General features: G+C 68.8%; 102 protein-coding genes, 1 tRNA gene and 4 pseudogenes (2 of these 107 running past the window's edge). 58 read left to right on the top strand and 49 right to left on the bottom strand.

The genetic code is table 11. The features are described 5' to 3' along the window. The 3 genes from QM774_RS12495 to QM774_RS12485 all read right to left on the bottom strand — a co-directional run. Positions 1-1169, bottom strand: the 5' portion of a protein-coding gene (locus tag QM774_RS12495) for a DUF222 domain-containing protein (protein WP_414976182.1). The gene continues 349 nt to the left of window position 1, outside the view; the window shows 1169 of its 1518 coding nt (coding positions 1-1169); it begins with the start codon at positions 1167-1169; its stop codon lies beyond the left edge, outside the window. A 209-nt stretch (positions 1170-1378) separates the two neighbouring features. Further along, positions 1379-1819 (bottom strand): hypothetical protein, encoded by a 441-nt coding sequence (locus QM774_RS12490; protein WP_414976181.1) that lies wholly within the window; start codon positions 1817-1819, stop codon positions 1379-1381. A 372-nt stretch (positions 1820-2191) separates the two neighbouring features. Next, a complete protein-coding gene (locus QM774_RS12485; RefSeq protein WP_414976180.1) occupies positions 2192-2623 on the bottom strand; it encodes a hypothetical protein in 432 nt (143 codons plus the stop codon). 92 nt (positions 2624-2715) lie between these two features. Here QM774_RS12485 and QM774_RS12480 point away from each other — a divergent pair, with 92 nt between their 5' ends. The 6 genes from QM774_RS12480 to mnhG are packed head-to-tail and all read left to right on the top strand — an operon-like array spanning position 2716 to position 9220. Further along, positions 2716-5613, top strand: coding sequence for a Na+/H+ antiporter subunit A (locus tag QM774_RS12480; protein WP_414976179.1), 2898 nt, complete (start codon positions 2716-2718; stop codon positions 5611-5613). Continuing rightward, complete coding sequence (locus QM774_RS12475) at positions 5610-6251, top strand: Na(+)/H(+) antiporter subunit C (protein WP_414976178.1); 642 nt, start codon at positions 5610-5612, stop codon at positions 6249-6251. The genes QM774_RS12480 and QM774_RS12475 overlap by 4 nt, the downstream gene beginning before the upstream one ends. Further along, on the top strand, positions 6248-7858 hold the full coding sequence (locus QM774_RS12470; protein WP_414976177.1) for a Na+/H+ antiporter subunit D: 1611 nt from the start codon (positions 6248-6250) through the stop codon (positions 7856-7858). Before QM774_RS12475 ends, QM774_RS12470 begins: the two co-directional genes overlap by 4 nt. Continuing rightward, positions 7855-8637, top strand: coding sequence for a Na+/H+ antiporter subunit E (locus tag QM774_RS12465; protein WP_414976176.1), 783 nt, complete (start codon positions 7855-7857; stop codon positions 8635-8637). Before QM774_RS12470 ends, QM774_RS12465 begins: the two co-directional genes overlap by 4 nt. Next, entirely contained in the window at positions 8634-8894 is a 261-nt protein-coding gene (locus QM774_RS12460; protein WP_414976175.1) for a monovalent cation/H+ antiporter complex subunit F, read from the top strand. Before QM774_RS12465 ends, QM774_RS12460 begins: the two co-directional genes overlap by 4 nt. After that, entirely contained in the window at positions 8891-9220 is a 330-nt protein-coding gene (gene mnhG / locus QM774_RS12455) for a monovalent cation/H(+) antiporter subunit G (RefSeq protein WP_414976174.1), read from the top strand. Before QM774_RS12460 ends, mnhG begins: the two co-directional genes overlap by 4 nt. Positions 9221-9234: 14 nt before the next feature. Here the strand turns inward: mnhG and QM774_RS12450 are convergent, their stop codons facing one another. From QM774_RS12450 to QM774_RS12435, 4 genes are all read right to left on the bottom strand, one after another. Continuing rightward, positions 9235-10365, bottom strand: coding sequence for a glutamate--cysteine ligase (locus QM774_RS12450; protein WP_414976173.1), 1131 nt, complete (start codon positions 10363-10365; stop codon positions 9235-9237). Between the two features lie 9 nt (positions 10366-10374). Beyond that, positions 10375-10920 carry a hypothetical protein gene (locus QM774_RS12445; protein ID WP_414976172.1) on the bottom strand — a complete coding sequence of 182 codons (546 nt, stop codon included), beginning with the start codon at positions 10918-10920 and terminating at the stop codon, positions 10375-10377. A gap of 32 nt (positions 10921-10952) precedes the next feature. Then, positions 10953-11450, bottom strand: coding sequence for a LytR C-terminal domain-containing protein (locus tag QM774_RS12440; protein ID WP_414976171.1), 498 nt, complete (start codon positions 11448-11450; stop codon positions 10953-10955). Between the two features lie 62 nt (positions 11451-11512). Then, the gene (locus QM774_RS12435) at positions 11513-11863 is read right to left on the bottom strand and encodes a DUF3263 domain-containing protein (RefSeq protein ID WP_414976170.1); all 351 of its coding nucleotides are present in this window, start codon (positions 11861-11863) and stop codon (positions 11513-11515) included. Positions 11864-12036: 173 nt separating this feature from the next. On the opposite strand from QM774_RS12435, the gene QM774_RS12430 reads away from it, so the two are divergent. The 9 genes from QM774_RS12430 to QM774_RS12390 all read left to right on the top strand — a co-directional run bounded on the left by QM774_RS12430 (position 12037) and on the right by QM774_RS12390 (position 18092). Then, positions 12037-12633 carry a peptide deformylase gene (locus QM774_RS12430; RefSeq protein ID WP_414976169.1) on the top strand — a complete coding sequence of 199 codons (597 nt, stop codon included), beginning with the start codon at positions 12037-12039 and terminating at the stop codon, positions 12631-12633. Positions 12634-12753: 120 nt separating this feature from the next. Beyond that, positions 12754-13389 (top strand): GCN5 family acetyltransferase, encoded by a 636-nt coding sequence (locus QM774_RS12425; protein ID WP_414976168.1) that lies wholly within the window; start codon positions 12754-12756, stop codon positions 13387-13389. 3 nt (positions 13390-13392) lie between these two features. Further along, positions 13393-13866: a ribonuclease domain-containing protein gene (locus QM774_RS12420; protein ID WP_414976167.1), complete on the top strand. Its 474-nt coding sequence runs from the start codon at positions 13393-13395 to the stop codon at positions 13864-13866. Next, the gene (locus QM774_RS12415) at positions 13859-14293 is read left to right on the top strand and encodes a barstar family protein (protein ID WP_414976166.1); all 435 of its coding nucleotides are present in this window, start codon (positions 13859-13861) and stop codon (positions 14291-14293) included. The genes QM774_RS12420 and QM774_RS12415 overlap by 8 nt, the downstream gene beginning before the upstream one ends. Then, on the top strand, positions 14293-15090 hold the full coding sequence (locus QM774_RS12410; RefSeq protein ID WP_414976165.1) for an exodeoxyribonuclease III: 798 nt from the start codon (positions 14293-14295) through the stop codon (positions 15088-15090). The genes QM774_RS12415 and QM774_RS12410 overlap by 1 nt, the downstream gene beginning before the upstream one ends. Positions 15091-15160: 70 nt before the next feature. Next, positions 15161-15913, top strand: coding sequence for a siderophore-interacting protein (locus tag QM774_RS12405; protein WP_414976164.1), 753 nt, complete (start codon positions 15161-15163; stop codon positions 15911-15913). Between the two features lie 37 nt (positions 15914-15950). Continuing rightward, a complete protein-coding gene (locus tag QM774_RS12400; protein ID WP_414976163.1) occupies positions 15951-16748 on the top strand; it encodes an HAD-IIA family hydrolase in 798 nt (265 codons plus the stop codon). A 26-nt stretch (positions 16749-16774) separates the two neighbouring features. Continuing rightward, entirely contained in the window at positions 16775-17344 is a 570-nt protein-coding gene (locus QM774_RS12395; protein ID WP_414976162.1) for a hypothetical protein, read from the top strand. A 22-nt stretch (positions 17345-17366) separates the two neighbouring features. After that, positions 17367-18092, top strand: a complete 726-nt coding sequence (locus QM774_RS12390; RefSeq protein ID WP_414976161.1) for a hypothetical protein — start codon at positions 17367-17369, stop codon at positions 18090-18092. 9 nt (positions 18093-18101) lie between these two features. Here the strand turns inward: QM774_RS12390 and fgd are convergent, their stop codons facing one another. Continuing rightward, on the bottom strand, positions 18102-19127 hold the full coding sequence (gene fgd / locus QM774_RS12385; protein ID WP_414976160.1) for a glucose-6-phosphate dehydrogenase (coenzyme-F420): 1026 nt from the start codon (positions 19125-19127) through the stop codon (positions 18102-18104). A 20-nt stretch (positions 19128-19147) separates the two neighbouring features. After that, complete coding sequence (locus QM774_RS12380; RefSeq protein WP_414976159.1) at positions 19148-20332, bottom strand: acyl-CoA dehydrogenase family protein; 1185 nt, start codon at positions 20330-20332, stop codon at positions 19148-19150. Positions 20333-20457: 125 nt separating this feature from the next. Between QM774_RS12380 and thiD the strand changes: the two genes are divergently transcribed. Beyond that, positions 20458-21276 (top strand): bifunctional hydroxymethylpyrimidine kinase/phosphomethylpyrimidine kinase, encoded by an 819-nt coding sequence (thiD, locus tag QM774_RS12375; protein ID WP_414976158.1) that lies wholly within the window; start codon positions 20458-20460, stop codon positions 21274-21276. A 107-nt stretch (positions 21277-21383) separates the two neighbouring features. Here thiD and QM774_RS12370 read toward each other — a convergent pair whose 3' ends face one another. After that, positions 21384-23300, bottom strand: a complete 1917-nt coding sequence (locus QM774_RS12370) for a potassium transporter Kup (RefSeq protein WP_414976157.1) — start codon at positions 23298-23300, stop codon at positions 21384-21386. A 191-nt stretch (positions 23301-23491) separates the two neighbouring features. On the opposite strand from QM774_RS12370, the gene QM774_RS12365 reads away from it, so the two are divergent. Next, positions 23492-27358 (top strand): Pls/PosA family non-ribosomal peptide synthetase, encoded by a 3867-nt coding sequence (locus tag QM774_RS12365; protein WP_414976156.1) that lies wholly within the window; start codon positions 23492-23494, stop codon positions 27356-27358. A gap of 85 nt (positions 27359-27443) precedes the next feature. Here the strand turns inward: QM774_RS12365 and QM774_RS12360 are convergent, their stop codons facing one another. Together QM774_RS12360 and QM774_RS12355 are read right to left on the bottom strand one after the other, a co-directional pair. Continuing rightward, a complete protein-coding gene (locus QM774_RS12360) occupies positions 27444-27812 on the bottom strand; it encodes a hypothetical protein (RefSeq protein ID WP_414976155.1) in 369 nt (122 codons plus the stop codon). Next, positions 27809-28009, bottom strand: coding sequence for a hypothetical protein (locus QM774_RS12355; RefSeq protein WP_414976154.1), 201 nt, complete (start codon positions 28007-28009; stop codon positions 27809-27811). Before QM774_RS12355 ends, QM774_RS12360 begins: the two co-directional genes overlap by 4 nt. Positions 28010-28133: 124 nt before the next feature. Here QM774_RS12355 and QM774_RS12350 point away from each other — a divergent pair, with 124 nt between their 5' ends. The 5 genes and pseudogenes from QM774_RS12350 to QM774_RS12330 all read left to right on the top strand — a co-directional run bounded on the left by QM774_RS12350 (position 28134) and on the right by QM774_RS12330 (position 31658). Beyond that, positions 28134-28661, top strand: coding sequence for a hypothetical protein (locus QM774_RS12350; protein WP_414976153.1), 528 nt, complete (start codon positions 28134-28136; stop codon positions 28659-28661). A gap of 98 nt (positions 28662-28759) precedes the next feature. Beyond that, a complete protein-coding gene (locus tag QM774_RS12345; protein ID WP_414976152.1) occupies positions 28760-30115 on the top strand; it encodes a M1 family metallopeptidase in 1356 nt (451 codons plus the stop codon). A gap of 22 nt (positions 30116-30137) precedes the next feature. After that, complete coding sequence (locus QM774_RS12340; RefSeq protein WP_414976151.1) at positions 30138-30848, top strand: aspartate/glutamate racemase family protein; 711 nt, start codon at positions 30138-30140, stop codon at positions 30846-30848. A 60-nt stretch (positions 30849-30908) separates the two neighbouring features. Beyond that, on the top strand, positions 30909-31271 hold the full coding sequence (locus QM774_RS12335) for a MerR family DNA-binding protein (protein ID WP_414976150.1): 363 nt from the start codon (positions 30909-30911) through the stop codon (positions 31269-31271). Beyond that, a pseudogene (locus tag QM774_RS12330) lies at positions 31268-31658 on the top strand (PPOX class F420-dependent oxidoreductase). Before QM774_RS12335 ends, QM774_RS12330 begins: the two are co-directional and overlap by 4 nt. 54 nt (positions 31659-31712) lie before the next feature. Here QM774_RS12330 and QM774_RS12325 read toward each other — a convergent pair. Further along, positions 31713-32297 carry a dTDP-4-dehydrorhamnose 3,5-epimerase family protein gene (locus tag QM774_RS12325; RefSeq protein WP_414976149.1) on the bottom strand — a complete coding sequence of 195 codons (585 nt, stop codon included), beginning with the start codon at positions 32295-32297 and terminating at the stop codon, positions 31713-31715. Beyond that, positions 32297-33169, bottom strand: coding sequence for a glucose-1-phosphate thymidylyltransferase RfbA (gene rfbA / locus QM774_RS12320; protein ID WP_414976148.1), 873 nt, complete (start codon positions 33167-33169; stop codon positions 32297-32299). Before rfbA ends, QM774_RS12325 begins: the two co-directional genes overlap by 1 nt. A 50-nt stretch (positions 33170-33219) precedes the next feature. On the opposite strand from rfbA, the gene rfbB reads away from it, so the two are divergent. Next, positions 33220-34230, top strand: a complete 1011-nt coding sequence (gene rfbB, locus QM774_RS12315) for a dTDP-glucose 4,6-dehydratase (RefSeq protein ID WP_414976147.1) — start codon at positions 33220-33222, stop codon at positions 34228-34230. 57 nt (positions 34231-34287) lie between these two features. Next, positions 34288-35304, top strand: a complete 1017-nt coding sequence (gene galE, locus QM774_RS12310) for a UDP-glucose 4-epimerase GalE (RefSeq protein ID WP_414976146.1) — start codon at positions 34288-34290, stop codon at positions 35302-35304. A gap of 80 nt (positions 35305-35384) precedes the next feature. On the opposite strand, the gene QM774_RS12305 is transcribed toward galE, so the two are convergent. Beyond that, a complete protein-coding gene (locus tag QM774_RS12305) occupies positions 35385-36623 on the bottom strand; it encodes an MFS transporter (RefSeq protein ID WP_414976145.1) in 1239 nt (412 codons plus the stop codon). Between the two features lie 85 nt (positions 36624-36708). Here QM774_RS12305 and QM774_RS12300 point away from each other — a divergent pair. Continuing rightward, positions 36709-36784: transfer RNA gene (locus QM774_RS12300), tRNA-Thr, on the top strand. 142 nt (positions 36785-36926) lie between these two features. Here QM774_RS12300 and QM774_RS12295 read toward each other — a convergent pair. After that, complete coding sequence (locus QM774_RS12295) at positions 36927-38354, bottom strand: cytochrome P450 (RefSeq protein ID WP_414976144.1); 1428 nt, start codon at positions 38352-38354, stop codon at positions 36927-36929. Positions 38355-38435: 81 nt separating this feature from the next. Between QM774_RS12295 and QM774_RS12290 the strand changes: the two genes are divergently transcribed. Further along, positions 38436-38591 carry a hypothetical protein gene (locus tag QM774_RS12290; RefSeq protein ID WP_414976143.1) on the top strand — a complete coding sequence of 52 codons (156 nt, stop codon included), beginning with the start codon at positions 38436-38438 and terminating at the stop codon, positions 38589-38591. 2 nt (positions 38592-38593) lie between these two features. Here QM774_RS12290 and QM774_RS12285 read toward each other — a convergent pair whose 3' ends face one another. Next, the gene (locus QM774_RS12285) at positions 38594-39862 is read right to left on the bottom strand and encodes a DNA polymerase III subunit delta' (RefSeq protein ID WP_414976142.1); all 1269 of its coding nucleotides are present in this window, start codon (positions 39860-39862) and stop codon (positions 38594-38596) included. 173 nt (positions 39863-40035) lie between these two features. Between QM774_RS12285 and QM774_RS12280 the strand changes: the two genes are divergently transcribed. Beyond that, entirely contained in the window at positions 40036-41559 is a 1524-nt protein-coding gene (locus QM774_RS12280) for an adenylate/guanylate cyclase domain-containing protein (protein ID WP_414976659.1), read from the top strand. 152 nt (positions 41560-41711) lie between these two features. Here the strand turns inward: QM774_RS12280 and topA are convergent, their stop codons facing one another. Continuing rightward, positions 41712-44669 (bottom strand): type I DNA topoisomerase, encoded by a 2958-nt coding sequence (topA, locus tag QM774_RS12275; protein WP_414976141.1) that lies wholly within the window; start codon positions 44667-44669, stop codon positions 41712-41714. Positions 44670-44828: 159 nt separating this feature from the next. Between topA and QM774_RS12270 the strand changes: the two genes are divergently transcribed. Then, positions 44829-45419 carry a hypothetical protein gene (locus tag QM774_RS12270; protein WP_414976140.1) on the top strand — a complete coding sequence of 197 codons (591 nt, stop codon included), beginning with the start codon at positions 44829-44831 and terminating at the stop codon, positions 45417-45419. 162 nt (positions 45420-45581) lie between these two features. On the opposite strand, the gene QM774_RS12265 is transcribed toward QM774_RS12270, so the two are convergent. Both QM774_RS12265 and QM774_RS12260 read right to left on the bottom strand, forming a co-directional pair. Continuing rightward, positions 45582-46163: a hypothetical protein gene (locus QM774_RS12265; RefSeq protein WP_414976139.1), complete on the bottom strand. Its 582-nt coding sequence runs from the start codon at positions 46161-46163 to the stop codon at positions 45582-45584. Between the two features lie 286 nt (positions 46164-46449). Beyond that, positions 46450-46659 carry a cold-shock protein gene (locus QM774_RS12260; protein ID WP_414976138.1) on the bottom strand — a complete coding sequence of 70 codons (210 nt, stop codon included), beginning with the start codon at positions 46657-46659 and terminating at the stop codon, positions 46450-46452. Between the two features lie 256 nt (positions 46660-46915). Between QM774_RS12260 and QM774_RS12255 the strand changes: the two genes are divergently transcribed. Beyond that, positions 46916-49390 carry a DEAD/DEAH box helicase gene (locus tag QM774_RS12255; RefSeq protein WP_414976137.1) on the top strand — a complete coding sequence of 825 codons (2475 nt, stop codon included), beginning with the start codon at positions 46916-46918 and terminating at the stop codon, positions 49388-49390. On the opposite strand, the gene QM774_RS12250 is transcribed toward QM774_RS12255, so the two are convergent. The 5 genes and pseudogenes from QM774_RS12250 to QM774_RS12230 form a co-directional block, all read right to left on the bottom strand. Beyond that, positions 49387-50604, bottom strand: a complete 1218-nt coding sequence (locus QM774_RS12250; RefSeq protein WP_414976136.1) for an acetate kinase — start codon at positions 50602-50604, stop codon at positions 49387-49389. The genes QM774_RS12255 and QM774_RS12250 overlap by 4 nt on opposite strands. Beyond that, a complete protein-coding gene (gene pta, locus QM774_RS12245; RefSeq protein WP_414976135.1) occupies positions 50601-52772 on the bottom strand; it encodes a phosphate acetyltransferase in 2172 nt (723 codons plus the stop codon). Before pta ends, QM774_RS12250 begins: the two co-directional genes overlap by 4 nt. 29 nt (positions 52773-52801) lie before the next feature. Then, positions 52802-53350, bottom strand: a complete 549-nt coding sequence (locus QM774_RS12240; RefSeq protein ID WP_414976134.1) for a TetR/AcrR family transcriptional regulator — start codon at positions 53348-53350, stop codon at positions 52802-52804. Positions 53351-53355: 5 nt separating this feature from the next. Further along, positions 53356-53757 (bottom strand): DUF5709 domain-containing protein, encoded by a 402-nt coding sequence (locus tag QM774_RS12235; protein ID WP_414976133.1) that lies wholly within the window; start codon positions 53755-53757, stop codon positions 53356-53358. A 39-nt stretch (positions 53758-53796) separates the two neighbouring features. Beyond that, positions 53797-54700 (bottom strand): annotated as a pseudogene (locus QM774_RS12230) (cation diffusion facilitator family transporter). 49 nt (positions 54701-54749) lie between these two features. Between QM774_RS12230 and QM774_RS12225 the strand changes: the two are divergent. Next, on the top strand, positions 54750-55289 hold the full coding sequence (locus tag QM774_RS12225; RefSeq protein WP_414976132.1) for a hypothetical protein: 540 nt from the start codon (positions 54750-54752) through the stop codon (positions 55287-55289). A gap of 13 nt (positions 55290-55302) precedes the next feature. Here QM774_RS12225 and QM774_RS12220 read toward each other — a convergent pair whose 3' ends face one another. Together QM774_RS12220 and QM774_RS12215 are read right to left on the bottom strand one after the other, a co-directional pair. After that, a complete protein-coding gene (locus tag QM774_RS12220; protein WP_414976131.1) occupies positions 55303-55863 on the bottom strand; it encodes an HdeD family acid-resistance protein in 561 nt (186 codons plus the stop codon). A 10-nt stretch (positions 55864-55873) separates the two neighbouring features. Next, a complete protein-coding gene (locus QM774_RS12215; protein WP_414976130.1) occupies positions 55874-56557 on the bottom strand; it encodes a DUF305 domain-containing protein in 684 nt (227 codons plus the stop codon). 229 nt (positions 56558-56786) lie between these two features. Between QM774_RS12215 and QM774_RS12210 the strand changes: the two genes are divergently transcribed. After that, positions 56787-57554, top strand: a complete 768-nt coding sequence (locus tag QM774_RS12210) for a deoxyribonuclease IV (protein WP_414976129.1) — start codon at positions 56787-56789, stop codon at positions 57552-57554. Positions 57555-57707: 153 nt separating this feature from the next. Beyond that, a complete protein-coding gene (locus QM774_RS12205; protein WP_414976128.1) occupies positions 57708-59537 on the top strand; it encodes an acyl-CoA dehydrogenase in 1830 nt (609 codons plus the stop codon). Positions 59538-59648: 111 nt separating this feature from the next. On the opposite strand, the gene QM774_RS12200 is transcribed toward QM774_RS12205, so the two are convergent. The 4 genes from QM774_RS12200 to QM774_RS12185 form a co-directional block, all read right to left on the bottom strand. Further along, positions 59649-60476, bottom strand: coding sequence for a hypothetical protein (locus tag QM774_RS12200; RefSeq protein WP_414976127.1), 828 nt, complete (start codon positions 60474-60476; stop codon positions 59649-59651). 124 nt (positions 60477-60600) lie between these two features. Next, a complete protein-coding gene (locus QM774_RS12195; RefSeq protein WP_414976126.1) occupies positions 60601-61377 on the bottom strand; it encodes an SDR family NAD(P)-dependent oxidoreductase in 777 nt (258 codons plus the stop codon). Positions 61378-61435: 58 nt separating this feature from the next. Then, the gene (locus QM774_RS12190) at positions 61436-63124 is read right to left on the bottom strand and encodes a VanW family protein (protein ID WP_414976125.1); all 1689 of its coding nucleotides are present in this window, start codon (positions 63122-63124) and stop codon (positions 61436-61438) included. Positions 63125-63311: 187 nt separating this feature from the next. Beyond that, complete coding sequence (locus QM774_RS12185; RefSeq protein ID WP_414976124.1) at positions 63312-64619, bottom strand: acetyl-CoA C-acetyltransferase; 1308 nt, start codon at positions 64617-64619, stop codon at positions 63312-63314. 111 nt (positions 64620-64730) lie between these two features. Here QM774_RS12185 and QM774_RS12180 point away from each other — a divergent pair, with 111 nt between their 5' ends. Together QM774_RS12180 and QM774_RS12175 are read left to right on the top strand one after the other, a co-directional pair. Continuing rightward, on the top strand, positions 64731-66092 hold the full coding sequence (locus QM774_RS12180; protein WP_414976123.1) for a 3-oxoacyl-ACP reductase: 1362 nt from the start codon (positions 64731-64733) through the stop codon (positions 66090-66092). Further along, a complete protein-coding gene (locus QM774_RS12175; protein WP_414976122.1) occupies positions 66092-67012 on the top strand; it encodes a MaoC family dehydratase in 921 nt (306 codons plus the stop codon). The genes QM774_RS12180 and QM774_RS12175 overlap by 1 nt, the downstream gene beginning before the upstream one ends. Before the next feature lie 143 nt (positions 67013-67155). On the opposite strand, the gene QM774_RS12170 is transcribed toward QM774_RS12175, so the two are convergent. Together QM774_RS12170 and QM774_RS12165 are read right to left on the bottom strand one after the other, a co-directional pair. Next, on the bottom strand, positions 67156-67761 hold the full coding sequence (locus QM774_RS12170) for a TetR/AcrR family transcriptional regulator (RefSeq protein ID WP_414976121.1): 606 nt from the start codon (positions 67759-67761) through the stop codon (positions 67156-67158). A 24-nt stretch (positions 67762-67785) separates the two neighbouring features. Continuing rightward, positions 67786-68961 (bottom strand): glycoside hydrolase family 3 N-terminal domain-containing protein, encoded by a 1176-nt coding sequence (locus tag QM774_RS12165; RefSeq protein ID WP_414976120.1) that lies wholly within the window; start codon positions 68959-68961, stop codon positions 67786-67788. Between the two features lie 23 nt (positions 68962-68984). Here QM774_RS12165 and QM774_RS12160 point away from each other — a divergent pair, with 23 nt between their 5' ends. Genes QM774_RS12160 through QM774_RS12150 form a run of 3 tightly spaced genes read left to right on the top strand, consistent with a single transcriptional unit; the run spans position 68985 to position 73826 of the window. Next, entirely contained in the window at positions 68985-69185 is a 201-nt protein-coding gene (locus QM774_RS12160) for a DUF2613 family protein (RefSeq protein WP_414976119.1), read from the top strand. After that, complete coding sequence (locus tag QM774_RS12155; protein WP_414976118.1) at positions 69115-73479, top strand: alpha-(1->3)-arabinofuranosyltransferase family protein; 4365 nt, start codon at positions 69115-69117, stop codon at positions 73477-73479. Before QM774_RS12160 ends, QM774_RS12155 begins: the two co-directional genes overlap by 71 nt. Beyond that, complete coding sequence (locus tag QM774_RS12150) at positions 73434-73826, top strand: hypothetical protein (protein ID WP_414976117.1); 393 nt, start codon at positions 73434-73436, stop codon at positions 73824-73826. Before QM774_RS12155 ends, QM774_RS12150 begins: the two co-directional genes overlap by 46 nt. Here QM774_RS12150 and QM774_RS12145 read toward each other — a convergent pair. The 3 genes from QM774_RS12145 to QM774_RS12135 form a co-directional block, all read right to left on the bottom strand. Next, positions 73793-74989, bottom strand: coding sequence for an acyltransferase family protein (locus tag QM774_RS12145; protein ID WP_414976116.1), 1197 nt, complete (start codon positions 74987-74989; stop codon positions 73793-73795). The two genes, QM774_RS12150 and QM774_RS12145, sit on opposite strands and share 34 nt — an antisense overlap. A 239-nt stretch (positions 74990-75228) precedes the next feature. Further along, on the bottom strand, positions 75229-76281 hold the full coding sequence (locus QM774_RS12140) for a DUF3068 domain-containing protein (RefSeq protein WP_414976115.1): 1053 nt from the start codon (positions 76279-76281) through the stop codon (positions 75229-75231). A 181-nt stretch (positions 76282-76462) separates the two neighbouring features. After that, positions 76463-77743: a polysaccharide biosynthesis protein gene (locus tag QM774_RS12135; protein WP_414976114.1), complete on the bottom strand. Its 1281-nt coding sequence runs from the start codon at positions 77741-77743 to the stop codon at positions 76463-76465. Positions 77744-77821: 78 nt separating this feature from the next. Here QM774_RS12135 and QM774_RS12130 point away from each other — a divergent pair, with 78 nt between their 5' ends. Both QM774_RS12130 and QM774_RS12125 read left to right on the top strand, forming a co-directional pair. Then, complete coding sequence (locus tag QM774_RS12130; RefSeq protein WP_414976113.1) at positions 77822-78739, top strand: HpcH/HpaI aldolase/citrate lyase family protein; 918 nt, start codon at positions 77822-77824, stop codon at positions 78737-78739. A gap of 11 nt (positions 78740-78750) precedes the next feature. Next, complete coding sequence (locus QM774_RS12125) at positions 78751-80505, top strand: hypothetical protein (RefSeq protein ID WP_414976112.1); 1755 nt, start codon at positions 78751-78753, stop codon at positions 80503-80505. Here the strand turns inward: QM774_RS12125 and QM774_RS12120 are convergent. Further along, positions 80397-81569, bottom strand: a complete 1173-nt coding sequence (locus QM774_RS12120; RefSeq protein ID WP_414976111.1) for a glycosyltransferase family 4 protein — start codon at positions 81567-81569, stop codon at positions 80397-80399. The genes QM774_RS12125 and QM774_RS12120 overlap by 109 nt on opposite strands. Before the next feature lie 29 nt (positions 81570-81598). On the opposite strand from QM774_RS12120, the gene QM774_RS12115 reads away from it, so the two are divergent. Next, positions 81599-82345: a class I SAM-dependent methyltransferase gene (locus tag QM774_RS12115; protein WP_414976110.1), complete on the top strand. Its 747-nt coding sequence runs from the start codon at positions 81599-81601 to the stop codon at positions 82343-82345. A 73-nt stretch (positions 82346-82418) separates the two neighbouring features. Here the strand turns inward: QM774_RS12115 and QM774_RS12110 are convergent, their stop codons facing one another. The 6 genes from QM774_RS12110 to QM774_RS12085 form a co-directional block, all read right to left on the bottom strand. Further along, the gene (locus QM774_RS12110; RefSeq protein WP_414976109.1) at positions 82419-83126 is read right to left on the bottom strand and encodes a hypothetical protein; all 708 of its coding nucleotides are present in this window, start codon (positions 83124-83126) and stop codon (positions 82419-82421) included. Positions 83127-83154: 28 nt separating this feature from the next. Then, a complete protein-coding gene (locus QM774_RS12105; RefSeq protein ID WP_414976108.1) occupies positions 83155-85725 on the bottom strand; it encodes an ABC transporter permease in 2571 nt (856 codons plus the stop codon). A 3-nt stretch (positions 85726-85728) separates the two neighbouring features. Then, a complete protein-coding gene (locus tag QM774_RS12100; protein WP_414976107.1) occupies positions 85729-86514 on the bottom strand; it encodes an ABC transporter ATP-binding protein in 786 nt (261 codons plus the stop codon). Positions 86515-86633: 119 nt separating this feature from the next. Further along, positions 86634-88463 carry a phosphoenolpyruvate carboxykinase (GTP) gene (locus QM774_RS12095; protein WP_414976106.1) on the bottom strand — a complete coding sequence of 610 codons (1830 nt, stop codon included), beginning with the start codon at positions 88461-88463 and terminating at the stop codon, positions 86634-86636. A gap of 107 nt (positions 88464-88570) precedes the next feature. Next, entirely contained in the window at positions 88571-88933 is a 363-nt protein-coding gene (locus QM774_RS12090; RefSeq protein ID WP_414976105.1) for a DUF6802 family protein, read from the bottom strand. A 14-nt stretch (positions 88934-88947) separates the two neighbouring features. After that, positions 88948-90042 (bottom strand): hypothetical protein, encoded by a 1095-nt coding sequence (locus tag QM774_RS12085; protein WP_414976104.1) that lies wholly within the window; start codon positions 90040-90042, stop codon positions 88948-88950. A gap of 62 nt (positions 90043-90104) precedes the next feature. Here QM774_RS12085 and trmB point away from each other — a divergent pair, with 62 nt between their 5' ends. The 6 genes from trmB (at position 90105) to QM774_RS12055 (ending at position 96643) form a co-directional block, all read left to right on the top strand. Next, complete coding sequence (gene trmB, locus QM774_RS12080) at positions 90105-90953, top strand: tRNA (guanosine(46)-N7)-methyltransferase TrmB (protein ID WP_414976103.1); 849 nt, start codon at positions 90105-90107, stop codon at positions 90951-90953. Next, positions 90950-91603 (top strand): NYN domain-containing protein, encoded by a 654-nt coding sequence (locus QM774_RS12075; RefSeq protein WP_414976102.1) that lies wholly within the window; start codon positions 90950-90952, stop codon positions 91601-91603. The genes trmB and QM774_RS12075 overlap by 4 nt, the downstream gene beginning before the upstream one ends. Positions 91604-91672: 69 nt before the next feature. Further along, positions 91673-93346: an MMPL family transporter gene (locus QM774_RS12070; protein WP_414976101.1), complete on the top strand. Its 1674-nt coding sequence runs from the start codon at positions 91673-91675 to the stop codon at positions 93344-93346. Continuing rightward, positions 93238-94758: an MMPL family transporter gene (locus QM774_RS12065; RefSeq protein ID WP_414976100.1), complete on the top strand. Its 1521-nt coding sequence runs from the start codon at positions 93238-93240 to the stop codon at positions 94756-94758. Before QM774_RS12070 ends, QM774_RS12065 begins: the two co-directional genes overlap by 109 nt. A 419-nt stretch (positions 94759-95177) precedes the next feature. Next, positions 95178-96257 (top strand): lysylphosphatidylglycerol synthase transmembrane domain-containing protein, encoded by a 1080-nt coding sequence (locus QM774_RS12060; protein WP_414976658.1) that lies wholly within the window; start codon positions 95178-95180, stop codon positions 96255-96257. Continuing rightward, on the top strand, positions 96257-96643 hold the full coding sequence (locus QM774_RS12055) for a DUF3054 domain-containing protein (RefSeq protein ID WP_414976657.1): 387 nt from the start codon (positions 96257-96259) through the stop codon (positions 96641-96643). The genes QM774_RS12060 and QM774_RS12055 overlap by 1 nt, the downstream gene beginning before the upstream one ends. Positions 96644-96650: 7 nt before the next feature. Here QM774_RS12055 and QM774_RS12050 read toward each other — a convergent pair whose 3' ends face one another. Continuing rightward, positions 96651-98282, bottom strand: coding sequence for an NTF2-like N-terminal transpeptidase domain-containing protein (locus QM774_RS12050; protein WP_414976099.1), 1632 nt, complete (start codon positions 98280-98282; stop codon positions 96651-96653). A gap of 99 nt (positions 98283-98381) precedes the next feature. Between QM774_RS12050 and QM774_RS12045 the strand changes: the two genes are divergently transcribed. From QM774_RS12045 to QM774_RS12015, 7 genes and pseudogenes are all read left to right on the top strand, one after another. Next, positions 98382-99104: a pirin family protein gene (locus QM774_RS12045; protein WP_414976098.1), complete on the top strand. Its 723-nt coding sequence runs from the start codon at positions 98382-98384 to the stop codon at positions 99102-99104. A gap of 42 nt (positions 99105-99146) precedes the next feature. Next, complete coding sequence (locus QM774_RS12040; RefSeq protein ID WP_414976097.1) at positions 99147-101168, top strand: M13 family metallopeptidase; 2022 nt, start codon at positions 99147-99149, stop codon at positions 101166-101168. Next, positions 101071-101856 (top strand): annotated as a pseudogene (locus QM774_RS12035) (Ig-like domain-containing protein); the annotation flags it as partial. The gene QM774_RS12040 and the pseudogene QM774_RS12035, both read left to right, overlap by 98 nt. Positions 101857-102046: 190 nt before the next feature. Further along, positions 102047-102445: a L,D-transpeptidase gene (locus QM774_RS12030; protein ID WP_414976096.1), complete on the top strand. Its 399-nt coding sequence runs from the start codon at positions 102047-102049 to the stop codon at positions 102443-102445. A gap of 345 nt (positions 102446-102790) precedes the next feature. Continuing rightward, on the top strand, positions 102791-103081 hold the full coding sequence (locus tag QM774_RS12025; protein ID WP_414976095.1) for a hypothetical protein: 291 nt from the start codon (positions 102791-102793) through the stop codon (positions 103079-103081). Continuing rightward, on the top strand, positions 103078-103680 hold the full coding sequence (locus tag QM774_RS12020) for a potassium channel family protein (protein ID WP_414976094.1): 603 nt from the start codon (positions 103078-103080) through the stop codon (positions 103678-103680). The genes QM774_RS12025 and QM774_RS12020 overlap by 4 nt, the downstream gene beginning before the upstream one ends. A gap of 4 nt (positions 103681-103684) precedes the next feature. After that, positions 103685-104417, top strand: a pseudogene (locus QM774_RS12015) (LysR family transcriptional regulator). Between the two features lie 4 nt (positions 104418-104421). On the opposite strand, the gene QM774_RS12010 reads toward QM774_RS12015, so the two are convergent. Both QM774_RS12010 and QM774_RS12005 read right to left on the bottom strand, forming a co-directional pair. Next, a complete protein-coding gene (locus QM774_RS12010) occupies positions 104422-105042 on the bottom strand; it encodes a TetR family transcriptional regulator (RefSeq protein WP_414976093.1) in 621 nt (206 codons plus the stop codon). Further along, on the bottom strand, positions 105039-106502 hold the full coding sequence (locus QM774_RS12005; protein WP_414976092.1) for a fatty acid desaturase: 1464 nt from the start codon (positions 106500-106502) through the stop codon (positions 105039-105041). The genes QM774_RS12010 and QM774_RS12005 overlap by 4 nt, the downstream gene beginning before the upstream one ends. Positions 106503-106714: 212 nt before the next feature. On the opposite strand from QM774_RS12005, the gene QM774_RS12000 reads away from it, so the two are divergent. Genes QM774_RS12000 through QM774_RS11990 form a run of 3 tightly spaced genes read left to right on the top strand, consistent with a single transcriptional unit; the run spans position 106715 to position 108641 of the window. After that, positions 106715-107497: an SGNH/GDSL hydrolase family protein gene (locus QM774_RS12000; RefSeq protein WP_414976091.1), complete on the top strand. Its 783-nt coding sequence runs from the start codon at positions 106715-106717 to the stop codon at positions 107495-107497. A 53-nt stretch (positions 107498-107550) separates the two neighbouring features. Further along, a complete protein-coding gene (locus QM774_RS11995) occupies positions 107551-107955 on the top strand; it encodes a hypothetical protein (protein WP_414976090.1) in 405 nt (134 codons plus the stop codon). A 29-nt stretch (positions 107956-107984) separates the two neighbouring features. After that, complete coding sequence (locus QM774_RS11990) at positions 107985-108641, top strand: histidine phosphatase family protein (protein ID WP_414976089.1); 657 nt, start codon at positions 107985-107987, stop codon at positions 108639-108641. A gap of 62 nt (positions 108642-108703) precedes the next feature. On the opposite strand, the gene QM774_RS11985 is transcribed toward QM774_RS11990, so the two are convergent. From QM774_RS11985 to QM774_RS11975, 3 genes are all read right to left on the bottom strand, one after another. After that, positions 108704-108883, bottom strand: coding sequence for a hypothetical protein (locus tag QM774_RS11985; protein ID WP_414976088.1), 180 nt, complete (start codon positions 108881-108883; stop codon positions 108704-108706). A 541-nt stretch (positions 108884-109424) separates the two neighbouring features. Next, the gene (locus tag QM774_RS11980) at positions 109425-111635 is read right to left on the bottom strand and encodes a 3-hydroxyacyl-CoA dehydrogenase NAD-binding domain-containing protein (RefSeq protein ID WP_414976087.1); all 2211 of its coding nucleotides are present in this window, start codon (positions 111633-111635) and stop codon (positions 109425-109427) included. A 35-nt stretch (positions 111636-111670) separates the two neighbouring features. Next, on the bottom strand, positions 111671-112882 hold the full coding sequence (locus QM774_RS11975) for an acetyl-CoA C-acetyltransferase (RefSeq protein ID WP_414976086.1): 1212 nt from the start codon (positions 112880-112882) through the stop codon (positions 111671-111673). Positions 112883-113008: 126 nt separating this feature from the next. On the opposite strand from QM774_RS11975, the gene QM774_RS11970 reads away from it, so the two are divergent. Further along, complete coding sequence (locus tag QM774_RS11970) at positions 113009-114181, top strand: TetR/AcrR family transcriptional regulator (RefSeq protein WP_414976085.1); 1173 nt, start codon at positions 113009-113011, stop codon at positions 114179-114181. An 8-nt stretch (positions 114182-114189) separates the two neighbouring features. After that, positions 114190-114662, top strand: partial view of an adenylate/guanylate cyclase domain-containing protein gene (locus QM774_RS11965; RefSeq protein WP_414976084.1) — the 5' portion only. 478 nt of this gene lie beyond the right edge of the window; 473 of the gene's 951 nt are visible here — the first part of the coding sequence; its start codon is at positions 114190-114192; its stop codon lies off the right edge, out of view.

Here is a 114662-nt window from a genome sequence, read left to right as displayed (position 1 = left end):
CATCCGGGATGGGTGCAGCCGCGGTCCCGGCCGAATAGGGCGAGGCGCTGCGATTTGGTCGCCAGTCGCTTCCCTCGGCCCTGGTACAGGATTTCGCGGGTGTGCCTCCGGAACACGGTCAGGTGCGGGGTCATCCCGGCGGCCATGGTGATCAGGTCGGCGATCGGCACCAGGCGGCCTGACCCGGTCAAGGCGACGCCGGCGTACGCGGCCAGGTCCTGGTCCCGCACGGTGATCACGAGTTCTCCGCCGAGGCTCGTCGATCCCGGGTTGCGATGCGTGCGCAGGAAACGCTGCATCGCCAGGAATGCGTCGTGGTTGCGTTGCTCGGGGGTTCGCAGGTCGCGTTCTTTCGCCGCTGCGAGGACCGCCGGGTCGAGGCCGGGCTGATCGACTGCTCCGTCCGGGGAGTCGGGGTCGTCGGGGTTGTTCATTCCGGGCGCCGCCCACATGTCGAGGTTGAGCCCGAGCAGTTCCGCGGTTTCCGGGGTGAGGTCTCCGCCGATTCGGGTCATCAGTTGAGAGTCCTGGACGCCCAGGCGGAGGCTGCGGCGGCGCTGACGGTCCCGGTCGTCGGACAGGGCTCCGTCGGGATCGAGGTGCGCGAGGATCCGGACGGCGGCCTGAGCGAGCTTGTTCGGCGGCAGCACACGTCCGTACTCGACCAGGTCGGCCTCGACCCGGCCTCGCAGGTCCGCATCGAAGCGCGCGGGAACCTTGTCCATGGTCTCGGCGATCACCTTCACGTGCGCATCGCCCAACGCCCCCTCGGCGACGGCGCCGGCCGTGACCGGCAGGTCGGGATCGAGGGCTTCACCGGTCAGACCGGTGCGCGGCGCGAGTGCCATCACCAGTTCTGCGCGAGCCTTCGCCGCCCCGGGGCCGAGCCGCTGGCCGATCGCGTAATAGGTTTTCGGGCTCTTGTATCCGCCGATGTCGTTGACGCCGCGATCGTTGACTTCCATGAACTGACGGGCGCACACGTAGTCGAGCTGCCGGCGCGCCTTCTCGGTGGCCTCGACGATCTGATCGATCTCGTCGACCGGCACCGCGGACATCCGGTCGGCCGTGGCCACCATCGTGTCCAGCAGGGCACCCAGCATCCGGACCTGTTCCGCAGGCTCATCGGGCACCACGGCATCCGGCACAACGCCGACCGTTTCAGTCATCCGAATCACCCCCTCACCAGGTCGTTCTTATACGCACCATTTTATCGAGGGGGTCCGACAAAAATGCTGATGAGCTCATCGCTCCATGGCGTCAACGGGCCCGGCCGATCGCGGCCGGGGGCCACGCCATCGTCAGGCGGTGTTCTTGCGCTCGGTGAGGACGTCCGGGGTCACGCTGACTCGACCCGGCGTAGCGACGACCACGTTGCTCAGTACGGCCTTGTTTCCGGCATCCTCCATACCTTCTCCATTTCATCTGTCAGTTGCGTGTACCTGTTCACGCGGATTATCAGGTCTCGGTCCGTGACCTGGCGGTCACGGAAGATCCAGCCGGCAGGTGACTTGCCACGAGTCGGGATCGTCGGGTCGAACTCAACAACCTGTCCAAGATCTAGCTCGCCGTATAGCCAAGGAAGTAACATTCCTGCTTCAGCCGATAGCTCGTCTGGATCCTGTAAGTCCATCCAAACGATGTGGTCCTTCAGCGCCCGGCCCAGCTTGGACTGCCGGTGAGCCGTCTTCGCTTCAGGCCATGGCCAGTACAGGCGCAGTGATTCACGACGAGGGCTCACCTTCGCGTGCTGCTTCAGGATCCAGGAGATGTACGCCCTAGTCACTCCGTACTTCTCCGCGATCTGAGACTGGTTCATACCTTTACCCTTCAGATCCTCGATGTCCGAGATCGTCAGGAGCGGTTGTCCTCCTCGCGGCATAGCTTCATCCCTTCCAGTGCGGCACGATCCAAAGACCGTGCCTCAGCGTTACAACCGCGCCGGGGTCATACCTTTGTGCGCGGTGCCTGTTAGCGGCCTCCCTGACTTTACACCTTATGTAGCCATTACTTGGCTTGACAGCGTTGAGCGGACCCGGCCCTTCGAGACCGAGATTCAGCCCTCGCCGATACGGGCGTTTGCGACGTCCACCGCGTCGACGTCCCAGTGTGCTGCGAGCGTCGGGGCGGGTTCTTCGGTGAGGAGCGTGCTCATCCGGCCCCAATGACGAGCTCGGTCTGATGCGCTCGGCTAGAGCATGTTGACCGAATAGATGATCGACGTGGTGGCCGCTGCTGCGGTCGCCGAGACCCCGACGTTCACCCAATAGGTCTTGCGATCGTCTTCCTTGTACAGCAGCACCGAATGCTCCTGTGGGTTCTCGGTGCGGCTCGACTCGGTGTACCCGGCGTCGGTGAGCGCCTTGACCGCGTTCTGGTAGGCGTTGCCGTCGGCACCCTGGGCCTGCACCGTCACCGACCAGGTCGGTGACGAACCGTCCGCGGACAGGACTGCCCCGTCGATCAACGGAACCTGCTGCGAAGGGAAGTCCTTGGGCAGCGGCACCCCGCCGCGCCCGGCGTCCTTGTCGCCGGCACAGGCGACGGCGCCGGCCAGCACCAGCGCGCCCATGAGCAGCGACAGCAGCAGTTTGGAGATCGGGAGTCGACCGAGTGAACCCATGAGGCAAACGGTAAAGTACTGAACATCCGATCGCTGCTGTGACACCCCGCCGCATCGTGACCGACCCCGCCTTTTCGAACGACGGAGTGCTTGTGATCCAGGTCCTGCTCGCGCTGGCGATCGGGGCGATCCTGTCCCCTCCGCTGCTGCGGGTTCTGGGCACGCGGGGCTTCTACGTCCTGGCGCTGTTCCCGCTCGGCGGCCTCATCTGGGTGCTCACGCATTGGCCGCCGCACGACGCCCCGCCGCAGACGTGGACCTTCAGGTGGGTCCCCACCCTGTCGATGAACGTCGACCTGCGGTTCGACACCCTGTCGGCGGTGCTGTCGGTTCTGATCCTCGGCATCGGTGCGCTCGTGCTGATGTACTGCGCCAACTACTTCGACGAGATGCGCAACCGCATCGCCGTCTTCGGCGGTGAACTGGTCGCCTTCGCCGCCGCCATGTTCGGCCTCGTCATCAGCGACAACATGCTGGTCCTGTACGTGTTCTGGGAGGCCACGACCGTCCTGTCGTTCATGCTGGTCGGCTTCTACCGCATGCGTGCGACGGCTCGCCGCGCGGCCACACAGGCACTGCTGGTGACCACCTTCGGCGGACTGGCCATGCTGGTCGGCATCATCATGCTGGGCGAGCGCAGCGGCAGCTATCTGCTGTCGGATGTGATCGCCCATCCGCCGGGCGGCCCGTACGCGGCGGTCGCGGTGGCGCTGCTGCTGATCGGCGCCATCTCCAAGTCGGCGATCGTGCCGTTCCACTTCTGGCTGCCCGGCGCCATGGCCGCCCCCACCCCGGTGAGCGCCTATCTGCACGCCGCCGCCATGGTGAAGGCCGGCATCTATCTGGTCGCGCGCCTGGCCCCAGGCTTCGCCGACCAGACCAGCTGGCAGTGGATCGTCGTCGGCCTCGGCTCGCTCACCATGATCCTGGGCGGCTGGCGGTCGCTGCGCGAACTGGACCTCAAACTGGTGCTGGCCTTCGGCACCGTCTCCCAGCTCGGTTTCATGATGGTGCTGGTCGGGATGGGCGACGCCAACGTCGCGATGGCCGGCATCGCGATGGTCATCGCGCACGCGCTGTTCAAGGCCGCCCTGTTCATGGTGGTCGGCATCATCGACCACTCCACCGGCACCCGCGACATGCGGCGTCTGGCCCGCCTCGGCCACCGGCTGCCGGTCCTGGCGATCACCGCCGCGGTGGCCGGCGCCAGCATGGCCGGTCTGCCGTTCACGATGGGCTTCGTCGGCAAGGAGACCGCTTTCGGCTCGGTGTGGGACACCGGCGCGCACTCGCTGTGGCTGTCGCACACCATCGACCTGGTGCTGGTGGCCGGCTCGATCATCACCTTCGCCTACACCTCACGTTTCCTGTGGGGCGCCTTCGGCCGCAAGGTGCGCACCCTGCCCACCCGTCAGGTCGCCGCCCTGCACCCGCCGAACGCCATGTTCCAGGCGCCGCCCGTGCTGCTGGCCGCCGCCGGCGTCGTCGCCGCGTTCGCCGCACCCTGGATCGGCGACCACATCGAGCCGTACGCGAAGACCCTGCCGTCGTTCGGTCACCCGATCGAGCACCTGGCCCAGTGGCACGGCTTCGGACTGCCGGTGCTGCTCTCGGCGATCGTCGTCGCCGGCGGCGCCGCCCTGTTCCTGCTCCTGCGACGGATCCGCGACCAGCTGTTCGACCATCCACCGCGGCTCAACGCCGACCACGTGTACGACCGGATCCTGCGAGGCGCCGACACCGCGTCGCTGTGGGTCACCCGGAACACGCAGCGCGGTTCACTGCCCATCACCCAGGGCGTGGTCCTGTCCACCGCGGTGCTGCTGCCGGTGGTCGTGCTGCTGCTCGGCAACCGGTCGCAGCTGCACCTCCGCGGTTTCGACGACGTGTATCAGGCCGGCGTCGGCCTGGTGATGGTCGCCGCCGCCCTCACCGCGACCGTGCTGCGCAATCGTCTGGCCGGTGCCCTGACCGTCGGCCTCACCGGCTACGGCTGCGGCGCCCTGTTCGCCATGTACGGCGCCCCCGATCTCGCGCTCACCCAGTTCCTGGTGGAGAGTGTCACCCTGGTGATCTTCGTGCTGGTGCTGCGCAAACTGGCCGCCGAGCCGCAGGCCCGGCACACCACCGGCTTCAAACCGCTGCGCGCCCTGATCGGTGTCGCGTTCGGCGTCATGCTGATCGTGATCGGGTTGTTCGCCGCGGCGGCCCGGTCGACGCAGCCGCTGTACGTCGACCTCGGTGAAGCCGCCCTCAAGTTCGGGCACGGCCACAACACCGTCAACGTGCTGCTGGTCGACATCCGCGCCTGGGACACGCTCGGCGAGATCTCGGTTCTCATCGTCGCCGCCACCGGGGTGGCGTCGATGGTGTTCCGCAACCGCCGCTTCGGCGCCGCCCCGCGCGTCACCGACGAGATCCGGTCGGAGAAGGGCCTGGACGGCGACGACATCGTGTCCGACCGCACCACCTGGCTGCGCGGCAGCGAAGTGCGCGATCCCCGCCATCGGTCGATGGTGCTGGAGGCCACCACCCGGCTGGTGTTCCCGACGCTGGTGGTGCTCTCGCTGTACTTCTTCTTCGCCGGCCACAACGCACCCGGAGGCGGTTTCGCCGGCGGCCTGGTGATGGGCCTGGCGCTCGTCCTCCGCTACCTGGCCGGCGGCCGGTACGAGCTGGGCGAGGCGCTGCCGGTCGAGGCCGGCACCATCCTCGGGGCGGGACTGCTGATCTCGGCGGGCACCGCGGTCACGTCGCTCGCGTTCGGCGCCCCCGCCCTCTCCTCGGCGGTCATCGACATCCACCTGCCCGTGTTCGGCGAGATCCATCTGGTGACCGCCATGTTCTTCGACGCCGGCATCTATCTGATCGTCGTCGGCCTGGTCCTCGACATCCTGCGCAGTCTCGGCGCCGGACTGGACGAACAGGGCGACGTCGCCCGCAACGCCCTCTCCGAAGCCGAGACCGACCTCGAGGAGGCGGCGCGATGAGCGTGAACCTCGGGCTTCTCGTGGTGGTCGGCGTGATGGCTGCATGCGGCGTCTACCTGCTGATGGAACGCAGCCTCATCCGGATGCTGCTGGGTCTGCTGCTGGTCGGCAACGGCGTGAACCTGCTGATCGTGCTGCTGACCGCGCCGCAGGGCAATCCTCCGATCGTCGGCCGCACCTCGCAGGGCGCCACCGCCGACGCCGACCCGCTCGGCCAGGCCATGGTCCTGACCGCGATCGTCATCACGATGGGTGTCGCCGCATTCGTGCTGGCCCTCACCTACCGGCTGTTCGTCATCAACAGGCAGGACGACGACGTCGAGGACGACACCGAGGACGTGAAGCTGCTCAAGGGTTCCCTCAAGGACTTCCCCGACCGCGACCGCAGCGACGACCCGGAGACCGGCCTGGACACGGTGGCCGGCGACCTGTTCGACCTCCACGGCAACCCGCTGACGCCGGAAGAGTTCGCGGCCGCGCACCGCGAGGTGATCGAGACCGACCTCATGCCCGAGGACCTCGCCGTCCTGGACCCGCGTCTGCAGACCATCCGCGACGAGATGCCGGCCGCCGACGACGACCTGCCCGACGCGGCACCCGACCCTGCCGACGAGGATCGTCCGGAGGGTGAGCGATGACGCCTCAGCCTTCCTGGATCACCGTGCTGATCGTGCTGCCGACGCTCGTGCCGCTGCTCGGTGCCGCCCTCACCCTGCTGCGCGGACGCAATCCTCGCTTCCAGCGCGTGGTGACCGTCGGCGCCATCGCGACCGCCCTGACCGCGTCGTCGATGATGCTCTACCTGACCAGCGTCCACGGCACCTTCGCGGTGCGGATCGGCGGGTGGGGCGGCAAGGGCTACCCGAACGGCCCGCTCGGCATCACGCTGGTCGTCGACCGGCTGGCCGCGCTCATGCTGGTGGTCTCCACGCTCGTGCTGCTGTGCGTCGTCGTGTACGCCATCGGCCAGGGCATCCGGGACGGCACCACCCAGCAGCCGGTGTCGATCTTCCTGCCCACCTACCTGATCCTGACGGCCGGCGTCTGCAACGCCTTCCTCGCCGGCGACCTGTTCAACCTGTTCGTCTCGTTCGAGGTGCTGCTCGCGGCCAGCTTCGTGTTGCTGACCCTGGGCGCCAGCCCGGACCGGGTCCGCGCCGGTGCGTCGTACGTCATGGTGTCGATGGTGTCGTCGGTGATCTTCCTGGCCGGCATCGCGTTCGCCTACGCCACCACCGGAACCCTGAACCTCGCCGAGATGGCGGTCCGCCTCGACGACGTCCCGTCCGGCACCCGCAACGCCCTGTTCGCGGTGCTGCTGGTGGCGTTCGGGATCAAGGCCGCCGTGTTCCCGCTGTCCACGTGGCTGCCCGACTCCTATCCGACCGCTCCGGCACCGGTCACCGCCGTGTTCGCCGGCCTGCTCACCAAGGTCGGCGTCTACGCGATCATCCGCGCCACCACCCTGCTGTTCCCGGGCGGCAGCATGGACGGTCTGCTGATGGTGGCCGGACTGCTCACCATGATCGTCGGCATCCTCGGCGCGATCGCCCAATCCGACGTCAAACGACTGCTGTCGTTCACCCTCGTCAGCCACATCGGCTACATGATCTTCGGTGTCGCGGTCGGCTCGCAGCTGTCGATGTCGGCGGCCATCTTCTACGTCGCCCACCACATCCTGGTGCAGACGACACTGTTCCTGGTGGTGGGTCTCATCGAACGGCAGGCCGGATCGGCGTCACTGCGCCGTCTCGGCGGCCTGATCGTCAGCCCCGTCCTGGCCGGCCTGTTCCTGATCCCGGCACTCAATCTGGGCGGCATCCCGCCGTTCTCCGGCTTCATCGGCAAGGTGGCCCTCCTCGAGGGCGGCGTCGCCGACGGATCGGTCCTCGCCTGGCTGCTGGTCGGCGGTTCGGTGATCACCAGCCTGCTCACCCTGTACGTCGTCGCCCGCGTCTGGACCAAGGGCTTCTGGCGGCCGCGCGCCGACGCCCCTGAAGGCGACCTCGCCGACAGCACCCCGTCCGCCCTCATCGAGGAGGGCACCGACATCCTGCTCGCCGAACGCGAAGACGTGGGCCGCATGCCGATCGGCATGGTGCTGCCGACCCTCGCGATGGTGATCGCCGGCCTGTCGCTGACCGTGTGGGCCGGCCCGATCTTCGGCTTCACCGACCGGGCCGCCGGCGACGTCATCGACCGCGGCCAGTACATCGGCACCGTGCTGGGAGGTGAGGACCGGTGAACGCCAACACCCCCTACCCGGACAAGCCGCACGCCAAACCGGTCGGCAAACGCCCGATCCCGGCATTCTTCGGACAGCTGTGGCGGCGCGCCGTGGTCGGCTTCGCCTGGCCCACGACCATCGCGATCGTGTGGCTGCACAACCACGTCCGGATCCCCCGGTTCCTCGGCTCCGACCTCCGCGACTTCGCCGTCCGCCTGTGGGCGCTGTCGTGGCTGACCTTCGTGTGGGTCCTGCTGTGGGGTCACGTGTCGTGGGCCAACGTGATCATCGGCGTTCTCGTGGGCCTTCTCGTGCTCAACGTGCTGCCGCTGCCGCGGGTCCCCGTCGAGGGCCGGATCCACCCGATCGCCGCGCTCGGTCTGCTGGTGAACCTGATCGCCGAGTTCTTCGTCGCCTCCGCCCAGGTGGCGTGGGCGGCGATCCGGCCCGGCGCCCCACCGCTCGGTGCGGTGCTGCGCGTCCCGGTGGCCATCAAATCCGATCTGGTGCTGACCCTCGCCGTCGACTACCTGAACCTGGTGCCCGGCACCATCGTCGTGGAGATCGACCATCTGCGCCGCATGCTCTACATCCACGTGTTCGACGTCAGCAGCCCGAAGCAGATCGAGAAGTTCTACACGCAGGTGGAGCGCGTCGAACGCCTCTTCATCCGCACCTTCGAGCGTGACAGCGAATGGCATCCGAGCCCGTATCACGGTATCGACGACGACTACCACCACGTTCCGTTCTCCGAACGCCAGCGCGTGGCCGCCGATCGGGAGGAGTCCGAGTCATGACCGTCGTCTGGACCATCAGCGCGGTGATGCTGCTGATCGCCTTCGTGCTCACCGCGTTCCGCGCCCTGCGCGGACCGACCACCCTGGACCGCCTGGTGGGTGTGGACACCTTCGTCGCCCTCATCATCTGCGGTCTCGGACTGTGGGTGGCCTCCACCCTGGACACGACGATCGTGCCGGCGATCGTCGCGCTGTCCCTGGTGAGTTTCATCGGTTCGGTCTCGGTGGCCCGCTACCGCGTGAGGGACGACGAATGATCGCCGACATCATCGCGGCGGCCTGCATGCTGACCGGCTCGCTGCTCGCCCTCACCGCCTCCATCGGGATCGTCCGGTTCCGGGACACGCTCTCTCGCATGCACGCGGCCACCAAACCGCAGACGTTCGGCATGATCCTGATCCTGATCGCGGTGATCATCCGCATCGCCGGCCATCCGGACGGCGGCATGCTGGTGCTGACCGGTCTGTTCGCACTGATCACGGCCCCGGTGATCGCCCAGCGCGTCGGCCGTCTGGCCTACCGCGAGCAGCGTCGTGGCGAGATCCTGCGCGACGAGTCGCAGACCCCGCGCAACCCGCACTGAGGGTCCGGCGAACGTCAGTCGAGTTCGTTGACGATGGAATCGACGACGTCGCGCAGGTCACCGGTCCTACCGAACACCGTGTGCTGACGCTGGTAGCTGGCGCCGCGCGACACGATGTCGGCGACCGAGGCCAGTTCGGATGCACAGCCGAGCGACTCGGCGACCGGCTCGAGCCGCACCAGAAGCTCGGCGAGGTCGTCGGTCACCAGACGTTCGTCGCAGTCGGAGTTCTCGATGATGATGGCGTCGAGCCCGTAGCGGGCCGCCCGCCACTTGTTCTCCTGCACCAGCCACGGCGCCATGTGCGGCAGCTCCTCGCCGGCATCCAGACGGCGACTCAGATCCACCACCAGGCAGTGGGTGAGGGCGACCAGAGCGGCCAGCTCCCGCCGGTTGGAGACACCGTCGCACACCCGCACCTCGATGGTGCCCAGGTGCGGTGACGGCCGGATGTCCCACCGGATCTCGTTGAGGTGATCGATGATGCCGGTCGTCTTCTGATCACCGACGAAGGACTCGAACTCGCTCCACTTCTCGAACTGGAACGGCAGCCCGGCGGTCGGCAACTGCTGAAACATCATCGCGCGATTGCTGACGTAGCCGGTCTCCTGACCGGCCCACATCGGCGACGACGCCGACAGCGCCAGCAAATGCGGGTAGTACTTGAGCAGCGACGACACGATCGGCAGCACCTTGTCGCGGTCGTCGATGCCGACGTGCACGTGCACACCCCAGATCAGCATCTGGCGGCCCCACCACTGGGTGCGTTCGATCAGTTCGGCGTACCGGTGCCCTTCGGTCAGCTGCTGCGCCGACCATTCGGCGAACGGATGGGTGCCGGCGCCGTAGAGGTCCACACCCAGTTCGTCGGTGAGCCCGCGCACCTCCTGCAGGGTGGCGCCCAGATCGTCCATCGCCTCGCCGACCGTCGTGCACACCCCGGTGACGAGTTCGACGGTGTTGCGCAGCAGTTCCTTGTGGATCCGGTCCGAGCGCGTCAGCCCGCGCTGCGCGATCAGATCGAAGAGAGGGCCCGCCGAATTCGACAGGTCACGGGTCTCCCGGTCGACGAGGGCGAGTTCCCACTCGACGCCGAGGGTCGGTCCGGACGGCCGGAACTCGATGTGCTCCGGCGTGGACGTCATGAGGTGGACCTAGCCGGTGACGATGACGCCGCAGGCGGCCGGCGATCCGCCGTCACCCGCGGGCAGCACGACGATGCTCTTGCCCTTGAGGGAGTCGATGTCGAGGTTCACGGTCTTGCTGACGGCACCGGTCGCCGGGTCACCGGCCACCGCGATGCCGTCGACGTCGGCGCCCGACACGGCCGCACCGGTCGAGGCGAAGCCGTCGGACGGGTCGCAGGTGCCGCCGGAACGGACCTCCGCCTTGTACTGACCCGCCTTGAGGCCGGCCAGCTTGATGTCCAGCGTGGTGCCCTGGTCGTTGTGCACGACGCCCGCGGCGCCGGCGCCGTTGCCGTCCTTGTCGACCAGATTCGCGGTCGCCACCTGGGCGTCCGAGTCGGAGGCGGAGTCGGAGTTGAGGACCTCGCCGGGCATGGCCTGGTCACCGGTCACCACGGCGGGAGTCGTGTACTGCGCGTGGCCGATCGGCTCGGTCGGGTGGCACGCGGTCAGCGTGATGCCGGCCATACCGGCCAGGGCGACGGTTGCCAGGGTGGTGCGGGTGGTCGACATTTCGGCTCCTTGCGAGTCGGGCGGGGGCTGGGCTACTGGACCACCACGACGACGAGCTCGCCGGGGCAGCGGGTGAACTGTTCGGGGCGGGGCGTGGTGTCGGCGCCGCCGGGGACCGCGTCGGCCACCTTCTTGGCGGCGGCCTCGTCGCCCGCGTCGTAGAAGATCGTGTTCTCGGTGACGCTCGACGTGCTCAGGTTCGACGGCGTGGTGCCGAGGGCGAATCCGGCGGCGGTCAGCTTGTCGCCGACCTCCTTGGCCAGGCCCGTCGTGGTGCCCGCGTTCAGGACGCACAGCTTGGGGACGTCGGACGCGTCGACCTTCGGCTTGTCGGCCGATGACGCCGCGGCACTGCTGGGGGCCGCCGACGCGGAGGTCGCCGTGCCTTCTTTCGCCAGATCGTCCTTGGGGTCGTCGCCGCCGCTGAACACCGAGAACAGGCCCAGGAACAGGAAGACGACGGCCAGGGCGAACAGCACCATGGCGCCTGCGCGCAGCGGCAGGCGATTCGGTTCGCGATCAGCTTTCATCACGGCAACTCTAACTCACCCGGCCGGCACGGCCGGAGCACACCGGCGCACGGCCGTGCGGGTCAGGTGATCTCGAATCCGAGGCGGCGCGCGGCGCGCGCCTTCTGACGTGAGGCGCGGAGGCGTCGCAGTCGCTTGACCAGCATCGGGTCGGCGGCGAGCGCCTCGGGACGATCGACCAGAGCGTTGAGCACCTGGTAGTAGCGGGTGGCGGAGAGCCCGAAGAGCTCCTTGATGGCCTCTTCTTTGGCGCCGGCGTACTTCCACCACTGGCGTTCGAAAGAGAGGATGTCGTGTTCGCGACGGGTGAGGCCGTCGGCGCCCACCTCGTTCGGATCCGGGACCTGCTCGGCGGCTCCGCTGGTCGACACCGGTTCGTTCCCCTTCTGGCTTCGCGCGGTTGCGCCGTCCATCGTGCTCCCTCAAGGACTCGGTCAGGTGGTTCGTCTCATGCACCCCCGGGAGGGCCCCCGAGGCGAATGACAGCGGTGTAGTTCGTGTGTATCTAATCACGACCCGGCCGCCCGGGGCGCGGTGACTCACCGAGAAGACGATGCACCGAATTCGATTCAGTAGAGTTCTCCCCATGTCGATCCTCCCCATCTGCATTGTCGGCGAGCCGGTGCTGCACGAGCCGACCGCGCCCGTCGAGCTCGATGCGGACGGCCGGCCGGCGCCGGAGATCGTCGAGCTGCTCGACGACATGTACGACACCATGGACGCGGCCAACGGGGTCGGCCTGGCGGCCAATCAGGTCGGCCGGAACCTGCGCATGTTCGTCTACGACTGCCCGGACGGCCCCACCCGCCGCCGCGGCGAGGTGATCAATCCTGTGCTGGAGACCTCCGAGATCCCGGAGACCATGCCGGATCCGGACAGTAACGACGAAGGCTGCCTGTCGGTGCCGGGTGAGGGCTTCCCCACCGGCCGCGCCGACTGGGCCAAGGTCACCGGCACCGACCGCAACGGCGACGCGGTCGAGATCGAGGGCACCGGCTTCTTCGCCCGCATGCTGCAGCACGAGACCGGTCACCTGGACGGCTTCCTCTACGTCGACGTCCTGCTGGGCCGGAACGCCCGCGCCGCCAAGAAGGCGATCAAGCGCAACGGCTGGGGCAAGCCGGGTCTGACCTGGCTGCCCGGCAGCGTGGCCGACCCGTTCGGTCACGACGACGTCGACTGATCGTCTGCCCGTCAATGCCGCACCCTTTCTGTCCCTACTCCCCCGTATGACGTTCGTGATCGCGTATCCAGGGCTCTCGACACCTATACGGGACAGTAGGGACACGGAGGGAGGGGCGTCATGGATCCGGTGATCGGCGACCGGGTGGTGGTCCGCTACCGCCTGGGCGCCGACGCACCCGCGGACTGGCGTCCGGCACCGAATCCGGCGCTCGAGCACGAGCCGTCGCAGTCGGATCTGACCGGGATCCTGCGCGGACGCACCGACGACGCCGTGCTCATCGACCGCGTCGGCACGACCGAGTCGGTGCCGACCGCGGCGATCACCTCGATCCGGCCGCTGTCGCGGCACGTGGTGCGCAACGCTGACATCCGGCGCGTTCAATCCGGCCTGCAGGAGGCGGTCGAGGCGGACGATCGCGGCGAGGTCGACGGGTGGTCGTTGACCGCGACGCCCGGCTCGGCCGATCCGCACGCCAACGCCGCGATCCCGTCGCGCTTCGGTGCCGGCGCGACCGCCCTGCCGGCGATCGCCGACTGGTTCTCCGCGCACGGCACCACCGGGCATCTGATCGTGCCCGACCGGCTGCTGCGGGAGGCCGGGGTCTCCGGCGGCACCGAATACGAGGTGCTGACCGGTCCGGACGGTGCCCGTATCGTCGCCGGCGACCACCGGGCGACCCGAGAACGCCTGCGGGACCAGGGATTCGAGTTGCACCATTGCTTCCGGCTGATCCCTCTCTCGCCTACCGTGTAACCGATGTCCGAGAATCTCTCCGCGAACAGTCCGCGCCGGCTGCTGGTGCCGGTCCTCGCGGTCGTGGCGCTGCTGCTGGCCGTGGGTCTGGGCTGGTGGCTGGCCGGCGGATCCCACGACGACGACACCGCACCGGTGTCGGCCGCGCCCTACACGCACGGCCAGAGCCAGGGCACCGATCATCAGGTGCCGGCCCGCGTCCAGCGGACGCTGGCCAAGATCGACGCCGGTCAGTGGCCTCCCGCCGACGCACCGGGCACGTCCGGCGGGCGCACCTTCCGCAACAACGAGGGCCGGCTCCCGTCGACCGGGGCGAACGGGAAGCCGTTGACGTTCCAGGAGTGGGACGTGAACGCGAAGAAGTCCGGTCAGGGCCGCGACGCGGAGCGGATCATCACCGCCAGCGACGGCTCGGCCTGGTACACGCTCGACCACTATCAGACGTTCATTCAGATCCGGGGGCCGTCGCATGGCTGATTCCGACCAGGCCGTCCGGCTGACGAGCACTGCGCCGACGGCGGAGGTGCACGACGTGACCGCCGTGATCGACGGCGCCGACGCGACGACACTCGACGAGATGTACGCGGCGTTCGCGGCGGCGTGGGACTTCCCCGCGCACTTCGGGAACAACAAGGACGCCTTCGACGACTGCATGCGCGATCTGGACTCCGACGGCACGGCCGAGGACCGGCTGGTGACCGTCGTGCGCAACGCCGAGCAGCTGCTGGCGGACGCCTCGGATCAGGACTTCGCCTGGTTCGCCGGCTCGATGGCGTTCTACCAGGACGACTACCGGGATCGGGATGCCGACGAGCAGCGCGACTTCGAGCTGGTTCTGGTCACCGGCAAGGCGCACCGCGCGGCGGTGGCCGATCGGTGGGCGAAGGCCGGTGTCGATCTCTGATGCGTCTGGCCACCTGGAACGTCAATTCGATCCGGGCGCGATCGGAGCAGATCGTCGCCTGGCTGACGCGTCACCAGGTGGACGTGCTGGCCATCCAGGAGACCAAGTGCTCCGATGACCGGTTCCCGGTGATGAGTTTTCTGGCCGAGGGCTACGACGTCGCCTTGTACGGGGAGGGCGGCTACAACGGTGTCGCGATCGCCTCGCGGGTGGGCCTCGAGGACGTGCATCGGGGCTTCGACGGCCAGCCGGTCCGCGCCGCGGGTGAGCCGCCGGAGGCCCGCGCCCTGTCGGCCACCTGCGGCGGCATCCGGGTGTGGAGTCTGTACGCGCCGAACGGCCGCAGCGTCGACGACCCGCACTACGCCTACAAGCTGGAGTGGCTGGCGCAGTTGTCGGCTGTGACGCGTCTGGAGCTGGGTCACGATCCGGCCGCACAGATCGCCCTGATGGGTGACTTCAACGTGGCTCCGACGGACGCCGACGTCTGGGATCCGTCGTACTTCGAGGGCCGTACGCACACCACCGAGCCCGAACGCGCGGCCTTCTCCGAGTTCCTGGACGCGGGCCTGGCCGACAGTGCCGCCCCGTTCACCTCCGAGCCGGGGACGTACACGTTCTGGGACTACACGGCCGGGCGGTTCGTGAAGAACGAGGGCATGCGGATCGATTTCGCGCTCTGCTCTCCGGCACTGGACGACCGCATCCACGACGCGTTCATCGATCGGGATGCCCGCGCGGCCACCGGCGCCAGCGACCACGCACCGCTGGTCCTGGACGCCTCCGATCTGAGCTGACCGTCCCGCACCGGGGGATCGCCCGAACCGAGGGTGGCAGCTCTTGTTAGGTGAGGCTAAGCTCGTCGGCATGGCGGAACAGAAGACCCTCTCCCGCGGCTGGCAGGGCACGGTCATGAAGATGATGCGCGCCGACGACTTCGAGCTGACCGTGACGCGCACCGAAACCGTGACCGAGCACTACGTCCGGCTCGGCTTCACCGACGGCGGACTGCTGCAGAAGATCAGCCGGCACCCGACGATGTGGATCCGGCTCTGGTTCGCCAAGGACGGTGCACTGCACCAGCGCGGCTACACGCTGGTGGACCCGGACTCGGAGAAGGGCACCTTCGACATCGAGTTCGCGATCCACGACGGCCCCGCCGCCCAGTGGGCGCTCGCCGCGAAGGCCGGCGACACCCTCCCCGCCACCGTCCTCGGCTCCGACTTCGACATCCCCGAACCGGCACCGTCCGGCTGGCTGGTGGCCGGCGACCCCGCCTCGCTGCCCGCCATCAACTCGCTGCTCGACGCACTCACCGACCGCTGCCCCGGCGTCGCCGCCACCATCTGGTTCGAATACCAGCACGACGACGACCGCGACCTGCCCATGCGGCTCCGCCCGCAGGACACCGTGCACTGGATCGCCCGCGAGCGCGACGGCGGCGCCCTGGTCGACGCGGTGCGCGCCGCCGCCTTCGACGCGTCCGGCCGGCACGGCTGGGTGGCGCTGGACTCCAAGAGCACCCGGCAGGTGACCGCCGCCTTCCGCAGCGACTTCAACCTGGGCCGCAAAGGCGTGAAGTCGATGGCGTACTGGCGTGCCGGCAAGCCGTTCGGCTGACGGTGCGCACCCGGGCACCCGGGCCTACGCTGAATCCATGAGTGACGAGCATCCGATCACGTACCTGATGGACATGGACGGCGTCCTGATCAGCGAGGAACGGCTGATCCCCGGCGCCGACGCGTTCGTCGCCGAACTGCGGGACAACGACATCCCGTTCACGGTGCTCACCAACAACTCGATCCGGACCACTCGCGACCTGCGGGCCCGCCTGCTGGCGACGGGACTGGACATCGACGAGAGCAACATCTGGACGTCGGCGCTCGCCACCGCCCAGTTCCTGGCCGAGCAGCGCCCCAACGGCACCGCGTACGTGGTGGGCGAGTCGGGTCTGACGACCGCGCTGCACGACATCGGCTACGTCCTGACCGAATCCGATCCCGACTACGTGGTCCTCGGCGAGACCCGCACCTATTCGTTCGAGGCCATCACGACGGCGATCCGTCTGGTGGAGCGCGGTGCCCGATTCATCGCCACCAACCCGGATGCGACGGGGCCGTCGTCGGCCGGGCCGTTGCCGGCGACGGGTGCGGTGGCGGCGCTCATCACGCGCGCGACCGGCAAAGAGCCCTACTACGTGGGCAAACCGAACCCGCTGATGATGCGGTCCGCGCTGCGGGAGATGGGCGCCCATTCGGAGAACACGCTGATGATCGGCGACCGGATGGACACCGATGTGGTGGCCGGTCTGGAGGCCGGATTGCGCACCATTCTGGTGCTGACCGGCATCTCCTCACGCGAGTCGGTGGAGGCGTTTCCGTACCGTCCGACGCGGGTGATCTCGTCGGTGGCCGATCTCGTCGGACACACCGCTGATCCGTTCGGCGACATCTGACCCGGTCAGAGCGGTAGCCTGACCGGGTGACTCAACCTCCCGAGCAGCCGCAGGACCCGCAGACTCAGTTCACCGAGACCGGTGCCGCACGGCATGCCGCACCCACCGAGGCGTACTCGCAGGCCGACTACCCGCCGCAGCAGCCCGCCCCCGAGCCCCAGTACGCGCCGCACTACCAGACGACGCAGTACCCCGAACCCGCCGGCGACGACTACCGGCGCGACGAGGACTACCACCGCGCTCCGAGCCGTCGCGACGAGTTCGACGAGGATCCGCGCCGCACGATCCGCCGCTGGCAGATCATCTCCGGCATCGCCATCGCCACCGCCGCACTGATCGGACTGGCGTTCCTGCTGTTCGGCACCATGCACGACAGCAAGGCCGCCTCGACCACCACCACGGTGACGAGCACGACCACGCAGGAGGAGTCGGTGGCTCCCAAGACCGTCACCAAGACGGTCGATCAGGAGCACGACACCGTCGAGACGACGACGGTCACCCAGGAGGTCACGAAGACCGTTCCGGGTGCCCGGACCACCGAGACGACCACCGTCACGTGTGAACCGAAGGCAGACGGGAACTGTCTGGTTCAGTGAGTTTCGCGGTAGCCTGACCGTTGTGACTCAGCCACCCGAGGAGCCGGCGCAGGCCGCGCCGGACGACGATCCGAAGACCGAACTCACCGACACCGGTGGTTCGCAGCCTTATTCGGCACCTCAGGCGTACGGTCAGGCCGCCTACAGCGGTCAGACCAGTGCGCAGCCCTACAACGGGCAGCAGGGTGAGCCGTACGCGGAACAGCAGTTCCAGGAGGCTCAGCACGAGCAGCAGTACGTGCAGCCCGAGTACCCGCCGCAGGAGTATCCGCAGTCGGGTGCCGGGTACGGCTACGTCGATCCGGCGACCAATCCGCAGACCCCTCCCGGCCATCCGGTGACCGATCCGGATCAGACGGTCGCGGTCACGGCCGCCGGCGCGGGCGTGGCGAACGAGACGGCGAAGGCGGTCCGCCGCTGGCAGATCATCGCCGGTCTCGGCGTGGGTGCTGCGGCGCTGATCGGCCTGAGTTTCGTGCTGTTCGGTTCTCTGGAAGGCAAGCCGGGGGCGACGGTCACCAGCACCGTCACCACCACCGAGACCCCGAGCGCCACATCGTCGGTGATCACCCGCAACCGGACGACGACGGTCACCGGCCAGGACCGCACCGAGACCGACACCGCGACGCGCACGGCGACGGTCACGCAGAACAACACCGTGACGCGCACCGTCACCAGGACTCAGGTCGACACCACCACGACGACGGTCTACACACCGTCCCCGGCACCGGCGTCTCCCGCGGGCTGACGCCTCCGGCTACTGCGTCACGATCGGCAGTTCCCGGAGCTTCGGCACCACGTCCTGCGTGAACGCCTCCAGAAAACGGCGCTGATCGGCGCCCGGGTTGTGGAACACCAGGTGGTTGAGGCCGGCGTCGGTGTACTGCTTGATCGCGGCGACCGCCTCGTCGGGCGTCGACGCCACGATCCACCGCTTCGCGACCTGCTCGATCGGCAGCTCGTCGGCCAGGCGCTCCATCTCCTCCGACGAGGTGACCGAATGCTTCTGCTCCGGGGTCAGTGACAGCGGCGCCCAGAACCGGCAGTTCTCGAGGGCGCGCTGCGGGTCGGGGTCGTAGGAGATCTTGATCTCGATCATCCGGTCGATGTCCGCGAAGTCGCGGCCCGCCTTCTCCGCGCCCTCGCGGACCGCGGGGATCAGCTTCTCGGTGTACAGGTCCATGCCCTTGCCGGAGGTGCAGATGAAGCCGTCGCCGACGCGGCCGGCGTAGCGTGCGACCACCGGTCCACCGGCCGCCACATACACCGGAACCCCGTGGTCGGGGACGTCGTACATGTAGGCGTCCTGCGTCGTGTAGTACTCGCCGTCGAAGTTCGTCTCGTCACCGCTCCACAGCTGGCGCATCAGGCGGACCGATTCCCGGAGCCGGGCGAAACGCTCCTTGAAATCGGGCCACTCGCCGGTGAAGCCGGTCGCGTACTCGTTGAGTGCCTCGCCGGTGCCGACACCGAGGAAGATCCGGTCCGGGTACAGGCAGCCGAGGGTGGCGAAGGCCTGCGCGATCACCGCCGGGTTGTAGCGGAAGGTGGGCGTCAGGACCGACGTGCCCAGCTGGATCCGCTGCGTGCGCTCGCCGACCGCGGCCAGCCACGCGAGCGAGAACGGGGCATGGCCGCCGTTGTGGCGCCACGGCTGGAAATGGTCGCTGGTGGTGCACGAGTCCAGACCGAACTCTTCGGCCATCACGCCGAGCTCCACCAGCTCGCGGGGACCGAACTGCTCGGCCGAGGCCTTGAGACCGAGCTTCAGGGTCGCTGCCATGGGTGTCTCCTCACCGCGTTCTACCGGAACGCGTCTTGACCGGTGAGCGCCTTGGCGATCATCAGCTGATGCATCTCGCTGGTGCCCTCGTAGGTGAGCACCGATTCGAGGTTATTGGCGTGCCGGATGACCGGGTACTCCAGGGTGATGCCGTTGGCGCCCAGGATGGTCCGGCACTCGCGCGCGATAGCGATGGCCTCGCGGACGTTGTTCAGTTTGCCGAGCGACACCTGCTCGGGTGCGATGGCACCGCCGTCCTTGATCCGGCCGAGCTGGATCGCCAGAAGGTACGCCTTGCCGAGTTCGACGGCCATGTCGGCGAGTTTGCCCTGGGTCAGCTGGAAACCGGACAGCGGTTTGTCGAAGACCTCCCGGGTGCCCGCATAGTCCAGGGCGGTGTTCACGCAGTCGCGGGCGGCGCCGACGGCACCGAAGACGATTCCGAACCGCGCCTCGTTGAGGCAGCTGAGCGGTCCGCGCATGCCTTCGGCCTCCGGCAGCATCGCGTCGGCGGGCAGCCGGACGTCGTCGAGGACGATCTCGCCGGTGATCGACGCCCGCAGCGACATCTTGTGTCGTATCTCCGACGCGGTGAAGCCGGCGGTGTCGGTGGGGACCACGAATCCACGGATGCCGCGGGAGCCGCCGGCGGCATCGGTCTGCGCCCAGACGACGGCGACGTCGGCGACCGGCGCGTTGGTGATCCACATCTTGGTGCCGCTGAGCACCCAGTCGTCGCCGTCGCGGCGGGCGCGGGTACGCATGCCGGCGGGGTTGGAGCCGAAGTCGGGTTCGGTCAGCCCGAAGCAGCCGAGCGCCCGACCGGCCGCCATGTCAGGCAGCCACCGCTGCTTCTGTTCCTCGCTGCCCCACCGGTGGATCGCGAACATGGCCAGGGATCCCTGCACGGAGATGAAGCTGCGCAGTCCGCTGTCGACGGCCTCGGCTTCCAGACATGCCAGTCCGTACTGGGTGGCCGTCGTGCCGGCGCAGCCGTAGCCGTCCAGGTGCATGCCGAACAGCCCGAGTGCGCCGAGTTCGACGGCGAGGTCCCGCGCGGGCAGCGTGCCGGCCTCGAACCAGTCGGCGACGTGGGGTCGCAGACGCTTGGCGCCGAAGTCGGCGACGGTCCGGGCGATCGCCTTCTCGTCGTCGGTGAGCAGACGATCGATGCCGAACAGGTCTTCCACAGTCGTCGCGCCCATGGGCTCCACCCTACGGCCGCCCCGCGCACTACCGGGCCGTATAGCGGTCGCGGCCGCGCCATGCCCGGCGACGTTCCGTATACGGCCCGGTAGTGCGGGCGGGGGCGGCTCACTAGTCTGGACGTGTGGTTGATCTCGCTTATGTCATCGCAGGCTCGGAGGCCACCGGCGGCGCCGGTATCCAGGTGGATCTGAAGACCTTCCAGGAACTGGGCGTCTACGGCGTCGGCACCATCACCTGCATCGTGTCGTTCGACCCGAAGAACGGCTGGAGTCACCGGTTCGTGCCGATCGCCCCCGAGGTGATCGCCGATCAGATCGAGGCCGCCACCAGCGCCCACGACCTCGACGTGGTGAAGATCGGCATGCTGGGCACCCCCGACACCATCGATGTGGTCGCCGAGGCGCTCGGCAAGCAGTCCTGGCGGCATGTGGTGCTCGATCCGGTGCTGATCTGCAAAGGTCAGGAGCCGGGTGCGGCCCTCGACACCGATACCGCGCTGCGCGAAAAGATCCTGCCGCACGCGACCGTGGTGACCCCGAACCTGTTCGAGGCCACCGTGCTGTCGGGGATGCCGGAGATCACCTCGGTCGACGACCTCACCGAGGCGGCCCGCCGGATCGCCGATCTCGGCCCCCGCTACGTGGTCGCGAAGGGCGGCGTGGAGCTGCCCGGCGACGACGCGGTGGACGTGCTGTTCGACGACGGCGAGATCACCGTGCTGAGTGCGCCGAAGGTCGGGAACGAGCGGGTGTCGGGCGCCGGCTGCACGCTGGCGGCGGCGATCACCGCCGAACTCGCGAAGGGGGCCGGCGTCGAAGATGCGGTGACCTTCGCCAAGGAGTTCACGACCGCCGGCATCGAGGGCCGGGTCGCGGCGAACACCCCGTTCGACACCGTCTGGCAGGGTGCGCTGGTCGAGCAGTTGGCGTTGGAGGACTGAGCGCCGCACAGAAATGGCGGTGGGGCGCGCCCGGGGGCAGATCGCCCCCGGCGACGTCTCCACCGCCATTTCTGTGCGGTAGGCAAGCGGCAGACCTGCAGGAGGGGTCAGACGGGAATCCGGGTACCGAGCACCACGACCTGGTCGCGGGGCAACCGGAAGTGGTCGCTGACGTCGGCCTTCACGAACGACGAGGCGATGAACAGGCGTTTGCGCCATGCGGCCATGCCGGGCCGATCGCTGTAGTCCAGTTCCGCGGTCGACAGGAAGTAGGTGACGTCTTCGACGTCGACCCGCTTGCCGCAGTCCCACGGAGTCAGCATGGCCAGCGCCGAAGGCACATCCGGCGGCTCGGCGTAGCCGAACCGGATCACGGCCCCGCGGACACCGCCCGCCTCGCCGGCGTCGAGCGCCCGCATCCGGACGCGATCGGCGGGCGCGACCCTCGGAACGGTCGCGACCTCCACCGTCGCGATCAGCACGTGGCGGTGACGTACCCGGTTGTGGGCGACGTTCGACCGGAAGGCCAGCGGCGCCGAGGCGAGATCGCGGTTGAGGAACACGGCCGTCCCGTCGACGACGTCCACCTTCGGCCGATCGTTCGCGAGGTCGTCGAGGAACTCGTCGAGTGAGCCCTCCATGACGCTGCGGCGCGCCTGCGTGATCTGGCTGCCCCGGGCCCAGGTCGTCATGATCGCGAACACCGTGATCCCGATGACCAGCGGCAGCCACGCACCGTGCAGCAGCTTCGTCACATTCGCGGCGAAGAACAGCAGATCGACGGCCAGGAGGAAGGCGGCGAGCGGCGCGAGGATCCACCACGGCACGCTCCAGCGTCGCCGCGCGACGACGAAGAACAGCAGTGTGGTGACGCTGATGGTGGCGGTGACCGCCATGCCGTAGGCGAAGGCGAGAGCGGAGGAACTGCGGAACGCGAACACCAGGGTGATCACCGAGACCATGAGCAGCCAGTTGAGCCACGGAATGTAGATCTGCCCGTAGGTGCGGTCGGAGGTGTGCACCACACGCAGCCGCGGCATGTAGCCGAGCTGACCGGCCTGTGAGGCCACCGAGAACGCCCCGGAGATGACGGCCTGGGCGGCGATGACGGTGGCGAACGTGGTCAGGACCACCAGCGGGATCCGGGCCCAATCCGGACTCAGGAGGAAGAACGGCGCCGACGAGTCCTTGCTGTCGTGCAGGATCAACGCACCCTGACCCAGGTAGCAGAGGACCAGCGCCGGGGCGACGAAGAAGATCCACGCGACGGTGATCGACGGCCGGCCGAAGTGACCCATGTCGGCGTACAGCGCCTCGGCGCCGGTGACGGCTAGGACGACGGCGGCGAGTGCGAAGAAGGCGACGCCGTGATGATGAACGGCGAACTCGATCGCATAAGTCGGCGACAGCGCGCGGACGATCCGCGGCTCCACCGTGATCCCGCTGATGCCCAGCGCGCCGATCACCGTGAACCAGACGACCATCACCGGGCCGAACACGCGCCCGACCACGCCGCTGCCGAACCGTTGCACCAGGAACAGCACGAAGACGATCACCGAGGTCAACGGCACCACCAGTTCGTGCAGTCCGGGATCGACCACTTCGAGGCCTTCGACGGCGGAGAGCACCGAGATCGCGGGGGTGATCATGGAGTCGCCGAGGAACATGGCCGCACCGAGCAGACCGAGGGCGATCAGGATCGCCATCAGTCGCGGACCGATGCCTTTCGACCACCGCCGCAACAGGGTGATGAGGGCCAGGATGCCGCCTTCACCGTCGTTGTCGGCCCGCATGGCCAACAGCACGTAGGTGAGCGTCACGATGATCATGACCGACCAGAAGATCAGCGACACCACGCCGTAGACGTTCTCCGGTGTCGGAGAGATCGGGTGCGGGTCTCGCGGGTCGAACAGTGTCTGCAGCGCGTAGATCGGGCTGGTTCCGAGGTCGCCGAAGACCACCCCCAGCGCCCCGATCACCAGGCCCGCGCGCAGCGGATGGGCCGGAGCCGACTCCGTAGTCATTCCCAGCAATGTACGCCCGGATCGGCGCCGTCGAAAGGCCGTGTCCGAAGCATCCGGAACGGGTGTTTCCCCGCCGGTTGGCCGACCGCTCACCCACCGCTCACCGGCCGTTCACTTCACGTTCCCTACCTGCACAGACGCCGTCCGGCCGATGTCACATATGCGTCCGTCGTGGTGCACAATCTCGTACTGTGCCGATCCCTTCCGAGTTCCTGCGCGACGCCGATGCACCGGCCCCGCGGACGCTCGTCGACATCCTGACCGCGACGGCGTCGGCGCACCCGGATGCGCCCGCCATCGACGACGGCGACCAGATCCCCACCTACTCCGAACTCATCGCGCTGGCCCGCCGGGTGGCGGCCCGCCTGCATGCCGCGGGGATCGGGCAGGGCGATCGGGTCGGGATCCGGATGCCGTCCGGTCACCGCGACCTCTACATCGGGATCCTGGCGACCCTGTACGCCGGTGCCGCCTACGTGCCGGTGGACGCCGACGATCCGGAGGAGCGCGCCGAACTCGTCTTCGGTGAGGCGAACGTCGGCGCCATCCTGACGGCCGACGGCCTGTTGCGCCGCGGCGAGTCCGGCACCCGGCCGATCACCCCGGGGGACCGCTCTCCGGCCACCGTCGGCGACGACGCCTGGATCATCTTCACCTCCGGTTCCACCGGCACCCCCAAGGGTGTGGCGGTGACCCACCGCAATGCGGCGGCGTTCGTCGACGCCGAGGCGGAGATGTTCCTGCAGGACGATCCGCTCGGTCCGGGCGACCGGGTGCTGGCCGGCCTGTCGGTGGCGTTCGACGCCTCCTGTGAGGAGATGTGGCTCGCGTGGCGGCACGGCGCCTGCCTGGTGCCGGCCCCGCGCGCGCTGGTGCGCAGCGGCATGGACCTGGGCCCGTGGCTGGTCAAGCGCGACGTCAACGTCGTCTCCACCGTTCCCACGCTGGCGGCGCTGTGGCCCGCGGAAGCCCTCGAGGCGGTGCGCCTGCTGATCTTCGGCGGGGAGGCCTGCCCGCCCGAGCTGGCCGATCGCCTGGCCACCGGTGACCGCGAGGTGTGGAACACCTACGGCCCGACCGAGGCGACGGTCGTGGCGTGTGCCGCGCAGATGCATCGCGGCGAGCCGGTCCGCATCGGGCTGCCGCTGCCCGGCTGGGACCTGGCCGTCGTCGACGCCGACGGCCGGCCGGTCGACGTCGGGGAGACCGGCGAGCTGGTGATCGGCGGCGTCGGCCTGGCCCGCTACCTGGATCCGGCGAAGGACGCCGAAAAGTACGCGCCCGCCCCGGCGCTCGGCTGGGACCGCGCCTACCGGTCGGGCGACGTCGTCCGCCTCGATCCGGCCGGCCTGCTGTTCGTGGGCCGGGCCGACGACCAGGTGAAGATCGGCGGGCGCCGCATCGAACTCGGCGAGATCGACAACGCCCTGCAGAATCTGCCGGGTGTGAGCGGCGGCGCCTGCGCCGTCCGCACCAACGCCGCCGGCACGTCGCTGCTGGTCGGCTATCTCGCCTCCACCGATCCCGGCTTCGATCTCTCCGCCGCCCAGGCCCGGCTGCGCGAGGAACTGCCCGCCGCCATGGTGCCGCGTCTGGCGCTGCTCGACGAGCTGCCCACCCGCACCTCGGGCAAGGTCGACCGCGACGCGCTGCCGTGGCCGCTGCCGGGAGCCTCCGACGACGAGGCCGCCGAGATGACCGGCACCCAGGCGTGGCTGGCCGAACAGTGGGCGTCGGTCCTCGGGGTCGGGGTGAGCGGCCCCGACGCCGACTTCTTCGCCGAAGGCGGAGGGTCGCTGTCGGCGGCCCAGCTGGTGAGTGCACTGCGTGCCCGGTATCCCGAGGTGACCGTCGCCGACCTGTACGACCACCCGCGTCTCGGGTCACTCGCCGAACTGCTCGACGCGACCGCGCCCGGACCGGAGGTTCAGGCCCGCCGGGTGCGCCCGGTGCCGGCGACCACCGGTCTGGTGCAGATCCTCGCGTCGGTGCCGCTCGCCACCCTGACCGGCATCGCGTGGGTCACCTGGCTCGGGGTGGCGAACAACGTCGGACGCGCGGTCGCGGACCGTCTCGGCTACTCGGCTCCCTGGCTGGTGCACGTGAACTGGTGGCTGCTGCTCGCCGCATTCCTGGTATTCGTGACACCGTTCGGACGGATGGTCATCGCCGCCGCCGGTGCGCGGCTGCTGTTGGCCGGTGTGGCGCCCGGCGATCACCCGCGCGGCGGCTCGGTGCACGTGCGGTTGTGGATCGCCGAGCGACTCGTCGAATCGTCCGGCGCCCTCAACGCCTCCGGCGCCCCCTGGATGCCCTATCTGGCGCGCGCACTCGGCGCGACCATCGGCCAGGGCGTCGACCTGCACACGCTGCCGCCGGTCACCGGCTTCCTCACCGTCGGCGACGGCGCCGCCCTGGAACCGGAGACCGACGTCGCCGGATGGTGGCTGGACGGCGACGTCCTGCATCTGGGCGCGGTCGAGGTGAAGGCGGGTGCGACCGTCGGCGCCCGTTCCACCCTCCTGCCCGGCGCGGTGGTCGGCCGCGACGCGATCGTCGATCCCGGCTCCACCGTCGTCGGCAAGGTGAAGGCACGGCAGCGCTGGGCCGGCTCGCCGGCGGTGAAGGTCGGCAAGGCCAAACCGTCGTGGCCGAAGAAGCGGCCGGCAGCACGACGCCGCTGGGTACCGGTCTACGGACTGTCGGCGCTGCTGGTCGCCGCGATTCCGCTGCTGTCGCTGGCCGCCGGACTGGTCGTCACGTTTGCGTGGGCCCTGTCGGCCGGCACGCTCGGCGACGCCGCCCTGCGCGCCCTCGCCCTGAGTCCGGCCGGTGTGCTGACCGCGCTGATCGTGTTCGCGCTGCTGACGCTGATCGTCGTGCGTCTGGCCTCGATCGGCCTGAAACCCGGCACCTATCCGGTGCGGTCGCGGATGGGCTGGCAGGCGTGGCTCACCGAACGCGTGATGGATTCGGCGCGCACCTACCTGTTCCCGCTGTATGCGAGCCTGCTGACCCCGTGGTGGTTCCGCGCGCTGGGCGCGACGATCGGCAAGGACACCGAGATCTCGACCGCGCTGGTGATCCCCAAGTTCACCGAGGTCGGCGACGAGTCGTTCCTGGCCGACGACACCATGATGGCCTCGTACGAGCTGGGCGGCGGCTGGGTGCACATCGGCCCGGCCCGCGTCGGCAAGCGCGCCTTCCTCGGCAACTCCGGCATGGTGGCGCCCGCCCGCAAGGTGCCCAAGGGCGGTCTGGTGGCGGTGCTGTCCGCCGCCCCGCCGAAGGCGAAGGCCGGATCCAGCTGGTTGGGGAGCCCGCCGCAACGACTGCGGCGCACCGCGAACGCCGGCGACGATTCACGTACCTTCTCGCCGTCGACCGGGTTGCGGGTGGCGCGCGCGGCCATCGAGACGCTGCGCCTGGTGGCCGTGTGGACGTCGTTCGCGATCGGGCTCGGCGTGCTGCTGACGCTGCAGACGATCGCCACGCAGACGAACGTGTGGGCGGCGATCGGCCTGGGCGGTCTGGTGCTGCTGGCCACCGGTGCGGTCGCCGGGGTGGTGACCTCGCTGGCGAAGTGGATCGTGCTGGGCCGGATCCGGGCGGGCGAACATCCGCTGTGGAGCCCGTTCGTGTGGCGCAACGAACTGTCCGACGCGTTCGTGGAGACCGTCGCCGCACCCTGGTTCGCGAACGCGGCCGCCGGCACCCCGGTTCTCAACTGGTGGCTCCGGTCGCTCGGCGCGACCATCGGCCGCGGCGTCTGGTGCGAGTCGTACTGGCTGCCCGAGGCCGATCTGGTGACGCTCGGTGACGGCGCCTCGGTGCAGCGCGGCTGCGTGGTGCAGACCCACCTGTTCCACGACCGGGTGATGGCCATCGACGCGGTGGACGTGGACGCCGGCGCCACCCTCGGCCCGCACTGCGTGGCTCTGCCCGCCTCGGCGATCGGTGAGTCCGCGACCGTCGGCCCCGGCTCACTGGTCATGCGCGGCGACCACGTGCCGGCTCACACCCGCTGGCAGGGCAACCCCATCGCCCCCTGGTCCTGACGCTCGCTCCTTGAGTCCTTCGACCTCGTGTCGTCGCAGGCTCCGCCACGAGCTCAGGAACCACCTGTCGAAAGGAGCCAACCCCCTACTCCGGCGGCTTCATGAACCGTGTCTCCGCCTCGCTGGGCATCGGTGCCGACGGCGGCGGTGTGGGACGCGGCGGCATCGACTGCGGCGGATGCGGCGGACCAGGGTGACGGGTGGGCGACGACGGACTGGGCACCGCACCGGGCTTCACGACGCCGTCGGCCAGCCCGCTGACGTAGTGCAGCGTGGTGGCGGCGTCGGCGTGCCACGGCATGCCCTGCCACAGCAGCAGCGCGTACAGCAGACCCAGCAGTAGGAAGAGGATGCCGCCGATGACGGTCGCCGGGCACAGCCCGATCCCGACGACCACGGAGGCCGCCGCGGCCGCCAGCGCGATCTTCTGCGGCGTCGTCAGCGGGCCGTTCATCGAGTGTCCGAACGATGCAGGAGTACGGCGGCGGGAACACCTGCGGCGGCGTCGGCCGCATCGCCGAACCGGAACGCACCGCCCACGATCAGGCTCACCAGGAACACGATGATCAGGAGTGCCGGCAGGAGCGGCGTCCTGGCGGCGACGGCGACGAACCGGTCGGCGGCGGAACGGCCGGGAGGCGGCTGAGTCATGACCGGAAACTAACACCCGCCGGACGCCGCCCACGACCCCCGGGCCGCCGGGTCCCCCGGACGACCGACCGGGCGAATCGCCCGATCCGGTCCATCCCGGCGACCGGTCCGTAGACTCGCCGCCATGCGGAAGAGGACCAGGAAACGTCTCGTCCTGCTCTCCAGAAGGGCCTGGATCGGGACGATCGCGGTGGCCGTCGGTCTGTTCCTGGCCTTCGTCGGCTACGGCTTCTACGCGTTCTTCATCGCCGACTGGTCCCGCATCCCCGATCCGCAGGGGATGTCGGCCGACGAGGCGGCCACCGACTTCGGCGCAATGCTTCCCGAGGACGTCGAGTTCGTGTCCGGCACCGTCTACCCGGTGGGCTTCGTCGGTACCCCGAGACTCGAGGCGCGCTACACCTCACCGGACGATCCGGCGACCACCGCGCACGCGATCGCGCGACTGAACCCGGCGTTCGGTCCATTCGAGACCGTCACCGACTGCGGGTACCCGAGCGCGTTCGGTGTCCGCGCCGGCTACGTGTGCACCGAGGGCGAGCCGAAGCTGCTGTCGCTCAGCGGGGAAGGTCTCAGTCTCGGATCGACCGGCTTCCTGATCGTCACGCGCGACGGCCGCACCGAGGTCTACGTGACGTCGATGGGAACGTGACCCGGGCCGGTGTCCGGCGGCGTCGAAAGCGGCCGCACACGCTCGACCGGCGGCCGGTAGGGTGAGGGCCGATCAGCCGAAGCGACGAGAGGTGCGGTGTGCCGAGCAAGTCGGGCAAGTTCGACCATTCCCCGACCCTGTCCGGCACCTCTCATGAACTCGATCCGTATCTGCCGCGCAACGGCAACCTCGGCTACCGCATCGCGCGCTACGACCTGGACCTCACCTATCGGGTGTCGGCGAACCGGCTCACCGGGGTCGCCGATCTGACGGCCACGTCGTATCAGCAGCTCGCGAAGTTCACTCTCGATCTGGCGTCGACGATGCGTGTGGAGAAGGTGACGGTCAACCGGAAGGCGGCGCGCTTCTCGCATCGCAGCGGCAAGCTGTCGATCTCCCCGCAGTCGCCGATCCCGGCCGGCGGCCCGATGGACGTCGTGATCCGCTACAGCGGCAACCCTCGCCCGGTCCGCAGCGACTGGGGCGAGGTCGGCTGGGAGGAACTGTCGAACGGCGCGCTGTGCGCCAACCAGCCGAACGGTGCACCGTCGTGGTTCCCGTGCGACGACCATCCCGAGGCCAAGGCGACGTATCTGTTCACGATCACCGCCGACAGCCCGTACTACGTGCTGGCGAACGGCGTGCAGATCTCCACGCGGCGCCGTGGCGCGACCACCACGTGGGTGTACGAGCAGGTGGAGCCGATGTCGACGTATCTGGCGTCGATCCAGGTGGGCCAGTACGAGCATCGGAAGCTCGCAGCCAAACCGGTCCCGGTGTCGGCGCTGCTGCCCGCCCGGTTGAAGACCGAGTTCGACGCGAGCTTCGTCAATCAGGTGAAGATGGTGGAGGTCTTCACCGAGATGTTCGGTCCGTATCCGTTCCCGCAGTACACGGCCGTGGTCACCGACGACCCACTGGACATTCCGCTCGAGGCGCAGAGCTTCTCCACGTTCGGCGCCAACCACTGCGACGGGACCCGCGATCACGAGCGTCTGGTGGCGCACGAGCTCGCCCATCAGTGGTTCGGCAATTCGGTGACGCTGGCCCGCTGGCGTGACATCTGGCTGCACGAGGGATTCGCCTGCTACGCCGAATGGCTGTGGAGTCAGCGCAGCGGCGGCCGCTCGGCCGACGAGTGGGCGCGCCACTACTACGAGAAGCTGGCCGCCTCGCCGGTGCGGGTGCCGCTGGCCGATCCGGGACCCAAGCAGATGTTCTCCGACTGGGTCTACAAGCGCGGCGCCATCACGTTGCATGCACTCCGCCTCCGTCTGGGCGACGGCGCCTTCTTCCAGCTGCTGCATCGGTGGACCGACAAGTACCGGTACCGGTCGGTCACCACCGAGGACTTCATCGCGCTGGCGAGCACGTACACCGACGCCTCACTGAACGACCTGTGGCGCGAGTGGCTCTTCGAACCGCAGCTTCCGGCTTTCCCTGCGCCTCATTGATCGTCGTGCCAACCTTCTAGGCATGACTGCTCCGACGCCTGCCCGCAAGAAGATCACTCTCGTCAACCCTGCCGCGAACGACGCCTTGACCGCGCAGATCGCGGCGACCATCACCTCGATGGAGTTCGCCGACGGCCCCGAAATCGCCGTCGTCACCCTCCCGGGCGGCCCCCATCTGATGGTGTCGCAGGAGAACATCGACAGCGTGGCCTCACCCCTGGTGAAGCTGATCGAACAGGACACGGACTCCGACGCGTTCATCGTCGGCTGCTACGCCGATCCCGGTTTGAAGGAGGCTCGTGCGGCGGCCGCGCCCCGCCCGGTGTTCGGCTTGAACCAGTGCGCGATCGGCACCGCCTTGGCCACCGGCAGCAAGGTGGGGGTGATCGCGGTGCAGGAGGTGGCGGTCGAACGTCACCGCAAGTACTACGAGGAGCAGGGTGTCGCCGACCGGATCGTCGGTGAACGCGCCGTCGAAGTGGACCCGGAACTCGCCAAGCAGGGCCCGACCGCCTTCACCCCGGAGATGGCGGCCCAGGCGGCGATCGCCGCGGGAACCAAACTGCGCGACGAGGACGGCGCCGACGTGGTCGTTCTCGGCGAAGGCGGAATGTCCGCTCTTCGCGTCCCGGTGTCGCAGGCCCTCGGTCTTCCGGTGGTGGATCCGAGCCTGGCGACGATAGCGATGGCCACTCAAGCGGTGCAGGACTTCGTCCCGCCCGCCGCGAACTGACTCGAGGTGTTGAAAACGTGTTCGTGACGGACACGTTTTCAACAGTCGAGGTTGCCTGCGGTGCCGCGCTCGTCCACCGGTGTCCGTCACTACGACGAGGGAACCGTACGGATCATCGATCTCCTGGTGCGGTTGCGCCGGACCGGAATGCCGGTCGCCCAGATGCGCGACTTCGTCACGATGATGGCGCAGGGTTCGCGCACCCACGGCCGGCGCATGCGGTTGCTGGAGAACCACCGCGAGGAGATCGAGGCACGGATCCGGGAACTCGTCGACGACCTCGATTCCGTCGACGAGAAGATCGCGCACTACCGCCGGCTGATCGATGAGGGACTCGACTGCGCTGAGGAGCCGATCACCGATCCCGGTGAATTGATCGAGCAGCGCCGCACCGGCGACCCCGACGGACAGGAAGACCGATGACTCTCGTACCCGACTCCCACCGTGACCTTCTCGACCGCCCGCTGTACGCGCATCTCGGCGACCATCCGGCCCGACGGCACCCCGCAGGTGAACCCGATGTGGTTCTCCTGGGACGGCGACCGGGTGCGCTTCACGAACACGACCACCCGGCAGAAGTACAAGAACGTGACCGCCCACCCCGAGGTCGCGTTCTCGGTGAACGATCCGGATCAGCCGTACCGCTACCTGGAGGTCCGCGGAGTCGTGGAGCGTATCGACCCGGACACGTCGGGCGTGTTCTTCGCCGAGCTGGCCGACCGCTACGGCCTGCCCATGGACGGCCCGGTCGGCGACGCCGAACACCGCGTGGTCTACGTGGTCCGGCCGACCGCGATCAGTCGTCAGTAAGCCCACACGCCCGGTTCCCGCTCGTTGAGCTTGTCGAAGCGAGCATCGACTGGGCTACGTCCAGCTGGGCAGCGCTCCGGCGGCTTTCGCCCCGGCGAGGGTCGGGGCGTCGCGGTCCTTGTCGGACAGGATGAACTCCAGAGGCGCGCCGCCGCGGTCGACGGTCGGCCACTCGATGCCCAGTGCCGGATCGAGCGGGCTGATGCCGTGCTCGGCGCCCGGGTTGTATCCGGTGGAGCAGAGGTAGGTGACGGTCGAGAAGTCGGCGAGCGCACAGAAGGCGTGGCCCAGACCCTCGGACAGGTACACGGCCTTGCGGTCCAGATCGCCGAGCAGGACGATGTCGTGCTCCCCGAAGGTCGGCGACCCCACGCGCAGGTCCACCACCACATCGATCACCGCGCCGGCGGTGCAGGTGACGTATTTGGCCTGTCCCGGCGGGACGTCGGCGTAGTGGACGCCGCGCAGCACGCCGGTGCCCGACACCGAGGTGTTGGTTTGTGCCACGTGAAACTCGTGACCGATCAGGTCGCTGAGGACGTCCTGCTTGAACGACTCCAGGAACAGTCCCCGATCGTCGCCGTGCTGGACGGGGGTGAACTCCCAGGCGCCCGGGATCGTCAGCGCACGTACCTGCATCAGTGGTTTCCCGCCTCGATCAGATCGAGCAGGTAGGCGCCGTACCCGGATTTGGCGAGTTCACTCGCCCGCGCCCGCAGCTGATCGTCGTCGATGTAGCCGAGGCGCCAGGCGATCTCCTCGGGCACCGCGATCTTGAGGCCCTGGCGTTCCTCGACGGTGCGCACGAAGTTTCCGGCGTCGAGCAGCGAATCGAAGGTGCCGGTGTCGAGCCAGGCGGTGCCACGCGGCAGGACCGTGACGTTCAGTGCGCCGCGTCGCAGGTATTCGGCGTTGACGTCGGTGATCTCGTATTCGCCGCGCGCCGACGGCGTCAGGCCCCGCGCGATCTCGACCACCTCGTTGTCGTAGAAGTACAGTCCGGGCACCGCGTACGACGACTTCGGCTGCGCCGGCTTCTCCTGCAGCGAGATCGCCTTGCCGGTGTCGTCGAACTCGACCACCCCGTACGACGACGGGTCCGCCACCCGGTAGGCGAAGATCGCGCCGCCCTCGACGGCGTCGAAGCGCTGCAGCTGTCCGCCGAGTCCGGGCCCGTAGAAGATGTTGTCGCCGAGGACGAGGGCCACCGAGTCGTCGCCGATGTGGTCGGCGCCGATCACGAACGCCTGTGCCAGACCCTTCGGTTCGTCCTGCGTGGCGTAGGTCAACTCGATCCCGAACTGCGAACCGTCGCCGAGCAGATGCTCGAACGACGCACGGTCGTGCGGGGTGGTGATGATCAGGATGTCGCGGATCCCGGCCAGCATGAGGGTCGAGAGCGGGTAGTAGATCATCGGCTTGTCGTAGACCGGGACCAGCTGCTTACTCACCCCGAGAGTGATCGGGTGCAGCCGCGACCCCGTGCCGCCGGCCAGGATGATTCCGCGCATGGTGCCACCCTATCGGTATCCTCGGGGCACCCTGGGGAAAGCGAGGAGCGATGCGGGTTCTGGTGACCGGCGGGGCCGGTTTCATCGGCTCCAACTTCGTGTTGCGCACTCTTGCGACGCGGCCCGACGTCGAGCTGACCGTCTTGGACAAGTTCACCTACGCCGCGAATCCGCGGACACTGGAACCGGTCGCCGACCGGCTGCGCGTGGTGAAGGGTGACATCGCCGACGCCGACGCGGTCGATCCCCTGGTGGCCGGGGCGGATCTGGTGGTGAACTTCGCGGCCGAATCGCACAACGACAATTCGCTGCGCGATCCGTCCGTGTTCGTGCAGACCAACGTCGTCGGCACCTCGGTGCTGTTGGAGGCGGTGCGCCGGCATGATGTGAAGCTGCACCACATCAGCACCGATGAGGTGTACGGCGATCTCGACCTCGACGACCCGTCGAAGTTCACCGAGTCGACGCCCTACAACCCGTCGAGCCCGTACAGCTCCACCAAGGCGAGCAGCGATCTCCTGGTGCGCGCGTGGGTGCGGTCGTTCGGGGTGCGCGCCACCCTCTCGAACTGCTCCAACAACTACGGCCCCTACCAGCATGTGGAGAAACTGATCCCCCGGCAGATCACGAACGTGCTGACCGGTCTGCGCCCCAAGGTCTACGGCGACGGCCGCAACGTGCGCGACTGGATCCACGTCGACGACCACAACGACGCCGTCTGGACGATCATCGACAAGGGCGTCGACGGGGAGACCTATCTGATCGGCGCCGACGGCGAAGTGGACAACCTGACCGTGGTGAAGACGATTCTGCGGCTGCTGGGCCGGCCGGAGGATGCGTTCGACTTCGTCACCGATCGTCCCGGGCACGACCGCCGCTACGCCATCGACTCGACCCGTCTGCGTACCGAACTGGGGTGGACGCCCCGCTACACCGACTTCGAGTCGGGCCTGTCGGCCACCATCGACTGGTACCGAGATCACAGTGACTGGTGGGCTCCCAGCAAGGATGATGTGGAAGCGTCGTATGCGAAGACGCAGCGGCCTCTCTCCGCTCCTTGAGTTCGTCCCCGCTCCTTGAGCCTGTCTCCGCTCCTTGAGCTCGTCGAAAGGAATCACATGCGCGTTCTGGTCACCGGTGGTGCCGGCTACATCGGCTCGCACACCGCCCTGCAACTCCTCGATGCCGGGCACGACGTGGTGATCGCGGACGACTTCGCCAACTCCAAGCCGTCGGTGATCGGCCGGCTGGAGGAGCTGTCGGGCAAGACCATCCCGGTCTATCGCGTCGATCTGACCGATCACGCCGCCACGAATGCGATCTTCGACGCCGAGAAGCTGGATGCGGTGATCCATTTCGCCGGGTTCAAGGCGGTCGGCGAATCGGTGGCGAAGCCTCTCGACTACTACGAGAACAATCTGGACAGCACGTTCTCGGTGCTGCGGGCGATGGACGCGCACGGGGTGCGGAAGTTCGTGTTCTCGTCGTCGGCCACCGTCTACGGCGACAATCCGGTGCGGGAGCGGACCGAGGACATGCCCACCTCGGCGACCAATCCGTACGGCTGGACGAAGGTGATGATCGAGCAGGTGCTGCACGACGTGGCCGATGCCGACGAGTCGTGGCGGATCGCCGTGCTGCGGTATTTCAATCCGGGCGGCGCGCACCCGAGCGGACGGATCGGCGAGGATCCGAGCGGTATTCCCAACAATCTGATGCCGTTCATCACGCAGGTCGCGGTCGGTAAGCGGGACAAGCTGTCGGTGTTCGGCGACGACTACGACACCGAGGACGGCACCGGTGTCCGCGACTACATTCACGTCGACGATCTGGCGGCCGGGCACATCGCGGCCTTGGACAAGCTGGACGCGACCGACGACGCCTGGTCGGTGTGGAATCTCGGCACCGGCGAGGGGGTCTCGGTGCTGGAACTGGTGAACGCTTTCGCGAAGGCGAGCGGCCAGGAGATCCCGTACGCGATCGATTCCCGTCGCCCCGGCGACCTGCCCGCGTACTGGGCGGACCCGTCCCGCGCGCACGCCGAGCTGGGCTGGCGGGCGACGCGCACCGTGGACGACATGTGCGCCGATTCGTGGCGATGGCAGTCACAGAACCCGGACGGCTACCCCGACTGATCCGCCGTTCGCCCTACTCCCCCGTATAGCGTCACTCACCTGCGTATGCGCGCTCAGTGTCGCTATACGACGAGTCTGGGTCAGATGTCGACGGCTTGCTCGCGGTGTCTACGGGTTACGGGGACGGGGCCTCGTTTGCTGACCGCGACGACGACCAGACACACCAGGCACATCACGGCACCGAAGGTCAGCATGGCCGGGTAGCCGACGCCGGTGTGTTCGTTGAGCCACGCCATGATCGCGGGGGACGCGAAGCCCAGGTAGGTGAGGCTGTAGAAGACGGCGGTGAGTCCGGCGAGGTCGTTCGGTCCGGCGATGCGCTGCACTTCGAGGAGACCGGAGATGAGGGTCATGCCGTAGCCGCAGCCCAGGACGCCGGCGGCGACGAGTCCGACGGCGATGGAGGTGGTGGCGGCGGAGACTGCGGCCAGCACCATGCCGGTGCCGGCGAGGATCATGGCGACGACGCTGCTGAGCGGGGAGCCGGGCCGGTCGATGCGGCGGCCGAGGGTCTGGACGAAGAATCCGGCGGTCAGGCCGATCAGGCAGCACAGTCCGGCGAACACGATCTCCCAGCCGGAGGTCCGTTCGGTGAGCAGGGCGGGGATGACGGCGTAGGCGACGGCGCAGGTGCCGAACACCCAGGGTGCGGTGGGGGCGACGGTCAGCCAGAAGCGGCGGCGGCCGGCGGACGGGATCTTCAGGTCGTCGAGAAGCGAGCCGCCCCGATCCTCGAGCCGGTAGGTAGGCCGGGTCTCGGGTGCGCCGAGCAGCAGCGTGAACGCGACGAGAGCGAGGGCGATGTTGATCAGGTACGCGAGCTGGTTGGGCCACGGCGCCCATTGGGCGAGGAGGGCGGCGACGGCGGCACCCAGTCCGAAGCCGGCGGTCAGGGACAGGGCCGCGCGGCGCGCGCCGGCGGTGGCCGAGGCCCCGGCCCGGTCGGAGAGTTCTTTGATCCAGCTGCCGCCGACGGCCATGGCGAGGCCGAGGGCGATGCCGCTGAAGACGCGGCCGACGGCGAGCAGGGCCACCGAGTGCGCGCCGGCGGCCAGCAGGGCCGAGCCGAGGGCGGCGATGAGCGGGGACGGCAGCATGAGGGGGCGTCGTCCGTAGCGGTCGGACATCGGTCCACCGATCAGCAACGCCGGAACGATGCCGAGTACGTAGGTGAACAGGAGGGCGTCGACGACGACGCCGGAGATGTGCGAGTGGCCGCGGTACATGACCAGCAGCGGCGTGAACTCGTTGCCGCCCCAGGCCGCCGCGAAGACGGCGAGGCTGACGCCGGCCCAGGCCGATTTTCCGCTGTTCGACACGGGATGCACCCTAGGTGTGCGGCCCCGGTTTTGCCTAATCAGAGCCGCAGTAGCTACCATCGAGCACGTTGTCTTTCGACAGCACGCCGCCTTAGCTCAGTCGGTAGAGCGAGTCACTCGTAATGACTAGGTCAGGAGTTCGATTCTCCTAGGCGGCTCCACCAGACGGCCCTTCCGGTTCACCCGGGAGGGCCGTCGTTGTTCTCGTCTCACGCGGTACTGCACGAAGATGGCAGTGGAGGCGTCACCGGGGGCGATCTGCCCTCGGTGACGCTCACCCTGCCATTTTCGTGCGCGCTGTTTTCAGTCGATGCGCGTGGCGTGCACCAGCCCGCCGCGGGACGGGATCATCGTGACATTGCGAGCGCGGGGCGCCTCGGCGGGGCGGTCGGTGGTCTTCAGGTCGACCCGTCGGAGGATCTCGCCGACCACGGTGTGCAGTTCGGCGACGGCGAGCGGGGCACCCAGGCAGCGGCGGATACCGCCGCCGAACGGCATCAGCTCATATGGATTCGGGCGGACACCGAGGAAGCGTTCCGGACGGAATGCGAACGGTTGGGGATACAGGTCGTCGCGGTGGTGCAGCAACAGGATGCTCACCAGCGCGTTGTTGCCGGGCTCCACGCGCATGCCACTGAACTCGAACGGCGCGAGGAGTTCGCGGCCGATGATCGGTACCACGGGCCGCACCCGCATCGACTCGTTGACCAGCGCCTCCACGTAGCCGTCGTCGCCGGCCCGGGCGGCGTCGCGCGCGTCGGCGTAGACGCCGGGCGTGCGGGTGAGGCGTTCGAAGGTCCAGGCGACGGTGTTGGCGGTGGTCTCGTGACCGGCCAGCAACAGCGTCATCAACTCGTCGCGGATCTCGCTGTCCGACAGCGGCTTCCCGTCCTCGGTGCGCGCCGACAGCAGCAACGCCATGATGTCGTCCCGGGAGTCGTGGTCGCCGGCGGCGCGGCGCTCGTCGAGCACGCGGTACACGGTGCGGTCGACCATCGCGAGCACCATCTTGAGCACGCCGACCGGACGTTCACTGCGCATGTTCGCCAACTGGGTGGCCGTGGCCAGAGGCGTCGTGGACAGACCCAGCAGCCGCAGGATCGCGGTGCGCATGGATCGTTCGGCAGGTGTCGCGTCCTTCGGATCAGGCAGTCCGAAGACGGCCGACATGATCACGTCGAGGGTGATCTGCTGTGCGATGTCGACCAGCTTCACCTCGGTGCCCACCGGCCACGACCGCAGGCCGGCGTCGGTGGCTCGCGCGATGCTCTCCTGATACGCGGCGACCGCCTTGCCGTGGAACCGCGGCAGCAGCAGTGCACGCTGCTGACGGTGGCGGTCCCCCACCGAGGTCAGCACCGATTCGGGCCCGACGATCGGGGCCAGCGGCGACTGCCGCACCGACGACGGCGCATCCGCTTCGTCGGCGAGCATCAGCTTCTTGATGTCCGACGGCTCGTAGATCACCACCACCGGCGCGGGACCGCCGCGCAGGTGGTAGCGCAGGGGCGCGCCCCCGTGCCGGACGGCGTCGCCGAACAGCAGATCCCCCTGATGCAGCAGAAAGTGCAGCGACTTGGAGAATCCGCCGAGCGGATAGAACGTCCGGTGATCCACCAACGCTACCGGGCCCGCACCGTCCGCCTCGCCGATGCCGGACGCGGCATCGCCGGGTGCCAGCTGCCAGTGCCGCACTCGTACTGTCCGGGGTGGACGGGTCGCAGTCGTCATACCGATCGCCTCCTGCCCACCGAGGATAAGACTCTGCGGCACTGTTCGGAGCGGATTCGACGGCAGGCCTACACTCGAGGCATGTCTGAGTTCACCGACAAGATCAAGGAGAAGGCCGAGGCCGTCTCCGCCGCGATCGACAACGAGCTGACCGTCCTCGAAGGCGCCGGCGGAGACGATCCGCTCGCCGACCACGAAGCGAAGAAGGCAGCCGAGAAGGCCGACGACTCCGAATAGTCTCAGGCGGAGCGGCGGCGGCGGAGTTCCCCGCCGATCCGCACCATCATCGCGTCGACCGCGAACTTCGGTTTGACGTTCTCGTCGAGCGCGGTGCGGCATTCGAGCACTGCCTCGATGCAGCCCAGTAGTTTCTCCGGCGCCGCGTAGGCCGCCATCGCCGACGTCAGATCGGCTTCCTTGTCCGGGTGCATCAACGTCACCCGTGCCCCCATCGAGAGCGCGAGCGCGTCCCGGAACAGCGCCGCCAGATCGACCAGCGCGCGGTCGAGGTTGTCGCGCACGATCCGGGTGCGCCGCGACTTCTGCCGCTTCTCCAGTTCTTTGATCACGCCTGCGGTGCCGCGCGGCGGCCGGGCCGTGCCTTTCCCGGTGCCGCCCGCACCGAGGGCGGTCATCAGTTCTTCGGTCTCCGGCTCGTCGAGTTCGGCGGCCAGCTGGTCGGCGACGGTGGTCGCCGCCTTCACCAGCGCTTCACCCGCGGCGTACATCTCGCCCTCGCGGACCGCGGCGCGGGCGAGCGCCAGCGCCTGCTCCCGCTGGGCTCTCGCCTTCTCGTCGGTGGCCAGGCGACGGGCACGGCCGACGTGCCCACCGGCGACACTCGCCGCCCACTGCGCCTGATCGGCGTCGATGCCTTCGGCCGTCAGCACCTGCGCGATGGCGTCGGCGCCGGGTGCCGTCAGCCCGACGTGCCGGCATCGGGATCGCAGGGTGACAGCGATGTCCTCCGGTGCCACCGACGGCGCGCACAGCAGGAAGATGGTGCGCTCCGGCGGCTCCTCGACGGCCTTCAAGAGGGCGTTGGCGCCCTGCTCGGTGAGCCGGTCCGCGTCCTCGACGACGACGATCTGCCAGCGACCGGTGGTCGGCCGGCGCGCGGCCATCTGCACGATGTCGCGGATCTGGGCCACCGAGATGCTCAAGCCTTCGGGCACGATGTGCCGCACATCGCCGTGCGTACCGGCGAGCACCGTCGTGCAGGCGCGGCATTCGCCGCACCCCACCTGTCCGGGGTCCTGGCATTGAAGGGCCGCGGCGAAGCAGGTGGCGGCCACCGAACGACCGCTACCGGGCGGCCCGGTGAACAGCCAGGCGTGGGTCATCGCCGATCCGCCGGCCGGCCTGGCGATCTCGTCGCCGAACATCGAGACGGCGCCCAGGTCGGTCTCGTCCAGCGATGCGGCCGCCCCTCGGGCGGCGGTCGCGGCCGCGGTCAACTCGGTCGCGACCGCGTCCTGGCCGATCAGCGCGTCAAAGACATTCGTCACATCGTCCAGACTAAAGCCCTGTTCAGACAGACCCGACACCGGCGAACCGTTAACTATTGCAAGCACCCCCGGTAACCTTGGACAACGTGGTACGAACTCGGTCGAGGTTCACCAAGAACCTGCATACGGCGCGCTGGCTGGCGCACACGCCGTGGCCGATTCTTGCCCTCGACATGCTGCGGGCGAACCTGCTCGGCGCACTGTTCACGTTCGCGTTCCTGCGGTTCGGCATGCCCGACGCCGACGCGATCAGCCTGAACGAGATCAGCGCCCAGAATCAGGTCTTCTTCCTGGCGTATCTGGTCGTCGCCGTGCTCATCGGCGCTTGGGCGTCGATCCGTCTGAGCATGCCGGTCCTCATCTGGCATCGGCGCCGCAGCCGCCTCGACGACGCGAAGTCCCGGCACCGCGCACTCGCGCTGCCCATGCTGCTCACCTACGTCAACGCCGGTCTCTGGCTGATCGGCGGCATCCTGCTGACCGGGCTCAGTCTGCGCGTCTCCACCAAGGACGCGGTACTGGTGGCGATCGCGAGCACCGTCGGCGGTGTGGTGACGTGCGTGCTCAGCTTCCTGCAAGCCGAGCGGGTGCTGCGGCCGATCACGGTCGCCGCGATGGCCAACGAGCCGGAGAACACTCCGGCTCCGGGCATCACCACGCGCATCACCATCTTCTGGCTGATCACCGTGGCGTTGCCGATGGCCGTCATCATCGTGTTGATCACTCTGCAGCGGACCCACGTGCTCGCCGCCAGCGCCCAGGACATCCAGCGCCCGGTCCTGTGGATGGCGGTGGCCGCGATCGCCTTCGGCATCCTGGCGCTGACCCGTCTGGTCAGTTCCATCACCGACCCGATCAAGCAGCTGCGGATGGCGATGAATCAGGTCCGCAACGGCAACCTGAACGTCGCCGTCAAGATCTACGACCGCAACGATCTCGGTCTGCTGCAGGCCGGCTTCAACGACATGGTCGACGACCTCCGTGAACGCCAGGAACTGCGCAACCTGTTCGGCCGCTACGTCGGCGAGGACGTCGCGCGCCGCGCCATCGAGAGCGGCACCGAGCTGGGCGGCGAGGAACGCTACGTCGGCGTCCTGTTCGTCGACATCGTCGGCTCGACCCGACTGGCGGTGACGCGTCCGCCGCGCGAGGTGGTGGACCTGCTCAACGAGTTCTTCGAGATCGTCGTCGAGGTGGTCGGCCGGCACGGCGGCTTCGTCAACAAGTTCCAGGGCGACGCGGCGCTGGCCATCTTCGGCGCACCGCTCGAGATCGACGACTTCGCGGGGGCGGCCCTGGCCGCCGGCCGCGACCTGCGAGTGGAGCTGACCCGCCGTCTCGGTGACGTCGACATGGGTATCGGTGTGTCGGCGGGCAAGGCCGTGGCCGGGCACATCGGTTCGCAGCAGCGCTTGGAGTACACGGTGATCGGCGACCCGGTGAACGAGGCGGCCCGCCTCACCGAGCTGGCGAAGGACGAGCGCACCCGCGTACTGGGTTCGGCACGCGCCGTGTTCCTCGCCTCGGATGCCGAGGCCGAGAACTGGGAGATCGGCGAGGGCGTGGAGTTGCGCGGCCGCGGCATCGAGACCCTGCTGGCACGGCCCAAGCTGGACCGGATCGCCCCGGACGTACTCACCGACACCGACGACGACACCCACGACCCGGGCAGCCGGGTGGAGGACCAGATCGTCTGACGCTGAAGCCGGTCGACCACCTGTCGACGCGAGCACTGCCTCCTTTCGACAAGCTCAAGGAGCGGGCGAAACTCAAGGAGCGGGCGAAGCTCGAGCAGCGGGTCGACGCTCAAGGAGCGGAAAGAACCTCGCGGAACGCGAAGAACGGCCGGCTACGCCTTCTTGGCCGCGGTCTTCTTGGCGGCCGTCTTCTTCGCCGTCGTCTTCTTCGCGGTCTTCTTGGCCGCCTTCTTGGTGGCCTTCTTGGCCGGACCACGGGCCCGACGATCGGCGAGCAACTCCATCGCCCGCTCCGGGGTGATGGTGGCGACCTCATCGCCCTTGCGCAGGCTGGCGTTGGTCTCGCCGTCGGTCACGTAGGGGCCGAAGCGGCCGTCCTTGATGACCATAGGCTTGCCGCTGGCCGAGTCGTCGCCCAGTTCACGCAGGGGCGGGGCGGCCGCGGCACGGCCGCGACGCTTGGGTTCGGCATAGATCTTCAGCGCCTCGTCGAGCGTGACGGTGAACAGCTGCTCCTCGTTGGCGAGGGACCGCGAGTCGGCGCCCTTCTTCAGGTACGGGCCGTAGCGGCCGTTCTGCGCGGTGATCTCCTCGCCGTCACCCGGGTCGACGCCCACCACGCGCGGCAGTGACAGCAGCTTGAGCGCGTCGTCGAGCGTGACGGTCGAGATGTCCATGGTCTTGAGCAGCGACCCGGTGCGCGGCTTGGGGCCGGCCTTCTTCGCCGCCTTCTTCGCGACCTTCTTGGCCGCCTTCGCCGGAGCCTTGGTGGCGACGGTGCCGGCGGTGACCTCGTCGAGGGCGACGACCTCGTCACCGGAGCCGCCGGCCGGCAGGGTCTGGCCCCCGTCGGGCGGGGTCGGGCCGGCCGGGATGGTGGCGGGTGCACCCGCGTCACCCTCGTCGGGGTCTTCAGGCAGGATCTCGGTGACGTAGGGACCGAAGCGGCCTTCCTTCACCACGATCTTGTGGCCGGTGGCCGGGTCGACGCCGAGTTCACGACCTTCTTGGGGGGTGGCGAACAGCTTCTCCGCGACCTCGATGGTCAGTTCGTCCGGCGTCATGTCGGCGGGCAGGTTGGCGCGCTGCAGGTCCGGCTCGGCGTCGCCGGTGGCGACGTTGCGTTCCAGGTACGGGCCGAAGCGGCCGACACGCACGTAGACGGGGCGGCCGTCGGAGTCGTCAAACAGTTTGATGGAGTTCACTTCGCGGGCGTCGATGCCTTCGAGGTTGACGCCGACGAGCTGCTTCAGTCCGCCGAGCCGCGCGATCGCGCCGGCCGCGTCGTCGCCGGAGTCGGCACCGTCGTCGCCGAAGTAGAACTCGCTCAGCCAGCGGGTGCGGTTCTCCTTGCCCTCGGCGATCTGATCGAGATCGTCTTCGAGGGAGGCGGTGAAGTCGTAGTCGACGAGACTGTTGAAGTAGCCCTCCAGCAGCCCGACCACGGCGAACGCCACCCACGACGGCACCAGGGCGTTGCCCTTCTTCACCACGTAGCCGCGGTCCTGGATGGTGCCGATGATCGACGCGTAGGTCGACGGGCGGCCGATGCCCAGTTCTTCGAGCACCTTGACCAGCGACGCTTCGGTGTAGCGGGCCGGCGGATTGGTCTGGTGACCGTCGGCGGTCGGCTCGGTGGCGGTGAGCTGCTGGCCTTCGACGAGGTTCGGCAGCCGGTTCTCGGCGTCGTCGGCCTGGCCACCGGCCTCGGCGTCGACGGTCTCGACGTAGGCGGACAGGAAGCCCGGGAACGTGATGGTGCGGCCCGACGACGCGAACACGACCCTCTCGCCGGTGGCGGCGGTGCCGCCGATCCGCAGGCTCATGGTGGTGCCCTTGGCGTCGGCCATCTGGGAGGCGACGGTGCGCTGCCAGATCAGTTCGTAGAGGCGGAACTCGTCGGTGTCCAGATCCTTCGCGACCTGACCGGGGGTGCGGAAGCTTTCACCGGCGGGGCGGATGGCCTCGTGCGCCTCCTGCGCGTTCTTGACCTTGCGGGTGTACTGGCGCGGCGTCGGGTGCACGAAGTCGGCGCCGTACAGCTCCTTGGCCTGGGCGCGGGCGGCGCCGATGGCCGAATCGGACAGCGTGGTCGAGTCGGTACGCATGTAGGTGATGTAGCCGTTCTCGTACAGCCGCTGCGCGATGCGCATGGTGCGGTCCGACGAGAAGCGCAGCTTGCGGCCGGCCTCCTGCTGGAGGGTGGAGGTCATGAACGGCGCGTACGGGCGACGGGTGTACGGCTTCTCCTCGACGGACGACACCGTCATCCGGGCACCGTCCAGGCCGGCGGCCAGCGCGGTCGCCTTCGCCTGGTCGAGCACGACCGTGCCGGCGGCCTTCTTCAGTTTGCCGTCCGGCCCGAAGTCACGACCGGCGGCGACGCGGGCGTCGTCGACGGAGACGAGACGGGACGAGAAGGTGCGGGGGGCACCGGCGTCGGCGCCGGCATCCATGGTGGCGGCGAGGTCCCAGTAGTCGGCCGAGACGAACGCCATGCGCTCGCGCTCCCGCTCGACGATGATCCGGGTGGCGACGGACTGCACGCGGCCCGCCGACAGCTTCGGCATGACCTTCTTCCACAGCACCGGGGACACTTCGTAGCCGTAGAGGCGGTCCAGGATGCGGCGGGTCTCCTGGGCGTCGACGAGGTCGATGTCCAGGTCGCGCGGGTTCTCGGCGGCGGCGATGATGGCGGGCTTGGTGATCTCGTGGAACACCATGCGCTTGACCGGCACCTTGGGCTTGAGGACCTCGAGCAGATGCCAGGCGATGGCTTCTCCCTCGCGGTCACCGTCCGTGGCTAGATAGAGCTCGTCGACCTCTTTGAGCAGGGACTTGAGCTCGGTGACCGTCGACTTCTTGTCGGCGGACACCACGTAGAGCGGCTCGAAGTCGTGGTCGACGTTCACACCGAGGCGCGCCCACTTCTCACCCTTGTATTTGGCGGGCACGTCGGCGGCACCGCGGGGCAGGTCACGGATGTGACCGCGGGAGGATTCCACGATGTAGTTGCCGCCGAGGTAGCCCGCGATCTTGCGGGCCTTGGTCGGGGACTCGACGATGACGAGCCGACGCACGGCGGGGGAATCGGTATCGGTGGCGGCCACGGGTGCCCTTCGTAGAGAGAAACGCTGCTCGCTGCCGTTTGTACCTTATATAAGGGGTCCTCTGCACGTCGGCTCACCAAACGCGTCGCGCCGTGATGCCCCTTCTGTCCGTTCCGCCGGGCTACTCTGACGTGACCCCGAGCCTTCTAGGAGAGTGCCGTGAACCGCACGACCATCGCCGCCGTCGGAGCCCTGACGGCCCTTGCGGCCACCCTGTCGGCCTGCCATTCGGAGAAGGGCGCCGATACGGGTTCGGTGAAGGTCGACCATCAGATCGGCACCGGCGACACGGCGATCACCGTCAGCTTCGCCACGCCCAAGGGCTGGACCGTCGAGCAGTCCGGACCGGACCTGTACCTGCTGCCCGAGGGCCGTCATCTGAGCAGCGGTTTCAGCATCAAGGACCGCACCGAGATCACCGACGAGAAGGAGGCCAAGAAGGCCGGCGACGTCTCGGTGATCGAGATCAGTGCGCTCGCTTGCGGCCAGATCCAGTCGCAGATCGCGTCGGGCGGACAGTCGCAGCCGGTCGGCGTGTGGACGATGTACGAGATGCTCGACCGCATCCGGACGCCCGTCTACTCGACCGTCAGCGACTTCGCTCTGCCGTCGTCGGATCCGAGCGCCTGCACGAAGGCCGTACCGCTGGTGTACGCGTCGGACAGTGCCCCCGGCGGCCAGCCGGCGAAGACCCCGGCCGTCGACACCGCCAAGAAGGACCTCCTGCCGGGATTGACCTTCACCGAGTGACCGTCAGGCAGGGGTTGGTTTCGACACGGGCCGGTTCCTGAGCCTGTCGAAGGGCGGCGCCCGGCTCAACCAGCGTGGGCACGGACCGGTTCCTGAGCCGGTCGAAGGGCGTCGCCCGGCTCAACCAGCACGGGTTTCGACACGGCTCAACCGGCGAGAAGGTCAGGCGGGGGTCGGCCAGGCCGCCTGCGCGGCGGCGCCGGCGGGAGCACCGCCGACACTCTCCAGCAGGCGCGCACGCCGCTTGCGCCCGGTGATCCGCAACGACGGCTGGTGGCCGTGCGAGCCGACCAGCGTCGGGGCGATGCCTACGCGCATCAGTGCCGTCGCCAAAGCGCCGTGGGTGTCGGGGGCGTGCGGATCCAGCCCGAGCACGTAGTGGATGCCTTCCGGGCGGCCCGAGGCGAGCACCCAGAACCTCAAGGCGCGGGGGCTCGGCGTCCATCCGTCCGGCACCGACTTCATGGCACCGGTGGTCCAGTCACGATGCAGGGCGGTCAGACGCGGCGTCACCTCGGTGCGCGCGATGGGTGTGCCCTCGTCGGAGGTCTCCGCCTCGGCCGCCAGTCCGCTCGCCGCGATGTCGGCCGCGATCGCCTCGGCACGCCACACATCGGCGACGACCACGGACACGCGGGCGCCGTCGGGGGTATGCACCGACTGCCCCTGAGCGGCCAGAAGACCGGCCAGGTCGTCGATCGCAGGTTCCTCCGTGTCAGCGGAGAACAACGACAACTGGCTCACAGCGAAAACTCTACCGCTGCCACACCCGTCTCATCCGACGCACGAGCCGGGGAGCGCGACTACCCGGGTGTCGCGAGCCGCGTCCGACGGTGGTCTGAATACTTCAGCGGTGAGGTCACGGGGGGAATCTTCCCTCGTGTGGTCGCATGTGCAGAGGTGAGACCGGTCAGACGAGGAGCGGGGAGAGTCGAGGAGCGAGGGAAAGCTCAGGAAGCGCGGATGCGAGAACTCCCGGCCCCGATCGAATGATCGGAACCGGGAGTTCTGTGCATGAGATCCGGAAGGATCAGCCTTCCACCGGGGTAACGCCGGTGGCCTGCAGACCCTTGTCGCTCTGTCCGAGCTCGTAGTCCACGCGCTGGTTCTCCTCCAGGGTACGGAAGCCGTTGCCCTGGATCTCGGTGAAGTGAACAAACACGTCGCGGTTGCCGTCATCCGGAGCGATGAAGCCGTAGCCCTTTTCCGAATCGAACCACTTCACAGTTCCCTGTGCCATTTACTGCATACCTCTTCTTGCTGCATTTTTCCGCCCGAAGGAATCGGGACGGAGGCCTGTTCCGACCGCCATACTCTGCAAACAGACCCTCGCGAAATGCGAAGAAAAACCGCTCAGTACCACGTTCGCAACCTGCTTCACATCGGTGAAGCGTGCGACCACCTTCCACCTAACCATGTCCCGGACGAATAAGACACCCCTGGAACCGGGCTGTGACCTATCCGCGGCGTCAAGGCAGGTCGGCGGCCGCCGTACGATGGAGATCACTTTCCACGCACGACGGCAGGGCCCCAGGTTGACGCAGCACGACTCCTACGGCGAGGAGTTGCTCGCAGCGACCCTGGCCGGCGCCGACCCCGCCGAGGAGAGCCCCCTCACCCACACCGCGGTGATCGCCAAGCGCACCGCCGAATTCGCCGACTGGCCGGCCTGGGTTCCCGCCGACGTGCGCGACGCCTTCGTCGAGCGCGGCATCGAAAAGCCCTGGACGCACCAGGTGACCGCCGCCGATCACGCGATGGCCGGCCGCAACGTGTCCATCTGCACCGGCACCGCGTCGGGCAAGTCGCTCGCCTACCTGCTGCCGATACTCACCACGTTCGCGACCGACCCCAACTCGACGGCGCTGTACCTGTCGCCGACGAAGGCCCTCGGCACCGACCAGCTGCGTGCGGTGAGCGAGACGATCGCCGGCCGCCGCACATTCAGCCACCTCCAGCCGTGCATGTACGACGGCGACACCGAATCCGAGCTCCGCCAGTGGGCGCGCACCCATTCCCGGTGGATCTTCACCAACCCGGACATGCTGCATCTCGGAATTCTGTCGACGCATCAGAAATGGCGGCAGTTCTTCGCGAAACTGAAGTTCGTCGTCGTCGACGAATGTCACCACTATCGCGGAGTCTTCGGCTCCCATACGGCGCTGGTTCTGCAACGCATGCTGCGGGTGGCGCGGGCGTACGGCGCCGATCCGGTCGTCATCGGCGCGAGTGCGACCGTGTCGAATCCGGAGCAGGCGCTGTCCCGGCTGATCGGCGACGACGTCGTAGCCGTCACGCAGGACACCTCGCCGCACGGCGAACGCACCGTCGCCATGTGGGAGCCGGGCTTTCTTCCTTTCGACGGAGCTCAAGGAACGAACAACAGGGCTCAAGGAGCGGGGAACGAAGCTCAAGGAGCGAACAGCCGGGGCGAGAACGCCGCACCCGTCCGCCGGCCGGCCGGCGCCGAAGCGGCCCGTCTGCTCGCCGACTTCGTGGTGGAAGGGGCACGCACCCTGTGCTTCCTGCGCAGCCGCCGCGGTGTGGAGGTGACCGCGTTGCGCGCCCGCGAACTCCTCGCCGAATCCGCACCGGACCTGACGAACCGGGTGGCGGCCTATCGCGCCGGGTACCTCGCCGACGACCGCCGACGGCTCGAACGCGCCCTGGCCGACGGTGAACTGCTGGGCGTCGCCACCACCAACGCCCTCGAACTCGGCGTCGACATCAGCGGCCTGGACGCGGTGATCGTCGCCGGCTATCCCGGCACCATCGCCAGCTTCTGGCAGCAGGCCGGGCGTGCCGGACGGCGCGGCGAGGGATCCCTCGTTGTGATGATCGCCCGCGACGATCCGCTCGACACCTACCTGGTGCACCACCCCGACGCCCTCCTCGGGCGGCCCGTCGAGGCCACCGTCACCGATCCCGGCAACCCGTACATCCTCGGGCCGCACCTGCTGTGCGCCGCCACCGAACTGCCGCTCACCGACGCCGACGTCGACGCCTTCGACCGCGCCTTCAGCACCCCCACGCTGCACTCCCGGCGTGCCCACGACGCCGTCGCCGGACTCGAGGCGGCCGGTCTTCTGAAGCGTCGCAAGGCGGGCTGGTATCCGGCCCCGTCGACCAGCTCGGAGAACGGTGACCCGTACGCGGACATCGACATCCGCGGCGGGATCGGGGGTCAGGTCCTGATCGTCGATGCCACCACGTCGCGTCTGCTCGGCACCGTCGACTCCAGCCGCGCCAAGAAGTCCGTCTACCCGGGTGCCGTGTACCTGCATCAGGGCGAGAGCTTCGTCGTCGACGAACTGGATCTGGACGAAGGGCTCGCGCTCACCCATCCCGAACGGCCCGACTGGACCACCACCGACCGCGAGGTCAGCGATGTGACCATCCTGGCGACGCACCGGTCGTGGTCGTCGGGGCCGATGACGGTGTCGTTCGCCGACGTCGAAGTGACCAACCAGGTGGTCGGTTATCTGCGCAAGGCCCTGTCCGGGGAGATCCTCGACTCGGTGGCCCTGGATCTGCCGCCGGAGGAGCTCACCACCCGCGCCGTGCTCTACACGCTGACCCCGGAATCGTTGGAGGCGGCCGGGATCGGGCCCGAGCGGCTTCCCGGTGTCCTGCACGCCGCCGAGCACGCGATGATCAGCCTTCTCGGCCTGGTGGCCACCTGCGACCGCTGGGACATCGGCGGACTGTCCACCGATCTGCATCCGGACACCGGGCTGCCGACGGTGTTCGTGTACGACGGCTATCCGGGCGGCGCAGGCTTCGCCGAGCGGGGTTTCGACGCGTTCGCCGACTGGGTGGCCGCCACCGCGGAGGCGGTCGCCGACTGTCGCTGCGCCGACGGCTGCCCGTCCTGCGTGCAGTCCCCCAAGTGCGGCAACGGCAACGAGCCGCTCGACAAGGCCGGGGCGATCACCGTCCTGAACCTGCTGCGTGAACTGTCCTCCGGCTAGCCGCCGTCGACGACGGCGGCGGACTGGCGCGCGATCTCCAGCTCCTCGTTGGTGGGAACCACCAGGACCGTGATCGCCGAATCGTCGGTGGAGATGACCCGCGGCTCCGGGCTGCGGACGGCGTTGCGGTCCGCGTCGATCACGATGCCGAAGTTCTCCAGATCCTTCAGCCCCTCGGCGCGGACGGCGACGGCGTTCTCGCCGACACCCGCGGTGAACACGATCGCGTCCACGTGGCCGAGCTCGATCAGATACGCCCCGATGTAGTGGCGCAGACGGTGCAGATAGACGCCGAATGCGAGCTCGGCGGCCTCGTCGCCGGCGTCGACCCGCTCCAGCACGGACCGGAAGTCGTTGTCGCCGCACAGGCCCTTGAGGCCGGACTCCTTGTTGTAGAGGCGATCGATGTCGTCGATCGACATTCCGGCGACGCGCGCCAGCTGGAACGTGATGCCCGGATCGATGTCGCCGGTGCGGGTTCCCATCACCAGGCCTTCGAGCGGCGTCATGCCCATCGTCGTGTCGATCGGCCGGCCCCCGCGGATCGCCGACATCGACGCCCCGTTGCCCAGGTGCAGAACGATCTGGTTCACCTCGTCGTACGGACGGTTCAGGAACTCGGCGGCCCGCCGCGACACGTAGGCGTGGCTGGTGCCGTGGAATCCGTAGCGGCGGATCGCGTACTCCTTCGCCACGTCCGCGTTGAGCGCGTACGTCGACGACTCGGCCGGCAGATCGTGGAAGAAGGCGGTGTCGAAGACGACGACGGCCGGCACGTCCGGCAGCAGTTCGGTGACCGCGTCGATGCCCACCAGGTTGGGCGGATTGTGCAGCGGCGCGAGCGGCGCGATGCGGGCGATCTCCTCCCGCACGAACGGTGTCACCAGCGTCGGCTCGTGGAAGCTGCGGCCACCGTGCACCACGCGATGCCCGACGGCCACCAGACCCGCCTGCGTCAGGTTCACGCCGTCGCCGGCGAACAGCTCCATCACCTTCGCGATGGCCGCACGATGATCCGGCAGCGACAGTTCGATCTTCTGCTCACGCCCACCGCACTCGTGCTTGATGGACGACGTCTTCTCCCCGATCCGTTCGGCCAGACCGTCCGCATACACGTCCTCGGTCAGCGGATCGACGATCTGGTATTTCAGCGACGACGAGCCGGCGTTGATCACCAGGACGGCACCGGGGCGGACGATCGGGGAGTCGGTCATGTCGCGGAGTCCTTCTTCGCGGAGCGGGCCTTCTTGGGGGTGGTTTCGGCACGGGGCGGCGTCACCGACGAAAGAGCGGCGGCTTTGATGTTCTGCGCCTGGATCGCGGTGATGGCGACGGTGTTGACGATGTCGGAGATCAGGGCGCCGCGGGAGAGGTCGTTCATCGGCTTGTTCAGACCCTGCAGCACCGGACCGATCGCGATCGCGCTCGCCGACCGCTGCACCGCCTTGTAGGTGTTGTTACCGGTGTTCAGGTCCGGGAAGATCAGCACCGTCGCGCGGCCGGCTACCGGGGAGTCCGGCATCTTGGTGGCCGCCACCGACGGGTCGATGGCGGCGTCGTACTGGATCGGACCCTCCACCAGGATCTGCGGTGCACGTTCGCGGACCAGCTCGGTGGCCTGACGGACCTTGTCGACGTCGGCGCCCGAACCGGAACCACCCGTCGAATACGACAGCATGGCCACGCGCGGATCGATGCCGAACGCCGACGCGGTGCCGGCCGAGCTGATCGCGATGTCGGCGAGCTCCTCGGCGGACGGGTCGGGCACGACGGCGCAGTCGCCGTAGGTGAGGACCTTGTCGGCCAGGCACATGAAGAAGACGCTCGACACCGTCTTGACGCCCGGCTGGGTCTTGATGATCTCGAAGGCGGGCCGGATGGTCTGCGCAGTGGTGTGGACGGCGCCGGACACCATGCCGTCGACCATGCCGGTGTGCAGCATCATGGTGCCGAAGTACGACTCGTCGCGCACCACTTCGAGGGCCCGTTCCTCGGTCATCCCCTTGTGCTTGCGCAGCTCGTAGTAGGAGTGGGCGAAGCCCTCCAGAAGGTCGCTGGTGCGGTTGTCGATCACGTCGATGCCGGTCAGGTCGACACCCAGTTCCTTGGCCCGGTCCCGCACCTTGTCCTCGTCGCCGAGGACGGTGAGCCGAGCGACGCCGCGGCGCAACAGCCGGCCGGCGGCCCGCAGGATGCGGTCGTCGTCGCCCTCCGGCAGCACGATGTGCTGCGGATCGGACTTGGCCTGCGCGATCAGCTGGTACTCGAACATCTGCGGCGTCACGACCTCGGGGCGGTGCACGTTGGTCTCCGCGAACAGATCCTCGAATCCGACGTGACGGTCCATCAGCGCCAGCGCCGCCTCCACCTTGCGGGCCGAACCGCTGACCATCCGGCCGCGCGTCGTGGCCGCGATGCGGGCCGTCTCGTAGGTGCCGTACTGGCACTGCAGGATCGGCAGGGTGGGCCGCAGGCCCTTCACCAGGGCGTCGATCATCGGGTGCGGGTTGAGGCCGCCGTTGAGGATGATGCCGGACAGACGCGGGAAGCCCTGGGCGGCGTTCGCGTTCACCAACGACAGCAGCACGTCCGAACGGTCGGCGGGCGCGATCACCGCCATCGACTCCTCGAGCCGCTCCAGGATGTGTTCGACGGTCATGCCGCCGACCATCACATCCAGCGCCTCCCGGTCCAGAAGGTCGGCGTCACCGCTGTACAGGGTGGCGTCGAGCGCCTCGGCGAGCTCGGCCATGGTCGGCGCATTCAGGATCGGCTCCTCGGGCACCGCCCACACCAGGCAGCCCAGATCAGAGATGGCGTCGGCGACCGCCTGCACCTGATCGGGTTCGCACCGGTTGGCGACCACACCGGCCATCTCGGCGTGCGACGCCTCGATGTCGGCGATCAGCAGCTCGACCATCGAATGCATGTCGGTGGGTGTGCGGCCGGCGGCCGACGCCACCAGCAGGACGGGCGCGGCCAGGTTGGCGGCGATCCGCGCATTGAAGCTGAGCTCGGACGGCGACGCGACATCGGTGTAGTCCGAGCCGATCACCAGCACGTTGTCGCACTGCTGGGCGACCACGTGAAACCGCGCGACGATGTCGGAGATCGCCTGCTCGGGATCGGCGTGCACATCGTCGTAGGTGACGCCGAGGCATTCCTCGTAGGGGATGTCGACCGACGTATGCTCCATCAGGAGGTCCAGGATGTAGTCCCGTTCGCCGGCGCCGGCCCGCGAGATGGGGCGGAAGACACCCACCCGGCCGCCGGTGGCCGTGAGGTGCGCCAGCACTCCCAGAGCGACACTCGACTTACCGGTTCCGCCCTCGGAGGAGGCGATGTAGATGGCTCGCGCTGACTCGGGCTGGGAACCGTTCATGAGCTCAGCGTATCCCCGTCCCGATCGGCTCAGTCGGTGACGGCCCGAACGACGAGATCGGCGATCGCGTCGTCGGTGAGCGAACTCTGCGGCACCACCATCGAGGACATGATGGTGCGCACCATGAACTCGATCGCACCCCGCGGATTGGGGCGCAGCGCCTGGGCCTCTTCCGTGGTCAGTTCCGGCAGCACCGTCTCCACGATCCGCTCCACGAGCGTGGGTCCGTCGTCGACGCCGACACTGATCAGCGAACGCGACACCTCCTCCGGCTCGTGGCGCAGCACGTACTGCAGGGCGCCGTGGTCGCGGATGTAACCGAGCGCCGACGTCACCCGGATGTGGACCCGGCGGGCCGGATCCGGTTCGTCGGCGCCCCAGGCGATGAACTTCTCCCGAAGCAGCACCAGCTCGCGGTCCACGATCGCGTTCATCAAGGCGCTGCGGCCACCGAACATGCGGTAGGCGGTGGCCCGGGCGACACCGGCGTGGCTGGCGACCTGGGTGAGGCTCAACGCCCGGGAACCGAACCGCGAGATGAGGCCGAGGCCCGCCTCGACGAGTGAGTCCCGATCCATGCGGTCTACTCGTCGATCACGTGGACGGCGGCCTCCTCCGCGGAGGCTCCGGCACCGTCGACACCGGCATCGGTGGCCAGCATCTGTGCGTCGACGTCCTCGTTCACGCCCGCGTCGGGGGCGATCAGGCGACCCGCCCGCCGATCGCCGACCTCGTCGTCCGACGGGAAGTCGGCATCCGGGTCGGATTCGGAGTCGTAGTCGACGTCCGGTTCCTCCTCGGCGAGACGCTCGTCGAGGGTCTCGGGATCCTGGTCGTCGATCTCGTCGCCGTAGCCCTTGGGCGCGCGGTCCGGCGGGTCGTAGCCCTCATCGAGCACGTCGTCGAGTTCCGGGCGGTCGAGAGTGTCGTCGGGCTGGAGCTGATCGACGTCGTAGTCGACGTCGTTGTCATCGTTGTCGCTCATGTCTTTGACACTACTGATTTCCCGACCGGCCGGCCGGGCTTAGCGCCGCCAGGGCTCGTAGGCGCGCGGATCCTCGATCGGCTCCAGAATGCACCGTCGGATACAGGTCGGGAACGGCGGCCCTCAGCGACGCCTCGACCCGCTCGACGAGGTCGTGGCCGCGCTGCACCGACCACTCGCCCGGCACCAGCATGTGCAGCTGCACGAACCGGATGTGACCGGCCTCCCGGGTGCGGACGTCGTGGAAGTCGACGCCGTCGCCGCGGTAGGAGTCAAGCACCCCGTCGATGGCGGCGCGCTCGTCGTCACCGATCGCGGCATCCATCAGTCCCGACCCGGACCGGCGCACCAGCCGGTAGCCGACGAACAGGATGTTGACGGCCACCGCGATGGCGATGAGCGGGTCCAGGACGGTCCACCCGCTCACCGCGACCAGCAGCACGGCGACGATCACGCCGCCGGTCGTGACCAGGTCGGTCATCAGGTGTTTGCCGTCGGCTTCGAGGGTGATCGACCGATGCCGGCGACCGGCCCGGATCAGGGCGACCGCGACGGCACCGTTGAGGGCGGCGGCGACAGCGGCGATCACGAGACCGAGGCCCAGCTTCTCGAGATGTTCGGGGTGACGGAGCCGATCGACGGCGGCGTAGATGATGGCGCCCGACGCGATCACGATCAGCACGCCCTCGATGACCGCCGAGAAGTACTCGCTCTTGGTGTGCCCGAAGTTGTGGTCGTCGTCGGCGGGCCGGGCCGCCACCCGCAGGGCGATGAACGCGACGATCGCCGCCGCCAGATTCACCAGCGACTCGGCCGCATCGGAGAGCAGACCCACCGATCCGGTCACCAGCCAGGCCGAGCCCTTCAGCACGATGGTGGCGACGGCCGTCGCGATACTCAGCAACGCCCAGCGGCTGAGATCACGACCCCCGACGGTTTCCATATCGACCATTATCGCCCCATCGCGCGGCGTCTCGGGCCACCCTGGATGCATGCTCGACGAGTTGGAGGCTCAGGCTCGGTCGATGTACGACGCGGGCGAGTACACGCACGCCCTCGCGGAGTTCTCGGTGCTCCGTGAAGTGCGGGCGCGCCGCGAGGGGCCCTACTCGGTGAAGTATCTGAGCGCCCTGCACGAGTCGGTGCGCTGCATGCGGCACCTGGGACTGTGGCGCGACACCGACTATCTGTGCACGGAACTGCATGCCAAATACGTGCGCACCCACGGCCGGGGCGAGGCCGCCACGGTGGACGTCGCCAAACACTGGGCGTGGGCTCTTCTGCATCTGGATGCGGTGGATCCGGCGGTCCGGCTCTACGTGACCACCGCCGACGCACTGTGGCCGCTGGACGAGCCGGCGGCCCGACGACTGCTCGGCGCCGCCGCCGTGCATTCCGGCGATCCGCTCGACGGCGTCACGCTGACGCACACCACCGAGCTGGCACACGCGCTGGCCGATCTCGACGGACTGGTGAAAAACGAAACCGGCGCCAGTCCGTCGATCGATTTCGACGGGCTGGCGCCGGTGTAGCGCAGTCGGAAGGTTACTCGGCCTTCGCGGGCAGGGTGAACAGGCTGACGACGCCGAAGATGACCAGCAGCAGGCCGGCGACCCACACGAGGGTCTCCAGCGCGATGCTCGGGTACCAGACGCACATGATGATGCCGGCGGCGATCGAGATCAGGCCACCGAGGATGACCAGCCAGCGCGGAGCCAGGGCGACACCCTCGCGGGCGCCGAACAGGTCCTGCAGACCGGCCAGGATCCAGCCGATGCCGATCCAGAGAGCCAGCAGGCCGATGCCCACACCCGGGTGGATGACGGCGATGACGCCGAACACCACGAGGGCGGCGCCGAGGACCAGCGACAGGATGCGCAGGCCGGTGCTCAGACCGGTCGACGCGAAAGCGAAGTACAGGCGCACGAGGCCCATGAGGATGAGGGCGACACCGAACAGCACGGCGGCGACCACGACGGTCGGACCCGACCAGAACATGGCGACGAGGCCGAAGACGATGCCGATGAGGGAAGCGATGATGATCGCCGTACGAACCGCGTTGCGCGACTGGGCGGGGATCGGATTGATCAGAACGTTGTTGCTCATGAGAGGAAGCTTAGAGCCTGGCGAGTTCCATTGGGGCGTTTACGTATCGAGTTGTGACCGCATCTCCGCGATCTCCGCTTCCTGGGCGTCGATGATCTTCTGCGCCAGCTCCCGCATTCTGAGTGTTCTCGCCCTGTGCGAGTTCGGTCTTGGACATGTCGACGGCGCCCTGGTGGTGGGCGATCATCATCGTCAGCCACTCCTTGTCGAAGTCGTCGCCGGTCAGTGTCTGAAGTTTGTCCATTTGGTCGGAAGTCATCATCCCGTCCATGGCGCCGCCGCCCATGTCGTGATCCATGTGGGCGTCCTGACCTGCGGGAACAGACTGCCCCCAGGACTGCAATGCGCTGGTCATCTGGTCGATCTCCGGCTGCTGCGATGCGATGACCTGGCCGGCGAAGTCCTTGAGCCAGCCGTTCTCGGTGTGGTCGGGAACCATCTTCGCCATCTCGACCGCCTGCTGATGGTGAGGGATCATCATCTGCGCGAACATCACATCCGCCGAGTTCACGCCCGGTGCGACCGAGGTGGGGGCTGCTGTCGCACTCGTGTGAGCATGATCACCGTGCGCCGAATGTCCGTCGGCGGTGTCGTCGGACCCGCAGGCGGCGAGAAGGCCGGCCACGGCGACCGCCCCGGCGAGGGCGGTGAGGCGGCGGGCGAGCGACGGCGAACAGAGCGTGAAAGCGGTCATACCTCCACTATTGCACCTCCCACCGCCAGTTGAGCCGGGACGACGACCTACCGCCGGTTGAGCCGGGTCACCGATCTATCTATCCGATGGTTGAGCCGGGTCACCGACGGAGCGCAGCGACGACGGCGACCCGTGTCGAAACCCCGACGACCTACCGCCGGTTGAGCCGGGACGACGGGCGCAGCCCGACGACCCGTGTCGAAACCCCCACCCCGATACTCTGGACCTCATGCGAGTGGGAGCCCATCTACGGCAGGACGACGATCCGATCGCGACCGCCGAGGAACTCGGTATCGACGTGTTCCAGATGTTCGTCACCGATCCGCAGAGCTGGGCCAAGCCGCAACCCCGGCCGGATGCCGAACGGATCAGGAACTCGAGCGTCGACGTCGTGGTGCACTCGAGCTACCAGATCAACGTGGCGAGCCTGAACAATCGCCTGCGGATGCCGTCGCGCAAAGCCGTCGAACAGCAGGCGCAGGCGGCCGCCGAGCTGGGCGCGATCGGACTGGTGGTGCACGGTGGGCATCTCCGGGACGGGGAGGAAGCCGCGGAGGGATTCGCGAACTGGCGCAAGCTGTTCGAGCGGCAGGCCGACAAGGGCGGTTTCGCCGTGCCGATCTTCATCGAGAACACCGCGGGCGGCGATCACGCGATGGCCCGCACCCTGGAATCGATCGAGCGGTTGTGGGATGCGGTCGGCGACTTCGATCAGGCCGGGTTCTGTCTGGACACCTGTCATGCGTGGGCCGGCGGCGAAGACCTCGTCGGCCTGACCGAACGGATCCGCGGCATCACCGGCCGGATCGACCTGGTGCACCTGAACAACTCGCGCGACGAATTCGATTCGGGACGCGACCGGCACGCCAACCTGGAGGGCGGGACGATCGATCCCGCGGTGCTGTCGGAGCTGATGGCCCAGGCGCAGGCGCCGGGCATCCTGGAGACCCCCGCCGAGGGCATCGCCGACGACCTGGCTTACCTGCGTTCACTCTGAATTCCGCTGCTGCATAAGACCTGCTCAGCCGTGTAAGCAGGGCCACGTTTGCCCGGGTTGTCTCGCTGCGAGGGCGTGGGTATTCTGTCTCTGGTTACCGGCAAGTAACTTGTCTGATTCACTTCAGCCCCCACCCCGGATAGGAACTCCCCCATGGGCCATTACAAGTCCAACGTGCGCGATCTGCACTTCAACCTCTTCGAGATGTACGAGCTCGACAAGGTCCTCGAGTCGGGCGCGTTCGGCGATCTCGACCGTGAGGCCGCCGAAGACATGATCCGCGAGGTCAAGACTCTCGCCGAGGGTCCGATCGCCGACTCGTTCGCCGAGGCCGACCGCACCCCGCCGGTGTTCGACCCGAACGAGCACTCGGTGACGATCCCCGAGCCGTTCAAGAAGTCCTACCAGGCGTTCATCGACGCCGGCTGGGACAAGGTCGGCCTGCCGGAGGAGCTCGGCGGTATGCCGGCCCCCCGTTCGCTGTACTGGGCCCTGGCCGAGATGATCCTGGGCGCCAACCCGCCGATCTTCATGTACGCCGCCGGTTCGGGCTTCGCGAACATCTTCTACGACAACGGCACCGACGAGCAGAAGAAGTGGGCCGTCATCTGCGCCGAGCGCGGCTGGGGCTCCACCATGGTGCTCACCGAGCCGGACGCCGGCTCGGATGTGGGCGCCGGCACCACCAAGGCCATCCAGCAGGAGGACGGCACCTGGCACATCGAGGGCGTGAAGCGTTTCATCACCTCGGCCGACCAGGACATGACCGAGAACATCTTCCACCTGGTGCTGGCCCGCCCCGAGGGCGCCGGCCCGGGTACCAAGGGTCTGTCGCTGTTCTTCGTGCCGAAGTTCCACTTCGATCACGAGACCGGTGAGCTGGGCGAGCGCAACGGCGCCTTCGTCACCAACGTCGAGCACAAGATGGGCATCAAGGCCTCCGCCACCTGTGAGGTCACCTTCGGTCAGCACGGCATTCCCGCCAAGGGCTGGCTGGTCGGCGACAAGCACGCCGGCATCGCCCAGATGTTCGACGTCATCGAGCACGCCCGCATGATGGTCGGCACCAAGGCCATCGCCACCCTGTCGACCGGCTACCTGAACGCCCTCGACTACGCCAAGCAGCGCGTGCAGGGTGCCGATCTGACCCAGATGACCGACAAGGCCGCTCCGCGCGTGACCATCACGCATCACCCGGACGTCCGTCGTTCGCTGCTGACCCAGAAGGCGTACGCCGAGGGTCTGCGTGCCGTGTACCTGTTCACCGCGTCGCACCAGGACGAGGCTTCGGCCCATCTGGTGACCGGCGCCGACGCCGAGATGGCTCACAAGGTCAACGACCTGCTGCTGCCGATCGTCAAGGGTGTCGGTTCCGAGCGCGCCTACGAGAAGCTGACCGAGAGCCTGCAGTGCTTCGGTGGTTCCGGCTTCCTGCAGGACTACCCGATCGAGCAGTACATCCGCGACTCGAAGATCGACTCGCTGTACGAGGGCACCACCGCCATCCAGGCGCAGGACTTCTTCTTCCGCAAGATCATCCGCGACAAGGGCCAGGCTCTGGCACACGTCGCCGGACAGATCCAGAAGACGATCGACGCCGCCGCGGACAAGAGCCTGTCGGACGAGTACGCCCTGCTGAAGACGGCCCTCGAGGACGTCCAGGCGATGGCGGCCGCACTGACCGGCTTCCTGATGTCCGCTCAGGAGGACCCGAAGCAGCTGTACAAGGTCGGCACCGGTTCGGTCCGCTTCCTGATGGCGGTCGGCGATCTGATGATCGGCTGGCTGCTGCTGCGTCAGGCCGAGGTCGCGGGCAAGGCGCTGGCCGACGGTGCGTCGGGTGACGACAAGTCCTTCTACGAGGGCAAGGTCGCCACGGCCACGTTCTTCGCGAAGAACATGCTCCCGCTGCTGACCGCGATCCGCGGCACCGTGGAGAAGGTCGACAACGATCTGATGGAGCTCGACGAAGCCGCCTTCTGACACGCTCGTTGAGCCTGTCCGGCGCTCGTTGAGCCCGTCGAAGCGAGCTAGCTCGTGAGGCCCCACCGGAATCATCCGGTGGGGCCTCACGGCATCCCGGCGATTTCTCTGTCAGCCGGCCGGCGTGATGACGACCGTGCCGTCCTTCTCGCATTTGGCGCCGAAGCCCATCTCGCGGGCGGCGACCGCGGTCGGTGCGGAGCACCGCCAGCCGCGATAGACCATCATCTTCGCGTTACCGCCCATCGGGTCGGCCGGGGCCGCCAGGTAGCCGTCGATCAGGTCGATCGCGTCGGTGCAGGAGATCGATCCGCTGACCACCTGAACGAGAGTCCTGCCGGTGGCGGCGCCGCACATCGTCCCCGGGGCGACCGGAGTGGTCCCGTCCGTGTAGTGCTCCATCGGTGCGCCGTTCTGGGTGGCGGTCGACGGCACCTGCGTGGTCTCGCCACCGCCGGCCGAGGTGGTGGTCTTGGTCGGGGTGACGTCCACCCAGCCGCCGTGGTTGGCGCATTTCACCGAGCCGGGGGCGTACACCTCGCAGGTGGCGGTGCCGACGGTCAATGATTTTCCGACGGGAAGGTCGGGGGCACCGGTCCAGCGGTTCCAGCCGGCCGCGTGCACGCCGTCGCCGTCCACGTCGATGGCGCCGGCATCCCCGATCCCGGTGCCGGGCGGCACGTGACAGGTCAGGTTTCCCATCTGACCGCTGTTCTGGTCGAGCCCGATTCCACAGACGGTCTGGCCGCCGCCCACCGAGAACACGTACAGCGACCCGGAACGCTGGTACGGGCCCGGATCGACGGGGGTGGTGGCCGCTCGTTGCTCGACGGTCACCGTCGAGCCCTTGTTTCCGCCGACGGACGAGCAGCCGGCGAGCACGGCCGCGGCGACCCCGACGGTCAGTACCGCCGCGATGCGGCGTGAAGACTTGTGCACGCCCCTTTCTAGCGGTTCGCCGCGTTCGTCCTCAAGCATTCAAACGATCGAACTGCCACTTCAGTGTCATGAGAGAGGGCTCCGGGGGCACTATGCCCTCGGAGCCCTCTTCTGTGACAGCGGGTTACTTCGGAGGCATCCGGATGCCGCCGTCGACGCGAACGACCTCGGCGTTCATGTAGGAGTTGCAGATCAGCTCCTCGACCATCGAGGCCAGCTCGTCGGGCACACCGAGACGCTTCGGGAACAGCACGCTTTCGCCGAGCTTGGCCTTGAAGGCCTCGGCGTCGGGGCCCTCGCCGTAGATCGGGGTGTCGATCAGGCCGGGGGCGATGGTGTTGAGTCGGACGCCGACGGCCGACAGGTCGCGGGCCACCGGGAGGGTCATGCCGACCACGCCACCCTTGGAGGACGAGTAGGCGGCCTGGCCGATCTGGCCGTCGAAGGCGGCCACCGACGCCATGTTGACGATCGCGCCGCGCTCGTTCGAGGGGCCCGGCTCGTTGCGGCTCATCGCGGTCGCCGCCAGGCGGGTCACGTCGAAGGTGCCGATCAGGTTGATGTTGATGACCTTCTTGTACAGCTCGAGGTCGTGCGCCGACCCGAACTCGCCGTCCTTGCCGATGGTCCGCTGCGCCCAGCCGACACCGGCCGAGTTGACGGCGGCCTTCAGTGGACCGAGTTCGAGGGCCTTGTCGATGGCTGCGATGATCTGGTCGGTGTTCGTGACGTCGACCGGCACGAACGCGCCGCCGATCTCCTTGGCGATGGCCTCGCCGTCGTCGGCCTTCAGGTCGGCGATGACGACCTTGGCGCCGCGCTTGGCGAGACGGCGAGCGGAGGCCGCGCCGATACCCGACGCGCCACCGGTGACGATTGCACTTGCTCCGTTGATATCCATGCGGCACACCCTACCGAGCGCGCGCTCGGTCCGCGCCGGATCCGCGGCGCCTCGCCCGTCAGCGGCAGCGGACGATGGGCTCCGGGTTGTACTTCACGGTGCGCGTCTCGCGGGACAGTTCCTTGCCGGTGCGGTGGCTGCGCACGATCCGGGTGTTCGACGTGGTGAAACCCTGCGCGCCGTTCTCCGGAATGCAGTTGTCGCCGGCCGGCAGCGTGATCGGCTGCGGCTGCGTGTAGTCGTACCGATCACCGGTGATCGACTCGACGTCGAACACCTTGGTGCTCCACATGCGGACGGTGATCGACGACGGCGTCCACTCGGTCTCGATGAGGATGCCGTAGTCGGTGTTGTTGCGGAACTGCAGGTCGATGAGGCCCTCGAACACCGTCGCCTCGCGCGCCTCCGGATAGCGGGAGATGTAGTAGTCGTGCTCGGTGTGGGTCACGTCCTCCAGGCCCGCGAAGTACGACGCGTTGTACAGCGTGGTCGCGAACTGGGAGATGCCGCCGCCGACCGCCTTCGAGGCGTGACCGTGGTCGATGATCGTCGACGTGACGTAGCCCTGCGCGGTGCCGCGCGGCTCGGTGTAGCCGTTCAGCGAGAAGGTCTCGCCGGGCAGGACCACGGCGCCGTCCGTGGCCTCGGCGACGATGCGGATGTTCTCGCCGGACGGGCCGCTGAAGTCGCCGGTGGTGAACTCGGACACCACTTCCTTCACGCCCAGCTTCTTGGCCTTCGCGGTGGTCAGTTTCGGCTTGAGCGCCTTGTATGCGGTGTCGGCGTTCCGGTCCCGGTCGCGCACCGAGGCGGCGGCGATCGCGGCGCCGGTGGCCGTCTTGTCGAGCTTCGCGCCGTCCCGTGACGGCACGACACTCGGGGAACCGCCCGCCATCGAGAACGACGCGTTGACCGGGGCCGCCTCCGTGGCGACCAGCTTCTCGCCGAGCGTCTTGGCCAGCGCCCGCTGGGCGACGTTGGGGCGCAAGCCGCCCTTGCCGTCGGGCACGAACGTCACCATGTCGCCGAGCTGGTCGGGGGTGACGGTCAGGGGATCGCCGTGCGTGGTGAGCTTCACCGGCTGCGCGACGACCTGCTTGGCGGGACCGTTGACGGTCTTGTCGACCGTCTCGGCCGACACGCTCGGATTGAACGACTCCATCGGCAGTCCGATCGGCTTGCCGTACAGCCATTGGGAGACGACGGTCTTCTTCGCGGCTTTACGGTCGATCCGGCGGCCGGCGGCCGGCAGTTCGGGAACGGGGGTGCGGCCGTTGAAGTGGACGCCGCCCTCCACGGCCGCGCGCTCGAGGGTGCCGCGCTGGGCGTCGAGCTCCTCGTTGAACTTCGTGTCGTCGATCTTCACCACGGGCAGCACCTTGTGGTGCATGCCGAACAGGGCACCGAGCCTGGCCCACGGGGTCCGCGGCTGATGCTGGAGGCGTCTGAGGGTGGCGTCGGCGTCGAACGTCATGCCGAGAGCGTGCGGATCGACGGTCACCTTGCCGGATTCGGTCTGCAGGATCACCGGCCCGGCGGCCGCGACCTGCAGCGCATTGATCTCGGTCTTCGCCTGCTCGGGGGACAGGCCACCCAGATCGAACTCGGCGATCTGGGCACCGCGGGCGGTCTTGCCGTGAGTGACCGTCAGATCGACCGCGATGACGAGCGCAACGACCAGGACCGCGGCGAGCAGGAAGCGCGCGGTCCACGCGGTGTTCCGGCGGCCGGAGTCGGGTGTGGTCACAACACGTCAGATACTAGAGGAAAGCGACAAAATGAAAGCTCCGACCGAACTGCCGGGTCGGGGGTCAGGCAGTTCAGCCGGAGCTATCACGTATGTCGTCACGGCGAACAGAAGCGTTACACCGCGGCGAAAACTTTCTTCCGAAGGCTCCCTCGCACGCTCCTTGAGCTTGTCGAAAGGAGCCGCGTCAGCCTTCGATGATCGCGGTGACGCCCTGGCCGCCGGCCGCACAGATGGAGACCAACGCGCGCCCGCCGCTGTTCTCGTTGATCATCTTGGCGGCCTGCGCGACGATGCGGCCGCCGGTGGCGGCGAACGGGTGGCCGGCCGCCAGCGACGAGCCGTACACGTTCAGCTTGCTGCGGTCGATGGCGCCGAGCGGCTTGTCCAGGCCGAGGCGGTCCTTGCAGTACTCGGGCGACTCCCACGCGGCCAGGGTGGCCAGAACCACCGACGCGAAGGCCTCGTGGATCTCGTAGAAGTCGAAGTCCTGCAGGGTGAGGCCGTTGCGCTTGAGCAGACGCGGCACCGCGTAGGTGGGGGCCATCAGCAGGCCGTCCGGGCCGTTGACGTAGTCGACGGCGGCGGTCTCGGTGTCCACCAGGTAGGCCATCACCGGGAGGTTCTTCTCCTTGGCCCACTCGTCGCTGGACAGCAGGACGGTGGAGGCGCCGTCGGTGAGCGGCGTCGAGTTGCCGGCGGTCATGGTGGCGTCGCCGAGGGAGACGCCGAAGACCGGCTTGAGGGTCGACAGCTTCTCGACCGAGCTGCCCGGACGCAGGTTCTCGTCGCGGGTCAGGCCCTGGAAGGGGGTGATGAGGTCGTCGAAGAAGCCTGCGTCGTAGGCCTTCGCCATGTTCTGGTGGCTGGCGGCGGCCAGGGCGTCCTGGTCGGCGCGCGAGATGCCGAACTCCTTGGCGGTGATGGCGGCGTGCTCACCCATGGACAGGCCGGTGCGCGGCTCGCCGTTCTGCGGGATCTCGATGCCCAGCTTGGGGACCAGCGCCAGGGCGGCTTTGATCATTTCCGGGGTGCTCTTGGCGCGGTTGACCTCGAGCATCTGGCGACGCATGTCCTCGGAGACGCCGATCGGGGCGTCGGAGGTGGTGTCGACGCCGCCGCCGATGCCGGCCTCGTAGCGGCCGCGGGCGATGCCGTCGCCGACAGCGGTGATGGCCTGCAGGCCGGTGCCGCACGCCTGCTGGACGTCGAAGGCCGGGGTGTACGGCGACAGCGAGGTGCCCAGGACCGACTCACGCATGAGGTTGAAGTCGCGCGAGTGCTTGAGGACGGCGCCGCCGGCGACCATGCCGAGTTCTTCACCCTGCAGGTTGAAGCGGCTGATCAGACCCTGGAGCGCAGCGGTCATCATCTCCTGGTTGCTCGCCTTGGCGTAGGCCTTGTCCTGGCGCGCGAACGGGATGCGGTTGCCGCCGAGGATGGCGACGGGGCGCTGCTGCTTGGTCTTCGGCTTCTTGGGGGTGTACGGGGCCACGGGGGTTCTCCTGATGGGTCGGGCGTCGATCGAAGTCGGTCGCGCGTTGCGTCGATCTTACTATCGAGTAAGTTTAGTAGTCGAACCCCTCACTACACAAAGGAGTCTGTCGTGGCAGGCAACAACGATCTGTACTCGTCTCTGGTCAACTCCGGCCCCGGCGCGTTCTTCGCGAGCAAGGTCGGACTCCCCCAGCCGCCGCACCTGCGTCGCTACAAGGCCTCCGAGCCGCCGCTGGGCGGCCCGGTCCTAATCGGCGGCGCCGGCCGTCTGGTCGAGCCGGTCCGGGAGATCCTGACCGCCGCCGGCGAGTACGACCTGGTCACCAACAACACCAGCGGCCGCAGCGCCGACAAGCTGGGTGCCGCCGTCTTCGATGCCACCGGCATCACCGACGTCGCCGAGCTCGAGCAGCTGTTCCAGTTCTTCACCCCGATCATGCGGTCGTTCGGCAACTCGGCCCGCATCGTCGTACTCGGCACCACTCCGGAGCTGTGCACCAAGGTCGACGAGCAGGTCGCCCAGCGCGCTCTGGAAGGCTTCACCCGTTCGGTCGCCAAGGAGCTGCGTGACGGCGCGACCGCCCAGCTCGTCTACGTGTCGCCGAAGGCCCCGACCGGCGTCAGCGGCCTCGAGTCGACGCTGCGCTTCCTGCTGTCGGGCAAGTCGGCCTACGTCGACGCCCAGGTGATCCGCGTCGGCACCGAGGACGCCGCCAAGGTCGCCGACTGGCGCAAGCCGCTCGACGGCAAGGTCGCGCTGGTCACCGGTGCCGCCCGCGGTATCGGCGCCACCATCGCCGAGGTTCTGGCCCGCGACGGCGCCCACGTCATCTGCGCTGACATCCCGGCCGCCGGTGAGGCCCTGAGCGAGACCGCCAACAAGGTGTCCGGCACCGCGCTGCCGCTGGACGTCACCGACAAGGACGCGGCCGCCAAGGTCGCCGAGCACGTGCTGGAGCGTCACGGCGGTCTGGACATCATCGTCAACAACGCCGGCATCACCCGCGACAAGCTGCTCGCCAACATGGACGACGGCCGCTGGAACTCGGTGATCTCGGTGAACCTGAAGGCCCCGCAGGATCTGGTCAACGGCCTGGTCGCCAAGAAGGCGCTGCGCGCCGGCGGCGCCGTCATCGACGTCTCGTCGATCGCCGGTATCGCCGGTAACCGCGGCCAGACCAACTACGGCGCCTCGAAGGCCGGCGTCATCGGCCTGGTGAACGCCTACGCGCCGAAGCTGGCCAAGAGCGGCATCACCATCAACGCTGTCGCCCCGGGCTTCATCGAGACCGCGATGACCGCGGCCATCCCCCTCGCGACCCGTGAGGCCGGCCGCCGCATGAACGCGATGATGCAGGGCGGCCAGACCGTCGACGTCGCTGAGACGGTCGCCTACTTCGCCAACCCGGCCAGCAACGCGGTCACCGGCAACATCGTCCGCGTCTGCGGCCAGAGTCTGCTGGGGGCCTGATGGCCAAGACCGTCACCCTGAGCCACGCGCCGTCCCCGGCGACGCTGTATCCGAAGGCCGTCGGCGCCATGCTGCCGGTGATCGGGAAGCCCGCCAAGGTTTCGCCGAGCGCGACGGTGCCCGACACCGTCTACCGCCTGGAGAACGTGCGCGCCGATCAGGACAAACTGCAGGAGTACTGCCGCACCACCGGCTGCCAGTACGGGGCGACGCTGCCGCTGAACTACCTGTTCGTGCTGCAGTTCCCTCTGGCCATGGAGCTGATGGTCGATCCGGCGTTCCCGTTCGGGGCGGTCGGTTCGGTGCACTTCGAGAACAAGATCGAGCGCCTGCGCGAGATCGGATCCGATGAACCGCTGACCATCGAGACCCACGCGGAGAATCTGCGTGAACATCGCAAGGGTCTGCTGATCGACGTCATCTCGGAGTTCCGGGTGGGTCGTGAACTGGTGGCCGTGCAGACGGGCACCTTCCTGAAGCAGCAGCGCACGAGCCTGTCCGACGAGGAGCGCGGTCCGGCCCCGGTGGCCAAGACCCCGCCCCCGCCGGATCGTGTGGTGTCGGTGAACCTGCACCTGATCCGCGAGTATGCGGCCGCATCCGGTGACCGGAATCCGATCCACATGGCGAACCTGTCGGCGAAGGCGTTCGGTTTCCCGAAGGCCATCGCGCACGGCATGTGGACGGCGGCGACCGCAGTGGCGAACATCGAGGCGCAGCTGCCCGGCGGTGTCGTCTACTCGGTGCGCTTCGGCACGCCGATCCTGCTCCCGGCCAAGGTCAACCTCTACACGGAGAGGACCGAGGCCGATGGGCCTGCTCGCTCCGCTCCCGGCGCCCGCGACGGTTTCGCCGTCTCGGTGCTCGACCGGAAGAAGGGGTTCCCCCACTTGACGGGAACGCTGACCCCGCGCGCCTGACGCGTCGAGAGTCGAGAATCCCCGGTGACCCACGCGGTCGCCGGGGATTTCTCGTCCCCAGCGCCGACATGTCCGGCGTCGGTTGCCGTACGCCACTGCCACCGGATGACCGCTACGTACCGCAGTCGAGGTGAACGCGTCGCCTACGCCTCTTCGAGATGTCCGACGCCGGTGAGGGCGCGCCAGACGATGCCCAGCAGCACGTCGGTGGCGGCATCCAGGGAGATGTCGCCTTCGGAGATGCGGTCGGCGACGGCCTCGGCAGCACCCACCAGGGCGACGGCCGTCAGCTCGAAGTCGGTGTCCGAGATGCCGTCGACGGTGGTACCCCGGCGGATCAGCTCGGTGATCATCTCGGTGATCTGACTGCGGGCGCGGGTCACCACCTCGGTGAAGTCGGAGGTGCTGCTCGCCACGCGGTAGAGGACCCGCCACGACTTGGCGTTCTCGTAGACGTAGCGCAGGAACTCGCGGATCACGATGCGCGCCTGGTCACGCTGGCGCAGTGCCGGGTCGAAGCCGGCCGACATGGCGTCCATGAAGCGGCCGCGCTCACGGTCGACGCACGCCATGAACAGTTCGTCCTTGGAGCCGTAGTAGAGGTACAGCATCGGCTTGGAGATCTCGGCACGGGCCGCGATCGCGTCCATCGAGGTGTCCGAATAGCCGGTGTCGGAGAACTCCTCCACGGCGGCATCGAGCATCTGCTGCTCGCGGACCGCGCGGGGCAGTCGTTTCGTTCCGGCCATTCCCTTAACTTACCATCCGGTAAGTTAACCGCACTTCACGACGCCCTTGGCCTTGAGGATCCGGATCACCGAACGATCGACCGACGCCTCGTGCAGATCACCGTTCTTGACCGCCGCCTCCAGCGCGTCGAGCACCTGCGGCACCTGCGCCGTGGTCTGCCACAGCGCGATGTCCGCACCCGCCCGGAACGCCCGGACCACAGCCTGATCGATCGAATACTTGTCGGTGATCGCCTTCATGCCCGACAGATCGTCGGTGAACACGACGCCGTCGAACGGCGGGCCGCCGTACGGCTGACCGCTGCGCAGCATGCCGATCGCCTTCGCGCTCATGCTGGCCGGGGTGTCGCCGACCGTCAGACCCGGCACGTTCAGATGACCGACCATGACCGCCGCATTGCCCGGATCGGCCAGCAGAGTCTTGTACGGCACCAGGTCGCTCTTCTCCAGCTGGTCGAGCGGCGGAGTGGTCACCGCGCCGGTGTGCGAATCACCGGAACCGTGGCCGTGGCCCGGGAAGTGCTTGAACACCGGCTGCACACCCGCGTCCTCGAGACCCTTCGCGACGGCCTGCGCGTACTCGGCGACCACCTTCGGGTCGTTCGAGAACGACCGGTCGCCGATCACCTCGTCGTCCGGCTCGTCGGAGACGTCGGCATCCGGCGCGAAATCGGTCGTCACACCGAGTGCACGCATCTTCTCGCCCGCGGCCTTCGCCTGAGCACGCGCCTGCTCCGGGGTGGTACCCGACGCGACCAGTGAGCGCGCCGACGGCATGTCGACACCGAACGACGAGAGGCGAGCCACCCGGCCGCCCTCCTGATCGACGGTCACCATCAACGGAGTCTTGCCGGCCTTCGACACCGCGGTCATCGCGCCGTCGGCGAGCGCCGACGGATCGGTCCAGCTGCCGTAGAAGACGCCGCCGATCTGTTCGGACTGCACCGCCTGCCGCGCATCCGCCGCATCGGTGATCCCCACGACCAGACGCTGCGCCAGCTTCTGCCGCAGAGTCATCGCCGCCACCTGCTCGGTGCCGCACGGCGGCGGAGGCGGCGTGGTGGAGGTCGACGACGACGCCGGAGCAGCCGGCGACGACGAGGCGGCGGTCGGCTGATCGTCGCTCGAACAGCCCACGACCAGCGTGGTGACGGTCACGAGCGCAGCCGCCGACAGCGCGGCGCGAAAAGGAAAGGCCATGGCCGAATGGTAGCTTGGTCTGCATGCAGCGCTCTCGACTGATCTCCGCAGCGGCAGCCGCCGTCGCCGGAATCGCGGTCGGCTTCGGCGCCATCTTCCTGGGCGGCACGCTCGCGTCGCAGACCAAGCCCTCCACCGATGTGAACAGTTTCGATGCCAAGAACGGCTTCGTCAAAGGCTCCGTCGAGTACGGCTCGCGCGGCGGAGCCGGCAACGCCCAGTAGCGACACCCACGACCCCACCGGTCGCATCCTGGCGCGCCGGGACATCGGCGTCGTCGCCGTCGTCGCGCTCGTCTTCTCCGTGCTGCAGGCCCCCGGCCGCATCTCCCCGGACACCAAACTCGACCTGACCGCCGACCCGATCGGCTTCCTCGCCCGCGCCGCACACCTGTGGGCGCCGGACGCGCCGATGGGCCAGGTGCAGAACCAGGCGTACGGCTACTTCTTTCCGCACGGCGCATTCTTCGCCGCCGGCCAGCTACTGCATCTGCCCGGCTGGATCACCGAACGCCTGTGGTGGGCACTGCTGCTGACCGTCGGCTTCGTCGGTCTCGTGCGGCTCGCCGAAGTGCTGCGCGTCGGATCGTTCGCGTCCCGGCTCGTCGCCGGCGCCGCGTTCGTCCTAGCACCCCGCGTCCTGACCACCCTGGGCACCATCTCGTCGGAGACGCTGCCCATGATGCTGGCGCCCTGGGTGCTGGTCCCGATGATCCGCGCCGTCGACCGGGCGGCACCGACCCGGCCGCTCTGGCAGCTGGGCCTGCGCGCCGCCGTGCCCGTCGCCCTCATGGGTGCGGTCAACGCCGTCGCCACCCTCGCCGCCGCCGGGGTCGCCGCCGCCTGGTGGCTGTACGGGGTGATCGGCGCGCGCGGACCCTGGCTGCGCCGTCGCCTGGTGTTCGGCGCCTGGTGGGCCGCCGGCCTGCTGCTCGCCTGCCTGTGGTGGCTGGTACCGCTGCTGATCCTGTCCCGGGTGTCGCCGCCGTTCCTCGACTTCATCGAATCGTCCCGCGTCACCACCGAATGGACTTCGCTCACCGAAGTGCTGCGCGGCACCGACTCGTGGACGCCGTTCGTGTCCACCGAGCGGGCCGCCGGCGCCGTCCTGGTCAGTGAACCCGCCGCCGTCCTGGCGACCGGAGTGCTGGCCGCCGCCGGACTGGCCGGGCTCGCGATGTCACAGATGCCGTTCCGCCGGCGTCTCGTCGCGATCGTCGTGACCGGACTGCTACTGATCTGCCTCGGCTACCCCGGCACCCTCGGCTCGCCGATCGCCGAACCGGTGCGCGTCTTCCTCGACGCCGCCGGCGCCCCGCTGCGCAACGTGCACAAGTTCGACCCGCTCATCCGCATCCCGATCGTGCTGGGCGTGGCCCACCTGCTGGCGCGCGTGCAGCTCCGACCGGTCGGGGCCGTCGCGCATCGTGGGTTCGCCGCCGCCCTGGTCGTGGTCGTGGCGGTCATCGGCTCGGGCACGCTCGCCTGGACCGGAGGCATCGCCCCACCGGGCAGCTACACCGCCGTCCCCGATCATTGGAAACAGGCCGCCGACTGGCTGGCCGACCAGGAGAAGGACTCGGCGACCCCCAGCCGGGCCCTCGTGGTGCCCGGCGCACCGTTCGCCGACCAGCTGTGGGGCCTGACCCGCGACGAACCGTTGCAGTCCCTCGGCCGCACGCCGTGGGCCGTCCGCGACGCCATCCCGCTCACGCCGCCCGGCACCATCCGCGCCCTCGACGCCGTCCAACGCGACCTCGCCGCCGGTCGCGGATCACCCGGACTCGCCTCGGTGCTGGCCGGGCAGGGCATCGGCTATCTGGTGCTCCGCGCCGACCTCGACCCCACCACCAGTCGTTCCGCCCGCCCGCTGCTGGTGGCGCAGGCCCTCGCCGACTCACCCGGCATCGACGCGGTCACCACGTTCGGCCCGCCGACCGCGCCACCCGCCGCGAAGGGCTTCGTCACCGACAACGGGCTGCGGCCGGCGCTCCCCGCCATCACCGTCTACCGGGTCACCGCTCCCGGCGCCGATGACACCCGGCCCGCTCGCTCCGCTCCCGGCGCCGACACCGGTCCCCGCCTGACCGACGTCGACGCCATGCCGCGGATCGCCGGCGGCCCGGAAGCCGTCGCCGCCGTCCAGAACGACCGGCTGCACACCGGCCGTCCGCCCCTCGGGCCGACCCTCCTCGAAGCCGACGCCCGGCGCGCCGGACTCCCCGCCGCGAGCACCGTCGTCACCGACACACCCGTCGACCGGGAGACCGACTTCGGTCGCGTCGACGACCACTCGTCGGCCATCCGTTCCCCCGACGATCCCCGGCTCACCAAGAACACCGCCGCCGACTACCCGGTCGACGGACAGCCTCTCGTCGAGGCGCAGTGGCTGCTCGACGGACAACCCGGTCAGGTCCGGGTGACCAGCACCGGCTCGGCCGCCGACGCCACCCAGGCCGGTCAGACCTCGCCGGCCGCGTCCGCTGCCGCCGCCTTCGACGGCGACCCCCACACCGCCTGGGTGAGCCGCGACCTGCAGTCCGCGGTCGGCGAATCGATGACCGTCGAGTTCACCGCACCGCGCCGCGACCTGGCCGTCACCCTCACCACCGCGAAAGCGATCGGGCCGGACGTCACCTCCATCCTGTTGACCACGGACGCGGGCAGCACCGTCGCGCAGAACATCGAACCGGGTGTCCCCACCCGCGTCGTCCTGCCGTCCGGATCCACCCGGCACGTCGAGATCCGCGCCATCCGTACCGCCGACGGCTCCGCCGGCGACCAGTTCGCGCTCACCGAAGTCCAGCTGACCGACGCCGCCACCGGCGCGGCCCTGCCGATCCGGCAGGCCACTCGGTTGCCTGCACGCGATCCGGCGGACGGGACCGTCAGCGAATGGGTCCTGCACAACGAACTGGGCGCACGACCCCAATGCGTCGACGGCCCCGACGGCCGCGTCCTATGCGCTGCCGCTCTCGGCCTGGACCCGGAGACCCCCGGCGTCTTCACCCGCACACTGTCCGTGCCGAACGCGGCCACCGTCGACCCGACCGTGATCCTGCGGCCGGCTCCCGGCGGGGCACTCACCGACCTGCTGACGGTGCCCGGCCGGATCCGCGCCGAAGGACCGTCGGCGGTCGCCGATGTCCGCGGCAGCGCGGCCGCAGCCGTCGACGGCGACCCGGACACCACCTGGACCGCACCCGAGCCCACCGGCCGCAAGGCATCGCGCCCGACCTTGACGCTGCACCTGCCCGCTGCCACCGACGTGGGCGCCCTGCGCATCCACGCGCCCCGCGACTACCCGGCCCGCCCGACCTCCGTGATCGTCGACCTCGGCACCGGGCCGCAGCGCCGCACCGTCGGCGCCGACGGCCTCGTCACCCTCACCCCCGCGACCACGTCGACCGTCACCGTCCGCATCGCCGACACCACCGACCTTCTCGACACCAACGACCTCGGCTTCACCACCCGCGCCCCCGCCGGCATCAGCGAACTCGACGTGTTGCACCCGGACGGCAGCGTCGCCGTGCCGAACACCCCCGACGACCCCGCCCGCCCGATCACCCTCACGTGCGACAGCGACCCCGCGGGCCCCCTCGGTCTCGGCCTCACCGCCGCCGGCCGTCTGATCCGGCTCCAGGCGCACACCACTGCCGGCGACCTGCGCGCCGGACATCCGATCGTCGCCACCCCGTGCGGCGCCCCCCTCCAACTGCCCGCCGGCTCCCAGGAGATCGCCGTCAACCCGGGTGAAGCGTTCACCGTCGATACCGTCTCACTGCCGACGTCGGTTCCCGCGCCCGTCGACGCGCCGACCGGGTCGGTACCGACCCGGCGGTGGGATGCCGAACACCGGAGCCTCGACGTGGCCGCCACCGACCACGACCGCGTGCTGTCGGTCCCGGAGAGCACCAACCCCGGATGGACGGCGCTGCTGGACGCGCGGACTCTCCACCCGGTCACCGTCGACGGCTGGCAGCAGGGCTGGGTGATCCCGGCCGGGGTCGGCGGCACCGTGCACCTGGACTACGCCTTCGACGGCCTGTACCGCTGGTCGCTGGTGATCGGCCTGGCGCTGGTCGCGGTGCTTCTGGTCCTGGCCTCCCTGCCGGCCCGGCGCGGCGCCCCGGCACTGCCCGCACCGATGCCCGCCGACCGCACCGCCGTCGTCGCAGGCACGATCGGAGGCATCGCGGCGGCCTGGCTGCTGTGCGGCTGGTGGGGTCTGGCGATCGGGGCGGTCGCCGCCGCGGCCACCACCCGTCTCGGCCGCACCGCACGCGTCACCACCGTGTTCGGCGCGATGTTCGTCGCGACCCTGTTCCTGGCATCGGGACCCTGGCATTCGGGCGGCGACTATGCCGGATATGCCCTGTGGCCGCAGCTGTTCGCGCTCACCGGACTCGCCGTTCTGGCTGCATCGACCCTGATTCCGCTGCGTCCGGGCGACGAATCGGCCACCATGGATCCATGTCGCGAATCCGAAACGTCCTCGTCACCGGAGTCATCGGCCTGACGGCCGCCGCCGCAGTCAGTGCGCCGGCCCAGGCCGCACCGCAGGGTCACGTCAACCCCGGGCACATCATCTTCGGCACCCAGTTCGGCACCGGCTGCCGCTACGTCGCGAACGTCGCGGTCAACGCCTCGGGCACCGTCACGTTCTGGGACTGGAAGGGCAAGGGCTACAAGCCGCTGTACGTCGGCAAGGACTATCCGCGCGGAGGCGTCGCCGCCGTCAACTGGATTCCCCGCCGCGAAGGCATCCGCCACCTCTACGCCGTCCAGAACGGCCAGAAGTCGAAGATCACCAACGTCCGGGTCACCCGCGGCTACGGCGGCGGCTGGACCTGCATCGCCTTCTGACGCGCCTCGAAGCGCGCCAGCCACTCGCGGCACGGCTCCTCCACGAACGCATAGCTGGCCGCGGCCACACCGACCGTGACGATCGCGGTCAGCATCCAGACGGTCACCGTGTGACCGTCGAACGCCTGGATGCCGAACAGACCGAACACACACGTCAGCACCGCGACGTGCCAGATGAAGATGCCGTACGACCATCGGCCCAGCGCGGCCATCGGCGGCGAGGTCAGAAACCCGAACCGGCCGTCGGCGCACACCAGCGGCGCGAGGATCGCATAGGCGGCGATCGCACCGAGCAGCATCTTGACCGCGTACTGCGTGTTGCCCACATCGCCCAGGCCGGTCGGCCCGGCCAGCGGAGTGCACGCCGCCCCGTAGGCGACGACGAACACCACGAACATCAGCCGACGGTCCGCCGACAGGGCCAGGGTCCGGCGCACCGCCGTCGAACGGGCGTGGCCGAGTTCGGCAGTGGCCGTGAGTTCGGCGAGAACCAGCCCGGCCAGAAACCACGGCAGATGCCCGAACACCCAGTTCTTGCCTTCCACCCCGTCCGGGAGGCCGACCGCCCCGATCAGCCACGCCCAGCCGAGACTGAGCGCCCCGGCCCCGAGCAGCAGCGGGATCCGGAACCGTGACCGGTCCCCGCGCAGCCGCAGCAGCGCGTACCCGATCAGCGGCAGCAGCAGATAGAACGCCACCTCCACCGACAGACTCCACATCTGGGTGAGCCCGGACGCCAAAGTCAACGGAACGAACACCTGGGTGAGCGTCAGATTCGCCAGCCAGACCGTCGCGGACGCCCCGCGCGCCTGCGGCAGCAGCAGCAACACCACCACGACCACCACCAGGTACGCCGGCCAGATCCGCACGACGCGATGCCGGAGGTAGCGGGGCACGTTCGGTGCCGACAGCGCCTCGTGCCGGGCGGCCGCCGCGTACGGACGCCACAGCAGAAACCCGGACAACGCGAAGAAGAGAGCGACCGCCAGATCGAGACGACCCAGGATCGGACCGAGCACCGGCCACTGCACCGCCCGCGTCTGGAAGGCGACGTGCGTGGTGAGGACTCCGAGCGCGGCGACGGCGCGCATCCCCTCCAGTTGCGGAAAGAAGCGCCGATAGGCCGGCAGTGCCGGAGCGTCGATGACGCGCGTGCTGGTCATGCTGCAGGCCAGGATAGTGGCACCGCTCCTCGACTCGCCGCCACTCACCTACCCGCCGGTTGAGCCGGGAACAGCATCTACCGCTGGTTGAGCCGCGACCAGCATCTGCCATTGGTTGAGCCGGAACCAGTACGTACCGCCGGTTGAGCCGGGACCGAGCCGCTAGGCGAGGACCCGTGTCGAAACCCCCGAATGCTCACGGGGCTCCTTTCGACAGGCTCAAGGAGCGTTCAACAAGCTCAAGGAGCGTTGGGGCCGGACGCCCGGGTGGACGAACGCCGCAGGGCTGCCACGCCCAACACCAGCAGGATCAGGCCGACCACGCCGCCGACGATCGGGGCGATCCGGGTCCACATCGACACCGGCCAGGCCCGGCTCGACGCGGCTTCGGAGGCCTCGCGGATCGTCTCCTGATCGGTGTCGAGCGTGGTCTTGAGATTCGTCAGCGCGAACGCCGCCAGTTCGGGGGAGCGGGCCGCGACGTCCGGTGCGAACCGGTACTCCTCGGTGATGTCCGACTGCTCGGCCACCAGCACCCCGCTCACTTCGTCGACGAAGAACTCGTGGTGCGAATGCCGATGCAGGGTGGCGGTGAGCTGCTCGGCCGGGTCGACGCCGGGAAAGTCCCCGAACCATGACGCCGGCTTCTGGATCACCGCGTACGGATCCTGCTGCACGGCGTGCAGGTCGGCGTCGGGAACGTCCGCCGAGAACCGCACGACGTCGCGCCCGCCCATGGTCTCGGTGCCCTCGGCCTTCATCAGCACCGATTGGCGGGTCGCCGGATCGAAGTACGACGCCCCGCTGCGATCAAAGCCGTACGGCAGAACGTAGGTGTAGCCGTGGCGGTCGGTGACGGGGATCGCGGCACGCTTGTCGTCGTACTGGATCTCCGACTCCCCGCCGGGCAGGGCGGTGCGGCGGTCCAGGGTCACCCGATCGAGGGTGGCGTTGAGCGTCTCCTCCTCGCACTGCGGCTTGTCGACGCGCAAGGCGGTGCCGGCCTGCAGGGTGATCGTCGACCCGTCGGACGGCTGCACGGTGAGGATCCGGCGGTCCTGGTGAACGGTGCCGGTGGTGACGGCGGCCCGATCGCGGTCCAGGGAGCACCGGTCCAGAAGCTGGGTGCCGTCCGCGCCGTCCGCCGTCCACGACTGATCGGTCGAGAGGGGCAGTTTGCGGGCCTGGCCGCCGAGCACCGGGCCGACGGCCAGGGCCGCCGCCAGGAGCAGCGCCCCGAAGAAGATCAGGGCAGGGCCGAGGAGGTCGCGCCCGGTGGCTCGCGTGGACATGGGCTGACTGTATCCGGCGGGAGGCTCCTTGCGGCCCCAACGCTCCTTGAGCTTGTCGAAACGCTCCGGGAGCTTCGGACGCTCCTTGAGCTTGCCGAACGCTCCTTGAGCTTGTCGAAAGGAGTCCCGTGAGCATTGGGGGGTTTCGACACGGGTCCTCGCCTAGCGGCTCGGTCCCGGCTCAACCAGCGGTAGGTGCAGCACCCGGCTCAACCGACGGGCCGGCGGCGGCGCTGCGGCCCCACAGTGCGGTCAGCACGACGGCGGCGGCGGCGCAACCGGCGGCGATCAGCACCAGGGACAGCACCGAATGCGCGACCGTCAGAATCAGTGCGGTCTCGATGAGCAGCACCCCCAGCGCCGGGATCGCGCCGCGGGCCCGGTCGCGGGCGACCGCGGCGAGCAGCAGCAGCTGCAGCAGCGAGAGCAGCGCGCCGGTGAGCGCGAACAGCCAGATCAGGCCGGCCACCGGCCGGTAGTCCTCGGACACGATCGCCGGAACCAGCGGCCCGGCGACGGCCGCGGCAGCGGTCACGACCGCTCCGATCACGGCGAGCACGCGGGCCGCCGCGCCGAGAGCCCGCCGGCTGGTGATCGGGTCGGCGAGCCGCGGATACACGACGACGCCCACCGCCTGCGGCAACCAGAACGCCGCCTTCGTGGCGACGGCGCCGAGCGCATACGTACCGGCCGCCGACGCGTCGAGCACGGTCCGCGACAACAGCAGGTCAAGTGACACGGCGACGATGATGACCAGTTGCACCCCGGAGGCGAACAGCACCGTCTGCACCCCCACCCCGCCTCTCGCCGGATTCCTTTCGACTTGCGACGGCACGAAGTCGAAGGGCTCAAGAAGCGTTCGGGGCTCAAGGCGCGTCGGAGTCGCGAGGAGCCCCACCCCGACGGCCGCGACGACGGTACCGGCGGTCCCCGCGGCGAGCGCCGCACCCGCGCCGCCGCCGGTCAGCACCGTCACGATCACCGGCGCACTGCGCAGGACGCCGACGGCGGCGAGGACGACGCCGAGCAGCCCGAAACGGCCGGCGCCCTGGAGAAGACCCTGGGCACCGGACACGACGACGAGGGGGCCGGCCGCGGCGGTCGCGGCGAACGTCGACGTCACGGAGGTCCCGGCGAGTGCGGCAAGGAACGGCGCCGCCACGATCGAGAGCGCGGTCACGATCAGCGCGACCGTCGTGATCAGCCGCCACAGGGCGGCGCGGCTCGCGCCGAGGACCGTTTCGCGGGCCACCACGTTCTGCAAGGCGAGCGCCGGCACCGCGATCACCAGCAGCGCAGCGAGCAGAACGGAGAACTCGCCGTACCCTTCGGGGCCGAGTTCCCGGCTGGCCGGCCACTGCACCAGGTAGGCGAGCGCGTTGGCGACGAGCGATCCGGCGGTCACCACACCGAGCGATCGGACGACGCCGGTGCGCTGCGCCGCGGTCGCCGGTTCGGTCATGGCAACAGTCTGCCCTAGACTGCTTGTCGCAGCGTTTGCGGCATTTTCACCGACGAGAAGAGCAGGCACACCGAGTCGATGTACGACACCGAACCCTTCACCGAAGTCGATCCCACCGAGGCCGGATCCCGTATCGATCCGGTACTCGCGCGGAGCTGGCTCCTGGTCAACGGTGCGCAGGCCGATCGGTTCGAGGCCGCGTCCCGGTCCCGCGCCGACATCGTCGTGTTCGACATCGAGGACGCCGTCGCGCCCAAGGACAAGGATTCGGCCCGGCAGAACGTGGTCGACTGGATGGGCCAGGGCCACTCCGACTGGGTCCGCATCAACGGTTTCGGCACCCCCTGGTGGGCCGCCGACATCGACGCGCTCGCGAAGACCTCGGTCGGCGGCATCATGCTGGCGATGGTCGAATCGGTGGACCACATCACCGAGACCGCGCGCCGCCTGCCGGACGTGCCGATCGTGGCGCTCGTCGAGACCGCCCGCGGTCTGGAACGCATCAACGAGATCGCCGCCACCAAGGGCACCTTCCGTCTGGCGTTCGGTATCGGCGACTTCCGCCGCGACACCGGCTTCGGCGAGAACCCGATGACCCTGGCGTACGCGCGGTCACGCTTCACGATCGCCGCGAAGGCGTCGAACCTGCCGTCGGCGATCGACGGCCCGACGGTCGGTTCCAGTGCCCTCAAGCTCAGCGAGGCCACCGCAGTCAGTGCCGAGTTCGGCATGACCGGCAAGATCTGCCTGACCCCGGATCAGTGCGCCATGGTGAACGAGGGCCTCTCCCCGTCGCAGGACGAGATCAGCTGGGCGCGCGAGTTCTTCGCCGAGTTCCAGGCCGACGGCGGCGAGATCCGCAACGGCTCGGACCTGCCGCGTATCGCCCGCGCCACGAAGATCCTGGATCTGGCCCGCGCCTACAGCATCGTCCCGCGCGACGACGACGAGGACGCCGACCACCGCATGCCACCGTCGGACACATTCCACCACTGATGCTGTACGCGGTGAGCGCACTGCTGTCAGCAGTGGTGTGCTTTCCGTTGTTCGGCGGGTATCTGCTGCACCGCGACGCGGTCGCCACCCCCACCTCGCCGTTGACGGCGGCCGCTTTCGGTATCGACGGCGCACCGCCCCGCGCGGTGCCGCAGGACGGTGCGGTGGCGGTGGCCTCCCACGTGGTGGACGGCGGAGTCCTGGTCGCCGCGGTCATCGCGCTCTCGCTGTTCGCTGCCGGTGTGGGCTACGGCCGGCTCGCGCGGCGTCTGGTTCCCGGCGCAGGAAACGCGGGCGCTGTCGCCGCGGCCGTCGTGGCGATCTGGAATCCGTACGTCGCGGAGCGTCTGCTGCAGGGTCATTGGAGTCTGCTCACCGGCTATGCGGCGCTCGGCTGGATCGTCCTCTCGGTGCTGAGTCTGCGGGAGGATCCGGGGTGGCGACGGTGGGCCGGGCTCACCGGTCTGTTCGCCGTCGCCGGCTTGACCCCCACCGGTTCACTCCTTGCACTGGCGGTGGCGGTGGCCGCGTGGGTTTCGACACGGACTCCTTCGTCGTCCGGCTCAACCATCGAAGGGACCCACTCCCCGTCCGGCCCAACCACCGGAGGGACTCGCTCCCACACGGCGGTTGAGCCGGGTCGACGACGGAGCGCAGCGACGACGACGCCCCGCGTCGAAACCAGCACCCTCCTCGTCCCCGTTCTCTGGCTTCTGACCGCGAGCCCCTGGCTCGTGGGCGCGGCGGTGGCCGACTCGACGACCACAGGTTCCGGGAGCGGACTGTTCGCCGCCCGCGCCGAACCGGGACTCGGCACGTTCGGGTCGGTGCTGGGGCTCGGCGGCATCTGGAACGCCGCCGCCGTACCGGTGAGCCGCACGTCGGGGTGGGCGGCCGTGGCGACCGGCTGCCTGCTGCTGGTGGTCGTGGGCGGCACCGTCGTCGTGATCCGTCAGCGGCGTGAACTCGACCGCGTGGTCGGTGCGCTGGCGGTCCTGGCCGCGGTCACGATCGTCGCCGTCACCCTCCTCGCGACGACCCCCGGAGACCATCTGATCGACGCCCTCACCGGCTACCTGCCCGGCGCCGGTCTGGTCCGCGACACCACGAAGTATCTCGCGCTGGCGGTGCCGTTCTATGCGATCGCCGCGGCCGCCGCGGTGAGCGCGGTGCGCCGGTGGCTGCCGGCCGCGGTGGGCACGGTCGCCGTCGCACTGCTGGTGGCGGCCCCGCTCCCGGACCTCGCCTGGGGGGTCGGCGGCGGCCTGCGTGCCGTCGACTATCCGGCCGCCTACGCCCGGGTGGCGGCCCTGATCGGGCATTCCGACCGGGCGGTCGCCGTGATCCCGTCCACCCTGATGCGCGACTACCGCTGGAACGACGGCCCGTCGCTGTCGCCGCTGCCGCGGATGATCGATGCGCCTGTGATCCTGGACGGTTCGCTGATCGTCGACTGTGTCCGGGTGGACGCGCCGACCGGTCGCGCACGGCAGGTGATCGACGCGGTGGACGACGGCGCCGACCCCGCGCGCCTGGCGGTGTTGGGCGTGGGATGGGTGGTGACCGAGACCCGTGACGGTGTCAGCGTCGCACCGATCGACGGCGCACCGCCGTATCCGTCACCGGCGACCGGTGCCTGGATCGCGGCCGGAACGGCTCACGGGATCTGGCTGGCCGCGCTTCTCGCCGGGCTGGCGTCCGCAGTGGCCGGATTCACCTCGCGCAGGACGCGGGCGAAGTCGTCGGCCGTCGACGGCCACGAGTAGCCGGCGGCCCGATCCCGTGCGGCGCGGCCGAGTGCGGCGGCGCGCGCCGGATCGGCCAGGAGCGCCGCAGTGGATGCGACCAGACCGTCCAGGTCGTCGACCAGCACGCCGGTGGTGCCGTCGACGATCGAGTCGGTGAGACCGGCCGAACTCCGGTAGCCGAGAGTCGGCACGCCGTGCTGGGCAGCCTCGATGACGGCCAGCCCCCACCCCTCTTTGCGCGACGGCATCAGGTGCAGGTCGGCGCCGGCGAGGAGTTCGTGTTTGCGCCGGTCGTCGACGTGGCCGTGGAAGACGACGTGGCCGGTCAGTCCGAGCCGGCCGGTCAAGGCGATCAGGTCGGACGCCCACCATCCGTCGCCGACCACGTCGAGGTGGACGTCGGTGCCGCCCGCGCGCAGCCGCTGCACCACCTGGAGGGCGTGCTCGATCTGCTTGTGCGGCACCAGCCGGGACACGACGATCAACCGGGCGGGCCCGCCGTCGCCGATCTCCGGAGCGGCGATCGGCGGTACCGGGTCGATGCCGCCGCGGACCACGTCGATCCGGGCACGATCCACCCCCAGTCCGACGAGTTCGGCGGCCGACGGCTCGGACACCGTGATGTAGCGGTTGCGGCGGTGGATCAGCGGCGACAGTCGCGACTCGGTGAACCAACCGATCTTCGCCAGTACCGGTCCGGCGACCGGCCACTGCTCGCGGTGACAGTGATGGACCAGCACCACGGTCGGCGCCCCGGCGACGAGTCGCGCGAAGAAGGGGACACCGTTCTGGGTGTCGACCACCACGTCCGGCCGGTATCCGGCGAGACGGCCGAGGCGCAGGCGCGCGGCCAGCAGGGTGAGCAGTGCGCGCGGGTACACCGAGAGCCGGCCGCCGGCCCGCAGCACCCGGATGCCGTCCCGTCGTTCGTCCCGCCCCGCACCCGGATAGTGGGCGGTCAGCAGGGTCACCGAGGCGCCCCGCGCGGCGAGTTCGGCACCCACCCGCTCCAGGTAGCGCTCACTGCCGCCACCCTGCGGGTGGTCGGTGTCGCGCCAGCACAGAAGCAGGACTTCGTTCATCGGTTCCAGGGTATGCGAGAGTGAAGACCATGAGTTTCGCGCGCCTGGCCACCCTGCGGCGCGCGCAGCGGCTGTTCACCGAGTTCGGCTACGAGCAGACACAACCGGACCGGTTCTATTCGGCGCTCGCCGACGACACCGCCGACATGATCGGCGCCGTCTACGACGGCCGGCTCGACGGGGCGGTGGTCCTCGATGTAGGCGGCGGGCCGGGGTTCTTCGCGGACGCGTTCACCGGTCGCGGCGCGCACTACCTGTCCGTCGAACCCGATGCCGGCGAGATGCATGCCGCCGGCATCGACCACCGCACCTGCGTGCGTGCACAGGGGCAGCAACTCCCGTTCGCGACCGGCAGCATGGACGTCGCCTACTCGTCGAACGTCGCCGAGCACACGGCGGAACCGTGGGTGATGGCCGACGAACTGGTGCGGGTGACGCGGCCCGGCGGCACGATCGTCCTCAGCTACACCCTGTGGTGGGGTCCGTTCGGCGGACACGAGACGGGCCTGGCCCACTACCTGGGCGGACATCACGCGGCGCGGCGCTACACCCGCCGCCACGGCAGACTGCCGAAGAACCTGTACGGATTGTCCCTGTTTCCGATCACCGCGCAGGCCGGCCTCGACTGGGCCGGGCACACCCCCGACGCCGATCTCGTCGCCGCGTTCCCGCGGTATCTGCCGCACTGGGCGTGGCCGGTCGTGAAGGTCCCGGTGCTTCGCGAATTCGCCGCCACGAACCTCGTGATGGTGCTGCGCAAGAAGTCTGCCGCCTGAGGTTTCAACCCATCCGCTGGTTGAGCCGTGGCCGAGCCGCTAGGCGAGGACGCGAGTCGAAACCCAGGCCGTCTCAGTTCGAGTCGGGCACCGACGCGCTGCAGGTCAGCGGCCCCGGTCCGCTGGTCGAGGTGCCGATGATCTCCTGCCCGAGCAGGATGTCGCAGGTCACCTGGCCGCTCACCACGATCGCCGACAGCGACGCCGACGAGCCGGGATCCATGCGTGACGATGCCGTCCACGGGGTGGCGGCCGTGGCGACGATCCGCTCACCGGACTCCGACGAGTAGCGCAGGCCGATCAGGCTGCCCTGGCCGGTCAGGTGGTAGGTGACCATGCCGGGTGCCATGCCGCGCGTCGAACTGGTCGTCGACGACGTGCTCGAAGTGGTGCTGCTCGACTCGGTGGACGACGGCAGCGTCGACGACGTGGTGCTGGAGGCGGCCGCATCGTCGTCGTTGTTGTCGACGGCCCGGAATACCAGGAAGCCGACCAGGAGCAGCAGGACCAGCGCGAGCAGCGCGATGAGCGCCAGCATCACGGTCCGGCTGCGGTCCGGCGGCGGGGGCACCTGGCCGTACCCGGTGTCGTACTGACCGGTCTGGGCATAGTCGTACTGGCCCGTCTGCGGGTACTGGCCGGTCTGCGGGTACGCGCCCGTCTGCTCGTAGGCGTACTGGCCGGTCCGCGGATCGACCTGGTAGTAGCCGCTCTGGTTCGGATCCGGCTCGTAGGGTTCCATCCGCCGGGTCTCCGGACGCGGCTGGTGCGGATTCGTCATGACACCACGGTACCGATGTGCGGCACCGTCACGATTCGACGATCGCCTCGAGCGGCTTGGTCCGGGCCGCCGACACCGCCGGCCACAGCGCCGCCAGTCCGCCGACGATCGCAGCGCCCACGAGGGTGACGACGATCAGCGACCACGGGATCACCGTGTGCTCGAGCCCCCAGTGCCGCAGACCGTGCACCAGCGGCAGACCGATCACCAGCCCGATCACCACACCCAGGAGGGCGCCGAAGATCGCGATGTAGATCGACTCCAGGTAGATGGTGCGCCGCAGCTGGGCACGCGTGGTGCCGATGGCGCGCAGCATGCCGATCTCCTGCCGCCGTTCCACCACCGACAGGGCCAGGGTGTTGATGATGCCGAGCACCGCGATCACCAGTGCCAGACCGAGCAGCGCATACAGCGTCGCCAGCATGGAGTCGATGATCGACGAGAACCCGTTCTTGAACTGCTGACGGTCCTGCACCTGGGCGGTCAGGTACGGCTTGACGGCCTTCTCCAGTTCGTCGCGCATGGTGGCTTCGGAGACACCCGGCTTGGTCTTGACCAGGGTGGCCATCGTCATCCGGGACGTGTCCGACGGCACCAGTTTGTCGAAGACTCCGTTGCCGAGCAGCCAGTCGCCGACGACGGCGTTGGGTTCGTAGATTCCGGACACGGTGGCCGGCACCGCGACACCGGTGGTGGACGCGAAGGTGACGACGGTGCCCGGCTTCCAGCCCTTGTTCTCGCTGACGGTGCGGCTGATCACCATGCCGTCCGGCGAGATCTGCGACGACCCGGTGGTCATCTTCAGGTTGAGCACCTGATCCAGGCTGGTGCCGACCGGGGTGCTGACGGAGGTGTCGACGCCGTCGAGCTTGGCGGACGTGACGTCGAACGAGACGACGGTGGCGGCGTCCGGTACCGCGGCGACGGCCTTGCCGGCCGCCGAGGACAGCGGTGCCCCGCCGGTGCCGCTGACGATGTAGTCGGCGCTCACCTGGTCGTCGATGCCGGCGTTGATCTCACCTTTGAGGGACCAGCCGAGGGTGCCGATCAGCACGACCAGCATCAGGCCGATGGTGAGGGCGAACGCGGTGGCCGCGCTGCGGCGAGGGTTGCGGAGCGCGTTGGTGCGGGCCAGTTTGCCGACGGTGCCGAACGGTGCCTGCAGCACGCGGCCGATGCCGCCGACCACCGGCTGGGAGAGCGCCGGAGCACCCAGGACGACGGCCACGATCACGAGCAGCGCCGCCAGCCCGACGAGGGCGAGCGCACCGGCTCCTTCGATGAACCAGCTGCCGACCAGGATCAGGACTCCGGCCACCCCCAGCGCCACCGCCGCGATGGTGCGGCGGCGCAGCGATCCGGCGCCCGGTTCGGCGGCCGCCGAGCGCATGGCTTCGACCGGCGGGATCCGGGAGGCGCGGCGCGCCGGGATCCACGCCGACAGCATGGTGACGATGACGCCCACGAAGAGGGCGGACAGGATCGCCGACAGCCCCACCTGCAGGGGCCCGGCCGGCAGACCGGAGCCGGCGGTCGCGGCCCGCATCAGGGCGGCGATGCCGATGCCCAGACCGAGCCCGATCGCGCCGCCCAGCAGGCCGACCACGAGAGCCTCCAGCAGCACCGACCGGGAGACGTTCTTACGGCTCGCGCCGACGGCCCTCAGCAGCGCCAGCTCGCGGTTCCGCTGCGCCACGATCATCGAGAACGTGTTGTAGATGATGAAGGTACCGACCACCAGGCCGATGGCGGCGAACGCGAGGAGGATGTACCGGAAGATGTTGAGGAAGGTCGCGACCTGCGCCTTCTGGTCTTCGCGGACCTGCTCGCCGGTGCGCACCTCGTACAGCAGTTTGCCGTCGGGACCCTTCTGGTTCAGGGCGGCCGCCACCTTGTCGCGCAGCGCGGTGTCGCTGACGCCCGGTGCGGCGGCCAGGTCGACGGTGGACACGTAGCCGCCGCCGGAGAACAGCTGACGGGCCTGGTCCTGCGTGAACTGGACATTGGTGTAGCCGCCGGTGGCGGCCGGCATGTCGAGCAGTCCGACGACGGTGACGTCGAGGGGTTCGGTGGTGCCGGCGCCCAGCGCCACCCGGGTGGTGGAGCCGACCTTCAGTCCGGCTTTGTCGGCGGCACCGGTGTTGACGGCGACCTCACCGGGTGCCGCGGGGGCCCGACCGGCGACGATCTTCATACCCGAGTCGCTGACCGCCTGATCCGGCGGCACGTAGGCCGAGCCGACGCTCGGGGCGCCGCCGGTCTGCAGTGCGGAGCCGTCACTCTTGGCGAGGGTCACCAGACCGCTGTAGTTGACCTCGGTCTTGGCGACACCGAGCGCGCCCTGCTGGGCGTTGAGCTGGTCGACGACGGCGAGCGGAACACCGGGCGACCGCGGGTCGGCGGCCGTCACCTCGGCGGAGACACCCTTGGCGACGTTGTCGAAGATCGAGTTGAACGAGTGCTGCACCGACGAGGTGAACACCACGGCGGCGGCGACGAAGCTGGTGCCGAGAACCACCGAGAACACGGTCAGCAGCAGCCGGAGTTTGTGGGCGGCCAGGCTCCGCAAGGAGACCTTCCGCATGACGTTGGCGGCCATGGGTCAGCGCGCCTCGTCGTCGGTCGTGGAGGGTGCGGCCACGTCGAGGTTCTTCATCACTTCGAAGACGTCGTCGGCGGACGGGCGGCGCAGTTCCTTGACGATCTGGCCGTCGGCCAGGAACACCACCCGGTCGGCGTACGACGCCGCGCGGGGGTCGTGGGTGACGATCACGACGGTCTGCCCGAACTCGTCGACGGCGGCGCGCAGGATCGACAGCACCTCGCCCGAGGACCGGGAATCCAGGTTGCCGGTCGGCTCGTCACCGAACACGATGTCGGGCCGGCCGACGAGGGCACGGGCGCAGGCCACACGCTGCTGCTGGCCGCCGGACAGCTCGCTGGGCCGGTGATCGAGCCGGTCGCGCAGACCGAGACGGTCGACGACGGCGTCGTACCACTCCTGGTCGACGCTGCGGCCGGCGATGTCGAGGGGCAGCGTGATGTTCTCGCGCGCGGTCAGCGTCGGCACCAGGTTGAACGCCTGGAAGACGAAACCGATCCGGTCGCGGCGCAGCCGGGTCATCTCGTTGTCGCTCAGGCCGGCCAAGCCGATGTCGCCGATCGTCACCTGCCCGGAGGTGACGGTGTCGAGTCCGGCCAGGCAGTGCATGAGCGTCGACTTACCCGAACCCGACGGGCCCATGATGGCGGTGAACTCGCCCGCCCCGAACTCGATGGACACGCCGCGCAGCGCGTCCACCAGGGTGTCCCCCGATCCGTACGTCTTCACGACGTCGTCGGCGCGAGCGGCGACGGTCCCTGCGGTGGCCTCAGCTGTTCCGGTCATGGGCTCCACGCTTCCAGACGAGGGGCCGTCGCGCTATGGGGGAGCACCCTGAAAGGGCCCCGGAGACGCGCGAACCCCGGATCCGAAGATCCGGGGTTCGCGTCCGTCGATGTGTGAGCTCAGGCCTCGTCGAGGCTGTCGCGGAGCTTCTGCAGCTGAGACTTCAGTGCGTCGGGGAGCTTGGGGCCGATGAACTCGAACCACTCCTCGATGCTCGGCAGCTCCTGCTTCCACTCCTCCGGGTTCACCGCGAGCGCCTCGGCGACGTCGTCCTTCGAGACGTCCAGGCCGGTGAGGTCCAGTTCGTCCGGGGAGGCCACGATGCCGGCCGGGGTGTCGACGCCCTTGACGTTGCCCTCGATGGTGTCGACGACCCACTTGAGGACGCGGCTGTTCTCACCGAAGCCCGGCCACAGGAAGCGGCCGTCGTCGCCGCGGCGGAACCAGTTGACGTAGAAGACGGCCGGCATGGTGTCGGGATGGTTGGCGCCCACATCCAGCCAGTGCTGCAGGTAGTCGGCGACGTGGTAGCCGAGGAACGGCAGCATGGCCATCGGGTCGCGGCGCACCGCGCCGACCTTGCCTTCGGCGGCGGCGGTCTGCTCGGAGCCCATGGTGGCGCCCATGAACACGGCGTGCTCCCAGTCGCGGGCCTCGGTGACCAGCGGGACGGTGGTCTTGCGGCGGCCGCCGAACAGGATCGCCGAGATCGGCACACCCTTCGGGTCGTCCCATTCGGGGGCGAGCGTCGGGCACTGCGCCATCGGCGTGCAGTAGCGCGAGTTCGGGTGGGCGGCCTTGGTGATCGACTCCGGGGTCCAGCTGTTGCCCTGCCAGTCGGTCAGGTGGGCCGGCGCCTCGTCGGTCATGTCCTCCCACCACACGTCGCCGTCATCGGTGAGGGCGACGTTCGTGTAGAGGGTGTTGCCGGCGTCGATAGTCTTCATGGCGATCGGATTCGAGTCCATGCTGGTGCCCGGCGCGACACCGAAGAAACCGAACTCCGGGTTGATCGCGTACAGGCGGCCGTCCTCGCCGAACCGCATCCAGGCGATGTCGTCGCCGACGGTCTCGGCGCGCCAGCCCGGCAGGGTCGGCAGGATCATGGCGAGGTTGGTCTTGCCGCACGCCGACGGGAACGCGGCCGCGATGTAGTAGACCTTCTCCTCCGGGCTGATCAGCTTGAGGATCAGCATGTGCTCGGCCAGCCAGCCCTCGTCGTGGGCCATGGCCGAGGCGATACGCAGCGCGTAGCACTTCTTGCCCAGCAGGGCGTTGCCGCCGTAGCCGGAGCCGTACGACCAGATGACGCGGTCCTCGGGGAACTGAACGATGTACTTGTCCGGGTTGCACGGCCACGGCACGTCTTCCTGACCCGGCTCCAGCGGGGCGCCGACCGAGTGCAGCGCCTGCACGAAGAAGCCGTCGTCGCCGAGCGCCTTGAGCACCTCGGGGCCGACGCGGGTCATGATCTTCATCGACAGCACGACGTACTCGGAGTCGGTGATCTCCACGCCCAGCTTCGGGTCGTCCGAGCCGAGCGGACCCATGCAGAACGGGATGACGTACATGGTGCGGCCGCGCATGCAGCCGCGGTACTTCTCGGTGAGCGTGGCCCGCATCTCGTCGGGATCGACCCAGTTGTTGGTGGGGCCGGCTTCTTCTTCGGTCTTCGAGCAGATGTAGGTGCGCGACTCGACACGGGCGACGTCGGCGGGATCGGAGAGCGCCAGGAACGAGTTCGGCTTCTTCTCCTCGTTCAGCTTCACCAGGGTGCCGGCGTCGACGAGCTGGGTGGTGAGTCGATCCCACTCCTCATCGGAGCCGTCGGACCACACCACGCGATCGGGCTGGGTCAGTTCGGCGACCTCGGCTACCCACGCCAGCAGCGCGGCGTGGTCGGTGGGAGCACTCCCGGGTTCGAGGCCGGGGATGGTCGCGGCGGTCATTCAGCTGTCTCCTCGTATCGCGGAAATCAAGACGTCTCGTGAACGTGCGCCCCTCATGATACGTCCAGGCCACAAGCCCTCCGAACTGCCATATGGGCAAGCGGTGATCAGTCCAGCCGTCCGAGGGTTCCGCCGCTCCATGAACCGTCGTCCGGATCGAGGTCGCTGACCCGGTAGTCGCCCGACGGATCCCAGTGCGTGATGCGGTCGACGAGGCCGTCCAGGTCGCGGTCGCTGTAGACGACGACCTCGCCGGAGGCGCTCCTGGTCAGCGACTCGGCCACCCCGTCGGCGTCGGCGTCGACCTGGGCGGGACCGAGGTCCCAGATGCTTCCGTCGCTGAACACCCACAGGTGGTCGTCGAGGGGCGAGGAGGCGGGCCCACCAGCGTCGATGCCGGCGGGGCCGCTGAGAGATTCCTCACCCCCGCCCCATTCGCCCGGGTCCGGGCCGGACAGCTCATCGCTCATCGCGCACCTCTCTTCTAGAGAGTGGGACGCGCGCCGGGCCCGTTCGGTTCCATCGACACGCGCACCAGGGCGGCTTCGGTGGCGGCCAGGTGCGCGGCGACGGCGTGTTCGAGGTTCTGCCGGTGGGCGGCGATCGCCTCGATGCAGTGGCGCCTCGCCTGCGACCGCAGAGCCGTGACCCGGCGGGTTCCGGCGACGGTGGCGGCGAGCACGAATCCGGCGACCACGGTGAGGACGGTGCCGACCGCCCCGAGGCCCGCCCAGTGCAGGAGCGGCGCGACCGCGATACGCCCCAGCCCGAGACCGGCGGAGACCCCGAGCAGCAGGACGACGAGATCCTCGCCGGTGATCTCCCGTCGACCGGTCACAGCCGTGACGGTGGCGGGCGGTGGACGCATCGGCCGGGTCGGCGGCAGTGCCGGCCGGGTCGCGGTCCAGGCGATCTGATCGGTGCCCGCGTCGACGGCCGCGGCGACGGCCCGGGTGTAGCGGTCCAGTTCGCCGCCGAGCCAGGACCGCAGGGTCGCGGTGTCCCGGGACCGCAGGTGCGTGCACGCGTCCTCGGCGATCCGGGTCAGTTCACGCGCACCGTGCCGGAGGTCGGCGGCGATGCCGGCCCGCAGCCCGGCGTATCCGGTCTTGGCGTCGAGGGCGCGCTGCGCCCGCTGCCGTGCGACGGTGCCCGGATGTTCCCGGGGCGCTGCCGGGTCGGCGCACCAGGCGACGAGGTCGGCGAGGCCGGAGGTCTGCGGATCGCCGGCGGCCACCGAGACGGCGAACGCCGGTACGGCCCAGTCGGGGTCGAGGATCCGACGGGCGGCGGCGATCGCCCGCGTCCGGTCCGGGTGGGTGTCGGCCGGGACCGCGACCAGCGCGACCGGCCGCCCCGACCCCCGCAGAGCGGCCAGCAGTTCGTGTTCGGCGGCGCCCACCGGGTGCGCCGGATCGAAGAGCAGAAGGCCGTGGGTCATGTCTCCGGGCGGCGATTCGCCCGGCCCGATCACCACCCGGGTGCCGATGCGGGCGCGGCCGGTCACGGCATGCGCGAGTTCATCGCGGCCCGGGCCGGTGCGGCCGGCCACCACGAGTACACCGAACGATTCCCCCACGACACCCTCCCCCAAAGGCGTTCATCTTGGGCGAACCGTACCCGAGGTGCGACGATGGGCGGGTGAGTTCCGACGCCCCCGCCGGTGGATCGACCGACGTCGACCGTTCCCGCCTGTACCCCCGTGTCACCAGTTTCCGGTTCCGTCGCGGCACCCTGACCGCCGGGCAGCAGCGGAACTGGGAGCAGTTGTGGCCGACGCTGGGCCGTGACCTGCGGATCGGCCCGGACCGCGGCGAAGAGCCTCCGCTGAACGCCGGCGAGTGGTTCGGCCGCACCGCACCGCTGATCATCGAGGTCGGCAGCGGCACGGGCATCTCGACGGCCGCGATGGCCGCCGAGGAGCCGGACACCAATGTCGTGGCCGTCGAGGTCTATCAGCCGGGGCTGGCCCAGCTGCTGGGTCTGGTCGATCGGGGCGGTCTGACGAACGTGCGCATGGTCCGCGGCGACGCGACGGTGGTCCTGACCGAACTCGTCGGCTCGGAGAGTCTCGACGCGGTCCGTGTCTTCTTCCCGGACCCGTGGCCGAAGAAGCGCCACAACAAGCGTCGCTTCCTGCAGTCCGGAACCATCGAGTTGATCGCCGATCGCCTCAAGCCGGGCGGTGTTCTCCACATCGCGACCGATCACGCCGACTACGCCGAGTGGATCGCGGAGCTGCTGGCCACCCAGGATCCCGGTAAGCCGCACGTCATTCCACTCACCTATCCGTCGCCGATCCTGCTGGAGCGGCCGACCACCAAGTTCGAGGGCCGTGCCGAGCGGGAGGGTCGCGACGTGAACGAGTTCGTCTACGTGCGGCCGCGACAGGATTCCGGCAAGACAGTGGCCGCACACCGGCCGGAGGCCGGCGAGAATGACACCGTGCGGCCGCGACAGGATTCGAGCGACGAGGAGACGGCGTCATGACCGCACCGGAGGCCGCCGGGCAGGACTCGGCCGGGCAAAACAAGGAGATGCTGCTCGTCTGGGACGCCCCCAACATGGACATGGGTCTGGGCGGCATTCTGGGCGGCCGTCCGACGGCCGCGCACCGGCCGCGTTTCGACGCGCTGGGCCGTTGGCTTCTGGGCCGCACCGCCGACCTGTCCGAGCAGTCCGGCGAGCCGATCGAGCCGGAGGCCACGGTCTTCACCAATGTCGTCCCGGGCGGCGGCGACGTGGTCAAGCCGTGGGTCGACGCCCTCCGGAACGTCGGCTACGCGGTTTTCGCCAAGCCGAAGATCACCGACGACAGCGACGTCGACCAGGACATGCTCGATCACATCGAGCTGCGCCGCCACACCCCCGGCCTGGCGGGGCTCGTGGTGGGTTCTGCGGACGGCCAGGCGTTCGCCGAGCCGCTGTTGGAGATCGCCCGCGAGGGCGTTCCGGTCACGGTCGTCGGTTTCCGGGAGCATGCGGCCTGGGCGGTGTCGTCGGTCGAGTTGGAGTTCGTCGATCTCGAGGACATTCCGGGGGTCTTCCGGGAGCCGCTGCCGCGCATCAGTCTCGACGCGCTGCCTGACGACGGCGCCTGGCTGACCCCGTTCCGGCCACTTCAGGCGCTCCTCAAGTAGCCGACCAAGTAGTCTTTGTCGGCAGGTTCGTCACCACACGGAATCGACCCGGCCAGGAAGGAACACGGCGTGTTCGGATTCATCGGCACATTCGTCTATCGGATGCGCTACGCCGTCATTGCCGTGATGATCGCGCTCATGGGCGGGCTCGGCCTGTACGGCCTGGATCTCGGCAAGCATCTGTCGCAGTCGGGCTGGTTCGATCCGCATTCGGAATCGGTGACCGGTTCGGTCATCGCCGACACCGCGCTCGGCCGCGACCACAAGTCCGACGTCCTTCTGGTCATCACCCCACCCGAGGGCACGCTGATCTCCGATCCGGAGTTCGGCAAGAAGGTCGAGAAGATCGTCGACGACCTGGTCAAAGAGCACCCCGATGTGGTGAGCCGGGAGAGCCCGGAGAGTCCCCAGGACACCCAGCACGCCGGCCTGATCGACCCGTTCCAGGAAGGCACCAACGACGCCTCCAAGGCCGCGCAGCAGATCAAGCGCGACCGCATGTGGAACCTGACACCGGATGCGGACGGCAACACCCACGGCTTCGTCTCCATCGGTGTCAGCGGCAACGACGACACCACGATCCTGGCGAACTACCAGAAGATCGAACCGTTCTTCGACAACCTGTCGCAGAAGTACGAGATGCCCGGCACCACGTTCGAGCTCGCCGGCCTGCAGCCGGTGGCCGGGGCGATGGCGCACGGTATGGATCAGGACATTCACCGTGCCGAGGTGCTGGCGCTGCCGATCGTCGCGATCATGCTGCTGTTCGTGTTCGGCGGTGTGGTGGCCGCCGTCCTGCCGGTGCTGATCGGCGGTCTGACGATCGCCGGCTCGCTGGGCATCATGAAGATCCTGGCGCAGCTGACCGAGCTGAACATCTTCGCGCAGTCGGTGGTGACGCTGATCGGTCTGGGTATCGCGATCGACTACGGCCTGTTCATCGTCAGTCGATTCCGTGAGGAGCTGGCCGAGGGCTACACCGTCAAGGCGGCGGTCCGCAGATCGGTGATGACGTCCGGGCAGACGGTCGTGTTCTCGGCGACGATCATCGTCGCCGCGCTGGCCTGTCTGCTGATCTTCCCGCAGGCGTTCCTCAAGTCGGTGGCCTACGGCGCGATCTTCTCGGTGGCGCTGGCCGCCCTGCTGTCGATCACGGTGCTGCCGGCCATCCTGAGCATCCTGGGCACCCGGATCGACGCTCTGAGCTTCAAGTTCCTGCGACGCACCAAGACGCGCGAGGAGATCGAGAACGGTTTCTGGGGCAAGCTGTCCGGCTGGGTGATGAAGCACCCGGTCAAGACCGCGGTCCCCACCACGCTGCTGCTGCTCGCACTGATCTACCCGTTCCACAACATCGCCTTCGGCGGCATCAGCGAGAAGTACCTGCCTCCGAACAACGACAACCGCGTCGCGCAGGAGCATTTCGACACCTGGTTCCCCAAGGAGCGCACCGAAGAGCTCAAGCTGGTCGTCCTCTACGACCAGAACGACGGCGAGGCCACCACCAAGATCCAGTCGATCGCCGATCAGGCCAACAAGATCCCGGGCTTCACCAAGGAGTTCTCGCCGACCTCGGACGGCGGCGCCCTGGAGGGCATTACGGCGACCCGGACACCGGATACGGCGTGGTGCAGATGTCCGCGGGCCTCAAGGACCGCGACACGGCCGCCGAGGCGATCAAGGAGTTGCGGTCGATCAACAAGGAGGGCCTGCACGTGTACGTCGCCGGCACCCCGGCGTTGACGCAGGACTCGATCGACTCTCTGATGCACAAGCTGCCGTTGATGGCGGTGATGCTGGTGCTCGTCACCGGTCTGCTGATGTTCTTGGCGTTCGGTTCGGTGATCCTGCCGATCAAGGCGGCATTGATGTCGGCGCTCGGCCTCGGTTCGACGCTCGGCATCTTGACGTGGATGTTCGTCGACGAGAGCGGCCCCCACAATCTGCTGAACTACACGCCGGGCCCGCTGTTCGCGGCGATGCTCGTGCTGATCATCGCGATCGTCTACGGCTTGAGTACGGACTACGAGATATTCCTGCTCTCCAGAATGGTGGAGGCGAGACAGCAGGGGGCGTCCACCACAGAGGCGATCCGCACCGGCACCGCGCACACGGGCCGCATCATCACGGCGGCCGCCGCCATCCTGGTGGTCGTGACGGGTGCGTTCGGTCTGTCCGACATCGTGATGATGAAGTACATCGCATTCGGCATGATCTCCGCGCTCATCCTGGATGCCACCGTCATCCGCATGCTGCTGGTGCCGTCGATCATGAAGCTGCTCGGTGACGACTGCTGGTGGTCGCCGCGCTGGATGCTCAAGCTGCAGCGCAAGCTGGGGCTGGGCGAGACCATCCTGGAGGACGAGCCGGAGGACAAGGTGGTTCCGGTGGCGGTGCAGGGTGCCACGAGTGCCGGCGGTGTGGTCGCCGTCGCCGAGGCCCCCACGACCGCGATGAAGGCCTCCACGCCGCGGGTGTCGACCAAGGACGTCGATGACGAGCGGCCGGCCGCCGGTCTGGCGGCGCCGCGCGGACTGCGTGCACTGGCCCGCCGCGACCGGAACGACGCCGCAGCGTCCGAGCCGATCGAGGACGACGACCATCTCGCCGAGGGCCACCTCGAGGATCTCGATCTGGCCGACGATCCCGATGTCGACGACGATCCGCAGGCCGTCGGCCCGGATACCGGTTCGTGGCGTCTCGGTGCCGGCGGGGTCCGTCTGGGCAGCCGCGATCTGCGTCCGCGCCCGGCACCCGCACCGCAGCAGGCTCCGGTCCCGCCGCAGCAGCAGCCGGTGGCCCGTCCGCAGGCCCCGCAGGCTCCGGTTCCGCCGCAGTCGCGGCCCCAGCCTGTTCCGCCGCGGCCCGCACCGGGTGCACGTCCGGTTCCGCCTCAGGCTCCGCAGCCGGCACCCCAGCAGCAGGCTCCTGCGGCTCCGGTCCCACCGGCCCCGCAGCCCGCGCCTCCTGCCGCACCTGTGCCCCGGGGCGGCTATCTGGCGTCGACGCCGCCGCCGCAGTCGCCGTCGACCCCGGCGGTGCCGCCTCAGTACGGCCGTCCGAATGCGGCTCGTGAGCTGACCGGTGACCGCGACGACCAGATCAGTGTCCAGGATCTGCTGCGCCGCAGCCGCGGCCAGGATTCGGCCGACTGATGTCCGGCGAGAGCACTACCCCGCCGGCCGACGACTCCTCGCCGGCCGATCCGGGCACCCCTACCTCTCCGGTAGACCCGGCCGCCCCGATGCCGCCGGCCGACCCCCCGCTGGTTGAGCCGGGTCGTCGACGGAGCGCAGCGACGACGACGTCCCGTGTCGAAACCACACCCGCCGAGAAGCCCGGCGTGAAGAAGACCGCCGTCACGAAGTCCGCGGCCGCGAAGAAGACCACCGCCAAGAAGTCTCCGGCGAAAAAGACGACCGCGAAGAAGACGACAGCCAAGAAGACACCGGCGAAGAAGACCGCGCCGAAGAAGGCCGCACCGAAGAAGGCGCCGCCCGCGAAGTCGACAGCGAAGACCACAGCGAAGACCGCCGCGACCGCGACCGCTTCGGCCGTCGAGACGTCGCCCGAGGTGCCGATCACGTCGGTCCCGGCGACCGAGAAGACGCAGCCGCGCTGGCGTAAGTGGCTCCGCTGGTTTCTGATCGCACTGGTGGCCGGCATCCTGATCACCGAGCTGGTGCTGGTGTGGCCGCATCTCGCGCCCGCGTGGGACCGGATCGGCGACATCCGCTGGGAGTGGGTGCTCGCGTCGTTCGTGGCCGCCATGCTGTCGATGGACAGCTACGCCCAGGTGCAGCGCGTGCTGTTCCGTTCCGCCGGGGTGAAGGTGAAGCAACGCGAGTCGCTGGCCGTGATCCTGGCGTCGAATTCGATCTCGCAGACCATGCCGGGCGGCCAGGTGCTGTCGCCGGCGTTCGTCTATCGGGAGACCCGCAAATGGGGTGCCACCCCGGTGGTGGCGTCGTGGCAGCTGGTCATGTCGGGTCTGCTGGCGGGTTTCGGTCTGGGTGTCCTGGGTCTGGGCGGTGCGCTGCTGGCCGGCGCCCAGAAGAGCCCGTTCTCGATCATCTTCAGTATCGCCGGCTTGATCATCTTCGTGATCGCCGTGCAGTTCCTGTCCGGCCATCCGGAGATCATCGAGGGTCTCGGGCAGCGGATGTTGACCTGGGTGAATCATCTGCGCGGTAAGCCGGAGGACCACGGCAAGGAGGCGCTGCATCGGGTTCTGGGTCAGCTGCGCGCCGTGAAGCTCCGTCCCCGCGACGGTGCTGAAGCGTTCGGCTGGAGCATGTTCAACTGGGTCGCCGACGTCGCCTGCCTGGGCTTCGCCTGCTACGCGATCGGTGCCCATCCCAGCATCACGGGCCTGATGGTCGCGTACGCCGCGGGTAAGGCGGTCGGTACCGCCATGCCGCTGCTGCCGGGCGGTATCGGTGTGGTCGACGCCATGCTGGTGCCCGCGCTCACCTCGGCCGGCATGCCGTTCTCGGATGCGCTGATCGCCGTGGTCATCTACCGGCTCATCAGCTATGTGATCGTGTCGATCGTCGGCTGGGTGGTGATCGCCGTCCGGTTCCGCAGTGAGATCAAGGAGCGCGGCGAGCTCACCGAGCAGATGGATGAGGAAGAGGCGGAGCTGCGATCGTGATGCGACGCCGTGTGTCTCCGTCTACCGCTGTCGTCTGCGACCTGGTCGCGGTTCTGGTGTTCGTGGCCATCGGCCGGGCCAGCCACGACGAGCCGTTTTCGCCGAGCGGCTTCGCCGAGACCGCCTGGCCTTTCCTGGCCGGCGCCGCCTTGGGCTGGCTGTTCGTGTTCGGCTACGCACGGCTCACCGCGACCGAGTTCGCTCCGGGGGCGATCCTGCCGTCGGGCGTCGTCATCTGGGTGACCACGGTGATCGCCGGCATGCTGTTGCGTTCGGCGAGCGATCAGGGCATCGCGGCGTCGTTCATCGTCGTCGCCTCGATCGCCACAGCGGTGTTGCTGCTCGGCTGGCGTGCTGTCGCGGCCGGGCTGAATCGCCGCCGCTGACACCGGTTCAGGGGCGGAAGTACTTCTGGGCGACTTGGAGCGCCGCGGTTCCTGAGCGCTCGTTCTCGCAGTAGATCACCACGACGCGGCCGCCTCCGGTGATGCCCACGAACCAGCCCGGTCCTTTCGGGCCGTTGGTGCCGACGAGGGCTCGCAGGCCGGGCGCGCCTTTGATGTCGCTGGCGTCACCGGTGGCCGCGGTGGTCTTCATGGCGTCGGCGATCTTCTTGGCTGCGGCCGGATCGACGCCGCCGAGCGTGCCGCCTTCGGCTTTGGTGGTCGCGCCGCGGACGACGAACGGCGGCGCGGTGTCGGTGCTGTGGTCGATCGAGCGGGCGATGGAGATGCCGAGCGCACCCATGTTGAGGATGGATGCGGTGAAGTTCTGCGGTTTGAAGTCGGCGGTGCGGATCTGGGCGGTCACGTCGTGCGGCGCGGAGACTCCCGGCACTGTGAGCTGCAGGTCGAGTCCGAGGTGTCCGAGCTGGTCGTTCGGCGCATCGGGTCCTTTGCCGGCGGTGGCGCCGTCGACCGCCGCGAACACCGGGTCGAGGGTGGTGCCGGTCGGGTAGGAGATGTCGGCACCGATGTTCTTGTCGGAGGCGGCTTGATTGTTCGCCATGCCGCGGATGGCGCCGGACTTGGCGTCGAAGGTCATGATGGTCGCCGGCTGCGCGACCATGGCGACCGCTTCCTGCAGGTCCAGTTGCTCGTCCATGTCGACGGTGCTCATGACGTCGGGGCCGGGGGTGCCGTCGGTGCCGGTGAGTTTCTGGGTGGGCTGTCCGGGGACGACGAGGACCACCTGCCAGCCGGCGATGGCGTCGCGGATCGCTTCCCAGTAGTTGGTCAGTCCGGCTTCGAGCGGGGTGTCGATCCGGCGGTCGGTCATCACGAGTTGGCTGGATTTGCGGACGCTGACACCGGCGATGCCGTTCGGGTCGGCGGTCAGTCGTTTGAGGTCGCTGTCGCGGAGGCTGACCGCGACGGTCTCGCCGCCCTTGTTGTCGCGGATCTTCTGGTCGATCACCGTGGCGGTGACGAGCGGGGCGACCGGGGCGATGGCGTCGGTGAGCTGCTTGACCGACTTTCGGAGGTTCTTGGTGCCTTCGGGGTTGATGACGAGGTCGTTGATCGGAATGACGCGCATGAGCGGCTTGCCGGAGGCGGCGCGCACGGTGGGCGCCGGGTCGGCGTCTTCGCGGGTCATCTCGAGGTGGCCGCCGACGGGCATGCCGGAGTGGATGAGGCCGGTGTCCCACTGCACTTTCCAGCCGGTGGACAGGCGCCGCACGCTGCCGGTGGTGCGGTCGGTGAATTCTTTGTCCCCGGCCCAGTGCCAGGTGACTTTCAGTGTGAAGGTGGCCGATCCGTCGGAGTAGTCGACGACGTCGAGCACCTGGGTGTCGACGGTGCGGGGGTGCATGCCGGCGAAGGTCTCGCTGAGGGCGTCGGCGGCCTGTGACGGCGAGCTGGTCATGGCGGCGGAGGCTTCGACGTCCTGCCGGGCGAAGGCGGCGGCGTAGGCGGACGCGGCTTGGGAGGCGTCGGAGTCCTTGGATCCGCAGGCGACGAGGGCGAGCAGCAGTGAGGCGACGGCGATGATCGCCGTCGCCGGCCGCCACGACCGCATACTCATATTCCCAATATTCACTTCTTTAACAGCGGAATGCCATCACCGCGCCCCTTCCGCGCGTCTCCATCTGGTCACGATCTCCCGACCGGCGATAATGGAGCCATGCCCCAGCGCACCGTCCGAGCCGCCGACCGGCACGTCACCGAGACCGGTTGGCTCACCTCGCGCCACGGATTCTCGTTCGGCGACCACTACGACCCGGACAACACACATCACGGGATGCTGCTGGTCTGCAACGACGAGATCGTGCTGCCCGGGCAGGGCTTCGACACCCACCCGCACGCCGAGACCGAGATCGTCACCTGGGTTCTCTCCGGGTCGCTGGTGCATCAGGATTCGCGCGGCCACAGCGGCGTCATCCACCCCGGGCTCGCCCAGCGGATGAGCGCCGGCACCGGCATCGAGCATTCCGAACGCAACGATCACGCCGAAACCTCCGAACCGGTGCACTACATCCAGATGTGGCTGATGCCCGACGACACCGGGCACGACCCCGACTATCAGCAGCGCGACATCTCCACCGAGTTGACCGCCGGCGGGCTCATCCCGGTCGCCTCCGGCGAACGCGCCCACGACTCGGCGATCCGCATCCGCAACTCCGGCGCCACCCTCTGGGTGGCGCGTCTGGCCGCCGGCGAGCACGTCACGATCCCGCGGGCGCGCTTCACCCACCTGTTCGTCACCGACGGCGCCGTCCGCATCGAATCCGAACTCCTGCAGACCGGCGACACTCTGCGCGCCGACGACCTCGGCGGCTCCGTGCTGACCGCCGTCACCGACGCCGAAGCCTTGATCTGGACGATGAACAAGACCCTCGGCGAGTGATACCCGTGGGGCCGGCGGCACGCGCCGCCGATCAGTGCCAGGATGGAACCCGTGACCGAGACGACGACTGACGCACACAAGTCAGGCCTGGACCTGAACTGGATCGATGAGAACGCGAAGGTCGGCGACGACCTCTACAAGCACGTCAACGGGCGGTGGCTGGCGCAGCACGTGATCCCCGACGACCGCAGCATCGACGGCGCGTTCCATGTTCTCCGCGACAACGCCGAAGCCCAGGTCCGGGAGATCGTCGAAGCGTGCGCGGCCGACGACGCGGGCGACGCCGACGCAGCCAAGATCGGCGCGCTCTACACCTCGTTCATGGACACCGACCGGATCGAGGACCTCGGCATCGCGCCGATCACCGGCGGTCTGGCCGCGATCGACGCGATCACCGACGCCGACGGCCTGGCCCAGACCCTCGGCGCCTTCCAGCGCGGCGGGATCAGCGGCCTGTTCGGTCTGTACGTTGACACCGACTCGAAGAACTCCGACCGGTACCTGGTGCACATCGTCCAGAGCGGCCTGGGCCTGCCCGACGAGTCGTACTACCGGGAGGACGTGTACGACGACACCCGCGACGCGTACCGCAAGCACGTCGCGACGATGTTCACTCTCGCCGCGAACGCCGGCGCCGGAATCGACGACCCGGACGCGGCCGCCGCGACCGTCCTCGACCTGGAGACCGCCCTCGCATCCCACCACTGGGACGTGGTGCGGCGCCGTGACGCCGAAGCCACTTACAACCTGACGTCGGCCGCCGACTTCGCCGCACAGGCCGCCGGCTTCCCGGTGGAGGTGTGGACGACTGCCCTCGCCGGTGGGGACGCGGCCGCCAGCGACGGCGGCGCGTTCGCCGAAGTGAACATCGGTCAGCCGTCGTTCGTGACCGGCGCCGCCCGTCTGGTGGCCGAGCGGCCGATCGACGACTGGAAGACCTGGCTGCGGTGGAAGCTGCTGCACAGCGCCGCCGCCTACCTGTCGTCGCCGTTCGTCGACGAGAACTTCGCGTTCTACGGCACCACCCTGTCCGGCACCCCGCAGATCCGGGACCGCTGGAAGCGTGGCGTCGGCTTCGTCGAAGACGCGATGGGCTTCGCCGTCGGACGCCTCTACACCGAACAGCACTTCCCGCCGGCCGCCAAGGCCCGCATGGACGAGCTGATCGCCAACCTGATCGCCGCCTACCGCCGCAACATCACCGACCTGGACTGGATGACCCCGGCGACCCGGCAGAAGGCGCTCGCCAAACTGGACCGGTTCACACCCAAGATCGGCTATCCGGCCGCATGGCGCGACTATTCGGCGCTTGAGGTCGACCCGGCCGACCTGATCGGCAACGTGGCCCGCGCGTCGGCGTTCGAGACCGATCGCGAGCTCGGCAAGATCGGGAAGCCGGTCGACCGCGACGAATGGTTCATGACCCCCCAGACGGTCAACGCCTACTACAACCCGGGCATGAACGAGATCGTCTTCCCGGCCGCCATCCTCCAGCCGCCGTTCTTCGACGCCGACGCCGACGACGCCGCCAACTACGGCGGCATCGGCGCGGTGATCGGCCACGAGATCGGCCACGGCTTCGATGATCAGGGCGCCAAGTACGACGGTGACGGCAACCTGGTCGACTGGTGGACCGACGAGGACCGCACCGAGTTCGGCAAGCGCACCGCGGCGCTGGCCGGCCAGTACAGCGCCTACACGCCGGAAGGCCTGGACCCGAAGTACACGGTCAACGGCGAGTTCACGCTCGGCGAGAACATCGGCGACCTGGGCGGCCTGTCGATCGCCCTCGTCGCCTACGACATCGCCACCGACGGCAAGGGCGGCCCCGACATCGACGGCCTGACCGCCGCGCAGCGGGTGTTCTTCAGTTGGGCGGAGATCTGGCGCACCAAGACCCGCGACGAGGAGGCGATCAAGCGACTGGCGGTCGATCCGCACTCGCCGCCCGAGTTCCGCTGCAACGGTGTGGTCCGCAACGTCGACGCCTTCTACGACGCGTTCGGCGTCACCGAGGGCGACGCCCTGTATCTGGCGCCGGATCAGCGGGTGCACATCTGGTGACACAGTGGCCGGTGGGACCGCGAAGGTCACGACCCGGCCACACCGTGTCCGGTACGGACGTTTAGGGCGAGTCGGTCTGAGCGGATCCACAGCATCCGGTGCCACACTGGCGAGAGTGCACTTCAGATCTCTTCGCCTGCTGTGGTCGGTCCTCGCTCTGGTGACGGTCGCCGCGGTGGCGGCCGCCTGCGCCGGCCACGTGGATGCCCCGCCCGCCAAGATCACCAGCGCTGCGACCACGATCCCCGACCTGAATCCGCTGCGTCCGGTGATCGTGGACGTGGCCGACGGCACCTTCACGACGGTGACGCTGACGAATACGGCGTCGGGCAAGCAGGTGAAGGGTGAGCTGGATCCGTCCGGCCATCACTGGCGCACCACCGAGGACCTCGGCTACGGCGCCACCTACACCGTGAACGCGACCGCCCTGAACGCCGACCAGAAGCCGACGCATCAGACCCTCAAGGTCACCACGCTGGCCCCGGCCCAGACCGCATACGCGAACGTCGTGCCGTCACCCGATCTGGTGGATCAGGTCGGCGTCGGCGTGGGTCAGCCGGTGTCGGTGCAGTTCACCGCGCCGGTGACCAACAAGGCCGAGGTGATCAAGCACCTGTCGGTCACCACGACCCCCGCTCAGCCGGGCGCCTGGTACTGGATCGACGACCAGAACGTGCACTACCGCGGCCCGGACTACTGGCAGCCGGGCACCAAGATCCACCTGTCCGCCGACGTCTACGGCATCGACCTGGGCAACGGCGTGTACGGCGCCGAGGACGACGACGTCGACTACTCGGTCCACGACTCCTGGGTGGCGAAGGCCGACGGTGCCACCGAACTGCTGACGATCTTCCACAACGGGCAGCAGGTCAACCAGAATGCCGATGAGCCTCGGCGAGGCGGACACCCCCTCGCACATCGGGGCGCACGTGATCAGCGAGAAGTCGCCCACGGTGAAGATGGATTCGTGCAGCTACGGCGTCTGCCAGGGCCAGCCCGGGTACTACTCGGAGACCGTGCTGTGGGACGAACGCATCTCCAACGACGGCGAGTACGTCCACGCGGCACCCTGGTCGGTGGGTCAGCAGGGCGCCGCGAACGTCTCGCACGGCTGCGTGAACCTGAGTACCGAGAACGCACAGTGGTTCTATCAGCACTTCGGTCTGGGCGACGTCGTCGAGATCACGAACTCCGGTGGCGGCGAGCTGCCCCTCGACGACACCTACGGCGACTGGGCGGTCCCCTGGTCCACCTGGCAGGCCGGCAACTCGAACTGAGACCTCACAAAACGTGAGTTCGATGTCGCCTGACGCCTGACGCCCTTTCCCTTCCCGCTTCCCTCTGTCCCTACTCCCCCGTATAGCGCTGTTCATCGCTGTCGGGCGGCGCAAGCGCGCTATACGGGGGAGTAGGGACAAAACGGGGCGGGGCTAAGCGCCACTGAGCGTCGCGGCAGAACATCGGCACGCTCCCTGCACGCGGACCGAATGTGCGGTCGACCAGATTCGGCGGCGGTATCACCGGCGCGATGTCGCCGAGGAGCGCGGACTGCCGGTCACCGGAGGCGCGGCGCCTGGACTTCACGTGACCGGTACCGGCCCGTTCGGGGATAAAGTGAGCCCATGCGTATCGATCCGTCCGTTCCCGCTGTCGCCGCCGGTCTGATCGGCGGCGACGCCGTGGCCCGCTACTCGGGCAACCGTCCGTTGGGAGGCGCCGTTCTGGCCGCCGCCGGTGCGGTCGCGGGACGCAGTTGGCTGCAGAAGGGGCCGGCCGTCACGGCTGGGCTGACCGCCGTCTACCTGGGAGCGTTCGGCGCCTCGCATCCGCTGGCTAAGAAGATCGGCGCCTGGCCGTCGGTGTTCGCGGTCACGGGGGCGGCGACCGCGATCACGGCGGCGGCCACCGCATGACCGAGCCGGATCCGGCCACCGAACCGGAGTCGTCGGACGATCTGGAGGACGCACTCGCCTCCGGACGCGGAATCGTGCAGGCCATTCTGCGCCCGCTGTTCGCGGCCGGAGTCCTGCTGCTCGGCTACTTCATGTTGCCGATCCGCAAGTACGACGAACTCCACGTCCTCGGCTTCATCATCGGCGTCGCCCTGCTGGTGACGTTCTGCGTCTGGGAGTTCCGGCGCTTCATGGGCAGCCGCTACCCGGTGCCGTCCGCCCTCGAAGTCCTGACCGCGTTCGCCGGCCTGTACGTGGTGGCGTTCTCGACGCTGTACTTCCTGCTCTCGGACTACTCACCGGGCAGCTTCAACGAGAAGTTCACCCGTGTCGACGCCCTGTACTTCTGCATGACCGTGATGACGACGACCGGCTTCGGCGACCTGTCCCCGGAGAGTCAGGCGGCACGGGTCGCCGTCTCGGTCCAGATGATGACGACTCTGGTCATCGTCGGCCTCGGCGTGCGGTTCGTCGGCATCCTCCTGCACGCCCGCGTCACCGCCGACCGCGCCAAGCTGGTGCAGGCGGTCACCGAGGCCGGCGAGTCCTCCGGCGAGTAGCGCCGTGGATCTCCGCTCGCTGGATCTGGGCGCCCTCGCACTCCTCGTCGAAGTCGATGAGCACGGCAGCCTGTCGGCGGCGGCCCGACGCCTCGGTCTCGCCCAGCCCAACGCGAGCCGCACCCTCTCGCGTCTCGAGCGGCAGCTCGGCGTCGCTGACCGTCGCCGAACACCTGATGCCGCACTGGCTGGGTGAGTTCCGCACCGCGCACGCGGACACCACCGTCCATCTGACCGTCACGAATTCGGCCGGCGTGATCGACCTGCTGACCGCCGGAGGGTGCGACGTCGGGTTCATCGAGTCGCCGACCGTGCCGCACGGACTGTTCAGTGCGGTGGTGGCCCGTGACGAGTTGATCGTGGTCGCGCCGCCCGCGCATTTCTGGACTCGCCGCAAGCAGCCGGTGAGCGTCGACGAGCTGGCGGCGACGGCTCTGCTGGTCCGGGAACCGGGGTCGGGGACCCGCGACACTCTCGACGCCGCCCTGGAGGGCCATCAGCGCGCCGATCCGCTCCTCGAGCTGGGCAGCAGCGCCGCGATCCTGACCGCCGTCGCCGACGGGGTGGGCCCGGCGGTGCTGAGCACCCTGGCGGTCGACACCGCTGTGCGGATCGGTGCGGTGACGCCGGTGCAGGTGAGCGGCCTGCGGGCGAGCCGTGACCTGCGAGCGGTGTGGCGGCCCCCGCGGGACCTCGGTGGACCCGCCGCAGATCTGGTGCGCATCGCGCACGGATGAGACGTCAGCGGGTCGCTTCGCGCACGGCCGGCCCGAAGATCGACGTGAGGTTGGCGGCGACCTGATCGACCGGCACCTCCGGCGGCATCGCCACGTAGCTGAGCGCCATGCGGGCGACGGCGCCGCCGATCCGGTCGGCGGAGTCGGCGTCGGCGTTCACCCACGACTCCCGGAGGATCGCCGACAGTCGCGCCTTCGCCGCGGCGATCAGCGGCGCGGCCTCGGTGGTGACCAGTCGGTGCAGGTCGGGGTTGGGGCCGCCGCCCACCAGTGACGCGATCATCGGGTCGGCGGCCGCGGCCACCAGGAACCGGGTGATGCCGGTGGTCAGTGCGCCGTCGATGTCCCCGGGCATGGCGTCCACGGCGTCGGCGATCTCCCCGGTGTAGCGGTCGACGAGCCGCAGCGCATACGCCTGGGCCAGCCCGTGCCGGGAACCGAACTCGTTGTAGACGGTCTGCCGGCTCACCCCGACGTGGCGGGCGACGTCGGCCATGGTCACTTTGGACCAGTCGCGCTCGGTGAGGAGATCCCGCAGGCCGTCGAGCAGCGTCGTGCGCAGCAGGCCGCGGCTGGCCTGGGCGTACGTCTGCGGGGTGCTCACTCCACCGAGCGTAGTGGTCATGCGCTCACCGGGACGAAGTCCATCTTCTCGCGGACGCCGCAGTCCGGGCAGGGCCACGTGTCGGGGACGTCGGACCACGGGGTTCCGGCGGGGAAGCCTTCCCGGGGAGCACCGGCGGCGACGTCGTACACGTAGTCGCAGTTGGTGCACCGGTAGGCGGCCGCGTCGGCGGCCGGCGCCGTCACGGGCTCGTCGAGCACGGCGACGGTACGGCTGCCGTCCGGGTTGAAGCCGTACTTGGCGAGCAGCGCGGTCTCCTTGCCCGGCTGGAGGTTGGCCTTCGACAGGTCGCCGTCGTAGTGGGCGATGACGCGCTTGTCCATCACCGCGCGCCACACGGCGGGGATGTAGGCGAGCGAGATCATGCTGGCGTACCCGCTGGGCAGATTCGGCGCCTCGGAGAAGCTGCGCAGGGTCTGGTAGCGGCGGGTCGGGTTGGCGTGATGGTCGCTGTGCCGCTGCAGGTGGTACAGGAAGATGTTGGTGGCGATGTGGTCGGAGTTCCAGCTGTGCTTGGGCTGGCAGCGTTCGTACCGGCCGCGCTTGTTCTGCTGTCGCAGCAGTCCGTAGTGCTCGAGGTAGTTGACGGTCTCCAGCAGCGAGAAGCCGTAGATCGCCTGGATGATCAGGAACGGCAGCACCTGCCAGCCGAAGATCGCGGTGAGGACGCCCCAGAGCACGAACGACATGACCCAGGCGTTGAGGACGTCGTTGCTCGGGTGCAGCACGGGGCGGTCCAGGCGCTTCATCCGGTTGGCTTCGAGTTCCCAGGAGGATTTGAGGCTGCCGAACACGCTGCGCGGCAGGAAGCCCCAGAACGTCTCGCCGAAGCGTGCGCTGGCCGGGTCCTCCGGGGTGGCGACACGGACGTGATGGCCGCGGTTGTGCTCGATGTAGAAGTGGCCGTAGAAGGTCTGGGCGAGTGTGACCTTGGACAGCCAGCGTTCCATGGTGACCTTCTTGTGGCCGAGTTCGTGGGCGGTGTTGATGCCGATGCCGCCCATCACGCCCATCGACAGGGCCAGGCCGATCTTGGATGCGAGCCCGAGCCCGCCGTGTTCGATGCCCATCCAGGTGAGATCGTCGGCGGTCCAGAAGTAGCAGGCCAGGGTGAGGCTGATCAGCTGGAACGGGATGTACGCGTAGGTGCAGTAGCGGTAGTACTTGTCGTTCTCGAGCTGGTCGATCAGCTCGTCGGGCGGGTTCTGGCCGTCGGGGCCGAAGAACCGGTCCATGATCGGCAGGACGATGTAGACGAGGATCGGGCCGATCCACCACCACACGGGGGAGATGGTGTTCAGCCAGTCCCACCCGAGTCGATGGCCCACCCAGTTCATGCCGGTGATGAGTCCGATCGCCAGGAAGATCGCGGTCGGCGGCACCAGGCCCAGCAGCCAGAGGTAGCGCTTCTTGTCGCGCCAGGTCAGCTCGGTGCCGTCTTCGATCATCGTGTACGTCATGTCGTTCCCTTCGTCTCCCGATCGCGGCGCCCGCCGGCCCGTCGGATCTGAACCTTGACATTAGGTGATGTCACGTCTCCTGTCTATACATTTAGATCGATTTGTAAAGCCGAGGTCCGGCGCGGGCTCGGACCCCACCGTCCGATGACCCCTCCTGCGTGTCGTGATCTACCTCACACGTCACACCGGTAGCCGGGCGTACCATCGGCCACGTGCCGTACACGCGATTCGTCGCCCTCGGTGACAGCCAGACCGAGGGACTGGGCGACCCCGATCCGCGGTTCGAATACCGCGGCTGGGCGGACCGTCTGGCCGAGATGATCGCTGTCCACAGCCCCGGACTGCACTACGCGAATCTCGCCGTCCGCGGCAAGACCACCCGGGAAGCGCTCGACGAGCAGCTGGCGCCGGCCATCGGAATGCGCCCCGACCTGGTGGCCGCGCCGGTCGGCATGAACGACGTCATCGGCTCGGCGGACATGGGCCGGGTGAGCGACGACCTGGAGACCCTGTTCGGTCGTCTCACCGACACCGGAGCCACCGTGCTGACCTGTACGTTCCCGAACCTGGCCCGCACCATCCCGATGGGCGGCCTGTTCGAGGACCGGCTGCTGCAGATCAACGACCTGATGCGGGGGTTCGCCGAGCGGTTCGGTCTGGTGCTGGTCGATCTGCATTCGGCTCCGGTGCTGGTGGACCCGCGGTCGTGGTCACAGGATCGGCTCCACGCTTCGCCGTTCGGTCATTCGCGGTTCGCCGAAGCGGCCGCGCACGCCCTGAACCTGCCCGGCAGTTCGGACGCCTGGACCGCGCCGCTGGCCCCGCTGCCGGAGAAGCCGCGCCTGGCCCGGCACGCCGGCGACGCCCGGTGGGCGGTGCAGTTCCTGACCCCCTGGCTGATCCGGAAGGCGCGCGGGGTCTCCATGGGCGACGGGCGCGCACCCAAGCGGCCCACACTCGCTCCGGTGACCGCACCCGGGCTGACCGTCCGATAACGATCGGCCCGTTTCCGCCTCTTCTCCCTGGTCGTCGGACTTACGATCCGTCCATGAGCACGATTCTGCGCGGAACGATGATGGTCGCGGCGGGCGCCGGCGTCCTCCTGCTGAGCGCCTGCGGGAGCGGCGGCGACTCGGCGGGACCGACGTCGGTCACCTTCTCGCAGGAGCCGCGCGCCACCGCGACGACCGAGCCGACGTCGGCCGTCGCGAACAGTCCGTGCAAGGACGACGAGGGCGCGCAGGGCCACTACATGTACACGCCGGACAAGAACGACTGGGAGTGCGACAGCACCGACAAGCCGGACGACGTCCCGCCGATCATCCACACCGATCCGCCGTCGAAGCAGGTCACCGATCCGTCCGGCTACCCCTGCAGCGATGAGAGCGGAGCCGACGGCCGGCTGGTCTGGATCGACCCCGACGGGCCCTGGGTCTGCATGCTCGGCAGCTGATCGCGTCGCGGCGCGCTAGCGTGGATCGAATGGACTTCGATCCCCTGCCGGACAAGCCGGCCCCCGACAATCCCAGCGGAAAGCTGGTGCTGCTGCGCCACGGCGAGACCGAATGGTCGCGCGCCGGGAAGCACACCGGTCTGACCGACGTTCCGCTCACCCCGCACGGCGAGGAGCTCGCACGCAACGCGGGACCGCTGCTCAGCGGCTACGACTTCGTGCTGGAACTCTGCTCGCCGCTGGAACGGGCACGACGTACCGCCGAACTCGCCGGACTGCATCCGGAGATCGACCCGCTGCTGGTGGAGTGGGACTACGGCGGCTACGAGGGGCGCACCACCAAGGAGATCCGCAAGGAGCTCGGCTACAACTGGACGCCGTTCACCCACGGGGTGATCCGCGGGGAGAACTCGCCGGGCGAGACCGTCGAAGAGGTCGCCGGACGCGCATCGCGGGTGCTCACCCGGGTTCTGCCGGCGATGGCCGAGGGTGACGTCGCCATCGTCGCCCACGGACATCTGCTCCGCATCCTCACCTCCGTCTTCCTGCGGATGGCGCCGAGGTTCGGTGCGGCCCTCACCCTGGACGCCGGGTCGATCTCGGTGCTCGCCTTCTACCGCGAAGAGCCGGCCATCCTGACCTGGAACCACGGCCCCGGACTGCCCCTGAAGCCGTCCGAGTCGTAGCGATCTGCGGCGATGAAGTCGGGCCCGGAGGGACCGTCAGCGTCCGGTCGAGGCAGTTCTACTCACGCGGGCAGACGTCCTTCCGCGACGTCGACGACCCACTGTTCCGGTTCGCGGCCCTCGAGTTCACGGGCACGGACCAGGACCTTCGCATAGTTGCGTCGCTCGCGCGGAGTCCTGCCCCGGATGGCGAAGTCCGCCTCTTCTCGCGCCTTCGCACTCTCTTCGAGAGATGAACTCATGAGTCGTCCTCCTTCGCGCGCTCGGCTCTATTCTGCGACGCCTCGGCCACGGCCGCCAGTATTCCGGCCTCGCTGGCGGTAGCCAACGGTGACTGTGCGAGCGCAGACACGACTCCGGAACCGATCTCCCGGGACTCGCTTTGATCAGACTCGGACTGATGCACCGCCCAAGTGAATCGCCGCCACCACTCCGTACGGGCCTCGAACTCGATCCTGAGACGTCTGTCGATCGCCTCCGACCGCTGCCTCTGCCACAGCGTCGCCATGACACCAGCAGTCGCCAGCACCCCGACCGCCAGGGTCGCCCATACCTGCGCGACCAACATTTCGACCCCCGTTCGTCATGGGAATCGTCGTTCCTTCCCACCGATCGTGCGACCGCCTGTCCACAGCGCGGTCCCCGACCCCGGCCTGTCCACAAGACGGACGGACCGGTGGATCGCGGCGACACCCGATTCGCGTAGGAGTTTCTGACGACTTCGGCCCCGGCCGGACACGAGGTCCGGCCGGGGCCGAGTCAGTGGGCGTACCGCCTACGAGATCAGGACTTGGCGGCAGCCTTGGTCAGGTTCTCGTTGGTCAGCTCGTTCACGCCGCTCTTGGCCTTCTCGACCAGCGAAGCGGGCGGGTTGAAGTGATCGCCGTAGCTCTTGGCGAGCTCCTGCGAACGCTCCACGAAGCCCTTCACGCCACCGGAGTACTGGTTGATGTACTGGATGACGCCACCGGTCCACGGCGGGAAACCGATACCGAAGATCGAGCCGATGTTGGCGTCCTCGACGGAGGTCAGAACACCCTCGTCGAAGCACTTCACGGTCTCGAGGGCCTCGGCGAAGAGCATGCGCTCCTCCATGTCCTTCAGCGGGATCTCCACGGAGCCCGACTTGAAGTGCGGACGCAGACCCGGCCACAGCTGGGTGCGCTTGCCGTCCTCGTAGTCGTAGAAGCCCTTGCCGTCCTTCTTGGAGGTGCGGCCCTGCTCGACCATCCAGTCGATGACGTCGTAGGAGCCGTGGTCCGGGAAGGTGCCACCAGCGGCCTCGACACCCTCCTGGGTGGCCTTGCGGATCTTCTGCATGAGGGTGAGCGTCAGCTCGTCCGACAGCTGCAGCGGCGGGGCCGGGTAACCGGCCTGGCTGCCCGCCTGCTCGATGAAGGCCGGCTCCACACCCTCGCCGACGGCCGCGATGGCCTCGTTGATGAAGGTGCCGATGACGCGGCTGGTGAAGAACCCGCGGCTGTCGTTGACGACGATCGGGGTCTTGCGGATCTGCAGGGTGTAGTCGATGACCTTGGCGAGCACCTCGTCCTTGGTCTTCTCACCGCAGATGATCTCCACCAGCGGCATCTTGTCGACCGGCGAGAAGAAGTGGATTCCGATGAAGTCTTCCTGCTTCTTCACACCCTCGGCGAGCGTGGTGATCGGCAGCGTCGAGGTGTTGGAACCCAGGACGGCGTCCGGCTCGACGATGTCCTCGATCTCCTGGAACACCTGGTTCTTGACCTCGACCGACTCGAACGCTGCCTCGATCACCAGGTCGACGCCCTTGAAGTCCTCGGGGTCGACGGTCGGGTGAATCAGGTCGAGCAGAGCCTTCGACTTCTCCTCGGTGGTCTTGCCACGCGAGAGGGCCTTGGCCTCGAGCTGCTCCGAGTACGCCTTGCCGCGCTTGGCGGCGTCCAGGTCGATGTCCTTCAGGACGACCTCGATGCCGGCCTTCGCCGACACGTAGGCGATCGCGGCGCCCATCATGCCGGCACCGATGACGCCGACCTTCTTGGCCTGCCACTTCGGGTAGCCCTCGGGACGCGAGCCGCCGCCGTTGATGTGCTGCAGGTCGAAGAAGAACGCCTTGATCATGTTCTGCGCGACCTGACCGGTCACCAGCGACACGAAGTAGCGGGTCTCCACCAGGTCGGCGGTGTCGACGTCCACGTACGCGCCCTCGATGGCCGCGGCGAGGATGGCGCGCGGCGCCGGCATGTTCGCGCCCTTGATCTGCTTGCGCAGCAGGGCCGGGAAGGCCGGCAGGTTCGCGGCGATCTTCGGGTTGGTCGGACCGCCACCCGGGATCTTGTAGCCCTTGACGTCGAACGGCTGCTGCGACTCCGGGTGCTCGGCGATCCACTTCTTGGCGGCCGGGGCCAGCTCGTCGACCGAGCTGACGACCTCGTCGACCAGACCGGTCTCCTTGGCCTTGTCCGGACGGAACTCGGTGCCCTGCAGCAGGACGCCCATCAGCGCGTTCTGCAGGCCGAGGAGGCGCACGGTGCGGGTGATGCCGCCGCCGCCGGGCAGCAGACCCAGCTTCACCTCGGGCAGACCGACCTTGCAGCCCTTCACGTCGGCGATGACGCGGTAGTGGCAGTGCAGGGCGATCTCCAGGCCGCCGCCGAGCGCGGCGCCGTTGATGGCGGCGACGACCGGCTTGCCCAGGGTCTCGAGGCGACGCAGGTCCGCCTTCATGTCGTTGGTGGTGTCGTAGATCTTCTGAGCGATCTCTTCCTTCGACACGTCCTTCGGCGGGTTGGACATGTCCTTGAGGTCGCCGCCGGCGAAGAAGGTCTTCTTCGCCGAAGCGACGATGACACCGGTGATGTCGTCCTTCTCGGCCTCGAGCTTGTCGACGGTCGCCTTGAAGTCGGCCATGAACGTGCTGTTCATGGTGTTGACGCCCTGGTTCGGGTCGTCCATCGTGAGGGTGACGATGCCGTCGGCATCCTTCTCCCACTTGATCATGTTGTCAGCCATGAGTCTTCAGATTCCTTCGTAGTCTCGGTCGGGGCTCAGAGGCGCTCGACGACGGTCGCGACGCCCATGCCGCCGCCGATGCAGAGGGTGGCGAGGCCGTACTTGCCTCCGGTGCGCTCGAGCTCGTCGACGAGGGTGCCGAGGATCATCGCGCCGGTCGCACCCAGCGGGTGGCCGAGGGCGATGGCGCCACCGTTGACGTTGACCTTCTCGTGCGGGATGTTGAGGTCCTTCTCCCACTTGAGCACGACCGAGGCGAAGGCCTCGTTGAGCTCGAAGAGGTCGATGTCGTCGACGGTCAGGCCGGCGCGCTTGAGGGCGAGCTCGGTCGACGGGGTCGGGCCGGTCAGCATGATCGACGGCTCGGAGCCCACCTCGCCGTAGGAGAGGATGCGGGCGCGCGGGGTCAGGCCGTTGCGCTTGCCGGCTTCTTCGCTGCCGACCAGGACGAGGCCGGAGCCGTCGACGATGCCGGAGCTGTTGCCGCCGGTGTGGACGTGATCGACCTTCTCGACGCTCGGGTAGCGCTGCATGATGACGTCGTCGAAGCCGGCCATGGCGGCCAGGCCGGCGAACGCCGGGTTCAGCTTGCCGAGGGACTCGACGGTGGTGCCGGGACGACGGTGCTCGTCGTTGTCCAGCACGGTGATGCCGTTGATGTCCTTGACCGGGATGATCGACTTGGCGAAGCGACCCTCGTCCCAGGCCTGGGCGGCGCGCTTCTGCGACTCGGCGGCGTAGGCGTCGACGTCTTCACGCGAGAAGCCCTCGATGGTGGCGATCATGTCGGCACCGATGCCCTGCGGGTTGATGTAGTTGTCGTAGGCGGTGGCCGGATCGGCGAACAGGGCGCCGCCGTCGCTGCCCATCGGCACGCGGGTCATCGACTCGACGCCGCCGGCGAGCACCAGATCGTCGTAGCCGGAACGAACCTTGGCCGCGGCCAGGTTGACGGCCTCGAGACCCGACGCGCAGAAGCGGTTGATCTGGGTGCCGGGAACGCTCTCGCCCAGGCCGGAGGTCAGCGCCGCGGTACGCGCGATGACCGAGCCCTGCTCGCCTACCGGGGAGACGCAGCCGAGGATCAGGTCGTTGATCTCCTTGGGGTCGAGATCGGGGTTGCGCTCGAGCAGACCGTTGATCAGGCCGGAGACCAGATCGATCGGCTTGACGCTGTGCAGCGAGCCGCCGCGCGCCTTACCACGCGGCGTACGCGCCGCGTCGTAGATGAATGCTTCGTCAGGCACTGGGTGTTCCTTTCACACGAACCGTAAGTGGTTACGGACGTAGGCTAACGCGGATTAACGGATTTGGCTATACCAGCTGGTGGATCCGTATGAATTCGTTCGTCTTTCAGCTATGGTCGGTTCACGATGACGACTGGGAAGACTGCGCGGAGAAGCCAGGACGACCGGCGTCGACAGTTGTCGACGGCGGCGGCGGCGCTGTTCACCGAACGCGGATATCCGCACGTCGCAGTGTCGGACGTGGCGGCGCGGGCCGGTGTCAGCACCCCGACCGTCTACCGTCATTTCGCCGACAAGCAGGCCCTGCTGTACGCGGCGACGCAGAGCGGCGTGGATGCCTTCGAGACGATCACCGATGCGGCGCTCGCCGAGAACGACGACCCCGCACGGGCCCTGGCGGCGGCCGCAACCACCCTCAGTCTGTCCGATCCCGGCGCGCTGACCCTGTGGCGCTGGTCGGGATATCACCTGACCGAGGAGCAGGATCGCGACATCGTCCGCCGCACCCGGACCGTTCTGCGGCGCTGGGCGTCGGCGATCGCCGCGCATCGCCCGGATCTGACCGAGCGCGAGTCGATGTATCTGGCCGGTGCGGTGCTGTCGGTGGCCGGCAGTCTGATCGGACGGGTGTCCAAGACCGATCGGCCGACCGTCGAGGCCACGGTCCGCAGGCTGATCCGCCGCCTGTTCGCGCTGCGCCCGTCGGAGGCGGCCGCCCTGCCCGAACCCCTCGATCCGGGTATCGGCGCGGCCACCCGCCGGGACGAGATCCTGGATGCCGCCGCCACCCTGTTCGCCGAGCGCGGCTATCCGGGCACCGGCGTGGACGACATCGGTGCGGCGGTCGGCATCACCGGGCCCAGCGTGTACAAGCACTTCCCGTCCAAGGACGCGATCCTGGTGGCGATCGGGCAGCGCAGCGCCCTGCGGCTGGAGGCCGGGGCGCTGGCGGCGGCCAGTCTGACCGCCGATCCGTCACAGCTGCTGGACCTGCTGGTCGACTCGTATGTGCAGACGATGACGACGTCGCCGGACCTGCTCGTCGCACTGACCTCCGGCGGTGCCCTCGACGGCAATCCGGCCGCCGCCGAACTGCTCGCCAGTCAGCGGCGGTACGTCACACGCTGGATCGAGTTGCTGACCCGCGCCGACCCGGACACGACGCCGCAGACGGCCGCCCTGACCGTCCACGCCGCGCTCGCGATCGTCAACGACGCGGTCCGCATGCCCCGGCGCACCCCGCGACCGGAGTTCGCGGCGCGAATGGCGTACCTGATGAAGGGTCTGCTGCATGGTTGACTGGAACCATGGCTGACCGGCCCGGTGATCTGGGGTTGAACGAACAGGAGGCGGAGGAACTCGCCGCCCGTGTCTGGAACGCGCTCGGGTTCGTTCAGGCGCCCGACGAGTTCTCCGACGAAGGCGTCACCCTGATCAAGGGCATGCTCGGCCCCGGCTCCACCGTCGATCCCGCCGCCCTCATCGCGGCGTCGAGAGCCATCGGACAGCCCCTCGCCCGGCTCGCCGAATGGGAGGCGGAACAGATCCAGCTGCTGGCCCGGGACCCCGCGGTGGGCTTGTCCCAAGAGGAATTGATCGAGACCGTCGCCCGCGTCCACGACGAGGTGTGGCGACTGCACCTGGCCAACCGGCTGGCGCGAGTCGACACCGACGCCGCCACCGATGTGATCATCGGGTTCGCCGACATCGTCGGCTACACGGCCATGTCGCGCCGCCTGCAGATGGTGGAACTCGAGCGGCTCCTCGAATCATTCGAATC

Source organism: Gordonia sp. (in: high G+C Gram-positive bacteria) (genome assembly GCF_047600565.1).
Taxonomy (GTDB): Bacteria; Actinomycetota; Actinomycetes; order Mycobacteriales; family Mycobacteriaceae; genus Gordonia.
Note: the sequence above shows the minus strand (reverse complement) of the source record. Positions and strands in the feature narration are given on the sequence as shown.

Coding starts and splice junctions, on each gene's coding strand:
- rfbB (WP_414976147.1), top strand. CDS start 33,220: ATGCGGGTTCTGGTGACCGGCGGGGCCGGTTTCATCGGCTCCAACTTC.
- QM774_RS12050 (WP_414976099.1), bottom strand. CDS start 98,282: ATGAGTATGCGGTCGTGGCGGCCGGCGACGGCGATCATCGCCGTCGCC.
- QM774_RS12140 (WP_414976115.1), bottom strand. CDS start 76,281: ATGTCCACGCGAGCCACCGGGCGCGACCTCCTCGGCCCTGCCCTGATC.
- QM774_RS11985 (WP_414976088.1), bottom strand. CDS start 108,883: ATGAGTTCATCTCTCGAAGAGAGTGCGAAGGCGCGAGAAGAGGCGGAC.
- QM774_RS12055 (WP_414976657.1), top strand. CDS start 96,257: ATGCGACGCCGTGTGTCTCCGTCTACCGCTGTCGTCTGCGACCTGGTC.
- QM774_RS12255 (WP_414976137.1), top strand. CDS start 46,916: ATGGAGATCACTTTCCACGCACGACGGCAGGGCCCCAGGTTGACGCAG.
- QM774_RS12075 (WP_414976102.1), top strand. CDS start 90,950: ATGACCGCACCGGAGGCCGCCGGGCAGGACTCGGCCGGGCAAAACAAG.
- QM774_RS12340 (WP_414976151.1), top strand. CDS start 30,138: ATGACTGCTCCGACGCCTGCCCGCAAGAAGATCACTCTCGTCAACCCT.
- QM774_RS12325 (WP_414976149.1), bottom strand. CDS start 32,297: ATGCAGGTACGTGCGCTGACGATCCCGGGCGCCTGGGAGTTCACCCCC.
- QM774_RS12045 (WP_414976098.1), top strand. CDS start 98,382: ATGCCCCAGCGCACCGTCCGAGCCGCCGACCGGCACGTCACCGAGACC.
- QM774_RS12160 (WP_414976119.1), top strand. CDS start 68,985: ATGCAGCGCTCTCGACTGATCTCCGCAGCGGCAGCCGCCGTCGCCGGA.
- QM774_RS12445 (WP_414976172.1), bottom strand. CDS start 10,920: ATGTCGACCACCCGCACCACCCTGGCAACCGTCGCCCTGGCCGGTATG.
- QM774_RS12460 (WP_414976175.1), top strand. CDS start 8,634: ATGACCGTCGTCTGGACCATCAGCGCGGTGATGCTGCTGATCGCCTTC.
- QM774_RS12030 (WP_414976096.1), top strand. CDS start 102,047: ATGCCGATGAGCCTCGGCGAGGCGGACACCCCCTCGCACATCGGGGCG.
- QM774_RS12215 (WP_414976130.1), bottom strand. CDS start 56,557: ATGACCGCTTTCACGCTCTGTTCGCCGTCGCTCGCCCGCCGCCTCACC.
- QM774_RS12220 (WP_414976131.1), bottom strand. CDS start 55,863: ATGAGCAACAACGTTCTGATCAATCCGATCCCCGCCCAGTCGCGCAAC.
- fgd (WP_414976160.1), bottom strand. CDS start 19,127: ATGGCAGCGACCCTGAAGCTCGGTCTCAAGGCCTCGGCCGAGCAGTTC.
- QM774_RS12205 (WP_414976128.1), top strand. CDS start 57,708: ATGGGCCATTACAAGTCCAACGTGCGCGATCTGCACTTCAACCTCTTC.
- QM774_RS12410 (WP_414976165.1), top strand. CDS start 14,293: ATGCGTCTGGCCACCTGGAACGTCAATTCGATCCGGGCGCGATCGGAG.
- QM774_RS12350 (WP_414976153.1), top strand. CDS start 28,134: ATGCGGAAGAGGACCAGGAAACGTCTCGTCCTGCTCTCCAGAAGGGCC.
- QM774_RS11995 (WP_414976090.1), top strand. CDS start 107,551: ATGAGCACGATTCTGCGCGGAACGATGATGGTCGCGGCGGGCGCCGGC.
- QM774_RS12090 (WP_414976105.1), bottom strand. CDS start 88,933: ATGAGCGATGAGCTGTCCGGCCCGGACCCGGGCGAATGGGGCGGGGGT.
- QM774_RS12250 (WP_414976136.1), bottom strand. CDS start 50,604: ATGACCGACTCCCCGATCGTCCGCCCCGGTGCCGTCCTGGTGATCAAC.
- QM774_RS12490 (WP_414976181.1), bottom strand. CDS start 1,819: ATGAACCAGTCTCAGATCGCGGAGAAGTACGGAGTGACTAGGGCGTAC.
- QM774_RS12235 (WP_414976133.1), bottom strand. CDS start 53,757: ATGAGCGACAACGATGACAACGACGTCGACTACGACGTCGATCAGCTC.
- QM774_RS12405 (WP_414976164.1), top strand. CDS start 15,161: ATGGCGGAACAGAAGACCCTCTCCCGCGGCTGGCAGGGCACGGTCATG.
- QM774_RS12435 (WP_414976170.1), bottom strand. CDS start 11,863: ATGGACGGCGCAACCGCGCGAAGCCAGAAGGGGAACGAACCGGTGTCG.
- QM774_RS12005 (WP_414976092.1), bottom strand. CDS start 106,502: ATGACGTACACGATGATCGAAGACGGCACCGAGCTGACCTGGCGCGAC.
- QM774_RS12130 (WP_414976113.1), top strand. CDS start 77,822: ATGTACGACACCGAACCCTTCACCGAAGTCGATCCCACCGAGGCCGGA.
- QM774_RS12470 (WP_414976177.1), top strand. CDS start 6,248: ATGACGCCTCAGCCTTCCTGGATCACCGTGCTGATCGTGCTGCCGACG.
- QM774_RS12425 (WP_414976168.1), top strand. CDS start 12,754: ATGGATCCGGTGATCGGCGACCGGGTGGTGGTCCGCTACCGCCTGGGC.
- pta (WP_414976135.1), bottom strand. CDS start 52,772: ATGAACGGTTCCCAGCCCGAGTCAGCGCGAGCCATCTACATCGCCTCC.
- QM774_RS12475 (WP_414976178.1), top strand. CDS start 5,610: ATGAGCGTGAACCTCGGGCTTCTCGTGGTGGTCGGCGTGATGGCTGCA.
- QM774_RS12020 (WP_414976094.1), top strand. CDS start 103,078: ATGACCGAGCCGGATCCGGCCACCGAACCGGAGTCGTCGGACGATCTG.
- QM774_RS12165 (WP_414976120.1), bottom strand. CDS start 68,961: ATGGCCTTTCCTTTTCGCGCCGCGCTGTCGGCGGCTGCGCTCGTGACC.
- QM774_RS12440 (WP_414976171.1), bottom strand. CDS start 11,450: ATGAAAGCTGATCGCGAACCGAATCGCCTGCCGCTGCGCGCAGGCGCC.
- QM774_RS12115 (WP_414976110.1), top strand. CDS start 81,599: ATGAGTTTCGCGCGCCTGGCCACCCTGCGGCGCGCGCAGCGGCTGTTC.
- QM774_RS12095 (WP_414976106.1), bottom strand. CDS start 88,463: ATGACCGCCGCGACCATCCCCGGCCTCGAACCCGGGAGTGCTCCCACC.
- QM774_RS12100 (WP_414976107.1), bottom strand. CDS start 86,514: ATGACCGGAACAGCTGAGGCCACCGCAGGGACCGTCGCCGCTCGCGCC.
- QM774_RS12150 (WP_414976117.1), top strand. CDS start 73,434: ATGTCGCGAATCCGAAACGTCCTCGTCACCGGAGTCATCGGCCTGACG.
- QM774_RS12415 (WP_414976166.1), top strand. CDS start 13,859: ATGGCTGATTCCGACCAGGCCGTCCGGCTGACGAGCACTGCGCCGACG.
- QM774_RS12010 (WP_414976093.1), bottom strand. CDS start 105,042: ATGACCACTACGCTCGGTGGAGTGAGCACCCCGCAGACGTACGCCCAG.
- QM774_RS12420 (WP_414976167.1), top strand. CDS start 13,393: ATGTCCGAGAATCTCTCCGCGAACAGTCCGCGCCGGCTGCTGGTGCCG.
- QM774_RS12135 (WP_414976114.1), bottom strand. CDS start 77,743: ATGACCGAACCGGCGACCGCGGCGCAGCGCACCGGCGTCGTCCGATCG.
- QM774_RS12195 (WP_414976126.1), bottom strand. CDS start 61,377: ATGGATATCAACGGAGCAAGTGCAATCGTCACCGGTGGCGCGTCGGGT.
- QM774_RS12175 (WP_414976122.1), top strand. CDS start 66,092: ATGGCCAAGACCGTCACCCTGAGCCACGCGCCGTCCCCGGCGACGCTG.
- QM774_RS12280 (WP_414976659.1), top strand. CDS start 40,036: ATGCTGCGGGCGAACCTGCTCGGCGCACTGTTCACGTTCGCGTTCCTG.
- QM774_RS12025 (WP_414976095.1), top strand. CDS start 102,791: ATGCGTATCGATCCGTCCGTTCCCGCTGTCGCCGCCGGTCTGATCGGC.
- QM774_RS12260 (WP_414976138.1), bottom strand. CDS start 46,659: ATGGCACAGGGAACTGTGAAGTGGTTCGATTCGGAAAAGGGCTACGGC.
- QM774_RS12040 (WP_414976097.1), top strand. CDS start 99,147: ATGGAACCCGTGACCGAGACGACGACTGACGCACACAAGTCAGGCCTG.
- QM774_RS12355 (WP_414976154.1), bottom strand. CDS start 28,009: ATGACTCAGCCGCCTCCCGGCCGTTCCGCCGCCGACCGGTTCGTCGCC.
- QM774_RS12145 (WP_414976116.1), bottom strand. CDS start 74,989: ATGACCAGCACGCGCGTCATCGACGCTCCGGCACTGCCGGCCTATCGG.
- QM774_RS12225 (WP_414976132.1), top strand. CDS start 54,750: ATGCTCGACGAGTTGGAGGCTCAGGCTCGGTCGATGTACGACGCGGGC.
- QM774_RS12450 (WP_414976173.1), bottom strand. CDS start 10,365: ATGACGTCCACGCCGGAGCACATCGAGTTCCGGCCGTCCGGACCGACC.
- QM774_RS12380 (WP_414976159.1), bottom strand. CDS start 20,332: ATGGGCGCGACGACTGTGGAAGACCTGTTCGGCATCGATCGTCTGCTC.
- QM774_RS12110 (WP_414976109.1), bottom strand. CDS start 83,126: ATGACGAATCCGCACCAGCCGCGTCCGGAGACCCGGCGGATGGAACCC.
- QM774_RS12400 (WP_414976163.1), top strand. CDS start 15,951: ATGAGTGACGAGCATCCGATCACGTACCTGATGGACATGGACGGCGTC.
- QM774_RS12240 (WP_414976134.1), bottom strand. CDS start 53,350: ATGGATCGGGACTCACTCGTCGAGGCGGGCCTCGGCCTCATCTCGCGG.
- QM774_RS12065 (WP_414976100.1), top strand. CDS start 93,238: ATGTCCGCGGGCCTCAAGGACCGCGACACGGCCGCCGAGGCGATCAAG.
- galE (WP_414976146.1), top strand. CDS start 34,288: ATGCGCGTTCTGGTCACCGGTGGTGCCGGCTACATCGGCTCGCACACC.
- QM774_RS12485 (WP_414976180.1), bottom strand. CDS start 2,623: ATGGGTTCACTCGGTCGACTCCCGATCTCCAAACTGCTGCTGTCGCTG.
- QM774_RS12155 (WP_414976118.1), top strand. CDS start 69,115: ATGCCAAGAACGGCTTCGTCAAAGGCTCCGTCGAGTACGGCTCGCGCG.
- QM774_RS12170 (WP_414976121.1), bottom strand. CDS start 67,761: ATGGCCGGAACGAAACGACTGCCCCGCGCGGTCCGCGAGCAGCAGATG.
- QM774_RS12295 (WP_414976144.1), bottom strand. CDS start 38,354: ATGACGACTGCGACCCGTCCACCCCGGACAGTACGAGTGCGGCACTGG.
- QM774_RS11970 (WP_414976085.1), top strand. CDS start 113,009: ATGACGACTGGGAAGACTGCGCGGAGAAGCCAGGACGACCGGCGTCGA.
- QM774_RS12105 (WP_414976108.1), bottom strand. CDS start 85,725: ATGGCCGCCAACGTCATGCGGAAGGTCTCCTTGCGGAGCCTGGCCGCC.
- QM774_RS12290 (WP_414976143.1), top strand. CDS start 38,436: ATGTCTGAGTTCACCGACAAGATCAAGGAGAAGGCCGAGGCCGTCTCC.
- QM774_RS12430 (WP_414976169.1), top strand. CDS start 12,037: ATGTCGATCCTCCCCATCTGCATTGTCGGCGAGCCGGTGCTGCACGAG.
- QM774_RS12370 (WP_414976157.1), bottom strand. CDS start 23,300: ATGACTACGGAGTCGGCTCCGGCCCATCCGCTGCGCGCGGGCCTGGTG.
- rfbA (WP_414976148.1), bottom strand. CDS start 33,169: ATGCGCGGAATCATCCTGGCCGGCGGCACGGGGTCGCGGCTGCACCCG.
- QM774_RS12210 (WP_414976129.1), top strand. CDS start 56,787: ATGCGAGTGGGAGCCCATCTACGGCAGGACGACGATCCGATCGCGACC.
- QM774_RS12120 (WP_414976111.1), bottom strand. CDS start 81,569: ATGAACGAAGTCCTGCTTCTGTGCTGGCGCGACACCGACCACCCGCAG.
- QM774_RS11990 (WP_414976089.1), top strand. CDS start 107,985: ATGGACTTCGATCCCCTGCCGGACAAGCCGGCCCCCGACAATCCCAGC.
- QM774_RS12360 (WP_414976155.1), bottom strand. CDS start 27,812: ATGAACGGCCCGCTGACGACGCCGCAGAAGATCGCGCTGGCGGCCGCG.
- mnhG (WP_414976174.1), top strand. CDS start 8,891: ATGATCGCCGACATCATCGCGGCGGCCTGCATGCTGACCGGCTCGCTG.
- QM774_RS11980 (WP_414976087.1), bottom strand. CDS start 111,635: ATGGCTGACAACATGATCAAGTGGGAGAAGGATGCCGACGGCATCGTC.